The 115,343-nt window shown below is 52.9% G+C and carries 101 protein-coding genes, 4 tRNA genes and 1 other annotated feature (2 of these 106 cut by a window edge); of the genes, 66 read left to right on the forward strand and 39 right to left on the reverse strand.

What is annotated here, in order from left to right; translation table 11 throughout:
• The 5 genes from ACOQPM_RS16570 to ACOQPM_RS16590 all read right to left on the reverse strand — a co-directional run.
• A protein-coding gene (locus ACOQPM_RS16570; RefSeq protein WP_420630385.1) for a pilus assembly protein TadG-related protein crosses the window boundary here: on the reverse strand, positions 1-115 show its beginning. 1,835 nt of this gene lie to the left of the window's left edge; 115 of the gene's 1,950 nt are visible here — the first part of the coding sequence; the start codon lies at positions 113-115; the stop codon falls past the left edge of the window.
• Between the two features lie 123 nt (positions 116-238).
• The gene (locus ACOQPM_RS16575) at positions 239-1,528 is read right to left on the reverse strand and encodes a TadE/TadG family type IV pilus assembly protein (RefSeq protein ID WP_420630386.1); all 1,290 of its coding nucleotides are present in this window, start codon (positions 1,526-1,528) and stop codon (positions 239-241) included.
• A gap of 39 nt (positions 1,529-1,567) precedes the next feature.
• On the reverse strand, positions 1,568-2,245 hold the full coding sequence (locus ACOQPM_RS16580) for a hypothetical protein (protein ID WP_420630387.1): 678 nt from the start codon (positions 2,243-2,245) through the stop codon (positions 1,568-1,570).
• A gap of 4 nt (positions 2,246-2,249) precedes the next feature.
• Complete coding sequence (locus ACOQPM_RS16585) at positions 2,250-3,542, reverse strand: hypothetical protein (RefSeq protein WP_420630388.1); 1,293 nt, start codon at positions 3,540-3,542, stop codon at positions 2,250-2,252.
• A gap of 18 nt (positions 3,543-3,560) precedes the next feature.
• The gene (locus tag ACOQPM_RS16590; RefSeq protein ID WP_420630389.1) at positions 3,561-5,645 is read right to left on the reverse strand and encodes a TadE/TadG family type IV pilus assembly protein; all 2,085 of its coding nucleotides are present in this window, start codon (positions 5,643-5,645) and stop codon (positions 3,561-3,563) included.
• A gap of 279 nt (positions 5,646-5,924) precedes the next feature.
• Here ACOQPM_RS16590 and ACOQPM_RS16595 point away from each other — a divergent pair, with 279 nt between their 5' ends.
• Both ACOQPM_RS16595 and ACOQPM_RS16600 read left to right on the forward strand, forming a co-directional pair.
• Entirely contained in the window at positions 5,925-7,559 is a 1,635-nt protein-coding gene (locus ACOQPM_RS16595) for a BTAD domain-containing putative transcriptional regulator (protein WP_420630390.1), read from the forward strand.
• A 54-nt stretch (positions 7,560-7,613) separates the two neighbouring features.
• The gene (locus ACOQPM_RS16600; protein WP_420630391.1) at positions 7,614-10,403 is read left to right on the forward strand and encodes an AAA family ATPase; all 2,790 of its coding nucleotides are present in this window, start codon (positions 7,614-7,616) and stop codon (positions 10,401-10,403) included.
• Between the two features lie 95 nt (positions 10,404-10,498).
• Here the strand turns inward: ACOQPM_RS16600 and ACOQPM_RS16605 are convergent, their stop codons facing one another.
• The 12 genes from ACOQPM_RS16605 to ACOQPM_RS16660 form a co-directional block, all read right to left on the reverse strand.
• A complete protein-coding gene (locus tag ACOQPM_RS16605) occupies positions 10,499-11,173 on the reverse strand; it encodes a Maf family protein (protein ID WP_420630392.1) in 675 nt (224 codons plus the stop codon).
• A 66-nt stretch (positions 11,174-11,239) separates the two neighbouring features.
• Positions 11,240-11,620: a 50S ribosomal protein L7/L12 gene (rplL, locus tag ACOQPM_RS16610; protein WP_420630393.1), complete on the reverse strand. Its 381-nt coding sequence runs from the start codon at positions 11,618-11,620 to the stop codon at positions 11,240-11,242.
• Positions 11,621-11,685: 65 nt separating this feature from the next.
• Complete coding sequence (rplJ, locus tag ACOQPM_RS16615) at positions 11,686-12,225, reverse strand: 50S ribosomal protein L10 (protein ID WP_420630394.1); 540 nt, start codon at positions 12,223-12,225, stop codon at positions 11,686-11,688.
• 25 nt (positions 12,226-12,250) lie between these two features.
• Positions 12,251-12,438: a sequence feature (ribosomal protein L10 leader region), on the reverse strand.
• A gap of 21 nt (positions 12,439-12,459) precedes the next feature.
• Positions 12,460-13,161, reverse strand: coding sequence for a 50S ribosomal protein L1 (gene rplA, locus ACOQPM_RS16620; RefSeq protein ID WP_420630395.1), 702 nt, complete (start codon positions 13,159-13,161; stop codon positions 12,460-12,462).
• A 50-nt stretch (positions 13,162-13,211) separates the two neighbouring features.
• Positions 13,212-13,637, reverse strand: coding sequence for a 50S ribosomal protein L11 (rplK, locus tag ACOQPM_RS16625; RefSeq protein ID WP_420630396.1), 426 nt, complete (start codon positions 13,635-13,637; stop codon positions 13,212-13,214).
• Between the two features lie 110 nt (positions 13,638-13,747).
• Positions 13,748-14,356 (reverse strand): transcription termination/antitermination protein NusG, encoded by a 609-nt coding sequence (nusG, locus tag ACOQPM_RS16630; protein WP_420630397.1) that lies wholly within the window; start codon positions 14,354-14,356, stop codon positions 13,748-13,750.
• Between the two features lie 45 nt (positions 14,357-14,401).
• The gene (gene secE, locus ACOQPM_RS16635) at positions 14,402-14,623 is read right to left on the reverse strand and encodes a preprotein translocase subunit SecE (protein WP_420630398.1); all 222 of its coding nucleotides are present in this window, start codon (positions 14,621-14,623) and stop codon (positions 14,402-14,404) included.
• An 89-nt stretch (positions 14,624-14,712) separates the two neighbouring features.
• Positions 14,713-14,785: transfer RNA gene (locus ACOQPM_RS16640), tRNA-Trp, on the reverse strand.
• Positions 14,786-14,838: 53 nt separating this feature from the next.
• On the reverse strand, positions 14,839-16,041 hold the full coding sequence (tuf, locus tag ACOQPM_RS16645; protein ID WP_420627245.1) for an elongation factor Tu: 1,203 nt from the start codon (positions 16,039-16,041) through the stop codon (positions 14,839-14,841).
• A 148-nt stretch (positions 16,042-16,189) separates the two neighbouring features.
• Positions 16,190-16,261 (reverse strand) — tRNA-Thr (locus tag ACOQPM_RS16650).
• Between the two features lie 102 nt (positions 16,262-16,363).
• A tRNA-Tyr gene (locus ACOQPM_RS16655) sits at positions 16,364-16,446 on the reverse strand.
• Between the two features lie 131 nt (positions 16,447-16,577).
• Positions 16,578-16,650, reverse strand: a tRNA-Thr gene (locus ACOQPM_RS16660).
• A 260-nt stretch (positions 16,651-16,910) separates the two neighbouring features.
• On the opposite strand from ACOQPM_RS16660, the gene ACOQPM_RS16665 reads away from it, so the two are divergent.
• Together ACOQPM_RS16665 and ACOQPM_RS16670 are read left to right on the forward strand one after the other, a co-directional pair.
• Complete coding sequence (locus tag ACOQPM_RS16665; protein ID WP_420630399.1) at positions 16,911-17,684, forward strand: exodeoxyribonuclease VII large subunit; 774 nt, start codon at positions 16,911-16,913, stop codon at positions 17,682-17,684.
• Between the two features lie 11 nt (positions 17,685-17,695).
• Positions 17,696-18,913, forward strand: coding sequence for an ATP-grasp domain-containing protein (locus tag ACOQPM_RS16670; RefSeq protein ID WP_420630400.1), 1,218 nt, complete (start codon positions 17,696-17,698; stop codon positions 18,911-18,913).
• A gap of 487 nt (positions 18,914-19,400) precedes the next feature.
• Here the strand turns inward: ACOQPM_RS16670 and ACOQPM_RS16675 are convergent, their stop codons facing one another.
• The 4 genes from ACOQPM_RS16675 to ACOQPM_RS16690 form a co-directional block, all read right to left on the reverse strand.
• Positions 19,401-20,456: a hypothetical protein gene (locus tag ACOQPM_RS16675; RefSeq protein WP_420630401.1), complete on the reverse strand. Its 1,056-nt coding sequence runs from the start codon at positions 20,454-20,456 to the stop codon at positions 19,401-19,403.
• A gap of 321 nt (positions 20,457-20,777) precedes the next feature.
• On the reverse strand, positions 20,778-21,719 hold the full coding sequence (gene era / locus ACOQPM_RS16680) for a GTPase Era (protein ID WP_420630402.1): 942 nt from the start codon (positions 21,717-21,719) through the stop codon (positions 20,778-20,780).
• A gap of 86 nt (positions 21,720-21,805) precedes the next feature.
• The gene (locus ACOQPM_RS16685; protein ID WP_420630403.1) at positions 21,806-22,657 is read right to left on the reverse strand and encodes a nitrilase-related carbon-nitrogen hydrolase; all 852 of its coding nucleotides are present in this window, start codon (positions 22,655-22,657) and stop codon (positions 21,806-21,808) included.
• Positions 22,658-22,730: 73 nt separating this feature from the next.
• Positions 22,731-23,468, reverse strand: coding sequence for a prolipoprotein diacylglyceryl transferase family protein (locus ACOQPM_RS16690; RefSeq protein ID WP_420630404.1), 738 nt, complete (start codon positions 23,466-23,468; stop codon positions 22,731-22,733).
• A gap of 268 nt (positions 23,469-23,736) precedes the next feature.
• On the opposite strand from ACOQPM_RS16690, the gene ACOQPM_RS16695 reads away from it, so the two are divergent.
• The 32 genes from ACOQPM_RS16695 to ACOQPM_RS16850 all read left to right on the forward strand — a co-directional run bounded on the left by ACOQPM_RS16695 (position 23,737) and on the right by ACOQPM_RS16850 (position 59,391).
• A complete protein-coding gene (locus ACOQPM_RS16695) occupies positions 23,737-27,168 on the forward strand; it encodes a GAF domain-containing protein (protein ID WP_420630405.1) in 3,432 nt (1,143 codons plus the stop codon).
• Positions 27,165-27,887, forward strand: coding sequence for a YqjF family protein (locus ACOQPM_RS16700; protein ID WP_420630406.1), 723 nt, complete (start codon positions 27,165-27,167; stop codon positions 27,885-27,887). The genes ACOQPM_RS16695 and ACOQPM_RS16700 overlap by 4 nt, the downstream gene beginning before the upstream one ends.
• Positions 27,888-28,153: 266 nt before the next feature.
• Positions 28,154-29,230: a branched-chain amino acid aminotransferase gene (locus ACOQPM_RS16705; RefSeq protein WP_420630407.1), complete on the forward strand. Its 1,077-nt coding sequence runs from the start codon at positions 28,154-28,156 to the stop codon at positions 29,228-29,230.
• 278 nt (positions 29,231-29,508) lie between these two features.
• On the forward strand, positions 29,509-30,651 hold the full coding sequence (locus ACOQPM_RS16710; protein WP_420630408.1) for a thiolase domain-containing protein: 1,143 nt from the start codon (positions 29,509-29,511) through the stop codon (positions 30,649-30,651).
• A 247-nt stretch (positions 30,652-30,898) separates the two neighbouring features.
• A complete protein-coding gene (locus tag ACOQPM_RS16715) occupies positions 30,899-32,806 on the forward strand; it encodes a GAF domain-containing protein (protein ID WP_420630409.1) in 1,908 nt (635 codons plus the stop codon).
• A gap of 175 nt (positions 32,807-32,981) precedes the next feature.
• Positions 32,982-33,764 (forward strand): glucose 1-dehydrogenase, encoded by a 783-nt coding sequence (locus tag ACOQPM_RS16720; RefSeq protein ID WP_420630410.1) that lies wholly within the window; start codon positions 32,982-32,984, stop codon positions 33,762-33,764.
• Between the two features lie 64 nt (positions 33,765-33,828).
• Positions 33,829-35,016 carry an acyl-CoA dehydrogenase family protein gene (locus ACOQPM_RS16725; RefSeq protein ID WP_420630411.1) on the forward strand — a complete coding sequence of 396 codons (1,188 nt, stop codon included), beginning with the start codon at positions 33,829-33,831 and terminating at the stop codon, positions 35,014-35,016.
• Between the two features lie 31 nt (positions 35,017-35,047).
• The gene (locus ACOQPM_RS16730; RefSeq protein WP_420630412.1) at positions 35,048-35,698 is read left to right on the forward strand and encodes a YdcF family protein; all 651 of its coding nucleotides are present in this window, start codon (positions 35,048-35,050) and stop codon (positions 35,696-35,698) included.
• Entirely contained in the window at positions 35,695-36,741 is a 1,047-nt protein-coding gene (locus tag ACOQPM_RS16735; protein WP_420630413.1) for a phosphotransferase family protein, read from the forward strand. Before ACOQPM_RS16730 ends, ACOQPM_RS16735 begins: the two co-directional genes overlap by 4 nt.
• A gap of 77 nt (positions 36,742-36,818) precedes the next feature.
• Complete coding sequence (locus ACOQPM_RS16740) at positions 36,819-37,223, forward strand: potassium channel family protein (protein ID WP_420630414.1); 405 nt, start codon at positions 36,819-36,821, stop codon at positions 37,221-37,223.
• Positions 37,224-37,255: 32 nt separating this feature from the next.
• Positions 37,256-38,098, forward strand: a complete 843-nt coding sequence (locus ACOQPM_RS16745; protein ID WP_420630415.1) for an SDR family oxidoreductase — start codon at positions 37,256-37,258, stop codon at positions 38,096-38,098.
• A gap of 61 nt (positions 38,099-38,159) precedes the next feature.
• Positions 38,160-38,666 (forward strand): GrpB family protein, encoded by a 507-nt coding sequence (locus ACOQPM_RS16750; protein WP_420630416.1) that lies wholly within the window; start codon positions 38,160-38,162, stop codon positions 38,664-38,666.
• A 22-nt stretch (positions 38,667-38,688) separates the two neighbouring features.
• Positions 38,689-39,939 (forward strand): ATP-binding protein, encoded by a 1,251-nt coding sequence (locus tag ACOQPM_RS16755; protein ID WP_420630417.1) that lies wholly within the window; start codon positions 38,689-38,691, stop codon positions 39,937-39,939.
• Between the two features lie 51 nt (positions 39,940-39,990).
• Complete coding sequence (locus tag ACOQPM_RS16760) at positions 39,991-40,938, forward strand: MBL fold metallo-hydrolase (RefSeq protein ID WP_420630418.1); 948 nt, start codon at positions 39,991-39,993, stop codon at positions 40,936-40,938.
• Positions 40,939-40,998: 60 nt separating this feature from the next.
• Positions 40,999-41,532: an NUDIX hydrolase gene (locus tag ACOQPM_RS16765; protein WP_420630419.1), complete on the forward strand. Its 534-nt coding sequence runs from the start codon at positions 40,999-41,001 to the stop codon at positions 41,530-41,532.
• A gap of 147 nt (positions 41,533-41,679) precedes the next feature.
• Positions 41,680-42,645 carry an MBL fold metallo-hydrolase gene (locus ACOQPM_RS16770; RefSeq protein ID WP_420630420.1) on the forward strand — a complete coding sequence of 322 codons (966 nt, stop codon included), beginning with the start codon at positions 41,680-41,682 and terminating at the stop codon, positions 42,643-42,645.
• Positions 42,646-42,695: 50 nt separating this feature from the next.
• Positions 42,696-43,187, forward strand: coding sequence for an acyl-CoA thioesterase (locus ACOQPM_RS16775; protein ID WP_420630421.1), 492 nt, complete (start codon positions 42,696-42,698; stop codon positions 43,185-43,187).
• A gap of 76 nt (positions 43,188-43,263) precedes the next feature.
• Positions 43,264-44,949 carry an acyl-CoA dehydrogenase family protein gene (locus tag ACOQPM_RS16780; protein WP_420630422.1) on the forward strand — a complete coding sequence of 562 codons (1,686 nt, stop codon included), beginning with the start codon at positions 43,264-43,266 and terminating at the stop codon, positions 44,947-44,949.
• Positions 44,950-45,134: 185 nt separating this feature from the next.
• Positions 45,135-45,644: a hypothetical protein gene (locus ACOQPM_RS16785; protein WP_420630423.1), complete on the forward strand. Its 510-nt coding sequence runs from the start codon at positions 45,135-45,137 to the stop codon at positions 45,642-45,644.
• A 187-nt stretch (positions 45,645-45,831) separates the two neighbouring features.
• Positions 45,832-47,220 carry an amidase gene (locus ACOQPM_RS16790; RefSeq protein WP_420630424.1) on the forward strand — a complete coding sequence of 463 codons (1,389 nt, stop codon included), beginning with the start codon at positions 45,832-45,834 and terminating at the stop codon, positions 47,218-47,220.
• A 68-nt stretch (positions 47,221-47,288) separates the two neighbouring features.
• Positions 47,289-48,113, forward strand: coding sequence for a methyltransferase domain-containing protein (locus tag ACOQPM_RS16795; RefSeq protein WP_420630425.1), 825 nt, complete (start codon positions 47,289-47,291; stop codon positions 48,111-48,113).
• Between the two features lie 24 nt (positions 48,114-48,137).
• Complete coding sequence (locus ACOQPM_RS16800) at positions 48,138-49,280, forward strand: acyl-CoA dehydrogenase family protein (protein ID WP_420630426.1); 1,143 nt, start codon at positions 48,138-48,140, stop codon at positions 49,278-49,280.
• 6 nt (positions 49,281-49,286) lie between these two features.
• Positions 49,287-50,207, forward strand: coding sequence for a GNAT family N-acetyltransferase (locus ACOQPM_RS16805; protein WP_420630427.1), 921 nt, complete (start codon positions 49,287-49,289; stop codon positions 50,205-50,207).
• Between the two features lie 4 nt (positions 50,208-50,211).
• Entirely contained in the window at positions 50,212-51,408 is a 1,197-nt protein-coding gene (locus ACOQPM_RS16810) for a glycoside hydrolase family 53 protein (RefSeq protein ID WP_420630428.1), read from the forward strand.
• Between the two features lie 103 nt (positions 51,409-51,511).
• Complete coding sequence (gene rfbA, locus ACOQPM_RS16815; RefSeq protein WP_420630429.1) at positions 51,512-52,399, forward strand: glucose-1-phosphate thymidylyltransferase RfbA; 888 nt, start codon at positions 51,512-51,514, stop codon at positions 52,397-52,399.
• Positions 52,396-52,734, forward strand: coding sequence for a nucleotide pyrophosphohydrolase (locus ACOQPM_RS16820; protein WP_420630430.1), 339 nt, complete (start codon positions 52,396-52,398; stop codon positions 52,732-52,734). The genes rfbA and ACOQPM_RS16820 overlap by 4 nt, the downstream gene beginning before the upstream one ends.
• A gap of 19 nt (positions 52,735-52,753) precedes the next feature.
• Positions 52,754-53,197 (forward strand): hypothetical protein, encoded by a 444-nt coding sequence (locus ACOQPM_RS16825; protein WP_420630431.1) that lies wholly within the window; start codon positions 52,754-52,756, stop codon positions 53,195-53,197.
• A gap of 9 nt (positions 53,198-53,206) precedes the next feature.
• On the forward strand, positions 53,207-54,079 hold the full coding sequence (locus tag ACOQPM_RS16830) for a MaoC/PaaZ C-terminal domain-containing protein (protein ID WP_420630432.1): 873 nt from the start codon (positions 53,207-53,209) through the stop codon (positions 54,077-54,079).
• 79 nt (positions 54,080-54,158) lie between these two features.
• Complete coding sequence (locus tag ACOQPM_RS16835) at positions 54,159-55,112, forward strand: pentapeptide repeat-containing protein (protein ID WP_420630433.1); 954 nt, start codon at positions 54,159-54,161, stop codon at positions 55,110-55,112.
• 221 nt (positions 55,113-55,333) lie between these two features.
• Positions 55,334-56,590 (forward strand): aminotransferase class I/II-fold pyridoxal phosphate-dependent enzyme, encoded by a 1,257-nt coding sequence (locus ACOQPM_RS16840; RefSeq protein ID WP_420630434.1) that lies wholly within the window; start codon positions 55,334-55,336, stop codon positions 56,588-56,590.
• Positions 56,591-56,738: 148 nt separating this feature from the next.
• The gene (locus ACOQPM_RS16845) at positions 56,739-57,995 is read left to right on the forward strand and encodes a hypothetical protein (protein WP_420630435.1); all 1,257 of its coding nucleotides are present in this window, start codon (positions 56,739-56,741) and stop codon (positions 57,993-57,995) included.
• A 13-nt stretch (positions 57,996-58,008) separates the two neighbouring features.
• Positions 58,009-59,391, forward strand: coding sequence for a tetratricopeptide repeat protein (locus ACOQPM_RS16850; RefSeq protein WP_420630436.1), 1,383 nt, complete (start codon positions 58,009-58,011; stop codon positions 59,389-59,391).
• Positions 59,392-59,400: 9 nt separating this feature from the next.
• On the opposite strand, the gene ACOQPM_RS16855 is transcribed toward ACOQPM_RS16850, so the two are convergent.
• The 3 genes from ACOQPM_RS16855 to ACOQPM_RS16865 all read right to left on the reverse strand — a co-directional run bounded on the left by ACOQPM_RS16855 (position 59,401) and on the right by ACOQPM_RS16865 (position 62,582).
• Positions 59,401-60,000, reverse strand: a complete 600-nt coding sequence (locus ACOQPM_RS16855) for an HD domain-containing protein (protein ID WP_420630437.1) — start codon at positions 59,998-60,000, stop codon at positions 59,401-59,403.
• A 78-nt stretch (positions 60,001-60,078) separates the two neighbouring features.
• Complete coding sequence (locus ACOQPM_RS16860) at positions 60,079-61,932, reverse strand: ATP-binding protein (RefSeq protein WP_420630438.1); 1,854 nt, start codon at positions 61,930-61,932, stop codon at positions 60,079-60,081.
• Between the two features lie 23 nt (positions 61,933-61,955).
• Positions 61,956-62,582 carry a TetR/AcrR family transcriptional regulator gene (locus ACOQPM_RS16865; RefSeq protein ID WP_420630439.1) on the reverse strand — a complete coding sequence of 209 codons (627 nt, stop codon included), beginning with the start codon at positions 62,580-62,582 and terminating at the stop codon, positions 61,956-61,958.
• Positions 62,583-62,683: 101 nt separating this feature from the next.
• On the opposite strand from ACOQPM_RS16865, the gene ACOQPM_RS16870 reads away from it, so the two are divergent.
• Positions 62,684-64,126: a PLP-dependent aminotransferase family protein gene (locus ACOQPM_RS16870; protein ID WP_420630440.1), complete on the forward strand. Its 1,443-nt coding sequence runs from the start codon at positions 62,684-62,686 to the stop codon at positions 64,124-64,126.
• Between the two features lie 40 nt (positions 64,127-64,166).
• On the opposite strand, the gene ACOQPM_RS16875 is transcribed toward ACOQPM_RS16870, so the two are convergent.
• A complete protein-coding gene (locus ACOQPM_RS16875; RefSeq protein ID WP_420630441.1) occupies positions 64,167-64,958 on the reverse strand; it encodes a TrmH family RNA methyltransferase in 792 nt (263 codons plus the stop codon).
• Between the two features lie 55 nt (positions 64,959-65,013).
• Entirely contained in the window at positions 65,014-65,568 is a 555-nt protein-coding gene (locus ACOQPM_RS16880) for a hypothetical protein (protein WP_420630442.1), read from the reverse strand.
• Positions 65,569-65,684: 116 nt separating this feature from the next.
• Between ACOQPM_RS16880 and ACOQPM_RS16885 the strand changes: the two genes are divergently transcribed.
• The 4 genes from ACOQPM_RS16885 (at position 65,685) to ACOQPM_RS16900 (ending at position 71,013) form a co-directional block, all read left to right on the forward strand.
• Positions 65,685-67,739, forward strand: a complete 2,055-nt coding sequence (locus tag ACOQPM_RS16885) for an ArnT family glycosyltransferase (protein WP_420630443.1) — start codon at positions 65,685-65,687, stop codon at positions 67,737-67,739.
• A gap of 108 nt (positions 67,740-67,847) precedes the next feature.
• On the forward strand, positions 67,848-69,401 hold the full coding sequence (locus ACOQPM_RS16890; RefSeq protein WP_420630444.1) for a spermidine synthase: 1,554 nt from the start codon (positions 67,848-67,850) through the stop codon (positions 69,399-69,401).
• Positions 69,402-69,443: 42 nt separating this feature from the next.
• Positions 69,444-70,127, forward strand: a complete 684-nt coding sequence (locus ACOQPM_RS16895) for a TIGR01906 family membrane protein (RefSeq protein ID WP_420630445.1) — start codon at positions 69,444-69,446, stop codon at positions 70,125-70,127.
• A gap of 37 nt (positions 70,128-70,164) precedes the next feature.
• Positions 70,165-71,013, forward strand: coding sequence for an SDR family oxidoreductase (locus ACOQPM_RS16900; protein WP_420630446.1), 849 nt, complete (start codon positions 70,165-70,167; stop codon positions 71,011-71,013).
• Positions 71,014-71,098: 85 nt separating this feature from the next.
• Here the strand turns inward: ACOQPM_RS16900 and ACOQPM_RS16905 are convergent, their stop codons facing one another.
• A complete protein-coding gene (locus ACOQPM_RS16905) occupies positions 71,099-72,241 on the reverse strand; it encodes a M23 family metallopeptidase (RefSeq protein ID WP_420630447.1) in 1,143 nt (380 codons plus the stop codon).
• Positions 72,238-73,758, reverse strand: a complete 1,521-nt coding sequence (gene ftcD / locus ACOQPM_RS16910; RefSeq protein WP_420630448.1) for a glutamate formimidoyltransferase — start codon at positions 73,756-73,758, stop codon at positions 72,238-72,240. The genes ACOQPM_RS16905 and ftcD overlap by 4 nt, the downstream gene beginning before the upstream one ends.
• 179 nt (positions 73,759-73,937) lie before the next feature.
• Between ftcD and ACOQPM_RS16915 the strand changes: the two genes are divergently transcribed.
• The 4 genes from ACOQPM_RS16915 to ACOQPM_RS16930 all read left to right on the forward strand — a co-directional run bounded on the left by ACOQPM_RS16915 (position 73,938) and on the right by ACOQPM_RS16930 (position 76,581).
• Positions 73,938-74,804, forward strand: a complete 867-nt coding sequence (locus ACOQPM_RS16915) for a phosphotransferase family protein (RefSeq protein WP_420630449.1) — start codon at positions 73,938-73,940, stop codon at positions 74,802-74,804.
• Complete coding sequence (locus ACOQPM_RS16920) at positions 74,797-75,003, forward strand: hypothetical protein (protein WP_420630450.1); 207 nt, start codon at positions 74,797-74,799, stop codon at positions 75,001-75,003. Before ACOQPM_RS16915 ends, ACOQPM_RS16920 begins: the two co-directional genes overlap by 8 nt.
• Entirely contained in the window at positions 74,942-75,307 is a 366-nt protein-coding gene (locus tag ACOQPM_RS16925; protein ID WP_420630451.1) for a GNAT family N-acetyltransferase, read from the forward strand. The genes ACOQPM_RS16920 and ACOQPM_RS16925 overlap by 62 nt, the downstream gene beginning before the upstream one ends.
• 86 nt (positions 75,308-75,393) lie before the next feature.
• Positions 75,394-76,581, forward strand: a complete 1,188-nt coding sequence (locus tag ACOQPM_RS16930; RefSeq protein WP_420630452.1) for an iron-containing alcohol dehydrogenase family protein — start codon at positions 75,394-75,396, stop codon at positions 76,579-76,581.
• Positions 76,582-76,629: 48 nt separating this feature from the next.
• Here ACOQPM_RS16930 and ACOQPM_RS16935 read toward each other — a convergent pair whose 3' ends face one another.
• Positions 76,630-77,520: an LLM class F420-dependent oxidoreductase gene (locus ACOQPM_RS16935; protein ID WP_420630453.1), complete on the reverse strand. Its 891-nt coding sequence runs from the start codon at positions 77,518-77,520 to the stop codon at positions 76,630-76,632.
• A gap of 138 nt (positions 77,521-77,658) precedes the next feature.
• On the opposite strand from ACOQPM_RS16935, the gene ACOQPM_RS16940 reads away from it, so the two are divergent.
• Positions 77,659-78,291, forward strand: a complete 633-nt coding sequence (locus tag ACOQPM_RS16940; RefSeq protein ID WP_420630454.1) for a TetR/AcrR family transcriptional regulator — start codon at positions 77,659-77,661, stop codon at positions 78,289-78,291.
• Here ACOQPM_RS16940 and ACOQPM_RS16945 read toward each other — a convergent pair.
• Complete coding sequence (locus ACOQPM_RS16945) at positions 78,283-79,449, reverse strand: pyridoxal phosphate-dependent aminotransferase (protein ID WP_420630455.1); 1,167 nt, start codon at positions 79,447-79,449, stop codon at positions 78,283-78,285. The genes ACOQPM_RS16940 and ACOQPM_RS16945 overlap by 9 nt on opposite strands.
• A 108-nt stretch (positions 79,450-79,557) precedes the next feature.
• Here ACOQPM_RS16945 and ACOQPM_RS16950 point away from each other — a divergent pair, with 108 nt between their 5' ends.
• A complete protein-coding gene (locus tag ACOQPM_RS16950; RefSeq protein ID WP_420630456.1) occupies positions 79,558-79,899 on the forward strand; it encodes an HIT family protein in 342 nt (113 codons plus the stop codon).
• 71 nt (positions 79,900-79,970) lie between these two features.
• Positions 79,971-80,756: a bestrophin family ion channel gene (locus ACOQPM_RS16955; RefSeq protein ID WP_420630457.1), complete on the forward strand. Its 786-nt coding sequence runs from the start codon at positions 79,971-79,973 to the stop codon at positions 80,754-80,756.
• Positions 80,757-80,844: 88 nt separating this feature from the next.
• Here the strand turns inward: ACOQPM_RS16955 and ACOQPM_RS16960 are convergent, their stop codons facing one another.
• Both ACOQPM_RS16960 and ACOQPM_RS16965 read right to left on the reverse strand, forming a co-directional pair.
• On the reverse strand, positions 80,845-82,968 hold the full coding sequence (locus ACOQPM_RS16960; protein WP_420630458.1) for a choice-of-anchor Q domain-containing protein: 2,124 nt from the start codon (positions 82,966-82,968) through the stop codon (positions 80,845-80,847).
• 147 nt (positions 82,969-83,115) lie between these two features.
• Positions 83,116-86,310 (reverse strand): Calx-beta domain-containing protein, encoded by a 3,195-nt coding sequence (locus tag ACOQPM_RS16965; protein ID WP_420630459.1) that lies wholly within the window; start codon positions 86,308-86,310, stop codon positions 83,116-83,118.
• 277 nt (positions 86,311-86,587) lie between these two features.
• Between ACOQPM_RS16965 and ACOQPM_RS16970 the strand changes: the two genes are divergently transcribed.
• Positions 86,588-87,844: an ATP-grasp domain-containing protein gene (locus tag ACOQPM_RS16970; protein ID WP_420630460.1), complete on the forward strand. Its 1,257-nt coding sequence runs from the start codon at positions 86,588-86,590 to the stop codon at positions 87,842-87,844.
• 47 nt (positions 87,845-87,891) lie between these two features.
• Here the strand turns inward: ACOQPM_RS16970 and ACOQPM_RS16975 are convergent, their stop codons facing one another.
• Positions 87,892-88,197, reverse strand: a complete 306-nt coding sequence (locus tag ACOQPM_RS16975) for an oxidative damage protection protein (RefSeq protein ID WP_420630461.1) — start codon at positions 88,195-88,197, stop codon at positions 87,892-87,894.
• Between the two features lie 88 nt (positions 88,198-88,285).
• Between ACOQPM_RS16975 and ACOQPM_RS16980 the strand changes: the two genes are divergently transcribed.
• From ACOQPM_RS16980 to ACOQPM_RS17060, 17 genes are all read left to right on the forward strand, one after another.
• Positions 88,286-89,227, forward strand: a complete 942-nt coding sequence (locus ACOQPM_RS16980) for a methionyl-tRNA formyltransferase (protein ID WP_420630462.1) — start codon at positions 88,286-88,288, stop codon at positions 89,225-89,227.
• Between the two features lie 111 nt (positions 89,228-89,338).
• Positions 89,339-91,075, forward strand: a complete 1,737-nt coding sequence (locus ACOQPM_RS16985) for an NAD(P)H-dependent oxidoreductase subunit E (RefSeq protein ID WP_420630463.1) — start codon at positions 89,339-89,341, stop codon at positions 91,073-91,075.
• Between the two features lie 147 nt (positions 91,076-91,222).
• Positions 91,223-92,041 carry a formate dehydrogenase accessory sulfurtransferase FdhD gene (fdhD, locus tag ACOQPM_RS16990; protein WP_420630464.1) on the forward strand — a complete coding sequence of 273 codons (819 nt, stop codon included), beginning with the start codon at positions 91,223-91,225 and terminating at the stop codon, positions 92,039-92,041.
• 5 nt (positions 92,042-92,046) lie between these two features.
• On the forward strand, positions 92,047-92,565 hold the full coding sequence (gene hoxE / locus ACOQPM_RS16995; RefSeq protein WP_420630465.1) for a bidirectional hydrogenase complex protein HoxE: 519 nt from the start codon (positions 92,047-92,049) through the stop codon (positions 92,563-92,565).
• Positions 92,562-94,259 carry an NADH-ubiquinone oxidoreductase-F iron-sulfur binding region domain-containing protein gene (locus ACOQPM_RS17000; RefSeq protein WP_420630466.1) on the forward strand — a complete coding sequence of 566 codons (1,698 nt, stop codon included), beginning with the start codon at positions 92,562-92,564 and terminating at the stop codon, positions 94,257-94,259. Before hoxE ends, ACOQPM_RS17000 begins: the two co-directional genes overlap by 4 nt.
• A gap of 88 nt (positions 94,260-94,347) precedes the next feature.
• Complete coding sequence (gene fdhF / locus ACOQPM_RS17005; protein ID WP_420630467.1) at positions 94,348-97,230, forward strand: formate dehydrogenase subunit alpha; 2,883 nt, start codon at positions 94,348-94,350, stop codon at positions 97,228-97,230.
• A gap of 173 nt (positions 97,231-97,403) precedes the next feature.
• A complete protein-coding gene (locus ACOQPM_RS17010) occupies positions 97,404-97,751 on the forward strand; it encodes a hypothetical protein (RefSeq protein WP_420630468.1) in 348 nt (115 codons plus the stop codon).
• Between the two features lie 29 nt (positions 97,752-97,780).
• On the forward strand, positions 97,781-98,482 hold the full coding sequence (locus ACOQPM_RS17015; RefSeq protein ID WP_420630469.1) for a 2Fe-2S iron-sulfur cluster-binding protein: 702 nt from the start codon (positions 97,781-97,783) through the stop codon (positions 98,480-98,482).
• Between the two features lie 2 nt (positions 98,483-98,484).
• Positions 98,485-99,390, forward strand: coding sequence for a helix-turn-helix domain-containing protein (locus tag ACOQPM_RS17020; RefSeq protein ID WP_420630542.1), 906 nt, complete (start codon positions 98,485-98,487; stop codon positions 99,388-99,390).
• Between the two features lie 23 nt (positions 99,391-99,413).
• Positions 99,414-99,890, forward strand: a complete 477-nt coding sequence (locus ACOQPM_RS17025; protein WP_420630470.1) for a nuclear transport factor 2 family protein — start codon at positions 99,414-99,416, stop codon at positions 99,888-99,890.
• Positions 99,891-99,936: 46 nt separating this feature from the next.
• Complete coding sequence (fdhF, locus tag ACOQPM_RS17030; RefSeq protein ID WP_420630471.1) at positions 99,937-102,108, forward strand: formate dehydrogenase subunit alpha; 2,172 nt, start codon at positions 99,937-99,939, stop codon at positions 102,106-102,108.
• Positions 102,109-102,192: 84 nt separating this feature from the next.
• Positions 102,193-102,984 carry an SDR family oxidoreductase gene (locus tag ACOQPM_RS17035; RefSeq protein WP_420630472.1) on the forward strand — a complete coding sequence of 264 codons (792 nt, stop codon included), beginning with the start codon at positions 102,193-102,195 and terminating at the stop codon, positions 102,982-102,984.
• 21 nt (positions 102,985-103,005) lie between these two features.
• Complete coding sequence (locus ACOQPM_RS17040) at positions 103,006-103,788, forward strand: enoyl-CoA hydratase-related protein (protein ID WP_420630473.1); 783 nt, start codon at positions 103,006-103,008, stop codon at positions 103,786-103,788.
• A gap of 74 nt (positions 103,789-103,862) precedes the next feature.
• Positions 103,863-104,669, forward strand: coding sequence for an aminoglycoside N(3)-acetyltransferase (locus tag ACOQPM_RS17045; RefSeq protein ID WP_420630474.1), 807 nt, complete (start codon positions 103,863-103,865; stop codon positions 104,667-104,669).
• A gap of 96 nt (positions 104,670-104,765) precedes the next feature.
• Entirely contained in the window at positions 104,766-106,271 is a 1,506-nt protein-coding gene (locus ACOQPM_RS17050) for an acetyl-CoA carboxylase biotin carboxylase subunit (RefSeq protein ID WP_420630475.1), read from the forward strand.
• A gap of 117 nt (positions 106,272-106,388) precedes the next feature.
• Positions 106,389-108,812: a hypothetical protein gene (locus ACOQPM_RS17055; protein ID WP_420630476.1), complete on the forward strand. Its 2,424-nt coding sequence runs from the start codon at positions 106,389-106,391 to the stop codon at positions 108,810-108,812.
• 84 nt (positions 108,813-108,896) lie between these two features.
• Positions 108,897-111,089 carry a protein kinase domain-containing protein gene (locus ACOQPM_RS17060; RefSeq protein ID WP_420630477.1) on the forward strand — a complete coding sequence of 731 codons (2,193 nt, stop codon included), beginning with the start codon at positions 108,897-108,899 and terminating at the stop codon, positions 111,087-111,089.
• A gap of 179 nt (positions 111,090-111,268) precedes the next feature.
• On the opposite strand, the gene ACOQPM_RS17065 is transcribed toward ACOQPM_RS17060, so the two are convergent.
• The 6 genes from ACOQPM_RS17065 to ACOQPM_RS17090 all read right to left on the reverse strand — a co-directional run.
• Positions 111,269-112,195: a phosphotransferase family protein gene (locus ACOQPM_RS17065; protein ID WP_420630478.1), complete on the reverse strand. Its 927-nt coding sequence runs from the start codon at positions 112,193-112,195 to the stop codon at positions 111,269-111,271.
• Positions 112,196-112,207: 12 nt separating this feature from the next.
• Positions 112,208-112,846, reverse strand: a complete 639-nt coding sequence (locus tag ACOQPM_RS17070) for a TrmH family RNA methyltransferase (RefSeq protein ID WP_420630479.1) — start codon at positions 112,844-112,846, stop codon at positions 112,208-112,210.
• Between the two features lie 36 nt (positions 112,847-112,882).
• Positions 112,883-113,386: a GNAT family N-acetyltransferase gene (locus ACOQPM_RS17075; RefSeq protein ID WP_420630480.1), complete on the reverse strand. Its 504-nt coding sequence runs from the start codon at positions 113,384-113,386 to the stop codon at positions 112,883-112,885.
• 83 nt (positions 113,387-113,469) lie between these two features.
• On the reverse strand, positions 113,470-114,021 hold the full coding sequence (locus ACOQPM_RS17080) for a pyridoxamine 5'-phosphate oxidase family protein (RefSeq protein WP_420630481.1): 552 nt from the start codon (positions 114,019-114,021) through the stop codon (positions 113,470-113,472).
• Between the two features lie 63 nt (positions 114,022-114,084).
• Positions 114,085-114,969: a PhzF family phenazine biosynthesis protein gene (locus tag ACOQPM_RS17085; RefSeq protein ID WP_420630482.1), complete on the reverse strand. Its 885-nt coding sequence runs from the start codon at positions 114,967-114,969 to the stop codon at positions 114,085-114,087.
• An 80-nt stretch (positions 114,970-115,049) separates the two neighbouring features.
• A protein-coding gene (locus ACOQPM_RS17090) for a cupin domain-containing protein (protein WP_420630483.1) crosses the window boundary here: on the reverse strand, positions 115,050-115,343 show its 3' portion. It continues 36 nt past the right edge of the window; only the last 294 of its 330 coding nucleotides appear in the window; the start codon falls outside the window, past its right edge; the stop codon is at positions 115,050-115,052.

Raw genomic sequence — 115,343 nt, forward strand, 5'->3', positions numbered from 1 at the left:
TCCCCACAAAAGCGATGATGGCGACCATCATCAGGGCAATAAGAACGATGCTTTGCCCTTTTTCACGAGGGGGGGCTGCTTGTTTTTGGTGGATAAACTGTTTGATACGGTTCATAGGTTTTTATTCCTGCTTTACCTAGCTAAATTAGGCAAGACTTCAAAAGTCTCGACAACCTTTGATATTAGCGAAGTTGCTTATAAGACTTTTGAAGTCTACGTCTATATTGGGTCACATGAGTTAGTTAATTTGGCCGCAAGATTCATCCCATCGTATAAACTCTGCTAATATCCAGGAGCCTCCACCGCTTTGATCCAAGCTATAACCGAGGAGGCGGAAAATAGCAAAACCAGAGATGTGATAACGACCGTTTGCCCCTGTACCATCAGAATCGTCCCATACAAGAAGTCGTAACGTACGGTCTAATGTCACATGCTCTTCAACAGCATCTTGTACAAAACTGGAATTAATAGACCCTGTGCTGGCTGCGACCCAATCGTCTATGTGGAGTGATTGATCTGTTGGATCACCTGGTTCAATATATCCAGGGACGTTAGAATCAAAGCCTGAGCCTGGTATCCCTGCCCCGCCAGGGCAGCCTGGCCCACTGCATGGATTGTAATTTGTACTATCGCCTGGCCATGCCAAACTATTTTCGAGTGTATTTGCGTTTGCAGAAACGCCAGTGTTCCAAACAAGCCAGCCAAAATTACCCTGGCCAAACCCATTTTGTACACGGAACACATCGCCTTCCTGGGCGCTTAACAAGGGAACGTCGTCGTCATGGCTGGTAAACGTTTCATAGGCAGGCGGATTGTTGGGATAGGTAAAATCGCCAGCGTTGGGATATGGATTGGAGCCTGTGCCAGGAGCTGAAACCGAACGAGACCCTTCATGGACGGCAATGGGGAAAGCTGCACAGCCGTTGGTAACGTTCTGGCTATTGGCGGTAATACGCATAATGTTGAGGGCTTCCAGTGAGGAAAATCCTGCCAATTGCGACATGGCATCCAGCCCCAAAATGGAATCCACATCATGAATGGCGTAGGTACCGACAATTTGCAGCCCAGCGGCTATGCTGTTGGATGGACTATCAAATTCATCCCGCTGAAGTTCATCTATAACGCGGTTCCGAATGGCTATTTCATTGACCTCTGGTGCCCGCACAGTGTCTGAAATACCGTAAATGTGGGTAAATGTCCATTCACCGCCAGCGCCTACAAAATCATCTCCCGCATCGTTTACCGTGGCGCGGATGACCCAAACGTCCCAAACGGTGTCGTCTGTTTCTAGCGTTTGAGTCACGTTGTTCATAAGGACGGTGATCATCCCTTCATCTTGGCCGCCGTTGGAGGCAAAGCGGGTGCTGGCGCGGGCAGCACTGCTGACCCTGTTTTGGGTAACAAGCAGTTGGGAAACTTCCACCAACCCAGCCAGCAGGATGATGAAGATGGGGAAGAAAAGGGCGACTTCGACCAAACTTTGGCCACGCTGTGAATGAGATTTGTTTTGTTGTATGATGCGTTTCATGGTTGCCTCTACTTTACAGTAAAAATTATGATTACGTCGTTACGTCTCTGGGTTTGTAGACAAGATTTCACCGGAGGTGGCATCAAGCCGCATGGTGAAGGCTTGCCCGGTTTGGAGTGAAAAGAGGGAGATTTGCCATTCGAGACGGCCGTTTTCCTCTATATCACTCGCCATTAAAGCCATTGTCAAGGTAGCCACCCCGCCTTCATTTAGGAATCGGTTACCGCCACCTGCTAAAAATGCTTTGATCGCTTCGTCACTGTCCAGGTTCCAGCCGCTGGCAGAAAGCAGCGGCTCCGTTTGCTGGTGATCGCCTTCTGAGACCAGAGCCACGTTGTCTTCCACCACCGAAAAGACGGCAATTTTTTGTGCCGACGGTGAGTAGAAGGTGAAGCCCCAACTGGTTTCGCCTTCGCGCAACTGTTGAGCGGTTGCGCCTTGAGGCCAGGTGGCCTGGGCGGTAAGAATTTGGGCATCTGGCTGCCACGCCAAAGCAGTTTCCTGGGCAGCGGCATAGGCAATGATAGCGGAACGGCCGTCATACTCTGGCGTGGGAGCAATATCATCGGCGCGTTGCGCGATGGTGGTGGCAGAGTTGAAAGATGGTGCGGGAACGGCCGTGCGGTCATTACGGAACCAAAACGTTAACGACAGCACCGCCACCACGACCAGCAAAACTACCAAAATAATGCCCAAAATCCACTCTAAACGATTCATCTTCTTAATCTTTTATCACCACTGGTAAATAGACACCCGGTTGATTTTTTACATAAAATATATCGCTTCTATCTGAACTTTTGAGCTCATAACCAACATAAACAGTCCAATTATTTGCCACAGCAATAGATGGTTTAATTGCGCGATCTGTGTCGCCCAGGCTATCCTCAATCGCCTCAATTACTGGATTTGATGAAAAGCCAGTACATGAATTAGCAACCCTTACTTTTTCATTATTTGTCGTAGTATTCCCTGTAATACCACTAAAAACAATGACTCTGCATCGCCCGACAGATGATATTTTAGGCCCTAAAAAGGTTGGATCAGAATCTTTTGCCCCAAAAGCTTGAACGGTCGCTGTACGGTAATGCCACTTGCCACTTGTCAGAGGATTTGCTGTACATGGCATATTGCATTCTAGAGAATAAAGAAATTGTTGACCTAGCGATACCCGATCCTCAAAAACAACTAAAACACGGCTGCCTCTAATTGCAATGTCAGGTTCTCTGGCACTAGTAATCCCAGGCACAATTTTCGAAATACCTCGTGGTGTCGACCAACTGCCTCCGGATCGCAAGGAGTAACTGATTCTATATTCAGACCCCACTACTTGTTCTTCCCACACAACATGAGCACGATTATTTGAATCTATTGCCAACGATGGAGATTCCGAAGACGCATCGCTGTTGCTTACGTTTTCAGGCGTTGACCAACTATCACCACCAGTTGTAGATCTGGAATAGTAAAGATCCTGTCCAGTGAAATCAACCTGAGACCAAACGATATGAATCACCCCATTTGCATCAACGGCTATTTTGGGTGATTCAATTAGAATATCTGCTGTAGAAAAAAGCTGAGCGGATCCGTTGCTCGGCCAGTCATCTTCATTTCCGTACCATAATTGATTATCATCTTCTGTCCATACGGCATGGGCATCATTATTGTTGTCAAATGCAACATGGACCTGCCTGGAAAAATCCGCGCTAGTATGAATGCTAGCAGGGGCCGTCCACGTGTCTCCCCCATCAGGGGATTTTCGATAATATGGATCAGCATCTAGTTCATTATCTGAGCGTTGCAGCATGTAAGCGACAATAATTGTGTTGTTGGGCGCCACAGCAAAGATTGGGCGCTGAGCACCATTTGGGGCATTTGTTGAATTTGTCAACCTTTTTGCATTATCCCAGTTTGACAAAGAATCCACTGCTTCAGGTTCATTGGTTTCGGCAACGGCCGTACCGATAATGGCAGTCAGTATAATCAGTAGAACAAAGGGTATGTAACGGAAGCGTTTCATAATTCTCCTTACTGAAAATTAAGAGCATGGCCCAGGAATCATAAAAACATTAGCAAGATTATTTGGCGGATTGATGCCAGTGCGTAAGCCGAAAAACGGTGCATTGTCTATGACAACACAAGCCGTAACCGTATAACCCGAAGGACTTATCGCTGGTGGAATATTCGAGAAGATATAGAAACCTTCCGAGTCGCTTTGAGTGGTTGCAACAATGCCATTACCTGCGGCGCCTGGATCAATCAAGATCACAAAGGCCCTGAACTGGGTCAATAATTCAGTCGTCAACACCTGGACAACGCCACTGATCTCATTATCACCAGAAAGCTCGGGTGTCGGTGTTGGTGTGGCTGCGGGTGTTACATTATTAACCGTTAGCGGGTTTGTGACATTGTTTGTCTCACTTAATTCATCTGTTTGTAGAACAGAATCCACCATGCCATAAACTTGATGATTGGTTGGATCATTAGTGAATCCCGATTGCGAAAGAATATTGATTGTTTGGCTAGCACCACCCGCCAACCCACTAACGGCCGCATACCCATCACTCTCCGCAATCGGAATCCTGTCGGTTAAAATCGTTGTGGGATCCAAATAAATATCCACAAAAAACTGATTCTCTACATCCAGATCACCCGTGTTGGTAATAACAACCGAAAACTCCACGGGCTGGTAAGCCACAATGGGAGGGGTGCTGATAAGTGTTGGTGGGCTAATTGCCACCAAATCCGCTGGTGATAGAGTGGCTGTTGGGGCCGGTGTGGAGGTGGGTTGCCCCGCACAAGGAATAGAAAATGTGGCAGATGAGGTGGCTCCACTGCCAGATTCGGCATCTACTGTGTAGGTGCCGTCCGTTAAGCCATCAAATGTCCAGGTGTACGTAAAGTTGCCGGTGTGAGTATTTGCTTGGAGCACAATTTGGGGAGTACCTTCCCACGACAAGGTAACGGACTCGTTTGTGGGCCAATTGAAGCCTTGCACATTGAATAAAATATCTGGGCCAGGGCCGCAATCGGGCGAAATAAAAATGTAGGCACCGCTAGGGGTATTGGTTGCTGTAGGCAGCGGCGTGTTGGTGGGCGTGCTCGTGGGAATTGGTGTTAGGGTGGGAGATGGGGTTGCCGTTGGCGGTACGCCCACAACAATCGTAGTGTCGTTGTTGTCAGCTACCGTTTGCTCTACAGCTAGCAATATGTCGCCAATGTTGGCAGCAGCCAAAGCTGGGCTGAGTGTCACCGTGCCAAATCCATCGCAGGCGTGGCCGTCAAAGGGGCCACCCAAGACGACGCTGCCCAAAAATTCTGAATTATTTGAGAGGTTGTAAATTTCTACCGTAATGCCAACATCACCTGTAACAAAGACAAAATCATTGCCAGCAACGGCCGAACCCTCAAACTCCAAATCGCAGCGCGGTGGGGTAGGCGTGTAGGTCGGCGTCTCGGTGGGGCCTGGCGTGGGCGTGTCTGACGGTGTGGGGGAGGGGGTAGGAGAGGGTGTGACGCCGGGCGTGGGCACGGGCGGCAAGTCTGGAGGCAGAGCAGCGCCTTCGTTACCGCTGCCGCCAAGCTGCCCAAACGTTTCGTTATTCAGCGTTTCTTGCCCCACCACGGGGATGGATGGCAGGATTGGCGTGAAAAATGGCGTGATGATGGGGACTCGGTAAGTGACACGTACCACCACCGGGCTGTTTGGCTGCCCCGCATTGTCATATTGTAGCTGGCCGTTTTGATCAACCCCCCAGACCTCAATGTTGTAATATTCGTTGTCCTCAAACACGGTGGACTCTTCATTTAAGGGAAGGCCAGCCAGATGGGCATGTGTTTTGGCGATAACTGAGGCCAGGCGTAGGTCGGTACACACATCACGGTCGCCAGAAACAAATTTTGGTAAGCCAAAATCAACAGCACAGGTAGGGGCTTCTTCTTGCCCGGTTATGGCGTAACGTACGCCTTCACGGGCGGCGTTTTGTACAGTGTTCCAGGCCCACAAAATTCTGGCACTTTCAATAATCAAGAAGATCATCATGAGCAGGACCGAAATGATGAGGGCGAATTCAACCAGGGCTTGCCCGGGCGAGTCGTTGAACCGTTGTTTGAAGTTGGTCATGGGAATACTCTTTAGGTATATGCCGGACAGATTTCATCTATATCCTGTTTCCGGTATACTGGTTTCGTGCAAACCACAGAAACTATTTTAAACAGTGGATTTCTCTGTGGTTTGCTCAAGTAAAAGCCACATGTGAAGTCTTTTTAAGACAAAGTTATTTTGGCTTTTACAAAAATAGATTAATTGCAATTTATGAATATCCTCATGTTAGATTATCAGAGACCTGTCGTTCAAGCGTTGATCGAGCGTTGATCTTTGCTGGTACAGATAACCAATCTCATGACAAAGGTACTAAAGTTGGCTCTGTTGGGGCCGCTGCAAATCTCAATCGCCGATGAACCGTTGATCGGGCTAGATTCTGGCAAGGCGCGGGCGTTGCTTTGTTACCTGGTGGTGAACGGCCGCACGCATTCCCGCCACGCCCTAGCCAACCTGTTGTGGGGGGAATTACCGGAATCTGACGCACGGCGCAACCTGCGGGGGGTGCTGCTGAAGCTGCGTAAATTTGTGGAACCCTACCTGCAAATCAGCCATCAAACGGTGGGGCTGCATCCTGAGGCGGCCGTTTGGGTGGACACGGCCGTTTTCCAGCAGCATCTAGGCATGGGGGAGCGGAAAGCGCATGATTGGCAAACGGCCGTTCAGCTTTACCGAGGCGAGTTTTTGCAGGAGTTTTACATTCGCCAGGCACCCGATTTTGACAACTGGCTGCAGGAACAGCGGAGCTTCTTCCACAACCAGGCCATTGTGGCGCACCATGCCTGGGCTAGCCAACTGCTAGCAGACGCTGCTTACAGTCAGGGCATCGCCGTTGCCCGACGGTTGCTTACGTTAGAGCCTACGCGTGAAGCCAGCCACCGCTTGTTGATGGTGCTGTTAGCCAGCGACGGCCAGCGCACGGCCGCCTTGCAGCAGTTTGAGCAGTGTCAACAAGTTTTGCAGGCAGAGTTGCGGGTGGCGGTTTCAGAGGAAACGGCCGTTCTCCACGAGCAAATTCGATCAGGAAATTATGACCAAGTGACTGCGATCACAGGTCGCTTTGGGCAAGATGACAAGGTGACACGCCCGGATAATGTCACCTTGTCACCTGGTCACCAGCGTTTGCAGAACGCCGTCACCCAGTCGCCCTTCATCGCTGGCCCGCCCATCACCAAACCTAACCAGTTCTTTGGCCGAGAGCGTGAACTGAAGCGGCTGGGGATGCTGCTGCGGCAACGGCCGTTGCAAAACGCTGCCATCATCGGGCCACGACGCAGCGGTAAAACTTCGCTGCTGCACTATTTGCGGCAGGCAAACTGGCTGCCGCAGGCGCAAAATTACCGCTGGATTTTTATTGATTTTCAGGATGCGCGGCTGGGCAAGCAGGAGGCATTGCTGCGAACCTTGCTGGCAAAAATGGCGCTGGACGTGCCAGAGCCATGCCATCTGGAAACATTTTTAGATGTGGTAAGCGAACACCTAAACCAGCCAACCGTTATTTTGTTCGATGAGATTGGCGTAGCCTTAACCCGCTACCCAGAGCTGGACGATGCGTTTTGGGAGAGTTTGCGTTCGCTGGCGACCAATCAGGTAGATGGCAACCTCGGTTTTGTGCTATCCAGCGCCCAGCCGCCGGACGTGTTGGCCCAGCACCAGGGCATGGGCTCGCCCTTTTTCAACATTTTTGGCTATACGGCCGTCCTCGGCCCACTTTCAGAAGAAGGTGCAAGAAACCTCATTGCCACGTCACCCATCAAATTTGCGGCGCGGGATGTGGATTGGATTTTGGCAGAAAGCGGCCGTTGGCCCATGCCGCTACAAATTTTGTGCCGTGAGCGGCTCTTGAGCTTGAGCGAAGGCGAAAAAGGCGACGACTGGCGTGAAGAAGCCCTGCGCCAGCTTGAGCCGCTGCGCCGCATGACCAAGAACCAGTGATCAGTATTCGGTGAGCCGTAAACGGTAAACCGATAACTGATAACCGATTACCGAATGAGTGACACTCTACGCGAACGCTACACAGACGCCCCCACGCTGACCGGCAACTTGCTCATTGGCAGCGTGCGGCTGCTGTTTTGGCTCTTTTTCCACCCCTCGGCCTGGCGCAACCACCTCAAGCGCATGGACAGCACGCTCTCCCCTTACTTTAGTTTGGCCGATTTACAGCAACGGCAGTGGACTAATACGGCCGTTCTCCGCTTCCTCCTCATGACCTTTTTTGCCTGGCCGCTGCTGGTGGGTTTACTGCTGGGGTTGGTTCTTTGGCTGCTCAACTTGCCCACAACGGCGTTGCTGCTGGGCGTGATGTTGGGCATCGCCGTAGGGCTCATTGTGGGATTGGCCGCCAGCATTGCTGGCAGTGTCGCCATCGGCGTGACGGTGGGCATGGCCACTGGCTTTGCTTTGGGATTGGGAGGCGCACTGCTGCTGCGCTCTGCCGGGGATTTAATCCTGAATGGCGCACCTATCTCCCTGGAAATTGCCGTTAGCAGCCTGATTGGGGCGACGAGTGGCCTGGCTGGCGGACTAGCCTATGGTGTAGGCGTCGGTGTGACGCGGGATGAGATGACACAAGATACCCCTACACTGAGCGGTGCCGAAGCGGCCGTTCCCTCCGTCTCTATTTTGCGGCAGGTGAGCGGCATGATGGTGGGCATTCTCATCGGCTTGGCGGCCGGTTTTTTGGCGCGATTGCTTGAGGGCAACTGGGCCACGGCCTTGCTAACTGCGTTGCCGTTTGGCCTGGCGGTAGGCTGGCGTAGCCAAAGCTGGCGGCGGGGGGCAGTGGCTGGGATTTTGGTGGGTACGGCCGTCTGGCTGGCAGGTGGCGTCCCAACTGCATCGGCGGTGGGAGGGTTGGTACAGGCACTGGCGTTTATTGCTTTTGTGGCGGCTTTGTTTGCCTTGCCCTACGTGCTGGCGGAGAAGAGCGCCGGAACCTGGGCAGGGGGCTTGGCTGGTGCGCTGGGTAGCGGCGCAGGCTTGTTTCTGTTTGCCACCGACGGGGCGGCTTACGGCCCATTTTTGTCCTTTGGTCTGGCCGGGATATTGTTGGGGCTGACTTTGGCCTGGTGGCGTCCCGTGCTGCTCTACCCCTTTTTGCTCATCTGGAACCGGATTTTGTACCAGCTAGATTTACGCCGCGCCGACCAACCAGAGAAACGGCCGTTGCTGCGTTGGCACTCCGCCTTTTGGGATGAATTCCAGCGACTGCCGCTCATAAATTTAGATGCCCACCTGCTGCTGACCATCCAAACAAGCCTGGCCGAGGGGCGCACTGCCATGGCTTATCTCAGCAACACCCGGCAGCGCTGGGCAGCCCAGTCGGCCCAAATTGAGCTGGATGCCCAGCAGTTGGAACGGTGTGAAACGGCCGCGCAAATCGCCGAGGTGCATCCTGGGTTGGCTGCAGGGGATCTGGTCGGCCCCGCCAGTGCATTGCTGCGTAGCTTCAGCCGCATCAGTACCGATGTGGCCGCCGCCCTGCAGCAAGAGAGTGCTTATAATCAGCGGCTAGCCCTGCACGCCGTCGAGGATCGGCTGGATGGCCTCCTGCGCGAGTTAACGCGCAGCAATGAGCCCTACGCGGCTCGCTTTCGCCCCATTGCGGCCAAGTGGCGGCAAATTGTAGGCGAAAAAGGGGCGCTTTTAGCCGAAGAAGCAGAACTGCGCCAGGAGATTGACAGCCCGTACATCATCGGCGTGCCGCTAACGGAGAAGCAAGCCATCTTTATCGGGCGGCAGGACGTGAGCAGCCGGATTGAGCAGCTTTTGCTAGATCGCCGTCAGCCGCCGCTGCTGCTTTACGGCCAGCGGCGCGTGGGCAAAACATCGCTGCTAAATAATTTGGGGCGGCTGTTGCCCAGCACCATCGTTCCGCTTTTTGTAGATTTGCAAGGCCCGGCCTCGCGGGCGCAGGACGAAGCAGGCTTTTTGTACAACGTGGCGCGGAGCATGGTGAGGTCAGCCAAGCGGCAGCGGGGCATCGTATTGCCGCCGCTCAGCCGCGAGCAGCTTTACGACGATCCGTTCACTCGCTTTGATGAATGGTTGGATGCGGTTGAACTGGCGTTGGCAGGCAATCTGGCTCTGCTGATGCTGGACGAGTTTGAGGCGCTGGAGCGGGTGCTGGCCTTGAATCGGTTTGATGAAGAGATTGTGCTGGGGATGCTGCGCCATCTCATTCAGCATCGCCCTAAATTCAAGGTGCTGCTCTCCGGCTCACACACGCTGTCGGAATTTTCTCGCTGGTCTAGCTACTTGATCAATGTGCAGGTGATTCACATCGGTTTTTTGCACCCCGATGAGGCGCGGCAGTTGGTGGAAGTGCCTGTCCAGGGCTTTGCGCTGCGCTATGAACCTGCTGCCAGCCAGCGGGTGCTGGACTTAACGGAGGGACATCCGTTTTTGGTGCAGCTTTTGTGTGCCGAGATTGTCGCCCTCAAAAATGAGCAGCCTCCGGCACAGCGTCGCTTGGCGACGGTGAATGATGTGGAAACGGCCGTGCCCGAAGCGCTCATCCACGGCAGCTTTTTCTTCGCCGACATGCGAAACCAGACGGATGAAGTGGGGGGGCAGGTGCTGAATCTGCTAGCCAAAGCGGGGGACAGCGAAGTGGTTTCGCGTAGTGAGCTAAAGAGGATCATGGGGGTGGAAACGGCCGTTCTCAGCCAAACCCTCACCCAACTCCAACAGCGCGAACTCATCGAGCCACACGGCAACGGCCTGCGCTTCCAAATTGAGCTGGTTCGTCGCTGGTTTCAGGGAGCAGTAGGTGAGTAACTGAGGACGAAGTGTATAAGTTTCCTTAGGTCAGCGGAGCATAGCGCAGGGACCGGCCGTCATCCCGCAAGCCATCCCTAAGCGTAGAGAGTTCATCAAGACAACAAGGTTTGCAAAATAGGGCAGGGATAATGGTGATGTGCTTGAGAAACGGCCGTTAAATCCAACTGATCGAACTGTGCTAGGTCAATATCCAGGAATTGCTGTAAAGCAACGATGAGTTCGCAAATTGGTAGCCCCATGACGTTGCAGTAGCAGCCATCAAGCCGAGCCACTGGCTGAAACTCTGGATGCTGAATGGCATATCCCCCTGCTTTATCAAATGGATCCCCTGTAGCGATATACGCCTGAATTTCTTCGTCAGTGTACGGCCGCATGGTTACAACGGCCGTACTCACCCCCTGCCATTCTCGCCCTGTGTTGGGTTCCAGCAAAACAAAGCCTGTGTGTACCTCATGTTGGGTGTTTCTGAGGTGGGTGAGCATTCGGTAAGCGGCCGTTTCATCTGCAGGTTTGTTTAACATTTCGCCCTGATACGCCACTGTTGTATCTGCTGCCAAGATGAGCGTATCTGCTGGAAATGAGTTGTGCTGTTTGGCAATGGTGCTGGATTTTAATCGAGCCGTTTGTATCACATTTGTTGCTGGATCAGGATGCGTGATGCTGTCTTCATCTGCATTTGCTACCATAATGCCAAACGGCAAGCCCAGTAGTTGCAAAAGTTCTCTTCTGCGGGGAGATTGAGAAGCAAGTATAAATTGAATAGACATGGCGGAAAATAAAAAAGGCTAGACCCACATTGGCTCTAGCCTTTTTTTATGCGTGAAAAAAGATTGTTACTTTAATTCGACAACTGCGCCAGCTTCTTCCAATTTGGCTTTGGCTTCTTCAGCCGCTTCTTTGCCAACGCCTTCCATAACGGTGCCCAAGTTGTCTACAACTTCTTTGGCTTCCTTCAAACCGAGAGCTGTCAAAGCACGAACTTCTTTAATAACGTTGATCTTCTTCGGCCCAATTTCCTTCAAAACAACGTCAAATTCGGTCTTTTCTTCAGCAGCTTCAGCTTCGCCGCCCATCATCATGCCAGGCATGGCAGCCATAGCCATGGGTGCAGCAGCGCTAACGCCCCACTTATCTTCCAGCATTTTTGTCAGTTCAGCAGCTTCCAACAGGGTCAGGCTGCTCAGTTCATCTACAATTTTTTCTAAATCGGCCACGTTTAATTTCCTCCGAAAATAATTTTATTTGTTGTGGTTAATTGTTTAGGCAACAAACCAATCTTTTAGGCTGGTTCTGCTGCACCTTCTTCACTTTTTGCGTAAGCATCAACAACATTAACGACTTGGCGCACGCCGCTAGCCAAAATTGAGGCCACATTCCGGGCAGGCCCGTCAATAAGCCCAATAATTTGAGCACGCAGTTCGTCCATGCTGGGTAATTTTGCCAGAGCTTCAATTTGCTCTACAGACATAAATTCGTCACCCAAAAAACCGCCGCGCAGCGTTATTTTCTCATCCTCTTTAGCGAAATCAACCAATGCTTTGGCCAAAGATGGGGCTTCTGAAAGAGCAAAGCCTGTTGCTAATTGTCCTTGCAAGAAGTCATCAGGTAGTTCTTTGTCTGCTTTTTCCAGCGAAAGCTTGAGCAGGGTGTTTTTAGTTACATGCAATGCACCCTCTGCTTCATACACTTTGTCGCGTAGCGCACTCATCTGCTTAACGGACATTCCAGTATATTCAGCCAGGAAGATGGCTCGGCTATTCTGGATAAGCTCGTCGTATTGAGCGATTAGCTCTACTTTTCGTGCTTTTGTAATTGCCAAATTGATTCACCTCCTTATCAGTGAATTGTGAAACAAAAAATCCTCATGCCAGTGAGCATGAGGATTTTGCAGTCAATATCAGAACAATTCTGCAAGGCAACCAAATTTGCAATGCAATATTGTTAGAAAATGTTTGCTTGTCCCCACCTCGGCTGGCGATTTTAATACGATTGAATCGTAACCAACTGTCTTTGGTAGAACAGTGCGGATTAAATTTTTAAGCAGCCGCCATTTTTACGACAAAGCTTCGCTTGTGTCAAGGCGAATCCCAGGGCCCATTGTATTTGCCATCACAATGCGATGAACATAGGTACCTTTTACGGCCGCAGGGCGGGCGCGTTTAATCGTTTCCAATAGATGGTTCAAGTTATCCATCAACTGATCTTCGGTGAAGCTGGCTTTGCCGATTGGGGCGTGAATGTTGGCCGTGCGGTCAACCCGAAATTCAACACGGCCTGCTTTCGATTCTTTAATGAGGCGGGGGAGGTCTGCCCCAGGGGCAACGGTGCCTGCACGTGGATTAGGCATCAGACCACGGGGTCCTAACACACGGCCCAAACGGCCGACTTTGCCCATCATGCTGGGTACGGCAATGGCAACATCAAAATCTGTCCAGCCGCCTTGAATCTGTTTGATCAGTTCATCATCAGCAATGTAATCTGCACCGGCTTCTTCAGCAAGTCGTGCATCTTCACCTTCGGCAAAGACCAATACCCGCACCGTTTTACCCAGGCCATGCGGCAGGTTCAACACCTCTCGAACCTGTTGGTCGGCGTGACGCGGGTCCACACCCAAGCGCATATGTACTTCCACGGTGGGGTCAAATTTGGTAACGGCCGTTTCCTTGATCAATTTCACAGCCTCGGCCCGGGAATACAGCTTTTCTCGGTCAACTTTAGCTGCTGCTTCTAAATATTTACGTCCTCGTTTTGGCATAATAACTCCTTGTGGTCTTAACGAACCCGAGTAGGTTCTCCCACTAATTCTTAGTCAGAAACTGTAATACCCATGCTGCGTGCCGTGCCAGCAATAATTTTGATGGCAGCATCCATGTCACGGGCATTTAAATCTTTCATTTTGATTTCTGCAATTTCGCGTAGCTGTGCTGTGGTCACGGAACCAACTTTGTCACGATTTGGCACAGAAGAACCACTGCGAATGCTAGCGGCTTTCTTTAACAAATCCGTAGCTGGGGGCGTCTTTGTAATAAAGCTAAAGCTACCATCCTGAAAAACGGTAACCTCAACTGGAATAACCTGCCCAACCTGCCCAGAGGTTTTGGCATTGTACTCTTTACAAAACTGCATCAAGTTAATGCCATGAGGGCCAAGCGCTGTACCAACTGGCGGCGCAGGGTTGGCTTTACCACCCTGAATTTGAATCTTAACAACTGCTTTTACTTTCTTAGCCATATTACCTCCATGGAGTCCAAACGCCTTTGATGAGGCTCCTCCAAAACAATAAAACACGAAGGCAGCAAGCACCTGTACAGGAAATTAAACCGCCTTCGCTAGATAAAATTTTAAACTTTTTCTACGTGCAGAAAATCGAGCTCAACGGGTGTTTCACGCCCGAAGAATGAAACCATCACGCGGACCTTTGCACGATCCGCATCAATTTCTGAGACAGAACCAATAAAGTCAGCAAACGGGCCTGTGCCAATCCGAACTTTTTCACCAATTTGGAAGTCGAACTTAACCTTGGGTGCTTCCGCTTCCATGCGGTTCATAATTTTGGCAACTTCTTCGGGGCGAAGTGGGGTTGGTTCATTGCCCATGCCCACAAACCCCGTTACGCCAGGTGTATTACGCACTACGTACCAAGAATCCTCGTCTAAAAGCATTTGCACCAAGATGTAGCCAGGGAAGACGCGGCGTTCAACTGTACGACGCTTGCCGTCCTTAATCTCAATCTCTTCTTCAGTAGGAATGACAACATCAAAGATTTTGGCCTGCATGCCCATGGTTTCAATACGTTGCTCAATGCTGTGGCGTACCTTGTTTTCGTAGCCAGAATAGCAGTGAACAACATACCAGGAACGGCCGTCATCTGGTATGAGGCTGCTTTCACCACCTGTGGTGGACAAAGAAGATTCTTCAGCTATTTCTTTGTCTTCAATCTCATTACTCATTTAAAAATCTCGCTCGCTACTTTTAGCAAAATGACTTAGCTACTCTTACAATCCGATGAGTTGTTCGATAAGTAGCTGAATAACATTTGAGAAAAGTAGATCAAATACCCAAAGAAACAAGGCAAAGGCAATGGTCACGCCGATCACAATAATGGTTAGACGCCGTGATTCATCACGGGTTGGCCAGGTAACCTTACGCAGTTCACCGCGCGTTTCTTTCCAGTACCGAGAGACTGGGTTAGGCTGATTGGCTGTTTTTTCTGTCACTGTTAATCCTTCTAAAAATCAACTTTACTAGCTGCTTTTTACAAAATTACCTCCAGAGACCAGCGAGGGCCTCTGGAGGTCGTTAAGAGCAGGGGGTGCAGGAATCGAACCCGCAGCCTACGGTTTTGGAGACCGTCGCTCTGCCAATTGAGCTAACCCCCTAAAGGTTAAGTGGGGCATATATGTTGCCACATGCCCCATTATACACGAAATTGTTAACTCAGGATTTTGGTAATGACACCAGAACCAACGGTCAAGCCACCTTCACGAATGGCAAACCGACCACCTTCTTCCAACGCCACCGGCTTGCTCAACTTCACATGCAGGTTCACATTGTCCCCCGGCATTACCATCTCCACACCATCCGGCAACGCTATCTCGCCCGTCACGTCCAGCGTGTGGATGTAAAACTGTGGCCGATAGCCTGGGAAGAATGCCTTGTGACGCCCACCTTCATCCTTGCGGAGTACGTACACCTCGCTCATGAACTCAGTGTGGGGGGTGATGCTGCCCGGCTTGGCCAATACCTGACCCCGCTCTATCTCGTCGCGAGCAATACCGCGCAGCAACAGGCCAGCGTTATCACCTGCTTCTACCTTGTCCAGAATCTTGTGGAACATCTCCATGGAGGTGACGGTAACCTTGCGGGTCTTTTCTTGCAGCCCCACAATCTCAACTTCGGTGTTGGCTGTTAGGGTGCCACGGTCTACACGACCGGTGACGACAGTACCGCGTCCCTTGATGGAGAAGACGTCTTCGACAGACATCATGAATGGCTTGTCGGTCTGCCGTTCGGGCGTGGGGATGTACTCGTCCACCACGCGCATTAGTTCCAGGATGGGGGCGTACAGCGGGTCGTTGACGTCTTGGCTGCTGCATTCCAGGGCTTGCAGGGCGCTGCCGCGCACGATGGGGGTTTCATCCCCTGGAAATTCGTAGGTGTCTAGCAGCTCACGCAGCTCTAGCTCGACCAGCTCCAGCAGCTCTTCGTCGTCCATCATGTCTACCTTGTTGAGGAAGATGACGATGGCTGGCACTTCTACCTGTCGTGCCAGCAGGACGTGTTCGCGGGTCTGGGGCATGGGGCCATCGGGGGCGGAGACGACGAGGATAGCACCGTCCATCTGGGCAGCACCGGTGATCATGTTTTTGATGTAGTCGCGGTGGCCGGGGCAGTCTACGTGGGCGTAGTGCCGGTTTTCGGTTTCGTATTCAACATGGGAGATGGCGATCGTGATCCCGCGTGCTTTTTCTTCGGGCGCGTTGTCGATCTGGTCGAAGGCTGAGAAGTCGGCGAACCCTTTGAGGGACAGCGTTTTGGTGATTGCTGCCGTCAGGGTCGTTTTGCCGTGATCTACGTGACCAATTGTCCCTATGTTCACATGTGGTTTTTCCCGCACAAATTTTTCTTTTGCCATCGTTAATAAACCCTTGTTCCTTGTATCTAATTTTTTGTTTTAGATTCTTAGTGGCAAGCTGCTTCGCAAGGAAGTTGTTGTGATGCCTGCCTTTTTCACAACAATACCCCGCCATCCTGCCTTTTTGCACAGAATTGACGGGGTGGAGAGCCCACGATGGGATTTGAACCCATGACCTCATTCTTACCAAGAATGTGCTCTACCCCTGAGCTACGTGGGCAACTCGGTCATCAGTATTCAGTAGACGGTATTCAGTAATCAGTGTGATGGTGCCTTTGATGACTTTTTAATTACTGTTAACTGGATACTGAAAACTGGAAGGTGGGCCAGGTAGGACTCGAACCTACGAAGGCTATCGCCAGCGGATTTACAGTCCGCCCCCTTTGCCGCTCGGGACACTGACCCATGAGTTTGTTTTGTGTTAATAGCTGATGATGAAATAGAAATCGGAATTGCATCATCAGCTTGAAGAAGCGGTATGGTAACGACTTTGTTGTCTTATTTGATTTCCGCTTCTACGCTGGAGTTTTAGCTCAAGCCGACGATGGGACTTGAACCCATAACCTATGCTTTACAAGAGCATTGCTCTGCCAATTGAGCTACGTCGGCACGTATCTCTTGTATTAAGTTTTTAAGTGTTACAGGCAAGACACCAGGGTTGCTAGCATAGCAACCTCAGGCGAGTAAGTATAGCATTTGTGTTTTTTTCGTCAAATAGTTTTTGCATCAATTTGCGGTTAATTTTGTGTTGCTTTTGGGAACGGCCGTTTCTTTAATTTACCCTCCCCTGAAAAAATACCCTGTTTTTGGTACTGTTCGTTTATAATAGTGTCTAGAATAAGTAAGTTGGCGTGGTTTTGGAGTTGGTTATGGATATTTCGGTAAGTCAGTTGAACGGCCGTTTAGCTGCCAAGCTCCCCCCGGAGTTACCTTTGGGCCTGGTTTTTGTGACGGGGCAGGTAAAGGAAGTAATGGGGGATAGTTTTGTACTGAAAGAAGGCACCCATGAGCTACCTTGTCGAGCAAATGGGGACACAATGCCCAGTGCAGGCGATGAAGTGCGCGCCAGTGGCCATTTGATGTTTGATGCGGAGCAGTTGCGATACTTCTTGTTGGCACGAGATATTGAAATTATAACATCTGAACCGCTGGATGATTTGGCTGTTAATTCGCGTGAATTGCTGGCAGAAGGTGAGGATTTGCTGGCAGCGTTGGCGGTGGTGAAAGCGAGAGCGGCCGTTGCGCCCGACGATACTGCTGAGATGCCACCTTGGGTTAAAAAGCTGGCACCGAAGGAAGTGCAGGCCGAGACACCGGATGATGTCGCCCAGCCGACCTCTGAGAATGTTGCTCTGGATGATGGTTTGGTTACGATGTTGTCGGCGGCGATGGATAGTGAGGAAGAGCTAGAGTTGACGCCGGAGCTTCTGGCTCCATACCAGGTGACTGTGCCGGAAACGGCCGTTCAACCCGACCAAAGTAGCAGAGAAGATAGGCTAATGGATACGGCCGTTCCTACAAACCCCACCAGCTACCAACCGGCCAACCGGGAAGATACGGATTGGCTGGTGATATTGCTCATCATTAGCTTTTTTGTGCTGACGATTGCCGTCATCGTGACGATTGTTTTATTGATTTTGTAATTGAGGGATAGATGTCTGAGTTGAATTCTGGAACAAAGCCAGTGACGATTATGTGCCTGGCTAGTTATTTTAAGGGAACCACTTTTCTTACTGCTGCCAAGCAGGCGGGTTGCCGGGTGGTGCTAGTAACGCGGGAGAAGCTGCACAATGAGCCCTGGCCGTGGGACAGTATTGATGACGTGTTTTATATGCCGCAGCTTGCAACGCAGCCAGACATTATTTATGCAATTGCTTACTTCATGCGGGGCAAGCCCGTAGACCAGATTGTCCCGCTGGATGATTATGATGTGCTGACAGTGGCGGCGTTGCGTGAGCATTTCCGGCTGCCAAACATGGGCGAGACGGTGAGCCGCCACTTCCGTGACAAGCTGGCGATGCGGATGAAGGCGCAGCAGGAAGGATTTAGGGTGCCGGAATTTACGGCCGTTTTCAACTACGACCAGTTGCGCGATTTTATGGGACGGGTGCCGTCGCCCTGGCTGCTCAAGCCGCGTGCCGAAGCAGGGGCAATGGGCATAAAACGGATGGATCATTCAGAGATGCTGTGGCGCAAGCTGGATGAGTTGGGGGATTTGCAATCTTACTTTTTGCTGGAGCAGTTTGTGGCTGGCCCGGTTTACCATGTGGATGCGATTGTTTGCCAGGGCAAGGTAATTTTTGCTGCGGCGCACCAATATTTGCAGCCACCGATTGACGTAGCGCATGACGGCGGCGTTTTTGTGACGCGGACAATGCCCCGAAAAGCGAAAGAGACAAAGGTGCTGATTAAGCTGCACAATAAATTGCTTTTGGCGTTGGGCATGGAGCGCGGCGTGGCGCATACGGAGTTCATCAAGGGGGAGGATGGTGAATTTTACTTTTTGGAAACGGCCGCTCGTGTCGGCGGAGCCAATATTGAACAGTTAGTTGAGGCATCCAGCGGCATTAATTTGTGGGCGGAGTGGGCACGGTTGGAAACGGCCGCTTTGCAAAACGAAGCATATCAGATTCCAGAAGATAAAGGTGGATACGCCGGGGTGATGATTTGCCTGGCGCGGCAGGAGTGGCCCGATTTATCTGGTTACCAGGAACCGGAAATTGTTTACTATGTCAATAAAAAGCAGCACGCTGGCCTCATTGTCGCTTCCCCAAATCACAAGCGCATTGAGCAGCTTATCAACGACTACAGCCAGCGGTTTGCCCACGATTTCCTAGCCGTAGCGCCACCTTTGGACACGGCGCCGACTTAATCATGGAATTGCTATTTACGATTGACGAAGATGCTTACGATCAATTACTTGAAATTAATGGCGACCTTTTTTTATGGGAAATACCATCAAAAGTTAATGTTGATAATATTAGGAGTTGCAAAGCCCAATTGCAAAGGCCGGATGGTCGTACTCATGAAGTTGAGATAGTTTTTTACTCTAAGTTACCATCCTCGCCTCCTGATTTTAGACACTGATGTCTTTTTAAAGAGGTTTCCAAATCTGATATCGAAATTGGCACAACCGTTTGGATATTGGATTGAACCAAAAAATAGAACGCAGATTTTCTTGTACGCATGGTGAAATTAGTGAACAGTATAGATATAGTTTCATTTTAAAGAGTGTTGCTGAATCCGATATCGAAATTGGTACAACCGTTTGGTTAATAGATTGAGCATAAAAATAGAACGCAGATTTTTCTGATTGCTGACCCACTGATCACCGTACGCGAAGCGGTCGTGAAGCGACATTACTGAATACCGTGCCTTTCCCGGTAGGCGTTGATCAACCCTCGAATGGCGCGTTGGCTGGAAACGGCCGTTTCCACCGGTTCCTTTAGCGCAGTTTTGTAAGTTGCATCCATTTGCTGCACTTTGCTCACGGCGTTGTCTGCTTTGGGCATCAAATCGTCGCGCAGGGGGTTGATGAGCGTTTGGTGCAGGGCCGTTTCGTTGTTTTGGTTCCGGTTGAGCCAGACGCCGAGCGGTTGGATGACATTGGTGTCTAATCCACTCAGCGTGTTGGGCGTTTCCATAATGAGGTCGGTAATGGATTGCATGATGGCAGCCGCCGTCTGACCAATGCCAAAGGGGAGCCACTTTTTCACGCCATCGAACCAGTCAGTGAGCATTTGCAGGAAAGAGCCAACGTGATCCACTGCTTCAGCCAGGAGCCGCTCGACTGTCGCAAAATAGCCCTCAATTTTTGCTAGATGATCAATGAGCCAGAGACGGCCGTTATCCAAAATGGGCACCTGCGATTCAAAATTCTGTAACGCCTGGCGCCCCATTTGGATGCTTTCAGAGAGGGTGGGCAGGTCAGCCAGGAAAGATTCGATATCGTTGGTGAAGTTGGTGAAGCCGTTTTCAACGGCCGTTTCCACATCCACCGCGGCAAACTGTTCATACAGCGCGATGAGCCCCGCCAGGACGCCAATCTGCTCGTTAGCCTCGCCAAGCTGCACGGTAAGTGCTTCGCTGTCGCTAACGGCCGTTTGGTTATTGGCCTGTAGATTGGTTAACTGACGCTGTGCCGCATCCAGGGCGGCCTGCAGGCGTACGTTTTCTGCTTGGGAGGCTGCCAGTTGGGTAAACAGGTCGCTATTTGGAGAGGTGAGGGAAGGAACGGCCGTACGCACAACAGGTGCAGTGTTGTTGGGAACTGAGGTAATGACGGTGGCGGCATTCTGGTTTTGGTTGTAGATGGCGGCTCCCGCGCCGGTGGCTGAGGCAGCAATGGCCGTTAGTGCAGCGGCCTTGATAAATTTGCGACGGCTGACGACCTGCTCATCGTGGTTTGTTGTCATATCCATTCTCCTGTACTCAGGTGACAGTCACTTTGGAAAAAGGTGTTCTATTTGAGAACTAGACTGTAAAAGTGACTGTCACCTTTATTCACTACGTTTATCCGTGCGCCCAGAAAATTGGCTCAACAACAAATACGCCCAACTTCAGCCAACGTTGCAGTATTAGCACGAATGTTCTGGTTTGATCAACCTGGTTTTTCACAAATATAGAACCCGTGTGACACAATTAGTCACACGTAGATGGATTACCAGATGTGACAGTCACTTCAAAAGTGACTGTCACATGATGAACAAGATTTTTATATTTTTGCAGGATGGGATTTACTCAGGTTTGCTGTAGCCGAGGCGTTTGAGGGCTTTTTCGTTGTGCCGCCACTTGGGTTCGACTTTGACCCACAATTCCAGAAAAACCTTGCTTTCAACGAGCGTTTCCAGCTCCTTGCGGGCGGCGGCTCCAATGCGACGCAGTTGGCTCCCTTTGCTGCCAATCACAATTCGTTTGTGGTTGTCGCGCTCCACAAAAATGTTGGCGCCAATATAGGTGACGCCGTTTTCGCGTTCCTTGAACTGCTCTACCTGCACGGCGACGCCGTAGGGAATTTCGTCGCGTAGTTGCAGCATGATCTGCTCGCGGATGAATTCGGCGGCCATGTCGCGCAGGTAAACGTCTGTGAGCTGGTCAGCAGGGTAGTAGCGGGGGCCCAGGGGCAGGGCTTGCACAATGAGGTCTAGGAGTTCGGAACGGCCGTTCCCCTCCCGCGCCGAAAAGAAAATCCAGGTCGCTTCCGGTGCTAAGGCACGGTATGCTTCAGTGTGAGGCATTACGTTTTCTGGCGCGGTGATGTCGCTTTTATTGATGGCTAAAATCACGGCTACGCTGTCATCCACCTGCTGCACCATGTCGGCGATGGCGCGGTCGCCGGAGCCAACGGGTTCGCTGCCGTCCACCAGCCACAGCACCACATCGGCGTCGTTGAGGCTTTCAACGGCCGTTTCCACCATAAATTCATCCAGCTTGTGGCGCGGCTGCATCAGCCCCGGCGTGTCCATAAAGATGATTTGGAATTCGTTGGTGGTGAGGATGCCCAACTGGCGGCTGCGCGTGGTTTGCGGCTTGGGGGAGACGATGTTGATCTTCTCTTGCAGCAGGCCGTTGATGAGTGTGCTTTTGCCCACGTTGGGGCGACCAATCACCGCTACAAAGCCAGAGCGGTGGTTTTCTGATGTTTCAAAATTTGCGGAAGGGGCGTTTTCTTCGTTCATAAGCAGGCACAATTGTACCTGATCTGGTGATTCCACAAAGCGGCAAGTGCCGCAAAGACCTCAGAGGTTTGCCAAATCTCTGAGGTCTACTGATTATCCAAAATGCGGCTCAGTTCGCGGCGGGTAAGTGCCACGCGCTCGTCACGGAGGAGGGGGAGGCGAATGCGGGCGCGGCGCAGATCGTTCAGGTCTAGCTTGGCGGTGACCAACGCTTCTTCATAATAGGGACCCTGGTTGAGTAGATTGCCTTCCGGATCATAAATAGTGGAGCCACCATAAAAAGTGACGCCATCCTCAAAGCCGGTGCGGTTACTGTGCAGGATGAAGTTGGTAAACATGCTGGCGTAGGCTTGGTTGATATGCTCAACCCAGCGGGCACTGCCAATTTTTTGCTCGGTAGCCAAGCCACGACCCGGTGAGGACGAAGTGAGAATGAGCATATCGGCACCGTCCAGCCAGAGGGTGTAGGCCGCACTAACATGCCAAAAATCTTCGCAGATGAGCAGGCCCACCCGACCAAAGCGGGTGTCGAAGGCGCGAATGTGATCGCCCCAGGCAAAGTAGCGTCCTTCATCGAACATACCGTAGGTAGGCAAATACACTTTGCGGTGCAAATGCACGACCTCGCCACCAGACAGATAGGCGGCAGAGATGAAAAATTTCTGGCGTATGTCTGCTTCAACAAAGCCAACCACCAGATCCATGTCGCGGCTAGCGTCCAGCAGTCGGGCGAAGATGGGGTTTTTGTAGGTGGGCTGGCTGGCCACGCTGAAGGCCAGGTCACGCAGGCGGTAGCCCGTAAGCGAAAGTTCGGGGAAGACGAGCAGCTCCACACCACTTTCGGCCGCTTCGTCAATAGCTTGCAGGTGGCGTTCCAAATTGGCTTCCAGGTCACCAAGTTTGGGTGTTATTTGGGCAAGACCGACTTTGAGTTTCATAGAGTTTGTTTGCAAGTCTGCATGTTTGCGAGTATGCAAGTGTTGTTGGCGTCCTTTTCACTTGCATACCTGCTTACTTGTACACTTTTTTCCAACGACCGTATTGTAACAGCATCGCACCCACAATGGCGAAAAGCAGCGCCAGCCAGCTATCCAGCCGCCAGCCCAGCAGCATCAGGGTGGTATCGCCTCGTAGGAAGGTAAGGCCAAAGTGGATCAGGTTGGTGAAGATGAGGGTGAGGGGAAAGAGCTGCAGCTTTGCAAGTTTGCGAGTTTGCAAGTAGGCAAGTGCTGCTGCCAAGAGCAGGTTGAGGCCGATGCCTAGGAGCTGAGTTTGATAGCGCACCGTGAACACGCCATAGCTGTCTGGCAGGTTGGCAGAAAGTGGCCCCAATGTGGTTTCTGCACCGTAAGCGCACCCTTCTAGCCAGCAGGCAGCCCAGCCAGTAGCAACGAGCAGCACCAGAGCGGGGGAAAAGAGGGTGGCGTAGGATAGAAACGGCCGTTTGCCCCACCAACACCACAAGCCAAGCCCCAGCAAGCCGCCCACCAGCCCGCCGTAAGCCGTGAGCCCGCCTTGCCAAAGTTGCATGAGTTCAGACGGCCGTTCTGCAAAGTAGTGCCAGTTTAGGAGCGCAAACCCTAGACGCGCCCCTAGCCAACCAACCATAAGGGTGGTGAGGGCAGCATCGCGCCAGCGAGAGGCTGTTTGTTGGCGGGCTTGCCGGTGAGTGATTGCCCAACTTAGCAGCAGCCCGATGGCAAAAGCGGCCGTGAAGCTGTACACAAAAAATGGGCCGAGTCGTGTCAAAATTGGATACATAAAAAGTAACAACAAATAGGCTATTGCTTAGGAAAAAATTTACCAGGAATGAACAGAAATTGAAAGGTTCCGGTGTTATAATGCACAAAATCTAGTAACAACCACCTTTACTCACTCTGTTTTTGTAATAGTGGGAAAGTGATTTGAAACAAAGGGAGCCATTTTCCCCGCTTTTACATGGGCAAACCACAGAGAAATCACCCCTCGGTTTACATATTACTTTCTGTGGTTTGTTGTATTGGTAACGATTAGCTTTATGACCTCTTTAACGCAGCTATATTTCTCAGCCTTCATCATCATAAGCCTAGAGCTGATATTAATGATGTACATTTTCATGCAGCGGCCAAAGCTGTTCAGCAATCGGCTGTTTGCACTTTATATGTTCATTTTGGCCTCTGGCAGCTTTGGCATTTTGGTGGCGAGTATTGCGTCTGATCCGGCAATTGTGTATGAAGCGTCATTGGTACATGCGTTGGCTACAATGAGTGCCACGCCATTGCTCTGGCTGCTTGTTTTGCATGTTTTTATTCCTCAGCATTGGCTTGTGCGGTTGGCAAAGTGGCCTTTGTATGTTCTGGCGATGCTGCCTTTAACCGTCTATTTTTGGGGTGTATTTACTGCAGTTCCCCTCTTAGTTGATTATGAGACACAGACGATTACCCAAGGTTACATTTCGACGAGTGTGCTTTTAAACGGCCGTTTCGGGTCACTGTTTTACTTTACGTACATTTCGGTTCTCAATAGCCTGTTGGTTGTGCCCATTGGCATTTTTGCATTTAGCCGATTGTTACCAGACCGATTGCAACGGGCTGCACGGGTTTTGTTTGTTTTTGCCCTTTCAGTTGCTGTTCTTTACCTTCCTGGCGTAGATTTGCCAATTGCCTTACGCAACATGCTCACACCGCTGTTTGCCGCTTGTGGTGCCGCCTGGGTTATGCGAAGGTATCGTTTCTTTTCCCCAATTGAACTGGCCATGAAGCAAGTTATAGATACAGTGACGATTGGTTTGCTGGTTTTTGATGAGCGGCTTAATTTATTAGATGCCAATTCATTTGCCGCATCCCTCCTCTCGCTGAACATGGTCAAGGATGCACAAACACTCTCTCTGCCTCAACTTTTAGAGCGGTTACAGTCGCGCGTGGTAAACAAGCAGGAGCTACTAACATTGCAAACGGCCGTGCGCCAAACTCCAACCAAGCTCTACCAGCAAGAAATTATGTGCCGAAACAACGCCGTCCCCAAAGATGAGGCCCTGACCTGGCTGTCGTTTACCATTGGCCCGGTGTATGACGAAAACCAGCATTTTATTGGCTGTGCCTGTACGGTTGAAGACCTAACTGTGGAGCGCCGTACGCAAGCTTACATTACCGACGCACATAAGGCGATAGAGCAATATGCACATAACCAGGCATTGCTCAATGAAATTACGCAGGCAGCCATCAGCGCCTCTAATTTTGACGAACATTTAACGGTTTTGGCTCGCCGCTTGGTTGATTTGCTAGATGCTGAACAATGTTACATTTCCTTGTGGGACAAAGTAAATGAACGGCCGATTGCTGCTGTTGCTTATGGTGTAGGAACCGAGGCTTACCTGACGATGCAGCGGCAACCGTCAGATTTTTCCTTATCCAGAGCAGTGTATGGTTCAAAAAGCGCGTTGCCCATCGAAGATATTCGTAAATCACCGTACGTTAGCCAGCATGTAGCCAGTTATTTGCCCACGCGGGGCATGTTGGCCTTGCCAATGAGAGTCAACGATGAAGCTGTAGGTGCGCTGCTGTTGGGATACAGTGAGCCTCGCCACTTTTCTGTTGAAGAAACGCGGTGGGGAGAGCAAATTGCCCAGCAGTTAGCGTTGGCCATCTCAAAGAACCAACTACTGGCTACCGAACAAGAACAACGTCTCTTGCTAGAAGCATTGCAAAAAGCAGGACAGGCCTTAATTGGCACCCTGGATTTTGAGCAAGTGTTGGATCGCCTCCTTGATGAAATTGCGCGGGTTGTACCATTCGATACGGTGAATTTTGCACTTATTCAGGGCGAAAACGCACACATTGTGCGAAGGCGAGATAATAGCAGTTTTGATGCCACGGTAACGAAATCTGCACTGTCTGCAAAAAGGGTATTGTCAATCTCTGAACTGCCCACATTGCGAACGATGTATGAAACGAAACGGCCGTTAAGCATCCCAAATACAAGGCAATCTTCCCTGTGGTCTTATGAAGATCACATTGAATCATGGATGGGAGTGCCTATCGTTATTAACGATGAGCCAGTTGCTTTTTTGATGGTAGACAAAATTGAGCCAAATTTTTACCAGGCTCAGCACGAGCATGGCCTGGTTGCCTTCACCAATCAGGCAACCCTGGCCTTAAAACACGCCCAACTTTTTACCGAAATTCAGCGGCGGGTAACTGAATTAGAGGCTTTGAGCATTGTCTCAGCCGCCATGCGCTCTTCAGAGAGCATACCCACCATTTTGCAATCTGCCATAAAGGCGATGGTGGATATTTTATCAGCCAGGGTAGGAACCGTATTTCTGCTAAACGAGGAAGAAACGGCCGTTGTTTCCCAAGCAAGCTACCCGCCCAACTTTTACCCGACAGGCATCGCCTATGCGTTAGGCGAAGGCATAACCGGGTATGTGGCACAGACGGGTGAGCTATACGCCACGCCCGTTATTAACAATGATTCAAACTACGTTCTAAAGGCGGAAGAACCAGAAGATATTCGCCAGCTAAAATCCACTATTGCGCTACCACTTGCTAGCGAAGATGGCATTCTTGGCGTTATACATTTGGGGTTGACACATCAATATGATTTTGCAGATGATGAAATGCACACCTTAAAAGCCATGAGCGATATTGTGGCCAACGGCTTACAGCGCATTCAGCTTATGCAAACATTAGAAGCACGGGTTGCCAGCCGCACGATGGATTTGGAAATGGCTAATGAACGGCTTCAGGAATTGGATAAACTCAAAACCAAATTCATTGCCGATGTTTCACATGAGCTGCGGACCCCGGTAGCGAATTTGAGCATTTACATCAATCTGCTTGAAAACGGGAATCCCAAAAAACAAGCTCGTTACATCGGAATATTGCAGCAGCAGGCAAACCGATTAACCAATTTGGTTGAAGCTACTTTAGGATTATCCAAGTTGCAAATTGGTCAACAGTATCAGGTTTATGGCCCTATTGACCTGAACCCAATCGTTAAAGAGGTTATGTTGGGGCATCAGGCGCGAGCCGAAGACCTTGGCATAACGCTTACTTGCTCTTTGGAACCAACGTTGCCGCCTTTGCAGGGGAACAAAACCCAACTGATGCAGCTAATTACTAACCTGCTCGCCAATGGCATCAATTACAATGAAAAGCAAGGTGAAATCGTTGTTAAAACATACTTGGCTAATGATCAATATGCTGGATTAAGTTTTGCTGATGATGGTGCCGGCATTGCAGAAAATGAACTGCCTCTTATTTTTGATCGTTTTTATCGCGGACAGCGAACAGGACAATCCAATATTCCAGGTACTGGCCTCGGGTTATCTATTGTAAAGGAGATTGTGGATTTGCATCAGGGACAAATTTCGGTTCAGAGTAAAGTCAATGAAGGGACTAAATTTACAATTTATTTGCCGCTTAGCAGGCAAAACGGCGCGGAAAATGGGGTAGGTGAAGCTGTATGAAACGGCCGTCTCCATTTTTAACGGCCGAATGGCGCTACCTGGTGATGCTCAATTACCACATCGAGCCGGAACTGCTACGGCCGTTCGTCCCCCAGGGCACTGAGCTAGACAGTTGGCAAGAGCAGACGTTTATTAGCATTGTGGGCTTCATGTTTTTGAACACCCGCGTGCTAGGCGTGCCCATCCCCGGTCATATCAACTTTGAAGAGCTAAACCTGCGCTTCTATGTGCGCCGCAAAGGGCCAGAAGGCTGGCGGCGTGGCGTGGTGTTCATCAAGGAGCTGGTGCCGCGCTGGGCCATTGCCACCACTGCCCGGCTGGTTTACAACGAGAATTACCTTTCGTTGCCAATGCAGCATGAGATTAACCATGATGAAAGGGAAACGGCCGTTTCCTACAAGTGGCGTTGGCAAAAAGCGTGGCATTCAGTACAAATACAAGCCGTTGGTCAGCCCCAGCCCTTGCAATCAGGTTCTCAAGAAGAATTCATCACCGAGCATTATTGGGGCTATGCCAAACAACGAGACGGTGGCATCATAGAATATCAGGTAGAGCATCCTCCCTGGAACGTTTGGCAAGCCCAAAGTTACCAATTCAATTGCGATGTTGCCTCGCTGTATGGCCCCACATTTGCCCCAGCCCTGCAAGCTACACCGGCTTCCGCTTTTCTGGCCGATGGTTCGGCTGTAACCGTGCGGCGTGGCGTGAGAATAAGCTAGTGTTCCGACCAACAAATATTGATGGGTAGTACATCGGGCGGAACACTTAAACTGAAACCATTTGCAAAGAATCTATCCGTCAAAAGATGTTGGTTTCAGTACTAGTGGCGGGTGGCTCATCTGCTAAATCCAAGTAAAATCCCGGAGTTGCACCGGTCACCACGAATAAAAATCAACAGATTTCGCAGATGGCGCAGTTTGCGTTTACAGATTTCTCTCTTTTCTCTGTGATCTCTGTGGCAAATTTATTTACGAAGGAGATTACGATGGAGCTTGAAGTTGTTGAACTAGACCCGACGACCCTGAAAACACCCCCTACTGAAGACTTTGGCTTTGGCAACAAATTTGCCAACCGCATGTTTAGCCAAAAATATAGCCCGGAAAAGGGCTGGCACGGTGCCAAAATTGGCCGGTACGAAAATTTTAGCTTGCCGCCGTCTACGGCCGTATTCCATTACGCCCAAGAAATTTTTGAAGGCACCAAAGCGTACCGCCGTGCCGATGGTAATATCAACTTATTTCGGCCATGGGAAAATATGAAGCGGTTCAACAACTCCGCTCACCGCATGTCTATGGCGATGGTAGATGCAGAAGAGCATCTCAGCGCCATCATTAAGCTCATTGAGCTAGAGCATGAATGGGTGCCGAGTGTTCCTGGCGCCAGCCTCTACATTCGCCCCACCATGATCGCCACCGAGCCAGCTTTGGGCGTACACGCCAGCAGTGATTACCTGCATTTTGTTATTGTGGGACCCGTCGGCGCGTACTTCAAAGAAGGATTCAACCCCGTCCCCGTTTACATTTCTGACCAATACCGCCGGGCCGTGCGCGGTGGCGTGGGGGATGCTAAAACGGGCGGCAACTACGCCGCCAGCCTGTTCGTGGGCGAGCAAGCCAAGCAAAAAGGGTACTCTCAGGTGCTTTGGCTGGATGCCCTAGAGGGACGGTATGTAGAAGAAGTGGGTGCGATGAACATCTGCTTTGTGTACGAAGGCAAGAAAATTGTAACGCCGCCGCTGACTGGCTCTATTTTGCCCGGCATCACCCGCATGTCGGTTTTAGAGCTAGGGCGCGATTTGGGGTATGACGTTGCCGAGGAGCCAGTGGAAGTGAACGAAATGTTGGCTGACCTGAAGAGCGGCAAAATCACCGAGGTGTTTGGCTGCGGTACGGCCGCAGTCATTGCCCCGGTTGGTAAGTTTGGCTACCAGGATGAAGAATACATCATCAACAATTACGAGCCAGGGCCGGTTGCCAATAAATTGTATGACGAACTAACTGGGATTCAATACGGCCGTATCCCTGACCGCTTCAACTGGACCTTAACCATTGATGTGAATTAGCTGCTTAGGTGACAGTCACTTTCCCTGGAGGCAAGGCCACAATGAAAATTGTTTTAAGTGACTGTCACCTTCAGGGTTTAACCATTGATGTGAATTGAGACCATTTGAGAGCTATTTTGCCCGATTGATAGTTTCTGACGGCAAAATGGGTTGATACTCGAAGCTGGATTCATTTGTGAGTCCAGCTTTTTTATTTTAGTGGCTGGCGGTTAGTGGCTAGTTGCGTGCGAAAGCAACCAGCCACTAACCACTAGCCACTCGCAACTACGGAGACTTTTATGCGTGAAGTAGCAATTTTAGGCGTGGGGCAAACGGCCGTTCGTGAACAGTGGGATCGCTCCATCCGGCAGTTGGCAGTCACCGCAGGCCGTGCCGCCATGCAGGATGCGGGTGTCGAGAAGGTAGACGCCATCTACGTGGGCAACATGACCAGCGGCGTCCTCAATCAGCAAATGCAGCTAGGCGCCCTCATTGCCGATCATCTAAACCAGCACGGCGCGGAAGCGGTAAAAATGGAAGCCGCTTGCGGTTCTGCTGGCTCCGCCATGCGCCAGGGTTTGCTGGCCGTCGCCAGCGGTGAGCTGGATGCCGTGCTGGTCATCGGCGTGGAGAAGATGACCGAAACCCCATTCAAAGAGACCACCGCCGCCCTTACCACCGCTGCCGACGCCGATTATGAAATTGTTCACGGCGTCACCTTTGTGGGGCTAAACGCTCTGATTATGCGGCGGTACATGCACGAATACGGCTACCAGCGGAACGATTTTGCCCCGTTCGCGCTGAATGCTCACAGCAACGGTGCCAACAACCCCAACGCCATGTTCCAAAAAGCGATTAGCCAACGCACGTATGAAAAAGGGCGCATTGTGGCTGACCCCATCAGCCTGTTCGATGCCTCGCCCATTGGGGATGGCGCGGCTGCGCTACTGCTGGTTCCTGCCGCAAAAGCACCAAATGCCGTGCGCGTAGCTGGCTCTGCGTCAGCTACTGACACGCTGGCAGTCCACGACCGGCACGATATGCTTTGGCTAAAAGCGGCAGAGCAGTCAGCAAAGCGGGCTTATGCCGAGGCGGGCGTGGTGCCAGAAGCCATAGATCTGTTTGAGCTGCACGATGCCTTCAGCGTGATGGCTGCCCTCTCGTTGGAGGCGACGGGCTTTGCTGAACGGGGGCAGGGGGTACGTTTTGCACAAGAGGGCGAGATTTTCCCAGACGGCCGTATCCCCATTTGCACAATGGGCGGGTTGAAGGCACGCGGCCATCCAGTGGGGGCGACGGGCTTGTACCAACTGGCCGAGGCCACGCTGCAGCTACGCGGGCAGGCAGGCGCGGCCCAAATCCCCGACGCCAAAATCGCCATGACGCAAAACATTGGCGGCAGCGGTGCCACCATTGTGACCCATATTTTAGAACGGCCGTAGTTCCCGTAATCGGTATTCAGTAAACGGTAATCGGTAGTGGTCACGGATTACGAATCACCGTTTATCGATAACCGGCACTTCTCTCACAAAACTTCTAACAATTCCGGCGGAGGGTTAGGAAATCAGTCCTAATTGCTCACTTTTTGCTTCTTTTTTACAGCGAGTTTCGCGGGAGTCGCTACAATATATTTATTGGCAATGATCTCTCGCTTTTTGTTGTGTGGCCTGCGAGAAGAGAAGGAACTTTGTGATACATCTTAACCGCAAGCATCATGCCCGCGTCTCGCCGAGGCTTCAATCCGTTTTGCAGCAGATTGTGGATGATGTCGTCAATCGCCTAGGCTGTTTGGGCGCATTGGCCACCACGCTGGAAAATGATATGGGGCTTTACGTGCGGGCGTCTGCTTTTACGGTGCCAAACGGCCGTTTGCAGCAGGTATTTGCCCAAAGCCACGTCAATCTGGAGCCAGGGCAAGCGATGATGTATCTCAACAATGCCCGCCACCGGTACAATTTGGGCGTCAGCGCAGTGAATGGCGTGACTGCCCGCGTGGTTAACGAACCCGGCCACCAACATTTACTCTCTGAACGACTGTATGATTTGTTACGGCCGTTAACAGACCGTGCCACTGCCGACGAAATCCAGCGTGAACTCAACATTAGCCAAGTGATTGCTGTACCCTTAGTGGTGCAAAAAGAAGTTGTTGGCGCCATCATGGCACTGACGCAAGACAGCTTCACCAAGCGAGATTCCGACTTTTTAGAAGCGTTTGGCAATTTAGCCGCTGCCGCTATTCAAAACAATTACCGGCTCACGGCGATGGAGTCGCTGGAGCGCGTTATTTTTGGCCTGCAAGCCCGCATGACAGACGAAACCCGCGTGCTGCAAACGGTGGTGGATGCCGTGGTGAAAGAGCTAGGCTACGAAGGCGCGATGGTGGCCACGTTGGAAAATGGCAATGCGCTGCCGGTTCGTGCCTACGCCCTAGACGACACCCCCCAAATTCTTAGCCATCTGGAAAAGAAAGCGGGCATGTCGCTGCTTAGCCCCAAATCAGTTGTTTATCTGGACGAACCACGTTACCAAAACAATCTCAGCGTGCGGGCTGTGAAGGGCATAGATGGCCGTCCCCAGAAGTTTCTTGCTTCAGCCCATTTGCATGATTTGTTACGGCCGTTCATCAACAAATCCCTTGCCGATTTTGCCCAGCGCATGTTGGGCATCCGTCAAGTTATCGCTGTGCCCTTCTTTGTTGAAGATGAGGTGGTAGGGAACCTATTTGTTGCCTCCCGCCGCGACCATTTCACCGATTGGGAAACAACGCTACTCACCACCTTTGGTCAGCAGGCGGCAGCGGGCATCCGCAACGCCCGCCTTTACCGTGAAGCTGAGGAGCAGCGACGCATTGCCGCCTTGTTTGGTCGGATGGCCTTTAGCGGCACCGCCGCCGTGCACGGGCTCGGGAACGATCTCAGCATCATCAGCACCTACCTACAAATGCTGCAAAGTATTGATGATTTTTCGGATAGCCAAAAGGCGGAAATGGCAGAAACGAACGCCCGGATGATTGAGCGAATCGAAAAATCGTTGCGCCTGCTTGATAATTTACATGAACCGTGGCGGCTCACCCCCGACAAGGCAGTGCAGGTCAATGATTGCCTGATTCGGGCCGTGCGAGAACAGTTTCCTGAATGGCGGCGGGGGGATACGGCCGTTGCCAACGCCGAGTACAGCCTCAATTTACCCAACGATCACACCCTCACTCTCACGCTCAGCCTGGCCGATGATTTGCCCACCATCCACACCGCGCCAGACATGCTCGCCGAAGCGTTGCGTGTCATCATCAAAAATGGATACGAAGCCATTGTTGCTCAGAACAAATCTGGCTCCATGCACGTAGCCAGCCGCCTGCAGGCCCCCAACCGCTTGCAAATCCTCATCCGCGACAGCGGGGTGGGCATCCGCCCCGAAGATTTGCCCCACATTTTTGAGATGGGCTGGAGCACCAAAGAAGGCAAAGGGATGGGCTTTGGCCTCTTCTGGACCCGCGACTTCATTCACGGTTTAGGTGGTTCCATTTTTATTGATAGCAAACCGAATGAAGGCGCAACCTTCGATATCATGCTAGTGGCTGACGGCCAAGCTAACTCATAAATTCCCCGTAATTACGAAACCTGCGTGATTTTTCATACCCGTGAAGGCGGGTATCCACTACCTTGCCAGTAAACCTGTTTCTTTTGTCAAAACGGCCGCTTTGCACAAATACCTCCTGCCGTTTATAGTTTGGCAGATTCCACATTCAGTAATTCCAATCCACACGAGGGAGAAGATGAGCAAGCAGCCAGATTTTGATCTAACCGGGAAAGTTGCTTTGGTCACGGGCGCATCGCGCGGCATTGGGCAAGCCATTGCCGAAGCATATGCCGCTGCCGGGGCCAAAGTTGTATTGGCCAGCCGCAAGCAGGCTGCGCTGGATGAGGTGGCCGAACTCATTAGCAGCAAGGGTGGCGAGGCGTTGCCGATTGCTGCCCACACGGGGGACGATGCAGCCATCAATGAATTGGTGGCTAAAGCCACCGAAGCATTTGGTGGTATTGACATTGTTGTGAACAACGCCGCCACCAACCCCCACTTTGGCCCCATGCTGACCGCTGAAGAGAGTCATTGGGACAAAATTCTAGACGTAAACGTGAAGGGATATTTTCGCGTTGCCAAAGGGTGTGTGCCCAGCATGAGGGCACGGGGCGGTGGCAAAATCATCAACATTGCCTCCATTGCGGGCTTGGCTCCACAACCGGGTATGGGAGTTTATTGCGTGAGCAAAGTGGCCGTTCTTATGATGACAGAAGTATTAGCAGCAGAACTAGCGGCTGACAACATTCAGGTCAATGCTATCGCTCCTGGCTTCATCAAAACCAAATTTAGTGCCGCCATTTGGAGTAACCCCCAGCTTAACGAGATGGTGATGAAGCAAATTCCCCAGGGCCGCATGGCCGCACCGGAAGAGCTAACCGGCATGGCACTCTACCTGGCCTCAGATGCCTCCAGCTTTACCACCGGCGCGACGATGTTGATTGATGGTGGGCAATTTATTGGTAATAGTATTCAGTAATCCGTAATCGGTTATCCGTTTACCGGTAACCGTTCACCCATTGCCGCTCAACAGGAGCAACAAAGTGTTCAACATTTCCCCTGAACTAAAAAAAATCTTGGCCACTGCCCGCGAATTTGTGCATGAGGAGTTGATTCCGCTGGAGCCAGCTTATCTGGCGGATGGGTTTAACGCGCTGGAGCCAGTTTTGCAGCAGAAGCGACAAATGGTGAAAGAGCTGGGTCTTTGGCTGCCGCAGGTGCCGCTGGATTATGGCGGACTGGGGCTGACGCTGTTTGAACACGGCCTGATGAGCCAGGAGTTGGGTCAGACGCCCATCGGACATTATGTATTTAACTGCCAGGCGCCAGACGCTGGCAATATGGAAATCCTGATTGACCATGGCACGCCGGAGCAAAAAGAGCAGTTCCTGATACCGTTGCTGCGGGGTGAGATTCGTAGCTGCTTTTCAATGACGGAACCGGAACATGCTGGCTCAAATCCGACGATAATGAGTACAACGGCCGTCCGCGAAGGCGATAGCTACATCATTGACGGCCATAAATGGTTTACCAGCTCGGCAGATGGGGCGGCGTTTGCCGTGGTGATGGCCATTACCAACCCAGAAGCCAGCCGCCACGCCCGCGCCAGCCAAATCATCGTGCCGCTGGACACCCCAGGCTATTCGCTGGTTCGCAACATCTCTGTGATGGGTGAACCGGGTGACGGCTGGGCCAGCCACGCCGAAGTGCGCTACGATGGTGTACGTGTACCGCTCACCAATTTGCTTGGTAAAGAGGGAGAGGGCTTTGCCATCGCCCAGGAGCGACTGGGGCCGGGACGCATTCATCACTGTATGCGCTGGCTGGGCATTTGCGAACGGGCGTTTGAAATGATGTGTACGTATGCTCTGCAGCGAGAGGTGGCTCCAGGACGGCCGTTAGCAGGCCAACAAACCATCCAAAATTGGGTAGCGGAAAGCCGCGCCGAGATTAATGCGGCTCGGCTCATGGTGCTGGCCACTGCCAAGCGCATTGACGAAGCGGGGCAATATGCCGCTCGTGACGACATCTCGCTGATTAAGTTTCACGTAGCTGGCTTGTTACAAACGGTGCTGGATCGCGCCATTCAGGTGCATGGCGGCCTGGGCATGACGGATGATACGCCGCTGGCCTACTGGTTCCGCCATGAGCGCGCCGCCCGCATTTATGACGGCCCGGATGAAGTGCATAAATGGTCGGTGGCGCGGCGTATTTTTGCAAAATACCAGTAAGCAGAGAACGGTAAGCAGTGATCAGTATTCAGTGAAAATTGTTGAAAATGTGCGGGGTTTTAGAGCCAGGAAATTTGTTTTTGCATTTTTTGCTGGCTCATTCGCGCTGTTTTTTGCTTTAGCAATTGAGATAGTTCTTTTTTCAACACAAACAGAGAGGCGTGAATCTGATATAGCAATCGTTTTGGGTGCTGCTGTGTGGGGCGATGAACCCTCATCTGTTTTCCTAGAGCGAATCAATCATGCAGTTGAATTGAGAAAATCAGATGTTGTTGATTATATCATTTTTACGGGCGGAGTTGGCGATGGTGATAATGTTTCTGAGGCTGAAGTGGGAAAGGCAACGGCCGTTTCTCAAGGAATTCATGAAGAAGATATTTTTGTAGAAATGACTTCCACGATTACGTATGAAAACCTGACTGGAGCCTGTATGATAATGGAAGAGCAAGGCTGGGATACGGCCGTTTTAGTCAGTGATCCATTGCACATGAAACGAGCAATAACAATGGCAAGCGATTTGGGCTTGAATATTACACCTTCGCCAACGCTGACGACACGATACCAAACCTGGCGGTCAAAATTGCCTTCCTTGCTTTATGAAACATGGTTTTATGCGCTGTATTTGGGACAACGGCCGTTTCTGGACCAGTCAAATTGCGGTGTGGGAAATAGTGAACGATGAAGGATACGATTAAAGTAAGGCCAGATGAGCAATTTGATGAGGCGCGATTGGTTGATTACTTACGAGGCAAACTGCCTGGCAGCGATAATGAATTGACTGTGCGGCAGTTTGGCGGTGGGGCGGCTAATCTGACTTATCTGCTGGATTACGGTAGCCACGAGTACGTTTTGCGCCGCCCACCGCTGGGGCCAGTGGCCAAATCGGCGCACGACATGGCGCGGGAGTACAAGGTGCTTTCTGTGTTGCATCAGGTACTGTCCTATGCGCCGCGTGCCTTTCTATACTGCGACGATCCCGCGCACATCGGGGCAGACTTTTTTGTAATGGAGCGGCGCAAGGGCGTCGTGGTGCGCCGCCAGATGCCGCCCCAATTTGCCAATTTGCCAGATGCCGCTCGCCGTATGAGCGAGGCGATGGTGGGCGCGCTGGCTGAGTTCCATGCGGTGGATTACGCTGCGTTGGGCTTAGGCAACTTGGGCAAGCCGGAAGGGTTTATTGAGCGGCAGGTGGCAGGCTGGTACAAGCGGTGGCAAGCAGCCAAAGAAGCCGACTTGCCAGAAATGGAGGCGATTTACCAATGGCTAACAGTCAATTTGCCTAATTCGACCGATTTTTCGCTGGTACACAACGATTATAAGCTGGACAACGTGATGCTGGCCGAAAATGATCCCGGGCAAATGGTGGCTATTTTTGATTGGGATATGTGTACGCTAGGCGATCCGATGTCTGATTTGGGGGCATTGCTCTGTTACTGGACGGAGCCTTCGGACGCGCCTTATTTTCAGCAGATGGCAATGATGCCCACTGGGGATTTGGGCTTTTTGACCCGACAGGAATTGGTGGAACAGTATGCAATGAAAAGCGGCCGTTCCGTCCACAACATCAATTTTTACCATACGCTGGGGCTATTTCGGCTGGTGGTGATCATTGCCCAAATTTACATAAGATTTGCACGAGGGCAGACGCAGGACAAACGCTTTGCTGCCTTTGGCCCCATGATTCCGCTCATGGCAAAAGCGGCCGTTGAAGTGATGAAGGGCTAATTTGCCACAGAGGACACAGAGAAATAAGAGAAAAACCTCTAAAATCTCTGTGCTCCCTGTGGCCAAAATTCTAATTTATGCCAGCATTATTTATTTTTCTGTTGCGGCTTATTCGCGGCATTCGGGATGGCTTGAAAGAGCCAGAGTTTCGCGGACTGTTTTGGTCGGTGGTACTCATTTTGCTGGGCGGCACCTGGTTTTATCATCGGGTAGAAGGGTGGAGCTGGCTCGATTCGTTTTACTTTAGCGTTATCACGCTGACGACGGTGGGGTATGGGGATTTTTCGCCGCAAACGGCCGTTGGTAAAATCTTCACGATTGTCTACATCATCCTGGGCTTGGGCGTACTCTCCAGTTTCCTTTTGCTACTGGCTAACTATCAACCCACGAACTCCTCCTCGCTGTTTTCACGGCTCAAAAATCGGAGGAAACGGCCGTTGCCAGACAGTGACCTAATCGAAAAAGAGCCAGACACAGATTAACGCATTTGTGATTTGCATAAACAGGAAAATGTATGAACTATCGGTCTGTTTTTAGAGATGATCTTTTTGCTGGACAAACCATCATTGTAACCGGGGGCGGCAGTGGCATTGGGCGGGCGACGGCAATTGAGTTGGCCAGCCTGGGGGCGCATGTAGTGTTGGTGGGACGGACGTTGGAAAAGTTAACGGCCGTTTCCCAAGAAATTGCCCAACTTGGCGGCGAATCTAGCAACTTCACCTGTAACATTCGTGAAGAGGCGCAGGTACAAGCGTTGTTCGCCGACGTGTTGGCGGCGCGGGAGCGCATTCATGGATTGGTAAACAATGCAGGCGGCCAATTTTTGAGCCCGGCCGAATTTATCAGTAAAAAAGGGTTTCATGCGGTGGTAGAAACCAATCTTACCGGCACTTTTTTGATGTGCCGCGAGGCATTCACCCAAACGATGCGCGACAATGGGGGCGTGATTGTGAATATGCTGATGGAAAATTGGCGCGGCTTCCCCGGCATGGCCCACTCGGCGGCGGCGCGAGCAGGCATTGAGAATCTCACCAAAACGCTGGCGGTGGAGTGGGCGCGTTCTGGCGTTCGTATCAACGCAGTGGCACCTGGCCTCATCGAATCCAGCGGACTGGATAACTACCCAGATGTGGCCAAGCAATTTATCCAAAATGTGGTGCAAGATATTCCGTTTAAGCGGATGGGAACGGAGAGCGAAACGGCCGCTGTCATTGTTTTTTTGCTTTCACCAGGAGCCAACTACATCAGCGGCGAATCGGTTCGCATTGACGGTGCCAGCTCCTTGTGGCGCAAAACCTGGGAAATTGAGGAACACGCCAATGCGCCCGAACCATACAACGGGTTTGATCTGGATTGAGCTTATTTTTGCCCGGTAGGGTGCGTCTTTGCGGGGAATGCGGCATAATTGTGGCCGTAAAATGGGCAGAAAAGTTATTGTCATCCCACATGATCCATCTTGGATTGAGCAGTATGAAACGGAGGCGGCACGCTTAACGGCCGTTTTTCAACCCATCCTTGTCTCCATACACCATATTGGCAGCACAGCTATTCCCAGCATAAAGGCCAAACCAATTATAGATATTTTGATTGTGGTGGAGGATGTAACGGCCGTCAACAACCTTATCGAACCAATGGCGCAGTTGGGTTACCTGAGCAAAGGCGAAAATGGCATACTTGGCCGACATTACTTCCGCAAAGGGAGTGATGAACACCATACTCATCATATCCACGTTTACGCAGAAGGCCATTCAGAGATAGCCCGTCATCTCAACTTTCGTGATTATTTGCGGCAGCATCCCGAAGATGCTGCTGCCTATAGCCAGCTCAAAGAGCGTTTGGCGCAAACACATTATTCTGATCCCCCGATGTACAGTAGTTGTAAATCAACATTCATTCAAAGAATTGATCTCAAGGCGCGTCAATAGCGTCAATACAGGCAGAACCGTCATGAAAACGGGAAAATTATCGGAAGCACAATTTGAAATTATTCAGGCTGCCCAGCCTACCCCCATTGACCCAACGGAAACGGCCGCTGGCTCCACAGTCGTTGGTTTGCTCTCTTCGCTAGACCGTAAAGTGCTAGACGAAGTGATGATCGAACATCGCTTTGGCCCTGGCGAAATTGTGGTGCATGAGGGGCATTATGGCGACATTGCCTACCTCATTTGGTCTGGGCGAGTGGCGGTGGTGCAGGGAGATTTCTCTCGCCCAGCCAGCGTCAATTATCGTGGGCCGGGTGAAGTGGTGGGGGAGATGTCCATCATTGATAACAAACCTCGCTCTGCCTCCATTGTGGCGCTGGACGACGTGCGTTTGCTGGGCATTCATCGGCACGATTTTTTTGAGCTGCTGCAAATTGATCCCAACTTTGGCACCAATATGATGGAAATTTTAAGCCGTCGCTTGCGGGCAGCCGAAGAGATGTCGCGGGTAAACACAGCCATCGGGCGGGAACTGAGTGCTGAGGTGGAGGAACTGCAGTCGGAAAATGAGGCGTTACGCCAGATGGAACAGCGTCGCCAGGAACTAAGCGAGCTGGTAGTACATGATTTACGCAACCCGCTGGGCAATTTATTTAGCGCGCTCAACATGCTAGAGCTGGTGCTGCCAGAGGACGTGCTGGAAGAAAATCGGGAACTGTTAGAGATTGCCCGTCTGTCTCATTTGAGGATGCAGGATTTGGTAGATTCGCTGCTGGATATTGCCCAATTTGAGGCGGGACGGCCGCTAGGCGAACGGAAACCAACAAATATTGCAACCCTAATGACTGAAGTGATGCAGCTTAACGCTTTTGCGCTGGCCAAGCGCGAGATGACTCTGACGGAACAGTTCCCGGAAGATTTGCCGACCGTTTTGGCTGATCCTAATCAGATTCGGCGGGTGATTACCAATTTGGTAGATAATGCCATCAAATATTCGCCCAAGCGCGGGCCACTAACGGTAACGGCCGTTCGCCAGAACAATATGGTAGAAGTTAGCGTAATTGATGAAGGCCCCGGTGTGGCTCCCGAAGAGCGGGAACGCATTTTTGATCGCTTTGCCCAGGTGGAAACGGGCGGCATACGGCCGCGTGGCTTTGGTTTGGGCTTGTCTTATTGTAAATTGGCGGTGGAGGCTCACAACGGCCGTATTTGGGTAGAAACCGGGCCAAATGATGTAGGCAGCCGGTTTGTCTTCACATTGCCAGTTGTTGTCTGAATTGGTGTTTAGGTGATTAAGCTATTGCCGCACCTGAAAACTTGAAAACATATGGCTCACACAAATGAACTTCAACTTATAGAAAATCAAGGCTGGGATGAACGAATCCTCGTTTGCCGCAATGGCAAGCTGGTGGATACGTTCATCGTTGTGACTGACCGCTTTGTGGTGTTGGTAGACACGGTGATTAACCCCCAAACGGCCGCACAAATGCTGGAATATGCCCAGCCACACTTAGTAAACGGCTGTCAACTCCTCGTCATCAATACCCACGCCGACTATGATCATTCTTGGGGAAATCAACTGTTTGTGGGGGAAAAGCCTGTACCGGACGGAGCCGAAGTAGCCCTGCACCCTGCACCGATCATTGGCAGCCACCTCAGCCCCGCCAAATTCCAGAAGCCAGAAGCAGCGACGTACCTGGCGAAGATGAAAGAGCTGGAACCAGAGGTTTTTAGCGAAGTGGTTTTTACCCCGCCAAACATGCTGATCCAAGACAAATTTGTGATTGATGGCGGCGATCTCACGCTGGAACTGTTGCCCACACCTGGCCATACCGACGATCATTATTCGCTGTTTTTGCCTGAAATTGAAACGGTGCTGGCGGCCGATGCGGCCGAACTGCCGTACCCGATGGCGCGTACGCCGGATGGTTTGCCCCAAATGCGCGAATCGCTGGCGAAGCTGGCGGCGTTGCCTGCTGAGACGGTACTTTATTGCCACGCGCCTGTCACGGCTGGGCGGCAACTGCTGCTAGACAACATTGCCTACTTCAACACTATTGAGGCACAATGCCGAGCGGCCGTGGCGCAGGGTATCTCACTGGAACTGGATGAAGAGACGGATGTGCTGGAATTGGTGGATTGCCCATATGAAACGGCCGTTCCCGACGCAGAAGCGTGGCAAAACGTGCATGATTATTACAAAACGGCGGGTCATGCTACACAAGTTCGCGCCATGTTGCAATGGCTGGCTCAAGAAAATAAAACAGAACGCTGATTATCATGATTTGACTGATCAAAAAGATAAAAATCAGCGTTCTATTCAGGGGAAGATGTTTTGAAGAATCAGCCAGTTGTTGTGAGCCAGCGCGGACGGCCGTTTGCCACTTCAGCCATTGCCCTCCAAGCCATCATTATTAACCAAAATGAGCAACTGTTGCTACTTTCATCGCCGCGGCGCAACGGCCGTAATGAGTGGCAAACGGTTAGCGGCGGGCTAGAAGCAGGCGAAACGATTTTGGATGGGATGCTCCGTGAAGTGCGTGAAGAGGTAGGGGAGATTCAGGTACGGCCGTTAACCGTTCTGCACAGTCACACCTTCCACTACGACGAAAATGTGCCGTTCATGGTGGGTATCTACTATTTGTTCCAGTATGAAGGGGGCGAAGTGATTCCCGGCGATGATATGGCGGGGAGTGCCTTTAAATGGTGGGGGCTGGCTGAATTGGAAACGGCCGTTGCCCAACAAACAACCACACTCCATCTCTCTACCCACCTGTGGATGCTGCGCCGTGCCGTTCAGCTACACCGTTTTTGGGCCGATGATTGGGTGGAAACGGCCGTGTTGCAACCACACCTTCACCAGAGTTAGCTAAATTTGAGCATCACGAATAGCACGAATTGACAAATTGAACGAATAGATATTCGCGTAATTCGTTCATTTGTAAAATTCGTGATTGATTTTGTAAACGCCAGGGTTGGTTGCAGCCTGGGAACGAATTTCAAGTACAATTCCAGCATGAAACCCATTCGCATTGAGCTACCGACTGAATTTAACGTTGGGCCGGTCAATAGCTACCTTTTTACCGACCCTGAGCCGATTTTGGTAGATTGTGGCGTGGATACCGAGGCTTGTTGGGCTACATTGCAGGCTGGTTTATCGCAACATAGCCTCACGCCTGCCGACATTCGCCGCATCATCATCACCCATCCCCACGTAGACCATTTTGGGCTGGCCACGCGCATTCTGGCTCTGAGCGATTGCCAGGTTTGGGTTTCAGATTTAGCTCCTGAATGGCTTACCAACCCCAAAAAGATGTTCGGGCTGCGGCTGGCCTATTATCGTAACCATTTTTTGCGGCAGGCTGGCTTGCCAGAAGAGGCATCCCAACTGGTGCAGGCCTATTTTGCTAAAGTGGGTGAAGAAACGACGCCAATTCCCTCTGAGCGCATTCAAACCTTCAGGGTAGGGGATGAATTGGCAATAGGTGGGACAAATTGGCAAGTGTTGCACATGCCGGGTCACGCTAGCCACCAGACCTGCTTTTACCAGCCAGAGAGCCTCCAATTCCTCTCGGCCGATATGCTGCTGCCCAAAACGCCAACGCCGATTGTGGAACGGCCGTTACCCAACCAACCCCGCCAGCCCAGCCTACCCATTTTCATGGAATCACTAGCGCGATGCGAAGCACTAGACATTGACACGGTTTACCCAGGACATGGCGACCCATTCCAAAACCATCGTCAACTCATCCAAAAGCAGCGCAGCCGCATTCATAAACGCAAAGAGGAGGCGTTGACACTCATTCAGCAGGGCACTTGCACAGCCAACGACCTCGTGAACGAAATGTACGCTCATTATCCACCTGCCATGCGCTTTGCCGGGCTATGGATGCTCATCGGCTATGCTGATTTGCTCCAGGCGGAGGGGAAGGTTGGTGTGGAGACGATAGCTGGCGTATGGAGATATTATGTAAACGAGTAATTGGTAATTAGCAATTGTTCAATTACCAATTACTCGTTACCAATTCCAAAATGAAAGAACTCACGCTCAACCGAATTCAACAGCTTCCCTGCTTTCACCGCGCCACTATTCCAGAAGCGTATCTGGACGTGATGGGGCATATGAACATTCGGCATTACATGGGGTTATTTGATGATGCCGCCTGGGGCTTTTTTGCCTCATTTGGCATGGATGAGGCGTATTATCACAGCGCCAACGGTGGGGCGTTTGCCTTGGAGCAACATATTCGCTACCTAGCGGAAGTGCATGTGGGGGAGACGGTGGCGATTCATACGCGGGTAAACGGCCGTACCGCCAAACGCATCCACTTCATCCACTTTATGCTTAATGAAACCACAAGCAAGCTAGCCGCCACGCTGGAGGTGATTGGCTCCCACGCCAACCTGGCCACCCGCCGCACCTCCCCCTTCCCAGACCACATCGCCGCCCAGCTAGACCAACTCGTTGCTGAACACAGCCAGCTTGTGTGGCAGGCTCCGCTTTGTGGCGTGATGCGGCCGTAATCGGTGAACGGTTATCGGTAATCGGAAAAACACCGATTACTGTTTACTGATAACCGATTACCTGACAAGGTGAAATATGCAAATCCAGCCATTCAACCAACCCCCGCCAACGCTGGGCAACCAGTTTGAGGATGATCGCGTTTTGCGGAGCTATTTGCGGCGCGTGTTACCGCCAGAGGTATTGGCTGAAGTGGCACGGCCGCTCCGCGAAATGGGTGCATTGGCAGGGGGCGAACTGTACCAAATGCAGCTTGCTGACCGACTCAATGAGCCTGTGCTAACCCAGTGGGACCCGTGGGGCAACCGCATTGACCAAATTGAGGTTTCCCCGCTGTGGCAAAAGGCGGAAAAGCTGGCGGCTGAGTTTGGGGTGGTCGCTGCGGCTTACGAGGGCAAATACGGCCGTTTCGACCGCATCTACCAATTTGCCCTGGCTTACCTCTTCCATCCATCCACCGACGTGTACACTTGCCCCCTGGCCATGACCGACGGTGCCGCCCGCACGCTGGTTGTGTCTGGCAACCAGGAACTGATTGATCGCGCCGTGCTGCACCTCACCAGCCGCGATCCGGTCCAATTCTGGACCAGCGGCCAATGGATGACGGAATCAACAGGCGGCTCTGACGTGGGCCTGTCTGAAACAATCGCTAAATTGAATGAGCAGGAGGAATGGTTGCTGTACGGCCGTAAATGGTTTACCTCTGCCGCCACTTCCCAAATGACGCTCACGCTGGCTCGCCCAGAAGGCAACCCACCTGGCGGCAAGGGACTGGCGCTGTTTTACCTGGAAACGCACAACGAGGATGGCTCGCTGCGAAACATTGAGGTGCTGCGGCTGAAGGACAAACTCGGCACGCGCAAAGTGCCTACGGCCGAATTGATGCTGCGCGGCACAACGGCCGTTCCCGTCATGGGTCTGAGCAACGGCGTGCGTAACATTGTGCCGATGCTGCATCTGACGCGTACCTGGAACAGCATCTCGGCGGCAGCGTTTATGCGGCGCGGGATGGCGCTAGCCCGCAGCTACGCCCAAAAGCGCATCGCCTTTGGCGCACCCCTGGCTGAAAAGCCGCTGCATCTGGACACGCTGGCCGAAATGCAGGCAGAAACGGAAGCTGCCTTTCACCTCACCTTTTTCCTGGTGGAGCTGATTGGTAAGGATGAGGCGGGCGAAATTAGTGAAGAAGAGGCGCATTTGCTGCGACTGCTGACCTCGCTGGTCAAGCTAACTACGGGCAAGCAGGCGGTGGCCGTTGCCAGCGAAGTGCTGGAATCGTTTGGCGGCGCAGGCTACGTGGAGGACACGGGTCTGCCGCTGCTGCTGCGGGACAGCCAGGTGCTACCCATCTGGGAAGGCACCACCAACGTACTCTCGCTGGATGCGCTGCGAGCGTTGGGGAAATCTGGTGAGCCACTGCTGGCTTTGTCCGGCGAAATAGATCGCTGCATGAATTCGGTGACAGACGGCCGTCTCAAAGCAGCAGGTGAGGTGGCCCAAACGGCCGTGGCTCAGGCAATGAAGTGGCTGCAAGGTAAGCTGGCCGACGATCGGAACGCTTTGGAAGCTGGTGCGCGCCGCTTTGCCCTGACGCTGGGCCGATCTTTGGCGCTAGCCAAGCTGATTGAACAGGCGCAATGGTCGCTGGTGGTGGAGGGAGACGGCCGTCCCCGCGCCGCTGCTTGCCGCTTTGCGAAAACACAAATAAACCAGATTGTGGTTGTCGAACCTGCCGATGCGGTTGCTTTGGCCGATGATTTGTAAATGGAATCACGAATTTCGCGAATAAACGAATAGAACGAATTTTTATTCGCGCCATTCGTGATTCAGTAAAAGTAAGGTATTATTCTGGCAATGGGGCAAATCACAATAGATTTGAGACAAATTCAGCTAGTTATATGATTTGCCTTTTACACTACCCCAACACACCAATGAAGGAGGAGACAACGGTGAAATTAAGAAGTGTGCTATTTTTGGCGATAATGCTCCTGACAGTAGCGGCCTGCGGTGAAGCCCAACCAGCACCAGAGGCGCTGCCCACCGATTACAATTACGCCGCTGGTGAACTCAACTTTTCTGTAGCTCTCAGCGGCGTGGTAGTTCAGGTAACCGATGTGGAGGTTTATGCCAGCGACGGCAACATTGCCACGGGTTATGTTTACGTGGTGCCAACGGTGAGCGTGACCAACCAGAATGAAACGGCCGTTTCCAGCCGCGACTTTTCCCTGGTAGACGAATATCTGAACGAATTTGAGTCTTGGCAAACCAATGTGGCCTTTGGAGCCGCCTTGCAAACCATGCCAGAGATTGTCGAAACGGGAGAGACCGTCTCTGCCAACCACGTTTTTATTGTGCCAGCCGCCTCGTTGCAGGCAAACCTGAAGCTGCGCTGGGACTCCCCCGTCACGCTCTCGCGGATTGATGTGGCGCTGGGCGATTTGGGCACTGCTGGACAATAAGGATAACGAAATGAATAAGGTACGTAATCGCAGAAATTGGCTTGTTTTGGTATTGATGTTTGCGGTTTTCCTGGTTTTGAACAGCATTGTATTATGGCAGGGAATAGTTGGTTCTTTGCTGGTGGGTCTTATTTCGTATGCTGCTCTGGCTAGATTGGGCGTATTGTAAGCAAACGAGGGGGAACTTTTGAAGAAACCAATTCGACCTGATGCCACTGAACTGCTGCGGCAAATGGAAAGTGGGGAGCGCACGGCCGTTTCCATTGTCACCGAACATCTTGAAAGATTAGAGGCAAATCAGGCGCGTTTGAATGCGGCAACGCACGTTTTTAAGGATGAAGCCCTGGCCGAAGCTAAAAATCCCCGCTCTGGGCTACTCTCTGGCTTACCCATTAGCATCAAAGAGACGATTGGCATGGCTGGACAAACAGTCACGGCTGGTTCCAGGCGTATGCCTCCGATTGCCCACACGGAAGATGCGCCTGTCGTGCAAAAGCTGCGGGATGCCGGGGCCATTATTCTGGCGCGGAGCAACGTGCCGGAGTTTGCTATGGCGGGCGAGACGGATAATTTGATTTACGGCCGTACCAACAACCCTCTCGACGAATCCCGCGTGCCAGGTGGCTCGTCCGGCGGTGAGGGAGCACTAGTTGGGTCTGGCTCCACCGCTTTGGGCATTGGCACCGACATTTTGGGCAGCATTCGTATCCCGGCAGCCTTTTGTGGCGTGGTTGGCTTCAAACCCACTTCTAGCGCGGTGAGTAAGCAGGGCATCTGGCCCGATTTGCAAGGGCTGTTTTTGGATTCCTGGCTAGGTGTCGGGCCACTGACGCGTTCTGTGCGGGATGCCCGATTGGTGTACGGCGTCATTGCCAACGCGCCGCTGCCAGAGGCAAAATCGCCGAGTGGCCTGCGCCTCATCATCCCCCGGCAATTTGAGCTGGAAGCCCAAGCTGATTGTATCAACGCAGCTTACACCATGGCCCAAACAGTGTTGGAAATGGCGGGGCTGGTGACTGAGGAACGGCCGTTCCCCGATGTAAAAACCCACTTCCTCAACCTGCAACAAATCTTAGCCGCTGAGCTAGAAAAACCATTTTACGAGATGCTCGTCACGGCTGATGGGCAGAAATTTAGCCTGGCCACGGAAACATTGAAGCAGGCAGTGCGACGCGGCACAATTTACAGTGGCCTTTTCCAACTTATCGCCATCGTGCCTATCATTAAACCGCGCAAGGCTGGGCGCGTGGCCGAAATTATTCGCACTTATGAGCAGGCGCGGGCTGATTTGTATCAGCTTTTGGGCGAGGATGGCGTGCTGCTGCTGCCCACCATTGGCGTCCTCGCACCCAAGCATGGCCAGATGAATCGCGCTTCGCTACGGCCTGGCGTAAATGGCACCGTCACGGCGATGACCTTCTGCAACTACATGAATTTGTCAGCCATCACCGTACCTGCCTGGAAAGACCCAGACCCGGAAACCGGCTTGGTGCCTGGCGTCATGCTGGCTTGCGCCCCCGGTGCCGAGGCTGCTTTACTAGATGCTGCTGCGGTGCTAGAAGCAGGTATCTCATAAATTATTGTTTGTTGAAGGGCAAATTCTGGGATTGGTGTAGCAACGGCCGTTAACAAGGATGTGCGATCATGGTTAAAAAGACAAAAACGAACAGCTTTGCTGATGTTGACCGCGCAGAAGATCCAGACTATTTTGTCAACTGCCTTCATGAACAGTACACCAAAAATAGTACGCTCCTTAGGAATAAACAGCTCACCTTAGCGTTAGCTGATGTACAGACTAGACATTTTGTACTTGATGTTGGCTGTGGTACAGGGGTAGATGCCATACAAATGGCAGTACAGGTTGGCCAGTCCGGGCATGTGTATGGCATTGATTTTAGTCATGCCATGGTTACCACCGCGAATAAGAACGCCAGAGTGCTAAATTTGCCAGTTACGTTTCAACAAAATGATATTTATGCGCTTGATTTTGCAGATAACTTCTTTGATCGTTGTCGCGCCGACAAGACATTTCAACATTTATCTGATCCCGATGCGGCTCTAAAAGAACTGATACGAGTCACAAAGCCAGGCGGAAAAATTATTATCGCGGATCCAGATCATGACTCCCTAATAATTGATACACCATTTGAAGATGTGAATCATCGCTTTGTGCGATTTCGTAGCGACCAAATGCCACAAGGGGGGATTGCTCATCAACTTTACGGTAAATTTAAAGAATTTGGATTGGTGGATGTGCACGTGGAACCTATCATGCAGGTTTTTACAAATTATGAGGAAAAGAAAGTTAGTTCACCGTACTTAGAAGAAATATATTTTGCCCAAAAGGCAGGTGTGGTAAGTGAAACAGAAGCTGACCAATGGGCTAATTACCTACAAAATGCCATTGCAAATGATCGATTTTTGTGTCTGCAAACTTACATCATTACCGTTGGGTGTAAACCGGCATAATGCCATTTTGAGGAGATATGTAGAATGAAACGCACCATTTTTGACGACGAACACAACATGTTCCGCGATGCTGTGCGTCGTTTTGTAGAGAACGAAATTGTGCCCTACCACGAGCAGTGGGAGCATGACGGCATTGTATCGCGCGAGGTGTGGCTAAAGGCTGGTGAATTGGGCTTTTTGTGCATGGATGCCCCCGAAGCGTATGGTGGCTTGGAGATTGATGATTATCGCTACAATGCCGTTGTGGTGGAGGAGTTGACGCGTGCTGGGGCGTCTGGGGTGGGTTTTGGTTTGCACAATGATGTGAACATGCCGTACTTCCTTAAATACACCACCGACGCGCAAAAGCAACGCTGGCTGCCCAAGATGATCTCTGGCGAGATGATTACGGCCATAGCGATGACCGAGCCGGGGGCTGGCAGTGATTTGCAGGGTGTGCGGACAACGGCCGTTCGCCAGGGCGACCATTACATCGTCAATGGTCAAAAAACATTCATTACCAACGGCATTCACAGCGATGCTGTTATCACCGTGGTGAAAACTGACCCGGACAAGGGACATGCGGGCATTAGCCTGCTGGTGATCGAGGAAGGGATGGATGGGTTCGAGCGAGGTCGCAATTTGGAAAAAATTGGCCTGAAGGCACAAGATACGGCCGAACTTTACTTCGACAACGTAAAAGTACCCGCCGAGAACTTGATGGGCGAAGAGGGCAAAGGCTTTTATTATCTGATGAGTTCGTTGCCGCAGGAGCGGCTCTCCGTGGCCGTGATTGCCGTTGCCGCCTGCGAAGCAGCGTTGGAGATGACGATCCGCTACTGCCAGGAGCGTACTGCTTTTGGCCAACCCATCGGCAAATTCCAAAACAGCCGCTTCAAGCTGGCCGAAATGACGACCGAAACCCAAATTGCCCGCGTTTTTGTAGACCGCTGCATTATGGAGTTGAATGCGGGTAACCTAACGGCCGAAGAAGCCGCCATGGCCAAATGGTGGACAACTGATCTGCAAGTTCGGGTGATGGATCAATGTTTGCAGCTACACGGCGGCTACGGCTACATGCTAGAGTATCCCATCGCCAAGTTTTACCTGGATGCCCGCGTGCAGCCGATTTACGCGGGAACCAACGAAGTGATGAAGGAGATAATCGGCCGTTCATTAGGATTGTAATGGCACATGAATGATCCCAAAACGTTAGAAACGGAGCGGCTGATTTTACGGCCATTCCACCCCCGACACCTCCCCGATTTGAACAAAATGTACGGCGATCCGCAGACGATGCGCTTTATGCCTTCACCCCCGCATGCGGCTGCCAGCGTTACCGAAGCGCAGCTAAAAAATGATACGCGCCATCCTGAAGCGTACTATTGGGTCATCTCTTTCAAGGGAAGTGATGAGGTGATTGGCCTGGTGAATTACCTGGGCGGCACGCGGGTGCCAGGGATGGGCTATATCATTCGGCGAGAGTTTTGGGGGCAGGGCATTGCCGCCGAGGCGTGTCGGGTGGCGTTGGGCTTTGGCTTTGACGAACAGGGGTATGACCGCGTAGAGTTGTGGATTGATCAGACCAACTTAGCCTCGCAGCGAGTGGCGCAAAAGCTGAACTTTCGCCTGAAGGGGCGTTTACCGCTGAAGTATGGCCATAGAGAACAAGAGCACATCATGCTGGTATTTGGGCTGTGGGCACATGAGTGGCGCAGGGAATCAGTTCCGAAGCAGGCGACCAAATTTTATCGGACGGAGCCCGTTTTGTTTGTGGATGATGTGGAGGAAACGGCCGTCTACTACCGTGACAAATTAGGCTTCCACATTGACTTTCTGTTTGGCGACCCGCCACAGCACGGCGGTGTTTCTCGCACAGATTGGTCTGGCAGTGGTGCCGTGCTGCAACTGGCGCAGATGGCACCAGAGCGAGAAATTGCGCCTTCTGGCTACCTTTACATTTTTGTGAGCCACGACATTGACGAACTGTTTGCCGCCTACAAGGCACAGGGTGTTACCATTCGCAGTGAGCCGGAGAGCTACCCGTGGGGCTTGCGCGAATTCACGATTGAGGACAACAACGGTCATCTGCTGCGCTTTGGCACGCATGTTTAGGGTTTTGCCACAGAGAACACAGACGAAGAAGGGGATATTTCTGGCTTGGTGGCTCATTTTGGTGCTGGTGGGATGTCAGACTGAAACGACCGTTCCTACTTTTACATCACTCTCAACTGAAAGCATACCAACTGCCACACCCCAACCACCAGCTACTAACCACCAACCACTAGCTACCAGCCCCCTCTTCATGCGCGGTGTGGACGTTTCCATTTTGCCGATGATGGAGCAGTGTAACGGCCGTTTCACACAAAATGGAAGCGAGGTTGAATCGTTGGCCTTCATGACTGCCCAAGGCGTCAACTTTGTGCGGCTGCGCGTGTGGGTAAACCCTGCCGATGGCGCAAGTGGACTGGATGAAGTGCTAGGTGTGGCTCAACGTGCCAAGGCGCACGATCTTGGGTTGATGATCGATTTTCATTACTCCGATACGTGGGCAGACCCTGGGAACCAAACCAAACCGGCTGCCTGGGCTGATTTAACTTTTGCAGAATTGCAAACGGCCGTTACTAACCACACTCGCACCGTCATCTCAGCTTTGCACGCCCAGGGCACCCCACCAGACGTGATCCAGTTAGGGAATGAAATTACGAACGGGTTTTTGTGGCCAGATGGCCGTCTTGGTGCAGGCTACGAAGACAATTGGCCCCAATTTGCGGCACTGCTTAATGTTGCACAAGCTGGCGTCGCCCAAAGCTTCCCCGGCGCAGACCAGATTCCCATCATGATCCACATTGATTCAGGCGGGGATTTAGGCCGCAGCCGCTGGTTTTTTGATAACCTCACCGCCCAAAGCGTGCCGTTCGACCAAATTGGCCTCTCGTTTTACTCGTGGTGGCACGGAAATTTTCTTGATTTGCAGCAAAATATGGCAGGGCTGGCTTCACGCTACGGCAAACCGATTGTGGTGGTAGAAACAGCCTATCCGTGGACACTGGCCTGGGCTGATGATGTGCACAACCCCGTTGGCGAGGAGGGGCAGTTGTTAACTGGCTACCCAGCAACTAAACGTGGTCAGGCAGCGTTTGTGGCGGATGTGAGAACGGCCGTTACCCAAGTTCCCCAGAACCTCGGCGCAGGCTTCTTCTACTGGGCACCCGACTACATCACCACGCCCGATTGTGGCTCGCTTTGGGAAAATCTGGCACTGTTCGATTTTGCAGGGGAAGCCCTCCCCGCTTGGCAAGCATTTGCCCCTTAAGATTGATCTGCAAAATAAACTCTAACTTTGATACAATCTTGGGTAGGGGCGACCCGCCGGGTCGCCCCTACAAAACAACCAAATTAAAGGACAAAAGATATTTATGAAAGGCATCATTCTCTCTGGTGGCAGCGGCACGCGCCTTTATCCACTCACCCGCTCCCTCTCCAAGCAAATTCTTCCCCTCTTCAACAAACCAATGATTTACTATCCGCTTTCAGTTTTCATGCTGGCCGACATTCGGGAAATTCTTATTATTTCCACGCCACATCACATCGAGCTGTATGAAGAGCTGTTTGGCGACGGCTCACGGCTGGGTTTGAAGATCGAGTACGCCGTACAGCCAGAGCCACGCGGCATTGCCCAGGCATTTGTCATTGGCGAAGAGTTTATCAATGGCGAACCATGCGCTCTCATTTTGGGTGATAATTTCCTTTACGGCCCTGGCTTGTCCGGCATTTTGCAAAAAGCAGGTCAGCTAACCGACGGTGGTTTGGTATTTGCCTACTACGTCCGCGACCCTGAACGGTACGGCGTGGTCGAGTTCGACAAAGATTACAAAGCAATCACCATCGAGGAAAAGCCAGCCGAGCCAAAATCTAACTATGCAGTTACCGGGCTTTATTTTTACGACAAAGACGTGGTGGAGATTGCCAAAAATCTCAAACCATCGGCTCGGCATGAGTATGAAATTACGGACGTGAACAACGAATATTTGCGGCGGGGCAAGCTAAATGTGCAGCTTTTGGGGCGCGGCTACGCCTGGATGGACACGGGCACGCACGACAGCTTGCTGGAAGCGGGCAACTACGTGCAAACGATCGAGCATAGGCAGGGGCTGAAGGTGGGCTGCGTGGAAGAAATTGCCTACCGCAAGGGGTACATCGGCGCGGCAGAACTGCTGGAAATTGCCTCGGTGTCGCAGAAGAATGAGTATTGCAACTACCTGCGCTGGTTGGCAGAACGGCCGCGTGAGGCAACCAATCTATGAGCGAGATCACCATTCGGCAAATGCAAAAAACGGTGGACGAGTGGGTGCGGACGATTGGCGTTCGCTATTACTCGGAGTTGACGAATACGGCCGTTCTTATGGAAGAAGTCGGCGAAGTAGCCCGCATCATGGCACGACAGTACGGCGACCAAAGCTTCAAAACGAGCGACGAAACGGTGAATCTGGCCGACGAAATCGCGGACGTGCTCTTTGTGCTGACCTGCATTGCGAACCAAACCGGCATTGATCTAACGGCCGCTTTTCACAAAAACATGGCCAAAAAAACCACCCGCGACAAGGATCGCCACGCCAACAATCCCAAGCTACAATCTTGAACCATTTTGCGAGGTTTTGATGATTTCTGAGCAGCAGAAGCAAGCTTTGTTTGTAGAAATTCATAAAGCTATTGAAGAAGCAACAGTTCTTGCGATTGAGAGGTTTTCTCTAGGACAAGAGGCCGATTTAGCTTACCCACCAAATGGTGGGCTTACTGAAAAAGAAAAGTCTGAGCTGACTAAATTGTCAATTAACTCAAATCAAAAAAGTGCCTTGAGAAAAATTATTGCTGATGCAGCTTCTTATCCAATTTTTCGTTTTCTGACTTTGCTAGATGGCGTATCTGATCCTGAAGGTTATGAAGGCGACTGGCCTGGATTTACGCTTCAGTCTAAGGATGATAATTTCGAGGATTCTGATACGTTTCTACATGATGATATGGATAGTGCTTATTGGGAATGGAGAAAAATAAGGCCATCTTCTGATTGGAAATTAGACAATCTGGATGATGAACGAGCTTAGGAGAGTTGGATGTCAATTGATTTGAAAAAAGTATTGGGACATGAATACAAACCCGCCGAATTTGTTTACACGGAGCGGGACGTGAGCCTATATGCCCTGTCAGTGGGGGCGGCGGCCGATCCGGTGGATGCGGAGGAGCTGAAGTTTGTCTATGAGTTGAACAGCGATTTTACGCCACTGCCGACGATGGCGGTGGTGTTTCCTTTTGTGCTGTTCTGGCAAATTACGCAGGTGCCGGGGCTGGAATTTAACCCAATGATGCTGCTGCACGGTGAGCAATATTTGGAACTGAAACGGCCGTTACCCAACTCGGCCACTATTCATAATACCGCGAAGATAACGGCCGTTTACGACAAAGGCAAAGGCGCAGTCCTCCTCACGGACGTGGTTAGCAAAGATGGGCAAGGCAACGAAGTTGCCTTCAATCAATCTTCTGTGTACATTCGCGGGATTGGTGGCTTTGGGGGCGAGCGTGGCCCCTCCACCAGCCAGCAAAACCTACCGCCCAACCGTCCGCCAGACGCCATCCACAGCCAGCAAACCCGCCCCGACCAGGCGTTGCTCTACCGCCTTAGCTCTGGCGACGGCAACCCGCTGCACGCCGATCCGCAAATGGCCGCGCTTGGCGGCTTCCGTCAGCCCATTTTGCACGGGCTTTGCACCTTCGGTTTTGCCGGGCGCGCGGTGCTAAAACAGTTTGCCAATAACAACCCGGCTCGCTTCAAAAGCATCAAGGTGCGCTTTAGCAAGCACGTTTTCCCCGGCGAAACCATCGTCACCGAAATGTGGCGCGAATCGGACAGCCGCATTATCTTCCAAAGCAAAGTGGCTGAGCGGGATGAAGTGGTGTTGTCCAATTCGGCCGTAGAGCTGCACCTATAACAAACCAACCTCCCGCAAGTTTGGACTCAGATGCAACTCGCAGGCAAAACCTGCGGGAGGTTTTTATGAAGGAAGTACCATGCCCAAGAAGAAGCAAATAAATTTAGTCCGCGCCGTCGGCGTTGCTCTGCTGCTGATAGCCCTGATTGTGGGTGCCAGCGGCTTTTTTAGCCAATACCCCAACGCTGACTTCTCTGACTTTGTAGGTGACTTTTACGCCAACATTGCCGCTGAGTTTGCCAGCATTGCCCTGACGGTACTCATCATTGACTACCTCAATGAACGACGTGAGGATCAACGCCGCCGCGAGCTTCTCATCCGGGAGCTGGGGAGCACCAGCAACGCCATTGCCCTTCGCGCCGTCGCCGAACTGCGTTCAGAAGGCTGGTTGTCAGACGGCTCGCTCCATGCAGCCAGCCTTGTAGAAGCGAACCTGAACAATGCGATGTTGCCACGCACTTCGCTGGTAGGGGTAGATTTTCAGCGGGCGCAGCTAAATAAGGTGGACTTAAGCGGCGCAGACCTCACAGGCGTTAATTTTGAGGGGGCGAAAATGGAGGAAACCGATTTGCGTGAAGCAAATTTGGCCGATGCCCAATTTGCCCGAGCCGATTTAACAGGGGTTAAACTGACTAATCAAGATTTACGCAATGTCAATTTGTTTGGCGCTGAAATCAATCAAGCAAATTTGGATGGCATTAACTTAAGCGAAGCCAAAGTGAACGGACTAGACATGCGTGGTTCCAGTTTACGCAAGGCGCAGCTACGCAAGGCAAAGCTCCATTTTGTCAATTTGAGAGGGGGAACTCTTAGCGAAGCCAATTTGGAAAAAGCGAACCTGAACGGGGCTAACTTGTCGGGGGCGTATTTGAACTGGACTAATTTACGCGGGGCGTATCTGTTTAATGCTGACCTCACAGGCGCGGATTTGAGTGGTGCGGATTTAACCGGGGCACGGGTCACGCCAGAGCAGCTTGCTTCGGCCAAATCGCTAAAAAATGCTACGCTGCCGGATGGTAATAAAGCGACCTAGAATCTTTGCCACAGGCTTGTGCTGAGCGTAGCCGAAGTAGAACACAGAGGGTTTTGAGACGATAGTTCATTTTTCAGATTCCTCTTTTTCTACTTTGTCCGTGGAGATTCTGAATTTGAATACCGAATTGTTGCACAGACGGCCGTTTATGTTACAAAAGATCATTACCCACACCTGCTGCACTCCCCTATTGGCACGAAACCTAAAATGGAGCAAGAATAATGGACTCTCTACAAGCTTTACGCGAAAAATACCAGGCCGTTCAGGCAATGGGTCTCAACCTAAATATGCAGCGCGGTCAGCCGTCAGATGCTGATTTCGATTTATCGAACGGGATGCTCAATATTTTGAGCGAGGCGGATTTAGTTACCCCCAGCGGCATTGCCCTCCGCAACTATCCTGGTGGGCAAACGGGCCTGCCCGAAGCGCGAGAACTGTTTGCCACCGTGCTGGGCGTGCGCCCTGAAGAGGTCATTGCAGGCAATAATGCCAGCCTCAAGCTGATGAGCAATACGTTCATGTGGGCCTTGCTGCGCGGCTTGCAGCACAGTCAGGCTCCCTGGGTTGGCCAATCCCCTAAAATGATTGTCACCGTGCCGGGATATGACCGCCACTTTTCGCTGCTAGATGCGCTTGGTTTTGAATTGCTCACTGTGCCGATGACTCCTGATGGCCCGGACATGGATGCTGTTGAGGAACTGGCTGCCAGCGATCCGGCTATCAAGGGCATCACCTTTGTGCCAACCTACAGCAATCCCACTGGCGACACCGTTTCTGAGGAGACAGTAAACCGATTGGCTAGCATGAAAACGGCCGCTCCCGATTTCACTATCTTTGCCGACGATGCCTACCGGGTGCACCACTTGGGCGAAGACCGTCACGATCCGCCCAATTTGCTGCGCGCCTGCGAAGCGGCAGGCAATCCTGACCGCGTGTATCTGTTCGGCTCCACTTCCAAAATTACGTTTGCCGGGGCGGGCATTGGCTACATGGCGACCAGTGAGGCGAATGTAGCTTACCTCACCAAACTGACTGGCTTCCAATCCATCGGCCCCAACAAAATTGAGCAGTATCGGCATGTCAAGTTCATCCGCAGCTACCCTGGCGAGCTGGAAGGTTTGATGCGTGACCATGCCGCTAACTTGCGACCCAAGTTTGAGGCAGTGCAGGCGGTTTTGGCGCGAGAGTTGGGTGAGGACGGCCGTTTTGCCACCTGGTCGAAACCGAAGGGAGGGTACTTTGTGAGTCTGGACACTGCCTGCCCGGTTGCGGATCGCGTGGTCGGTTTGGCAAAAGATGCGGGGGTGGCGCTTACTCCCGCCGGAGCCACCTATCCCCACAAAAAAGACCCCAACAACAGCAATATTCGCCTCTCGCCCAGCCGCCCCCCGGTTGGAGAGGTGGCGCAAGCAATGGAAGTGGTGGCGCTATGTGTCAAGATCGCCACGCTGGAATACGATGCTCCATCAGCTAAATAAAAAGCCGGACACTGGTAAACACTGATTTTCACTGATTTGTTGTTTTTATCTGTGTCAATCCGTGTTAATCAGTGTCCCATTTCTGTTTTCTTAAAATTCCCCGAAAAAGACTAGACATAAAACTAGAATCCTTTACAATGGGGCGCAGATGAGACGATCTCGCGTAGTTTTTGGCTTGAGTTTGCTTCTGTGGAGTTTGTTGATGGGATGCCAGCTTCAGTTTATGGAGCTGGAGCCGCTGCCTACCAGAGCAGAGGCATTGGTTCTGCCGATTGTTCCCACAACGGGTTCGCCGATTCCGGTGACGTTTACGCCAATGCCAGAAACGGCCGTTGCTCACATACCAAGCAACCAATCTGGCCTGCTAGACAGCCTGCCGCCCACCAACACGCCGCTGCCCATACCCACCAACACTCCAGTCACGCCCACCTCAACGCCCACCAACACGCCCACCGTGACCCCATTTGGCACGCCCACGCCCGTCATCAAGCCCATCAACCAATATAGCCTGAGCGAAGTGATTCCCTTCCAGGCGTTCCCCGTGCCTCCGGGCAACAACGGCTGGGGCATGCACTGGATTCCCACGGTTAGCCAAGACCCTGGCGTGGTAGATCACTTTGTGAATGAACTGGTGCGAATGCACATTAAGTGGGTGGTATTTTTGAACGAAGGCACCCAAATTGGGGATAACGATTATTTGGTGGAACGGCTGGTTGCTAACGGCATCATGCCCGTCATGCGGCTCTACCGCTCTGGCGTGCTGCCCTACGACGGCAACATCGGCCCGATGGTGGCGCATTATCGCGCCAAAGGTGTCTATTATTACCAACTGTACAACGAGCCAAATATCAACGTGGAAAATCACCAAGGATTTGCCAATCCCAATCAGTATGCTCGCGCTTGGGCAACGGCCGCACGCGAGGTCATTGCCAATGGCGGTTTTCCCGGCATTGGTGCACTCAGCCCGGGTGGAGAGTACAACCATTATGACTTTTTGGCGCGAACGCTACAGGCGATCAAGTTCAACGGGGATGAGGCGTTACTAAATCGCGCCTGGCTGTCGGTGCATAATTATCATGGGGTACGGCCGTACGACGACCCCGACGGCTTTTTACTCTTCCGCAAATATGATGAAATTGTGCAAAGTCATCTGGGGCGTTCCCTCCCGATGATTGGCACGGAGGGCGGCTCCTACAGCACCGATCGCAATGTGGAAGTGGAGCTAATCCGCTACCAATACACCTACATGCGAGACGCAGAGCCATACTTTTTAGCATTTAGTTACTGGCTGCTGGCCAATAGCGCCGGTGGCGCACACGACGGTACTTGGGAGTGGCAAGCCCTCTTCAAACCGGGGTTCGTTCACCCGGCCGTAACGGAGTTCTTTTACAAAAATTCTAGATAAGGGAGTGCTAGTTTTGGGGAAACAAACTTTATATTTTCTGACGGCAATGGCAATTTTGCTCTTGTTGGTCTGCTCATGTAATCGAGTCAATGAATCAGAAACGGCCGTACCGGAAACGGCCGTTGTTGAAGAACCATCCTCCACGCCAGAACCCACAATTTCGCCTACGACTGATCCAACGTCAACACCAGAACCGAGCCCAACGACGATGCCTACGGCCACGGTAACGGTAATTCAGTTGGCAACATCAACTCCAGAATCAGAAACGCAAGCTGATCCTGAACAATCTGCGGAATTGGTTGAGCAAGGTGATAAATTCTTAGCTCAACAAGATTATGAATCTGCCCTAGAAGCTTATAATTTAGCCATCGAACTCGATCCAGAAAATGCAATCGCTTACAACCAACGAGGGCAGATACACTTTGGGGGTTCTCCAGTTTCACTTGGGTCTGGGCCTACATTAGCTGACTTTAATAAAGCAATAGAACTTGATCCAGAATATGTGGAAGCACGAATAAATCGAGGTCGTGTATTAATCAGCATTGGGCGAGCAGAGGATGCAGTTGAAGAATTGTCACTTGCCCTAACATTGGATAGCGGAAATGCTGAAATATTTTATTATCGAGCGCTTGCCTACGAATCGTTGGATGATTTTGAAAATGCTATCAACGATTTGGATCAGGCAATTTCATTGGAGAATAGTTTTTTTGCGGCCTATAACGAACGAGCAGATATTCACTTTGTGCTAGGGAACTATGAAGAAGCCGTATTAGATTACTCCAGATTACTTTCATTGCTCCCCAATTTCACCGATGGATATATTAGCCGGGGTGTTGCTAGCTTTCAGTTGGGCAATATAGATGATGCCTTGCGCGATTTTGATACAGCAATTCAGCTTGATCCGCTTAACAGCAGAATCTACTTTGAGCGAGGTCAGATGTATTATGCTCTTGGCAATTACCATCAAGCGATAGATGACTTTAATTTCATTGAAAGCATTGGCTTTAACAGTACCAGCCACTATATCATTTGGGGCTGGGGCTACAGTGAGCTTTTCCGGGGCCTTGCATACCTTGAACTAGAAGAATACCACCTTGCTCTTGTGGATTTTGATCGAGCTGTTGAGTCAGGAATCAACGATAGTGAAGCGTATTGGGGGCGTGGTGATGCTTACTTCAACTTGGGGGATTTTGAAGCTGCGCTAGAAGATTTCAATGTTGCCCTACAATTAGATGGAAATTATGAAATTGTTTATTTCAGCCGTGGTCTTACCCATGAACAGTTGGAGCAGTTTGCGGAGGCCATTGCCGATTATGAACATTATCTTGAGATTGGGACGGATGCGGATTTGCGGAATGAGGCGGAGAGACGCTTACAAGAGTTGAGAGATTCGTAAACCCTCTTTCTATAGCTCCAAATCATCCCCAGCTAGCTCGGCTTCCAGCCGCTCTAGCAGCTTGTTGAATCGTTTTAATCGCTTCTTGGCCGCTTGTTGCGCTGGTTTGGTGTGCATACTAGCCACTGTTTTTGGCAACCATGCTTTATTGGCGCGGGCAGTTTCGATGAGTTGCTGGGTGGAACGGCCGTTTCCCTTCATCACCAGCAGTGGGACAAAATGAAACAGCGACGTCAGCCCAATTTTGGCTAATTTGTCAGCATCCCACAGCACTTGCGCCTCCAGATTTTTGAGCGGCTTGCGCCGCCACAGCCCCATGTGTGAGCGAATACAGCGCGCCACATGCCCAATTTTCTTTTTGGGAAAATCAGTCGTGGGCAAGATTTCGTGAGCAAATTTAGCACCTTCTTGTGGGTGCTTTGCCCCTGCGTCTTTGCGAATGTCGTGCAGCCAGGCAGCTGCTTCCACTACCTCTACATCAGCCCCAGTTAATTCTGCTAATTTGAGGCCTATAGTGACAACGGCCGTAACATGCTCCCAGCGATAGTTAAACAACGGATCATCTGTACCGAAGCGATGGATTGCCTCTTGTTCAGTTGCCTTCTTCATTGCTTTTTGAACTGTTTTACGCCAGGGTTTCAATTTTGGGGAAGATTTTTTCTTCGATTTAGGCATGGCGGAATTTTATCAAGAAGCCTGCGTTTGGACGAAGCCGGGAATGACAATGGTAAACGTTGTGCCTTCACCAAACTGGCTCTGCACACGTACTGTGCCGCGATGCGCTTCCACAATCTCTTTCACTAGAGTCAAACCCAGCCCAGTGCCTTTATGTCGCCGGTTAGCCCCACCTTCAACTTGATAAAAACGCTCAAAAATGCGCTCTAGCCTGTCTTCTGGAATGCCTTCACCGCTATCTTCAACTTCAATTTGCACATTTTGCCTATTTGCTTTGAGCCGCAAAATGATGTACCCGCCTGCTGGCGTAAACTTGAACGCATTGGAGACTAGATTATCGAAAACGCGGCGGAGGTGCGTGCTGTCTCCTCGAATCCAGGGAATATCTTCCGCAATGTCAGATTCAAGGGTGATGCCCAGTGCTTCGGCCCGCATCCGGTAATCTGCTAGCAGCGAATACACTAGCATAACGGTGTCAATCTCTTCGCGGCGCAACTCCTGGGTTTCGGCTGCTAGCAGGGCAGTTAAATCATTTACCAGATTGGTAAGCATCATCACCCGTCGCATTATGATTTTTGCCGATTGCTTTTGGTCGTCATTTAGGCTGCCTAAACCTTCACTCTCTAGCAGTTCTGCATGACCATAAATGATTCCCAATGGCGAACGCAGCTCATGTGACACGCTTTGGGTGAAGGTGTTTTTCATCATGTCTAGCTCGGCTTGCCGATTGAGAGCGGCAGCCATGGCGGCAGCCCGCTGCTCCGTCTCCGCTAGTTGGCGCAAATTTTGGATGGCAATTCCTGCTTGTTGACCAATGGAGGCCACCAATTCCAAGTCGCGTTCATGGAAGGTGTGGGGTGATTTGTTTAAATTAAACAAAGCCAACATGCCCAGGCAATTATCTCCTGCTTGTAAAGGCGCGCCTAAAAAGGTAACGAGGCCAGCTTCAATCCATTTTTCCATTGCTTCAGGATGCGCGGGGTAATCTGTAATAAGGATAGATTCACGGTTGTTGACGATTTGCCAGGCAAGGCCGCGTGGACGTGGCGCGGGGCGCAAGCTCATCCAGTTGGGTACGTTGTACGGGTAAAAAGTCATGATTTCCCGATCGATGATGAGGCCAAGCAGTCCCGCCTCTGCCTGAATGAGTTCGGCTACCATTTGCACCAGCTTGCCAAGCAGGGTGGGTAGATCGTTTGTAATGTTTAGAATGCGGCTAATTTCGTTCAGTTTTTGTTCGCGGTTGAGGCTTTGCCGCGTTTGGCTAAACAGGGTGATGGTGTTAATGCTGAGGGCAACCATGTGGGCCAGGGTGTGCCCGGCGCTGATGATAGTGTTGTCTAACGGCCGTTTCTCATTCCAATACACTGCAATGCCCCCACCTGAACTCCCTTCCTTATCAATGAGGGGGAATATGGCTAAGGTTTGTACCCCTTCCTCCTTGAAAAGTAGCTGCATTTCACGGAAAGCGGGGTCATTTTGCACGTCTTCTGCCCAGACAGGCGCAAGTAGGTGCAGTTGCGTATTGCCCGGCGATTTGCCAAAAGTCTGGTTCATGTTGTCAATGTACGATTGGGAGAGGCCAAATGCGTAGGGGCAACTGAGTGCATCTGATTCCTTGTTGTACAAGTAAATGGCCAGGCGGTCAGCCTGTAGACTGTTTTGTACGGCCGTTTTCACACGCGGCCATAGCGACTCTAAATCATATACTGCCAACAGAGACTCTGCTCCTCGTGTGAGCGATTGCAATTGAGCAATGTTCGTGGTGCGAGCAGCATGATCCAGTTGGTCAGTGCGTGCGGCTGTTGCTCTCAACTGTTCTAATTCGCGGATTAGCTCCTCTTTGGATTTGTTGTAGTCGTCCATTGAGCGATGTATTTGAATGAAAATTACCTGGATTGAGCGCTTTTAAAAGCAATGGCGCGCAGGCTGAACAATGTTAAATCCTGAACAACATCAGCCACGGCCTGGTCTGGCTCCGGTAAGGTTAGAAGCTGTAAAACAACTTCATCAAAGGCACCGGCAAACGCTTCGGCAACGCGGCGGCTATTTTGGTTGGGAATCCCCCCATCGTCAATGGCCTGGTCTAACGGCCGTTGCCACAGCCGAATCATTCGCTCCCGGAAAGCGGTGCGCTTAACTTCTAAAGACGGAATGGCGCCCACGCCCCCCACTAGCAGCAGTTGCACCACTGCTGGCTCATAAATGGCAATGTTTACATATGCCTGAATCCCCCGCGATAGTTGCTGGGCCAGATCGCTACGGCTTCTGACAGCCTGATCAATGGTTTGAAGTAGGAAATCGGCTGTTTCTTCGTAAAGATGTACAAAAAGCGTTTCTTTATCGGGAAAGTAGAAGTAGAAGGTGCCAATAGCCACATCGGCGGCTTTGACAATATCGCGCACGGTGGCGGCGTGGTAGCCATTTTCGGCAAAAACCTGAACGGCCGCTTGCATCATAGCTGTCCGTTTGGCGTCTTTCTTCTGGCGTGTTTTTTCACTGCTACGATAAGCCATAACCCGTCATCATTCCTTTACTGTACAATTGCACGATACTGCCCATTTGGCCGTGAGTCAATAAGTTTGACTCACACATTTGTACTCGCGAGCGATATGTTATGATTGATCAACATTGGACCTTTGATCGACAGAGCCAAACACCATTATACCTGCAATTGTACCAGCAGCTACGTAAGGCTATTTTGCAAGGTGCCTTTGCGGATCAACGTCGCCTACCACCGGGGCGGGCAATGGCAAAACGGCTTGGATTAGCCTTAATTACCGTGTCGCAAGCGTATGATCAGTTGGCGGCGGAGGGGTTTGTGGTGCGACGCCCTGGTGCGGGGACGTTCATCGCTCACCATGTGCCTTTGGCATCAGATGAGATAGCCACACGGCCGTTTCAGCCAACCTTGTCATCCTGGGGGCAGCGTGTGGCGGGGACGGCCGTTCCCACCACATCTAAGCAGACCAAACCGGAGATTGATTTTGGTTTTGGCCGTGCCTTCCCCCACATCTTCCCCTACGACATCTGGCGCAAGCTGCTGGCGCGCTACCTCAGCACCGACGACGCCATGCTTTCCCGCTATGGCTCGGTGGCGGGCTTTTTGCCGCTGCGCCAGGCACTGGCCGATTACCTTACGCGCTGGCGAGGCGTAGTTTGCACTGCCGAGCGGGTGGTTATTGTTAACGGGGCGCAGCAAGCGGTGGATATTTTGGCGCGGCTGCTGCTGGAGCCGCGCGATGAGGTGCTGGTGGAAACACCGGGGTACGCAGATGCGGCAGCGTTGTTTACGCTGAATGGGGCTCAGTTAACGGCCGTTCCCGTAGACGACGACGGTTTTCGCGTGGACAAGATTCCGGCTCACAGTCGGGCGCGTTTGGCTTTTGTTACGCCATCCAACCAGTTTCCGCACGGGGGTACGCTGCCGCTGGCACGCCGCTTGGCGCTGCTGCACTGGGCACAGCGGCAAGACGCGCTTATCATCGAAGATGATTATGACGGGGAACTGCGCTACGATGGTCGTCCGCTGGCAGCCTTGCAAGGACTGTCGGCGGATGAACGGGTGATTTACTTAGGCACATTTTCAAAGGTACTGTTTCCGGCCTTGCGGCTTTCTTATGTGGTGCTGCCGACGGCGTTGGTACGGCCGTTTGTACAGGCCAAGCAGCTCATAGACCGGGGCGCACCCACGCTGACCCAGGCAGCGGTGGCTGACTTCATGGTGGAAGGACATTTTGAGCGGCATTTGCGCCATTTGCGTCAGGCCTATGGCCAGCGGCGGCAAACGCTAGTAGCTGCGCTGCAAAATCATCTGGCTGGGGCGGTGCAGTATGCAGATGAACCGGCTGGGCTGCACGTGATGCTTTATTTGCCAGAGGGCGTGACGGAAACGGCCGTTGTGCAAGCTGCGGCAGAAGTTGGCGTGGGGGTGTACCCTGCCGCGCCTTACTTCATGGCCCACCCTTCGCCACCGGCTATTTTGCTGGGATTCAGTGGTCTTAGCGAACCAGAAATCGCCGAGGGCGTGGCGCGTTTGGGTAGAGCGATAAAAATCTAGGGCGTATTTCGTCACCAGCTACGCAATACGCAGCTAAAAATCATTTACGCCGCAATTCGTACAGCACAATGGCAGCCGCCGCATTTACTGAGAATGAATCTATGCTGGGCGACATGGGAATCGTGACCACGGTGTCTAGCTGGGTAGCCACCTCATCCGGCAAGCCAAAATATTCACTGCCCATGAAAACGGCCGTTCCCTCCAAACCTTGCTCAAAATCTGGCAAAGCAATCCCGCCTACTGCCACCGTGCCGATGGTTTGAACCTTGGTCGTCCGCAGTGCCGCAAACAAATCTGGTAGGGTGGTGCTAATCAGCGGCAGCTTGAAGATGCTGCCCATCGAGGTGCGGACGGCACGCGGATGGTACGGATCGCCACTGCCCACCGTTACGAACAAATCGGCATCCAGCGCGTGCGCCGTGCGAACCATCCCGCCGACGTTGCCGGGGTCTACCACGTTCACGGCTACCAGCAGGGTGGGCGCGGGATGGCTTGCTAGCCAATTCGCCAAATCGAGCGGGGCAGGCAGCGGCATCAGGCTCAGCAGCCCCCCTAGCTTGCGCCCTTGTGTAAGGCGAGCCATTTCCGCGTTGGGGACTGGGTGGATGGGGATGTTTTGCTGGGTAAGCTGGTGGAGTACGGCCGTTTCTCGTTCCCCCGCTTCCTGCCAAACAGCCTCAGCCACCAGCGTCGCCTGTGGCCATACCCCAGCGCGAATGGCGCGTTCATGCAGCCGCGTCCCCTCAATGGAAAAGCAGTCAGACGCCGCCCGCCCTTTGGCGGTGGCAGTGCGTTCAATCATCGTGTAAATAGATTGCCACGGCTTACTCATGCCGCACTTTTAACACAGGCTAGGGCTTTTGTAAACGGTTTGGGGAACTCAAGAGTTATCTGCGCCTTTCTTCATCAATATCCTCTATGGAATTCACAATTAGCTTTCCATCCGTTTCAACAAAGTGAAGTGTAAGGCTAAGATAGTATTTTTCTGCGGGACATTCGTAGTTAAAAGCTTGAGAAACTGTGTAAGAGCCTCCTACCCCATAATGTCGGATATCTGGATCCCATGGGAACGTGCATTCTTCTGAAACTGCCTTATGCGTAACCATCCACTCATCAGCGAATGCCCATAGGCTTTCATCAAGATACTGTTTTTGTTCATTGATTCGATTATGTGCCAGAGAAAACATAATGGCATCTGCAATGTCCCACATAATTGCAGATCGTTGTCGTCTTAGCTCTCTACAACGTTCATCTTCTTCAGGACCAGGGATACAATCATCTGGTATAGGTTCTGTCCTGTTGCTTGTAACCGAAAACAAGTGTTCTCCTGGACGAATACTGTCTTGAAAATCTACCCATTGCCAGATTCCAAAGCAAACAAATGCTAAAACGGAAACTAGACATCCAAATGTTTTTGGTTGTTCTTTTATTTTCTTAAGCATTAGTCGAAATAAGAATTTAATACCTTTGCAGTATAAGTTACCACGGCTTACTCATGCCGCAGTCTTAACACAGGGTGGGCATTTTGTAAATGGTTGGGAGTTGATACAATTTGCCCATGAAGAAGTGGCAGGAGCGTTTTTGCTTGGGTTTTATTTTGCTGGTTGCGGCCGTTTTCCGCTTCACGGGCATAGATTGGGACGATTACCACCATTACCATCCCGACGAACGGTACGTCACCTGGGTAGCCACCACCATCGAATGGCCTGCCGATTGGCAAACGGCATTCTCGCCCAACGAATCCAGCCTCAATCCATTTTACTGGCCGCCTGAAGCGAAAAGTGTCGGCATTGAAGTGCCGCAAGACGAGCCGCGTGATTTTGCCTATGGCCATGTGCCGCTCTACCTGGGCGTTTTAACAACGCGCTATGTTGAGTGGATTGGCCCTAGTTTGCAATCGCTGTTCCCGGAAGATTGGCTGCTGACGAGGGACATTTTGAACCAGGTCGAGTTAATTGAGTTTCGGCATTTAACGGCCGTTTCCCGCGCGCTCACCGCCTTGTTTGATTTAGGGACAGTTTGGCTGGTTTTCTTGCTGGGGCGACGCCTCTTTTCGCCGCAGGTGGGACTGCTGGCCGCCACGTTTCTAGCCGTCAACGTCATGCACATCCAGCTCGCTCACTTCTTCATCTCCGATCCCTACCAAACCTTCTTCACCGTCGCTGCCCTCCTTTTGTTAATAAAAGCCATTAACCACAGAGAACACGGAGAGGAAAGAGATAAAACTGTACGCGAAGCGGTCGCGCAGCGACATTACCGATCACTGAATACTGTTTACTGGGCACTGGCCTCCGTCTGCATTGGCCTGGCCGTTGGCTCCAAATTTTCGGCAATTTTGCTGGTTTTTCCGCTGATGTTGGCGGCACGGTGGATGGGGTCACGCTGGGATTTTTGGTTGGGTACGGCCGTCTTCACTGCCGCGCTCACCTTTTTCCTCACCAATCCCTTTGCCGTTCTCGATTTTAGCTGTGAGGTGATCACCCCCGCTACACAATTTGGCCCCGTCACCGTGCCGGCCCTGGATTGGGGCTCGTGTTACGTGGAAAATATTGTCACCCAGAACAGCATGGTGCGCGGCGAGGGGAACATTCCCTTTACGCGACAGTACAGCGGCACGCTGCCCTACTTGTACTTCATCGAGATGCAGCTGCGTTGGGGCATGGGCTGGCCGCTGGGGCTGCTGGCGTTTGGGGCGTTTGGCTGGGCAATTTGGCGGGGAATAAAGAGACTGGAGATTGGCAGCCTGCGGCTGCGAGACTGGAGACTAAAAGTTCCAAATTTCCAATCTCCAGTCCCCAGTCTGATTTTGTTGGCTTGGGCAGTGCCGCTTTTCATCACCACGGGTGGCTTCTTTGTGAAGTTTATGCGCTATTTGCAACCGCTGACGCCATTTTTGATGCTGTGGGCGGCGGCGTGGCTGTTTAGCTGGCGGCAGAAATGGTTGAAGTGGGGGGTGGGAACGGCCGTACTCATCACCGCCACCCTCTACGCTATCAGCTTTATCACTATCTACCAGCAGCCGCACCCGTGGGTCGCTGCCTCTGAGTGGATTTTCCGGCAGGCAGAGCCGGGGTCGCTGATTCTTAGTGAACAGTGGGACGACTCTTTGCCCAGCTCAATGATGGTGGATGGCGAGGTGCGCCGCCGTTCAGAGTATCCCAATGCGGAACTTACCTGGCTCTCGCGCGCCGACGACCGAGACAACGCCGAAAAGTTAGCGGAAAACGTAGCGCTGCTGGCCGAGGCTGAGTACGTAACGATCTTGTCGAATCGCGTTTATGGTACCGTGCCGCGCCTGCCAGAAAATTATCCAATTTCCAGCCAATATCATGCGCTGCTCTTTTCTGGCGAGTTGGGGTATGAGCCGGTTTACGTGGTGGGGCGGTATCCCGCGCTGTTTGGCTGGCAGCTACGTGCAGACACGTTCGGCTGGCCCAATTTGCCGCCGCCGCCCCTGGTGCAAACTTACCTGGAAAATCAGCCGGGCATCAATCTTGGCCGAACGGACGAAAGTTTTATTGTGTACGACCAGCCGCTGACGATTATTTTTGAGAACGTGGAGCAGAAAACGGCCGTAGAAATCCAATCCCTCTTTGAAATCCCCTCGGATTAAACCACCTGCACCAATCGCGCCGCCCAGCTATAATCCACACAATTCTGGAAAGGGAAAAAGGTGCAGTAAGGGCAACTCGTCGGGTCGCCCTTACCCCGCAATAATTTTGTGACGAATCGAAAATATCTGTTTTTTACGGTTTTTATGGCTGGCATGTGTACGCTGGCGATTGAGTTTACCACCAGCCGGATGCTGCAAACCGTTTACGGCACGTCCAATATCGTCTGGGCCAACGTGATTGGCTTGGTGCTGCTCTTTTTGACGGTGGGGTACTTTTGGGGGGGGCGTTTGGCCGATAAACGGCCGTTTCCCCAAACCTTCTACGCCCTCGTTGCCTGGGCCGGGTTCAGCGGGGTTTTCTTTTTGCTGTTGACCAGCGTGCTGCTGAAAACGGCCGCTTCTGCCCTGGCAGCGGTCAATGTGGGGGCGATTGCCAGCTCGCTGGTAGGGGTCATTTTTGCCCTGGCCGTGCCGATCACCTTGCTGGGCTGCATCTCCCCGTTTGCCATCCGACTGGCGGTGCAGGATGTAAGTGAGGCGGGGCGGATAAGCGGCCGTATTTACGCCATCTCCACCTGGGGCAGCCTGCTGGGAACATACCTGCCCGTGCTGTTGGTGATTCCGCTGGCCGGGTCGCGGCTGACGGCACTTATTTTTGGCGGGATTTTGCTTTTGGTGGGATTGGGCGGCTTATGGCAAACGCAGGCTCGCAGCCGCATTGCTGCCCTGCTGCTGCCCATCATTTTGCTGCCCGTGGCCCTTGCCTGGACTTCCGGCGGCATCAAGGCATATGACGGGCAAATTTTTGAGGCCGAATCGGCGTATAATTACATTCAGGTGGTGCGGCAAGGAGAGTGCAACTACCTGCTGCTGAACGAAGGCCAAGCCTACCACTCATTCTATTGCGATGGCGGTGCCGTGCCGCGCGTCTCGGTTTGGAGCATCATGCTGGCTGCGCCATACTTCAACGCCGCGCCAGTTGACATTGAGCGCGTAGCGGTGATTGGACTGGCGGCTGGCACCATTCCCAAGCAGTATACGCGCGTTTTTGGTGCGATTCCCATTGATGGCATTGAGCTGGACGGCGAAATTGTGCAGGCTGGCGTGGATTATTTTGCGCTCACAGACCCGAATATTAACTTGATTGTGGGAGACGGCCGTTACCAACTCAATCAGCTCGATCACCAGTACGATGTGCTCACCATTGATGCCTACAAAGTGCCATACATCCCCTGGCACCTCACCACGCAGGAATTTTTTCAGGAAGTGCGCGCTCATCTAACTGAAACCGGGGTGGTGGCGATGAATGTGGGCCGCGCCCCGCAGGATCGCAGCCTGATTGATGCGATGACCGCCACTCTGCAAACGGTGTACCCAACTGTCCACGCCATTGACGTGCCCGGTTCGCTGAATACCATCTTGGTGGCAACAGTGCAGCCAACCACGCCTGAAAACGTGCAGCAAAATTTGGCCCAGTTGGATGAGTCAGTAGACCCGTTGCTGCGAGTGGCTTTGGAAACGGCCGTTGCCAACCAAGTTCCCATCAACCCCAGCGACGTCATCTTCACCGACGAACGCGCCCCCGTGGAAACGATCATTGACAGCTTGGTGCTGCGTTATTTGCTGCAAGAGGGCGTCGGGGGATTGCCCGATTTGGAATAATTTAGCCGAGGGTTTCAGCCTTCAGTGTAAGGGAGAAGAGAGTTGGAAAACAAGACTTTGCTTAACATAATCAAGTGGGTCATCATTATTGCCATGCCTTTTTTTCTGGGACTTGGCATGATTCTGGCGGTGATTGCTTGGGATTATCCTAGCTTTGAATACCAGCGAATTCCGCCGGATCAATTTGGTTTTTCGCCAGAGGAGCGGCTGTTTTACGCGCACGCCACGCTAGACTATTTGCAGCGTTCGGAGCCATCGGAAGAGGCGATATTTCTGCTAGAAGAGCTGCGCCTGCCCAATTCTGACGAACCGCTCTACAACGAGCGGGAAATCGGCCACATGATTGACGTTAAGGATTTGACGGATGCGATTCGGACGATTTGGTGGATTACGGCCGTTCTCATCGTCGTTGGTCTGGGATTTCTACTTAGTCAACCCGCACTACGGGCAGTAGGGTATCGCGCCATTTACCAAGGTGGCTGGGCAACGGTCATCATTTTGGCTGGAATTGCCATCTTTATTGGCGTGGGCTGGAGCATCTTCTTTGTGCAGTTCCATGAGCTGCTCTTCCCACCCGGTAGCTGGACGTTTGCGTATAGCGACTCGCTCATCCGCCTCTTCCCAGAGCAGTTCTGGTTTGATATCGGCGTCATCATGAGCGGTGGGGCGCTGCTGCTGGGCATTGTAGTCACGGTGCTGGGGTATTGGTTAACCAAAAAAATGTAGAGACGTTGCATCGCAACGTCTCTACGGAGGCGAAATTATGAAATACGTCGTTATTACAGGCGCATCAACCGGGATTGGCTACGATGCGGCACGTTACTTGATTGAGCGCGGTTACCATGTGTTTGGCAGCGTGCGGAAGCAGGCAGATGCAGATCGGGTGCAAAATGAGTTGGGTGAGCAGTTCACACCCTTGCTGTTTGATGTGACGGATGGGACGGCGGTGGAGACGGCCGTTTCCCAAGTCTCCGCAAAAATAGGCAACAACGGCCTGGCCGGGCTAATTAACAACGCGGGCATCGCCGTCGCTGGGCCACTCATGCACTTGCCGCTGGAAGAGTTTCGCTGGCAGATGGAAGTGAATTTGTATGGCCAGTTGGACGTAACCCAGAAGTTTTTGCCGCTGCTGGGGGCTGTGCCCAACGCGCCACACCCGCCAGGACGCATCGTCAACATTAGCTCTGTGAGTGGCAAGGTAGTGTATCCATTTATGGGGCCATATGCTGCTTCCAAACACGCCTTGGAAGCCATTTCTGATGCCTTGCGGCGCGAACTGCTCATCTTCGGCATTGACGTGATTGTCATTGGCCCTGGCTCAGTGCAAACGCCCATCTGGGACAAGGCGCAAGATTTGGACACCGAGCCCTACAAACAGACACCTTACCGGGATATGATTGAAGGGATGAAGAAGGTGTTCATCAGCCAGGGGAAATCTGGGATTGCGGTAGAAAAGGTGAGCGAGGTGATTTACAAAGCGCTGACCAAAGAGAACCCGAAGGCACGCTACTCTATTGCCCGCGATCTGCTCTCTGGCTGGCTGCTGCCGCGCTACCTGCCGTCCCGCATGTTCGATAACATCATCGCCAAGCGGCTGGGTATCACTAAGTAGCCGCATTTGCCCTCCCCTTAATCCCCTCCCATTGGGAGGGGAGACCAGTTCCCTTTCCCTATGGGGGAGGGTTAGGGAGGGGGTTTTACGGTTCTGGGGTGGGAGTCGGTGTGGGGGGTGGCGGATCAATGACGATTTCTACAAAAGTGGTTCGGTAGGGTTGCACCACAATTTCCTCGGTCACGCGCACATCCCCAATCTGCACTACCGCTTTGTAGCCCCCGCCGCCCACGTCATCAATGGCAAAATTTTCATTCCACAGCGGGTCGCTGTTGATGTCGCCGACGGCGTAGGTGGTGGTGGTGTGGGCACGGTTGCTGCCATCTACCGAAGAGAGTGTCACGGTCACTTCATTTAGCAGTTCCCCTGCCGGATTGACGACGCGACCAACAACCGTGCCTCGATCCGGGAAGGGATAGAGCCAGAGCAATGGGTTACGCGTGTTGCTGTAGCTGTTTGATCCCACGCGAACTTCAAAATGGAGATGGGAGCCATCTGCTACACCTGTTGCCCCAGAGAGGCCAATGACTTGTTGCATGAAAACGTGCTGCCCTTCCTCCACCAGCGGCTCAGACAGATGGCCGTACAGAGTGTAAACAGGCTGGCTATCCAGCCGGGCGTCATGCTCAATGACGATCACATTGCCGTAGAAATTGGGTTCTGGGCCAATAAGTTGCCCATCGTCTGGTCCTGCGTAGATCACGGTGCCGTCGGCGACAGCAATGACCTCTGTGCCTGTCGGCACATAAAATTCGACGCCGTGGTGGGGGCGCAGCGTGCCGCCGCGCGTGCTGCCATAGGGGTACACTTTGTCTGTCCAGTTGGTTTCGCCTTCGCGGATGGGCCGCCAGAACCAGTAATGCTCGTCTGGGGAGGTGTGGCGCAGGTGGGGTGGTGTGGGTGACGGGATGGGGGTTGCCGTAGAGGGGATTGCTGTGGCAGTTGGCACGACCACATTCTCTACCACCGCTTCATCCTCTGGTTTGCTCAAAGAAAAGGAGGGCATTTCGGCCGCAGGGGGCGGTTCGCTATACTCAATGACGGGCTGCGCCAGGGCGGATTGCAGGGTGGGCGTGGGGGCTTCAGCCACAGCCGCTGCTGGTACAGGTGCTTCTCCCGCCGCTGGTTGGCAAGCGGTGAGTAATAGGAGGATGATTGTTCCTATCAGGATACTGGAGACTGATAAATCTCTAATCTCCAATCCCCCAATTTCCCTGAACAATTTCACGCAAAGCCTCCGCGTTCCGCTGCTACGGCTTTGGTTTCCTGTACCAGCACGGCCGTTTCTTGCGTGAGAGTTGTCATTTCTTGCTGCCAGTTGGCAACTAATGCCTTATTCTTCACAGAGGTGGCGTTGATTTTTACGTTGAGAACGGCCGTTTCCACTGCAGCCTGTGCCAACAAAACCCCCGCCGTTGCGTCCGTCACGGCGTTGATGTTGCCAATTTTGGCAACTTTGGCAGCGAGTTGGGCGGCGCGGTGGCTAAGCTGGGCCACGCGCAAGGGTACTTCGGCCGCGCCAATGGTGGCTTTTTGCACCTGCGCTTCCTTTTCTGAGGCAGAAAGCTCCTTGTTGCGAAAGGCCGCCATCACCGCGTCGAAGGCAGCGGCATCTTCAGCAATGGCCAGCGTGAGTTTCTCGCGCAGGGTAGTAGCTTCGTTAAGAACTTCTGTTACATCTTCCTGCACATCGGCATACTTTTTGCGGTTGGCGGTAAGCCCTGCCACCATTTGCGCTAGGCTGGCCGCCAATGCCCCGGCCAACGCCGCCACAGAGCCGCCGCCAGGCGTGGGCTGCTTGGAGGCAACGGCCTCCAAAAAGGCGTAGGGCGTGCTGTCGGCCTCATCTTCTGCTTCTTGCAGGCGATATTCCAGCACCTGTTCTTCCATCACCAACCCGTCTAGCTGCAAATAATATTTGGCACTTTCCATCAACGCTTTTTGCGGAATCATACCCACGAGTTCTGCTTTGGTAATCATAAGGCCATATTGAGCAGCTTCGCGCCGCACCATCTCTTGCACCTGAGGAATGGCGGTTTTCTCAAAATTGGTGAGATTCATGCTGACCTGCGCTTGCCCATCTACCAAAAAGCCTTTGGCCTGTACAAAGCGCAGCCCGCCGCTGCTAAACCGAATGGCACGCGAGATTTTGTCGGCGAACTCAACATTGTGGCTGTTGAGGTACAGGTTGTAGGCGATGAGAAACGGCCGTACCCCAATAACCGTTGGGCCACAGGATTTTGCTTTGGCTGGGCCATAATCTGGCTTGCGTGCTGGATTTGTCTCCACCTCGCTTTTCCAGAGTTCGTATTCACCCTTGCGAATGGCCGACAGCTTTTTGCGTTCTGGGCTTTTGGCAGCGTCGCCGTACAGGTAAACGGCCACGCCAAGCTCTTGGCCTACACGCTCTCCCAGCCGATTGGCCATCTCTACGCAGTCGGTGATGGTGACACCCTGAATAGGAATAAATGGGCAGACGTCTGTTGCACCAATGCGGGGGTGTTCACCCTCATGGTGGTCCAAATCTATGAGCTCGGCTGCTTTGGCAATGCCGCGAAAGGCGGCTTCTTCCACATCGGCGGGCGTGCCGACAAAGGTGACAACGGTGCGATTGTGATCGGGGTCGGCGCTGATGTCTAGCACGTTGACCTTAGGCACAGAGCGGATGGCATTGGCAATGGCGGTGTAGACGGCCGTATTGCGACCTTCGCTAAAATTTGGGACACATTCAACAAGCTGCTGCATGGTCGGGAATCTCCTCTGAAAATTATGAATCATGAAGGATGGATTATGAAAAATCTGCAAGCGCAAATTGCGCCATCTGCGAATTTTCAGTACATTATCATGTTTGGAGCAGCGAGGCCAATGAGCCTGTCGTCAATTTACGTTGCATATTTGGGAAGTCGTGGCAAACTTGCGTCCTCATGGACAATCCACAACCCTTTGTTGAAGCGATTCAAACTGTATACCCAGAACTGGCGGTGGAAACGGCCGTTTTCAACCAACAAGGCCAGTACAACATCGTGCTTGTTGTCAATGACGGGCTCATTTTTCGCTTCCCGCGCTACGCGGGTGGGCTGGAGCAGTTGGCATTAGAAACGAAGATTTTAACGGCCGTTCAGTCATACCTTCCGCTTCCCGTTCCCAACCCCATCTACACAAATTTTGCTGATGCACCGGTTGGTGAAGCGTTTATGGGCTACCAGTATATCCCTGGCGAGCCGCTGTACCCGCCTGCCTTTGCCAAAATTGCAGACAAGGCTGCTCTGGCGGCGCAAATTGCCCACTTTTTGCAAGCACTCCACGCTGTGCCTATCCGCGATCTTATTGATGAGCCATTACCTGTGAGTGATACGGAGGAGGAGTGGTGGGATGTATACGGCCGTATCCAAACCAAGCTGTTCCCCTACATGCGCCTCGATGCCTGTAAAGAAGTGGCTCACCATTTTGAAAGCGCCTTGGATGATCCCGCACAGGTTAATTTTGAACCGACGCTGCGCCACGGCGATTTTGGCACGGGCAATCTGCTTCATAACCCTCGCACCGGGCAGATGAGCGGCATTATTGACTTTGGCTTTACCGTTTTGGGCGATCCGGCCTTCGATTTGGCAGGCTTGCTAAATTACGGAGAGTCATTTGTGCAGGAAATCGCTCTCCATTACCCTGCTGTTGAGCAATATTGGCCACGAATTCGGTTTTACAACGGCACGTTTGCACTGTACGAGGCTCTGTTTGGCATTGAGAACGGGGATGAGCAAGCCTTTCAGCAGGGAATCGCCCAATATGTCTGATAAAGCGTGGCAGCTAAACTTTCAGCCGTTGATGGCCAGCCACGTTGCCGAAATTTTAACCTGGCGTTACGAGCCACCCTACGACATTTACAACATGGGTGCCGACACAGACGACCCAGTTGGCTTGGCTGAAGCGATTGATTACTTTACCCCAGCCGGAATACCATTTTCAGGCGATGCTGCGCCAGCCGGAGGGTGATCTGGCGGCGTTTTGCAGCTTTGGCACGGATGGCCAAGTGGGCGGCGGCGACTACAGCCTGCCTGCGCTAGACATTGGCATGGGGGTGCATCCGGCCAATACCGGGCGTGGCTTGGGCTGCATGTTTGCCGGGGCTGCAGTTGAATATGCCACTCAAAACTTCAGCGAACCGCGCCTGCGCGTGACCATTGCCGAGTTCAACCTGCGGGCGCAGAAGGTGTGGCAGCGGCACGGCTTTGTGCCTGTGCTGCGATTTATCTCAAATTTTGGGAAACGGCCGTTCATCATTTTTGTTAGGGGCTAGACATAGTAGCTAGTAAATTGTTCTACAACGAGCCACTAGCGACTAGCCACCAGACATTAGCTTCCAAACTCAGTTAAGGAGTAACTATGTCACCAATTGCCACTTATTACTGGCCCGGACAAACTCACTTTGGCTTTGGCGCGGCGCAGCGCGTAGGGGATGAAGCCAAAGCGCTGGGCGTACAGCAAAGAGTTTTTCTTGTGACTGACAGCGGGATTGTGGCTGCTGGCTTGCTGCAAACGGTGCTGGATGCTTTGGATATGGCTGGTTTGGAAACGGCCGTTTTCGACCAAACGCCGCCAAATCCAAACACAACGGCCGTAGACGCTGCCGCTGCCCAATTCCGTGACAGCGGGGCTGAATTGGTGATTGGCCTCGGTGGTGGTAGCCCGATTGACGCCGCCAAAGCGGTGCGTATTCTGGCTGGTGGCCCACCGGATGCCAAAATTGCAGAATATGCGCTGATGCTGGGGGACAAGGTACGGCCGTTGCCCACCGTCACCCAAATGCCGCCTATGATTGCCATTCCCACAACGGCTGGTACCGGGGCAGAAGTGACCCCATGGGGACTTATTACCGACCCAGCCCGTAAGTTGAAGATGGGTGTGGGTGGCCCGGCAACGATTCCAACTGTGGCCCTCATAGATCCCGCCATGACGCTGCCGCTGCCGCCACATCTAACGGCCGCCACCGGTATGGACGCGCTGACGCATCTTATCGAGGCGTATGTGTCTACCAATACGGCACCTATCGCGCTGGATGCGTTGATTGTGGACGGGCTTGGGCGGATCGGCCGTTTTTTGCGGCTGGCGGTGGCACAGCCAGCGCATCAACAGGCGCGAGAAGAGGTGATGTTGGCCTCGATGTTGGGGGGCATTGCTATTAGCTCCCGCTGGCTAGGGGCGGCTCATTCGCTGGCGCACCAGCTTTCTGGCATTGCCGACGTGCATCACGGGCTGGCCTGTGCGCTGATGCTGCCTGCTCAAATGCAGTTTAGTTTGCCCGGTGCGCTAGAGCGGTATGCAAACGTGGCACAGGCGTTGGAACCATGCCCTGTGGTTGGGTCTGTGCGGGAGGAGGCGGAACGGGGGATAACGGCCGTTCGCCAACTGATGCGCGACACCAACTTGCCCCTGCGCTTACGCGATGTTGGCGTGACGGAAGAGATGATTCCAATATTGGCGGATAACGCTGTCATTGATCTGAACTGGACGACCAACCCCCGCGCAATCACCCGCGACCAGATGGAAACGCTATACCGGGAAACGTTTTAATTGTGAACGGTGAACAAAAGTTGCCACCGTTCACAATTCATAATGCGTCTAGAATTCTGCTACGGCAGGGATGACTTCACGGCCAATTGTTTCAATAGGGGTGATGTCATGCACGTTTCCCATGCTAAAAATGAATGTCTCAATGCCAGCATTGGCCAGGCCGCGACACGTTTCAATGAGTTCGGCCGGAGAGCTGCCGCCTTCGCCCAACATGACAAAACCAAGCGCTGTCTTTTCAATCTCAGCGTAATCCCGACCGACGTCGTCACAATGACGCTTTAGCACATCCAGCTTGCGCGCTAGCTCATCATTGCCCATGAAGGCAAATAAATTACAGGCGTCGGCGTACTGGGCCACCAAGCGCAACGTTTTCTTTTCACCCGCACCACCAATGAGAATAGGCGGGTGGGGCTTGGAAAACGGTTGTGGGTTATTCATTGGTTCTGCCAACTGATAATGTTTGCCCTGGTAGGCAGAAAAATCACCTGACCACACCTGCTTCATGATGTGCAAGGTTTCTTCTAGACGTTCAAAGCGCTCTTTGAGTGGCGGGAAGGGAAAGCCTAAGCCTTTGGCTTCTCGTTCATACCAGCCCGCGCCGATGCCCAGGTTGGCTCGACCGCCCGAAAGCACGTCCAAATTGGAAACGATTTTTAGTAGATGACCAGGATGACGATAATTGACGCCCGTCACCATTGTGCCCAATCGAGCGCGTTCTGTTACCGCCGCCAGGTAGCTTAAGGCCGTGTAGCCATCTAGCATCGGTTCTTCTGGTTTTAGCCCCATATCTGGCATATCCATCTGGAAAAAGTGATCCATGACCCAAATAGAATCAAACCCGGCGGATTCAGCCGTTTTGCCAATTTCCGCTAATTTGGACCCAATATTTGCCGGACTTCCTGGCCAGTTAAACTGAACAATTTGTAAACCGAATTTCATTTTGCCTCCATTTGCGATATCTTGTTCTCTACTTTACACTGTGAAAACAGCAAATGGACAACTGTCCGCTTGCCGGCGAGATGTTAGCGGACAGTTGTCCGTTTGTCAACTGGATGAGCAATTACTAAACCAGCGATCATGAAAAAATCTATCCCAATCCACATTGCTGATGAGAGTACACGAGTTGAACGTAGCGATGCTGTTGCCAATCGCCAGCGCATTTTGGCAGTTGCCAAAGAACTGTTTGCTGCTCAAGGGCCAACGGCCGTAAATATGAGCGATATTGTACAGGCAGCTAACATCGGGCGCGGCACACTGTATCGTCATTTCCCCAACAAGGGGGAGCTGTGTTTGGCGTTAATAGATGAGCAAATTGCCGATTTTCAGAATGAGGCGCTGGGCCTGCTACGACAAATGACGGCTGATGAGCAAACGGCCGTTGCTAAACTTATCGCTTTCCTTGATGCCTTGGTCACATTTACCGAAGCCCATACGCCGCTGCTGCGCGAGGCACAGCGACAGGGCGTTCACTATTTTGATAACAAGGTGACACCCCAATATTGGCAGCACGCGACGGTTACTGGTTTATTGCAAACGGCCGTTGCACAAGGTGAGCTTTCTCCCAATATCAATACAATCTATCTGGCTGACCTGCTATTGGCGGCACTCAATGCTCAGTTATTTCACTTCCAGCGTGAAGAACGCGGCCTGACGCCAGAAGAAATTAGTGCCAATATCCGCCAGCTTGTCTTACAGTTACGGCTAGGTTAAGTGATTGATGAGGCGTTCGCCAGCTTGCTCTAGGGTGGTGAGCTTTTTGGGGAAGGCAAAGCGGATGGTGGAACGGCCGTATCCTGCCAGCGAGTAAAAACTATCCCCCGGCACCACCGCCACACCCACGCCTGAGGCCATGAAGGTAGCAAACTCGGTTGGCGGCAGGCTGGCCTGGGGGATGGGGAGCTGGCTGTAATCTGCCATAATGTAGTACGCTCCCTGTGGCGTGCTGGCTTGGAAGCCCGCCTGCGCCAGAATCTCCATCATCAGGGCGCGGCGTTGGTGGTAGTCGCGGGTCATTTGCTCGAAGAAGCTATCTGGCATGGAGAGCGCGCCGACAGCTGCGGCTTGCAGTGGCGTGGCGGCGCAAATGGTGGTGAAGTCGTGCAGGGTGCGGATGCCTTGGGCAAACTGCTCTGGGGCGATGACGTAGCCTAGCCGCCAACCAGTCATGGCAAATGTTTTGCCCAGCCCACCAATGGTGATGGTGCGATCTTTGAGGGGGGCTAAACTGCCGGGGGATTGGTGAATACGGCCGTCGTACAAAATCCGGTCGTAAATCTCATCTGTAATCAAAACCAGTTCATTTTCCAGAACCACCTCAATTACCCCCGCGATTTCTTCATTGTCGAAGACGCGGCCAGTAGGATTGTGCGGCGTGTTCAGCAGCATCGCCTTTGTTTTGGGCGTGATGGCTGCGCGTAATTTGGTCGCGTCCAAACGGTAGTCTGGCGCTTCCAGCGCCACGGGAACGGGTATTGCGTTAGCAATGTAGGCCGACGGCCGAAAATTGTCGTGGGCGGGTTCCAAAATGAGTAGCTCGTCGCCAGGGTTGAGGATGGATTGTACGGCCGTAATAATTCCCTCGCTCACCCCACAGGTGACGGTGACGTGCTTGTCGGGATGCACGTCCCAGCCGAGGCGTTGGCTGTATAGTTCTGCCAATTTTTCGCGCAGCGGCGGGTAGCCCCAGGTGATGGCGTACTGGTTGAGCCCGTTTTGGATGGCCTGAACGGCCACTTCCTTCACAGGTTCAGGGGTATCAAAATCGGGAAAGCCCTGGCTGAGGTTGATAGCGTTGTGCTGAAGTGCCAGCCGGGTCATGTCGCGGATGACGGATTCTTGAAATAGCTGAAGGCGTTGGGAAGTTTGCATAGGGCGAGTATACTTTTGGGCGAAACGGCCGTCAACGGAATGAGATTGAAGGCTTCAACAGATTTTCTCTGTGTTCTCTGTAGTGAAACTATTTTCGAAGGAGTAAAAATGTCTGATAATGATTGTTTGTTTTGTGCTATTGTGAATGGTGAAGAACCTGCCAAGCTAATTGCCAAAGATGGTGAGGCAAAGATGGCGCTGATTGAGAGTTTGCATCCGGAAGGTGCCATTCATTGGCTAGCCATCCCTTTTGAGCATGTAGACCGGATCGAAACGCTGGCGCGGGAGAATGTTGAGCGGTTTCAGGCGTTGTTAACGTTTGCGCTGGATGCTACCAAGCAACAAGCGGCTGAAAATCCCGAATTGAACAAAGGTTTCACCGTGAAAATGCACGTTGGTCCGTTCGAGACAGTGCATCATGCCAAGCTGCATATTTTATCTGTTGAATAAACAGCGGTTGCCAAATGGGACCAAACTTACTACCCTAGAGAATAATTCTGAAAAGGAACATTCTCCTCATCATGCAAACCATCATACAATTTAGCAAAATCATTGATTACCAAACTTGGCTGGTGACGGGGCTGGCAATGGCGGTGGTTTTTGTGTGCCGCCAAATTGATTTTTTGGTTGATTTGCCCACTACCCTCATCGGTATTGCGGTCGTGTTTCCGCTGGTGTTTTCTATTAACAGTGCCTATAGGCGGCGGGAGGATGCGTTGCAGGCGTTTGCCAGCCTAAAGGCACACGGCGTGGCGCTGCTGTTTGCTCATCGGGAATGGCCTACTGAGGCGGATGGGCACGGTGAGCGGGCGTCTGATTTGCTGCATCGGTTGTTAACAGCCGTTTCCCACCACTTCGCCCGCAACGGCCAGGAACATCGCCATACCAAGCAGCAAATCTACGCCATTTTTTCTGACTATTCCCGCTCGCATGAAGCGTTGCGCGACGTGGGTGTCCCTGCCAACGAGGTTTCCCGCGCCAACCAATATTTACGGCAGCTCATCATTGATTTTGAGAAGATGAACAACATTGCCCGCTACCGTACGCCGTTGGCGCTGCGAGCGTACAGTCGCCTCTTTTTGAATCTGTTTCCGCTGCTGTTTGGACCCTACTTTGCCCAAATTGCTTACCCGGATCATCCATTGGCTGGGTACGTGGTGGCGGTGCTGTACAGCTTAGTGCTAGTGAGCCTGGACAACATTCAGGATGGTTTGGAAAATCCATTTGATGGCATGGGTGCAGATGATTTGCGCTTGGATGTAGCGGATGAATATCGCAAATTAGCTTTTTCAGAGGGCGATGGGTAGCTGCATCGAATAATCTACTGGATACATGCCGCTGAGAAGGCACAAGTGTGAATTTGCCCCCAACCTTTTTCGGGTTTGGGGCTTTTTGTTATGGCTTGATGATAAATGGCAGGTAGATAAACACCTCGTCGTTATTGGTGTTGGTGGGTGTTGCCGTGGGCGTATTGGTTGGTGTGGCTGTAGGCGTACTAGACGGTGTGGATGTGTTGGTAGGTGTTGCGGTGGGCGTGTTGGTTGGGGTATCTGTGTTGGTTGGCGCGGGCGTATTTGTCGGTGTTGATGTGTTAGTGGGTGTCGCTGTGGGCGTGGGCGTATTTGTGGCGGTAGCTGTGTTGGTGGGCGTGGGGGTTGGTGTGGCCGGTGCCATCGCCCCAAATTCAAATGCGCCCATGTCGCAAATGGCAAATGTGTCGCTGTTGCCGTCAACGGGGCGGGGAAAGCCGCGCTGGTCGGTGCTGGCACAGGTGGCGTCATCACCAGCATCTATCGCTGGGCTGCCGCTGCCGAGGGCGTGGTTGAGCGTACTGCCGTCGTTGAGCGCCAATGCCGCTAACAGCGGATCGCCGCTTACGTTGCCTGTGATGCTGCCGCTGACCGTGCAGCCTGTACCGTCCTGGATGAGATTGTAGCCGCTGAAAACGATGGTTCCGGCACAATCTGGCCCAGTGGGGGCGTTGTTGCCCGCCACAATGCTGTTGCCGATGTTGAGCGTGCCGCCATTTTCATTGAGACCGCCGCCGCCGGTTACGGCCGTATTCCCAAAAACAGTCACATTATTTAGCGTGGCTGTTCCCTGATTTTGCAAACCACCCCCTTCGTCGGCAAAGTTGTCGCTGAGGGTGACGTTGGTGAGCGCAAGCGTGCCGGTGTTCAGAATGGCACCGCCCGTCTGGGTAATGCTCGTGCTGTTAGTGTAGAGGACGCTGCTGCTGATGCTGTTTTGGCTGGTTGCGCCAGTGGCAATCGCGCCACCGCCCAGCAGGCTGTAATTGCCAGTGAGAGTGCCGTTGGTGACGGTGATAAAGCCCTGATCGTTGTAAATGGCACCGCCCCAGTTGCCTGCGTTGTTGCCACTGATGGTGCCGCCGTTCATAGTAAAGCTGCCCTGTCGTACCTCCATTGCGCCGCCGAAGTTGACGGCCGTATTGTCACGAATCTCTCCGCCATTTTGCACAACCTGCCCCTGAAAAATGTACATCGCCCCGCCGCCAAAGATGCTAGCTACAGAGCGATTGGCCGTAATGCTGCCGTCATTGATGGTAAGCAACGCCCCTGAATTCGCAACGTAAAAGCCACCGCCATAACTGGCTTCGTTGTCGGTGACAGTGCCGCCTGTCATGGTAAACGTGCCTGCGCTAATCAATGCGCCCGCGCCGCGAAAGGCGGTATTGCCGCTGATAAGGCCGCTGTTCATGATGACAGACCCACTACTGTTCCAGATGCCGCCGCCGGGGAAGCTGTTGGGGCCAGGAGCTTGCCCTTCGTTGCTCAAAATTTGACCATTGTTAATGTTTAGGCTGGCGGTTGTCTGGTTCAAAGCGATGCCGCCACCGCGCATGGCCATGTTGTAAGCTACCGTGCTGTCTGTAAGGTTGACCGTGCCTTGATTGGCGTAAATACCCCCACCAGAGGAGTTGGTGTTGATGTTGGCCGTATTGCTCAACACCTGGCTGCCGTTCAAAATGTTCAGCGTGCCGCCAGACAAAAAGATGCCGCCGCCGTTGCCCACTGTCACGTTGTCGCGCAGAATTGCGTCGTCTAGCGTGACGCTGCTGAACCCATTGGCCAAAATGCCGCCGCCGTTGCCGCTAGCAGGTGCGCCATTTTGCAACGTTAAGTTGCTAAAGGTCACGATGCCAGAGCTGATGTTGAAGAGACGAATTGCGCTGTTGCCGTCAATAATGGTGCTAGTTGCGTCAGCCCCTTGCCCGGTGATAGTGATTGTTTTGGCCACGCTGATCTCACCAAGAGACAGGACATAATTGCCTGCTGGTAAGAAAATAGTATCGAAGGGTGCTGAGAGTTGCACAGCATCGCGCAGTGAGCAGGTGCCATCTTCACAGTCACCGTCGGTGGCATCGGTGAAGGTGTTAACATTCCAATCGGCAGCGTGAACAACGGCCGTGCGGCGCAGCAACCCAAACAGCAAGGGCAAGATGATGAGCGTTTGGCACACAGCAAAAAGGATGGCGAACTTTTTTCGTCTAATCATGTAGTGTGTTCCTGAAAAGGTGAAGTGTTGCAGCCTGGGCAGATGTGCCAAAGTTAGCAGGTTCAGGTTACAAGATTTGTTACGGGTTCGGGCGGGGAGGAAAAACGCCCGCAGGCTTGAATCTGCCTGCGGGCATTACGATTTGTTTTATGGTTTTACAACAATAGGCAGGTACAAAAGGTAGCCATCGTCGTTGCTGATGGTGCCTGTGGCCTGGCTGTTGCCCAGGCTCGCGTTGCTGCTGCCGGTCAGGTTGATGTAGAAGATTTCGGAGGCTTCTGAATCCTCGTCCCCATTGACAATGACGCTGATGGTTTGGCTAAGAGAGCCGCCAGGGCTGAAGGTGAGCGTATCGGCAACGGCCGTATAATCTTCACCCGCCGTCGCAGAGCCATCGCTGCTGCTGTAATCAATGGTAATCACTTTCTCGCTAGCACCAGAGAGCGTCACGGTAAACTCCGCCACGACTGTGCCGCTGTCCCCTTCGGTGACGGTAGCGTTGCCGATGGTAGCAGTGGGCAGTGGGTCGTCGTCGGTGATGGTGCCAACGGCCGTACCGTCATCAATAGTTGCTTCACTGGGCATACTTAGCGTGACGTTGAACGTTTCATTGATCTCATCCACAGTATCGCCATTGACGGTGATGCTGATTGTGTCGCTGGCCAAACCGGGGGTGATGGTGAGCGTGTCGGTTGCCGAGATGAAGTCTGAGCCAGCAGTGGCGCTGTCTGCAGCCGTTTGGTAATCCACGGTGATGGTTTTGCCGCTGGCGGCAGTGAGGTTGACCACAAAGTTAGCGATAGTGGTACCGCTATCACCTTCAGTGACGCTCACATCTTGGATAGAAAGTTCAGGCGGCAGATCGTCATCGGTGATGGTGGCTTCGGCACTGGTATCCGTCAGGGTGACGTTGCTTTCGTTGCTTAATTCTACGGTGAACGTTTCATCAAATTCGTCGGTAGTGTCACCGTTGACCGTGATAGAGACGGTTTCTTCATCGTCGCCGGGAGTGAAGGTGAGCGTGCCGCTATCTGCCACGTAATCTGCGCCAGCAACGGCCGTTCCGTCCATCGTGGCCCAATCTACCATAATGGTTTTGGCACTGATGGCGGAGAGCGTGGCGGTGAAAACGGCCGTCACTGTGCCACTATCCCCTTCTGTAACCGTAACGTCGTCCATCGTCAGCGTTGGCGGGTCGTCATTATCCAGGATGGTGCCGGTCGCCGTATCATCCCCCAACTGGCTCGCGCCAGAAGGATTGCTCAAGGTGACGGTCAACGTTTCGTCAAACTCGTCTATGGTGTCCCCCAGAATGGCGACATTGACGGTTTGGGTCATCGCGCTAGCGGCAAACGTTAGGGTATCGGAGATTGCGGTGTAGTCTGACCCTGCCAGAGCCGTGCCGTCGGCCGTTTCATAATCTACCGTGTAGGTAGTGCTAGTCATAAACGAGCGGCTGACGATGAAGCTCATCTGGCTGCTGCCCGCATCGCCTTCCGTGAGGCTGGCGTCGCTGATGAAGAAGCCAATGCCATCTTCGTAAGCACCACTGTCGCACACGCCGCCCACTGGCCGCAGGTTGCCGCGCTGATCGGTAGCGGGGCAAGTGACGTCGTTGCCGCCGTCAATGGCGGGGCTGCCAACGCTTAGCCCGTAGTTGAACGTTTCGCCGCCGTTGAGCGCTAGCGGCTGCAGCAGCGGATTGCTGGTGCTGTCGTTGCCGCCGCTTAGACCGCAACTAGCGGTGGCAAAATTGTAGTCGGCGGAGGTAATGGTGCCGCTGCAATCGGCTCCAGACGGGGCAGCGTTGCCAAAGATGATGCTGCTGCCCACGGTGAGCGTGCCGCCACTGTTGCTCAAACCGCCACCATTGTTAGTGGCTGTGTTTTCAGAGAGGGTAACGTTGGTGAGGACGGCCGTACCAGCGTTGCTAATGCCAGCACCACTACCAGCCCCGTTGCCGCTCATGGTAACGTTGGTCATGGTGAGTGTGCCTGCATTGCTGATGCCGCCACCCAACGTTGCGCCAACGGTGGTGTTGGTAAGAATGGCACTGTTGGAAATGGTGGCATGGCCGTTCATGTCGAGTGCGATGCCGCCGCCGCCAGTGGTGCTGTCGTTTGTATGAATAGTGCCGCCGCTGATGGTTACAGTTCCTTCGCCAGCGTAGATGCCGCCGCCCATATTGCCTGCACTATTGCTGAAGATGGCTCCACCGTTTTGAACGAAACGGCCTGCTGCATCCCCAATTTCCATACCGCCGCCGTCGTTTACGGCCGTGTTGAGCGAGATGTTACCGTCATTCAGGGTAGTTAATCCCTGGAAAATGTAGAGACCGCCGCCACCAAAAATATTGGCGATAGAGCGGTTTTCGGTGATGTCGCCGCCGTTGATGGTGAGCGTGCCTTGTGTATTGAAGACGTAAACACCACCGCCGTAATTGGCTTCGTTATCAATAATTTGGCCACCATTTAACACAGCAGAGCCACCTGCCACACCGCCGGAGACAAGAATACCGCCACCTCGGAAGGCCTGGTTGTTGCGAATTTCGCCGCCGTCTATGGTGGCAGATCCCTGAGCTACATGAATGCCCCCACCGGGGAATCCGCTGGTTGTATTGGCGGTGTTATCGTTAATTTGGCCGCTGTTCATTTGCAGGGTGGCGTTGGCCAGGTTGAGAGAGATACCGCCACCGCTGGCAACGGCCGTATTCGTAAGCACCTGCGAATTATCAAAGGTAATGCTGCCGTTGTTTGAATAAATACCCCCGCCGCTATTGCCCGCCGTGTTGCTTAAAATTTGGGTGCCGGTCAGCGTGAGCGAACCGCTGGCGATGGCGATACCGCCACCGTTGGTGCTGGCCATGTTGCCCGTAATGACAACGCTGTCGAAGGCAAGGCTGGCCGCGCCTGTCGCGTTAACGCCGCCGCCACTGCTGGCAGAATTACCACCCTGAATGGTTAAATCATTGAAGCTGACGGTTCCAGCGGTGACGTTGAAAACGCGGCTGTTGCCTTGCGCGTCTATGAAGGTGTCGGTGGCACTGTTGCCGTTGAAGGTTATGTTTTCAGAAACTGTTAGCGTGCCATTTGTATCCGAGAGGGTGTAGGTGCCAGCCGGAATGTTGATCACGTCGTCTTCGCTGTTGCTGCTAGCCACGGCAATTGCATCTCGTAGTGAACAAGTTCCTACGCAGCTACCATCATTTTCATCGTGAAAAATGTTGACATTGAAGACGGCCGCATGAGCAACATCAGTTTGTTGGAACGTTGAGAGCAATACAGGGACAAGAAAAAGCGCCAGCAAAAAGGCTGGGAGGATAGAAAGGATTCGTTTGTTCATTTAATCTCCAATACAGCTACAGTTTTTTTACAGATACTGGCAAAAATATAAGCGTTCAGGTGACAGTCACTTTCTTCCAGAGGTGATGGCAAAATCCAAACTGTGTTTAAGTAACTGTCACCTCTGGGACTGAACAGTTACAAAATATTTATGATTTCATTATGTGCTGTTTGAGAAGGTTAGCAAAATTGCATTACAAAAATGGTTAAGAAAGGCTGCCAATTCAGTTTCTTTTTCTGCGGATAGCCTGGGACGGTTTTTTGGCTACAATGGCGTCATGTCTGCAAATGAAAAAACGGTGCTGCTTCTAACCACCCCCCAAAGTTACCGGGCTGACGCTTTTGTGTCTGCGGCGCGTCAATTGGGTATTGCATTGGTCGTAGGAGTAGATTTGCCGGAATCACTAGCCGCTCAATGGGGTGTCCAGCTTCATTTGGACTTTAGCCAGCCAGAAACGGCCGTTACCCACATCATTGAGTTTGCCAAGAAACGGCCGTTAGCCGCCATCATTCCCGTAGACGATGCCGGAGCAGTGCTGGCAGCCCGTGCCAGCCGGGAACTGGGCTTGCCGCACAACAACGTGGCGGCAGCCGAGGCGGCACGGGACAAACACCAAATGCGGCAGATGCTGGCGGCGGCTGGTGTGAACTCCCCAAAATTCAAACGATTTTCTCTTGATGATCCACTATCTGAGATGAACGCGCAGGTTTTGGCCGAGATTGGTTTTCCTTGCGTGGTGAAGCCGCTATACCTGAACGGCAGCCGTGGCGTGATGCGAGCCAACGATGCCACAGAGCTGGCAGCGGTTGTATCTCGGCTGCGAGGAATGTTGCCGAGCGGTGCCGACTTTTTAGTGGAAAGCTATTTGCCTGGGGTGGAGGTGGCGTTGGAGGGAGTGTTGGAAAACGGCCGTCTCCATCCCCTCGCCATTTTTGACAAGCCAGACCCGCTGGAAGGCCCCTTTTTTGAAGAGACAATCTACATGACGCCCTCCTGCCTGCCAGATGAAGTACAGCAGCAAATTGTGGAAACGGCCGCTGCCGGGGCGGCGGCGTTGGGCTTGCAGCTAGGTTCGGTTCATGCAGAACTGCGGGTAAATGAGGCTGGTGCGTGGATTGTGGAGGTGAACGGCCGTTCCATCGGCGGCCTCTGCTCCCAAACGCTCCGGTTTGACATGGGTCTTTCTTTAGAAGAGCTGATTTTGCGGCAAGCGACGGGCTTGCCCGTAAGCCATTTGCAGCGGGAGCAGCAGGCCAGCGGCGTGATGATGATTCCCATTCCCCACGGCGGCATTTTGCGCGGCGTTCGCGGCGTCGCTGCGGCGCAAGCCATCCCCGGCGTGGATGAAGTGACGATTACCGCACCGCTCAACAATCGTCTCGTCCCCTTGCCAGAAGGCGAAAGCTACCTCGGCTTTATCTTCGCCACGGGCAACGCTCCTGCCGAGGTGGAAAACGCACTGCGCCAGGCGCACGCGCAGCTAAATTTTCAAATTGATGAGGAGATTCGGTTGGCGGTAATCGGTAATCAGTGAACGGTAAACGGTAATCGGTTTAGGGATTACCGATAACGGATTACCAATTACTTTTTGCGTGGTGCGGCAGTAGGCGGCGTCCAATCTTCCGGCATTTGGGCACCTGCACCGAAGAAGAACTCATCCATTTGCTCAAACAGAAAGTCGTTAGACCGGGGATCGGCCAGGTTGAGGCCGTAATGGTTGATGAGGATGGTGGATTGCTGCTGCCACATATCCCATGCTTGCCCAGAGATTTCATTGTAGATGCGTTCGCCAAGTGGGCCGGGAAACGGCCGTCGCGGCAATGCCTCTAATTCACGATTCAGCTTGGCACAGTGAACGACAGTGATTGTTTTTTCGTAACGAGCCATAAGGCCCCCTTAATTTCATTTGCTGATTTCTAATGTATCTAATCGTAATTCGACAACCATAAATCGTCAATTTTTAGGTGAGTGAGCTTTGCGCGTTTTATTTTTTGGCATGTTAGGCTCGTTGACACGGCGGCCGCTGGCGGCTTTGTTGGCAACGGGCGTTGACCTTTGTGGCCTGGTGCTTCCTGCCGAAATGGTGCCACCGTTTGAGTTGGTGGATAACGGCCGTTCCCAAACCCCCATCACGCTAATCCACCCCCAGCCACACATCCAAAACCTGCTCCAGAGTAGCCAAACGGCCTCACCGCTGGCATTGGCTGCCAGTTTCAACGTGCCTGCTTTTGCCGTGCGCCAGTTAGCTGCGCCCGAGACGATTGCTACCTTACTTGCCTTGCAGCCCGACCTTATTTGCGTCTCCTGTTTTCCGCATTTGCTGCCGCCAGAAATTTTGCAACTGCCCCGCTTGGGCTGCCTGAATGTGCATCCCTCGCTGCTGCCCCGCTTTCGTGGGCCCGCACCACTCTTTTGGGCATTGCGGGCGGGCGTAGCGCAAACGGGCGTGACGATTCATTTTATGGATGAAAACTTTGATACGGGGGATGTGGTTTTGCAACAGCCGTTTCCCCTTCCAGACGGTATTACCCATGCAGAATTAGAAGCAAAGTTGGCTCAGATAGGTGCAGAGTTACTGGTAGAAGCCGTGCAAAAGTTGGCACTTGGCGAACTGTCACGCCAGCCCCAACCAGCCGGGTTCACCAGCGATCCTTGGCCCACCGATGCAGATTTTGTTCTGGATTTAAGCTGGTCTGCCCGACGTGCCTACAACTTTATGCGCGGCACGATGAATTGGGAACGGCCGTATTTCATTGAGATTACAGGCAGGCGGATTTGGTTAGAAACGGCCGTTGCTTACCAACCAAATGCTCAGCAAAACGAGATTGTTCTCCAGCAAGGCAAGACGCTATTTTCCCAATTTTCACCAGGGATATTACAGGTTGTCATTTTATCTGAGTCATCATTGGTAAACTAATATATCTCAGCTACAATTGTCACAAACCACCCAATCCTTTGTCGCAACCCCGTTTGGCTTACCCCACAATTTTTGAGCCAGATTAGGCGACGAACCGCTAAGGAGTGACCTGTGACCACTGCTGCGCCACCTGTTGATTTGACGTTGCTCACCCGGCTGTTGGAAAGATACAACGGCCGTTCCCGCGAAGCCCTTCTCCCATTTTTACACCAAGCTCAAGAAATTTATGGCTGGCTGCCGCCCGAAGTGCAGGAAGCCATCGGCAAAACGCTGCGCGTGCCCCTAGCCGACATACACGGCGTCATTGAGTTTTACACCATGCTGTACAACAAGCCGACAGCACGCCAGGTGATTCGCGTTTGTGAAGATTTGGCCTGCAGCCAGGAAGGGAGCCACGCCGTCATTCAGGCCATCAGCGAGGCAACCGGGTTGGAACCGGGTGAAACAGACGCCGATTGTAGCCTGACATTTGAAGCAGTGCCCTGCCTGGGCATGTGTGAACACGCCCCCTGCGCCCTAAACGGTGAACGCCCCGCAGGCAGCCTAACGGCCGAAAACGTGCCAGACTTTTTAGCCAATAACTTGCCAGAAGTAAGAGCGCGGCCACGGGGCGGCCCATTCATTAAGCTGGCACGTGTGGGCAAAATCAATCCCGCTAGTTTGGTAGATTATGAAGCCCATGCAGGCTACACCGGCTTGCGTAAAGCGGTGGATATGACCCCAGAACAGCTTATCGAAATGGTAGACAGCTTTGCCATTTTGGGGCGTGGTGGAGCCATGTTCCCCCTCGGCCGCAAATGGTTTTTTACCCGTGGGGCTTCCGACGATCCGCGTAAAAAGCATATCGTCGTCAACGCCGACGAAAGCGAACCTGGCACTTTCAAAGACCGCTGCCTAATGGAAGAAGACCCCTTTGCCGTAATTGAAGCGATGACGATTGCCGCTTACGCCGTCGGTGCCGAAAATGGCTGGATTTTTGTGCGAGGCGAATATCCTCGCGCCCATAACCGTCTGCACCACGCCGTGGATGAGGCGATGAAGGCGGGCTATCTGGGACAAAATATTCTGGGCAAAAAAGGGTTTAACTTTACGGTTCATGTCCGTCTGGGCGCGGGTGCTTACATTTGTGGTGAGGAGACGGCACTATTTGAGGCCATCGAGGGCAAACGGGGCTTTCCACGCATGAAACCGCCATATCCCACGACGCACGGGCTGTTTGGTCAGCCAACGGCCGTCAACAACGTAGAAACCCTCGTCGCCATGTTAGCCGCCCTCACCATCGGCGAAGCCTCTTGGAACATGATTGGCTCAAAGGAATCACCCGGCACCAAGCTGTTTTGCCTCAGTGGCGATGTAGCTGACCCTGGCATTTATGAAGTGCCATTTGGCCTCACCATCCGTAACCTGATTGGCATGGCAGGCGGTGTGCCCAACGGCAAAGCGGTGCAGGCCGTGCTGATGGGCGGAGCAGCCGGGGTCTTCATTGGGTCAGACAAGCTGGACACGCCGCTCACCTACGAAGATGCTCAGGCGGCAGGCATCCCCCTTGGCTCTGGCGTGATTATGGTTTTCGATGAAACGGCCGATCTCCGCCAACACCTATTAGAACTGGCCCACTTTTTTGCCCACGAAAGCTGCGGCAAATGCTTCCCCTGCCAAATCGGCACCCAACGGCAGCTAGAAATTTTAGACCGCATTGCCCACAACGGCGGCCCGCGCCCCAGCGACAAGCAAACCTTGCTCGATGTGGGTTTTACCATGACGGAAACTTCGCTGTGCGGTCTGGGGCAAACGGCCGCTTCCGCCATCGTTAGTGCCATTGAGCTGTGGCCGGAATTGGTTGAATAGCCTGAGGCTTATGCACTTTAGGAATTAAAGTCGGCAACAATTTGGGGTAGGGGCAGACCCCCGTGTCTGCCCGAATTGGGGCGCACACGGGGATGCGCCCCTACCAATACTCGATTTATTAAAAACTAACAGCCTCATGAATCAGGTGTGAACGTGACAAATAACGGCAGCCGCCCAACCATCATCGAAACAGCAGCAGGGGTTCAGCCCACGCAGTACATTTCTTTGGGTGCAGGCGACCCCAAAGATGTGGCTGGCTGGGTGGTGGAAGAAGCCCAAATTTGCATTTCGGTGAATGGTGATGAGCTGGCCACCTTCATGGCCTCGCCGCGTGATCTGGAAGCGATGGCCGTTGGTTTTCTAGCCAACGAAGGCATCATTCAGCATCCCGATGAGATTCGCCACCTGCATCTTTCAAAGAACAACTGTGTGGACGTATGGCTGCACGACACAAATTTTGAGAAACCACGCAAATTTATCATCACCGCTGGCTGCGGCGGTGGCGTGACCTTTGATGATTTATCCGGTGAGCATGAGCCGTTAACGGCAGACTTAGCGGCGACGACAGAGCAATTGGCAGAGTTGATGCGGCAGACCCATTTGGCGGCTGCGTTGTACCAACAGGCACGGGGAATTCATACGGCCGTTCTTGCCACCCCCTCCCAAATTTTGCTGCAAACGGAAGACATTGGCCGCCACAACTGCCTGGACAAGCTGTGCGGGGCAGCATTGTTGGCTGGATTGGACACTGAGGGGAAGATATTGTTGTCGAGCGGCCGTATTTCCAGCGAAATGATCAACAAGGCCCGGCGGCTGGGTACACCCATCGTCTGTTCCCGCACTTCACCAACCAGCCTGTCTGTAGCTTTGGCCAACGCTTGGAACATTACATTGGTCGCTTACCTGCGCCAAAATCGGATGCGAATTTACACCCACTCAAGTCGAATTCTGGATGAAAAGGATTAGTTTCCATGACCACACCACATCCCAGCGGCGACGAACGGTATGCCGCCATTGACCTCACCATGAAGCGGTTCAAGTATGAAAAAGATGCCTTGCTAGAAGTACTCAACGCTGCTCAAGAAACCTTTGGCTACCTCTCCGAAGACCTGCTCATCTACATTTCGCAGCAGCTACATCTGCCTCTCATTCGCGTTTACGGTGTAGCCACCTTTTACCATATGTTCACCTTTGAGCCGCTAGGGGAACACAACGCCATCGTCTGCACCGGCACCGTTTGCCACGTTAAAGGCTCCGACCAAATTGTTAAAACCATTGCCGAAGCGTTTAAGATTGAATCTGGCGAGACTACCCCAGATGGGTTCCTGAGTCTGACCGCTGCTCGCTGCATTGGCAGTTGCGGCTTGGCTCCCGTGGCCGTGCTGGATGGCAAAGTGATGGGCAAAGAAACGCCGCAGGGTATGTTGCGACGCATCGAGGAAATGGTTTCCATGTCCAGAAGAAAGCAACCTGTAGGGAGCCAATCATGAACAACAGCAAACTAGAAACACTGGCACAAAAAGAAAGAGAGCGGCAAGATGGTTTTGAAAAGCGAATTTTTTGCTGCCAAAGCACTGCCTGCCTCTCCGCCGGAGCCGATCTGCTTCAGATGACGCTGGAACAGGGCGTCAGTAAGCAAAACGGGGCTGGGGAAACGGCCGAAATTGTGCGTACCGGCTGTATGGGCTTGTGCAGCCGTGGGCCGCTGGTGCGCGTGGAGGCTAAAAATGAGCCTCCGATCCTTTATGAAGAAGTTACGGCTGATCTTGCCAAACAAATCGCCAGCCACCATCTGGCAACAGACAAAAAGGGGGCACCGGACGACGAAATCCGGCCGCATGACTTTCCCCATTTGCGCTCGCGTAAGCAGCAAGCCGCCACGCCAGAGCGGTTGGCACGTCACGTGCTGCCGCTCGATTCGCCATTTTTTACGAAGCAGGTGCGCGTGGTGTTGAGCGAAACCGGGCTGATCGACCCGGAAAGCCTGGACGATTATTTAGCCCACGGCGGCTACCAGGCGTTGGCGCAAATTTTGAGCAAAATGACCCCGGAGGAAGTATGCGATGAGATTGCTGAAAGTGGTTTGCGTGGGCGTGGTGGGGCGGGCTTCCCCACAGGCGTGAAGTGGAACCTGACCCGCGAAACCGAATCTGAGGAAAAATATGTCATCATCAACGGGGATGAAGGCGATCCGGGTGCCTACATGGATCGCACCATCATGGAGGCCGACCCGCATCGCGTGTTGGAAGGTATGATCATTTGTGCCTATGCGGTTGGCGCCAGCAAAGGGTATCTCTACATCCGGGGCGAGTACCCCGTTGCCATTCAGCGCATCAATAAAGCGATTCGCTCTGCCCGCCGCCGCAAAGTTGTGGGGCGCGGTATTCTCGGCACTGATTTTGACTTCTTCCCAGAGGTTCGCATTGGCGCAGGGGCGTTTGTGTGTGGTGAAGAGACGGCTCTAATTCACTCGATCGAAGGGCAGCGGGGCATTCCGCGCATTCGCCCGCCGTATCCCTCCCAATCCGGTTTGTGGAACGTGCCGACGGTTATTAACAATGTGGAAACGGCCGCAAACGTTCCCTCCATCATCAAAAAAGGGGCAGACTGGTATGCGTCCATCGGCACAGAAAAGAGCAAAGGCACCAAAGTGTTTGCCCTCACCGGGCAGCTACGCAACACGGGGTTGATTGAGGTGCCGATGGGCATCACCCTGCGCGAGATTGTGTATGAGATGGGGGAGGGGGTGCCGAACGGCCGTTCCTTCAAAGCCGCCCAAACGGGTGGCCCCAGCGGGGGCTGCATTCCGGCGGAGCATCTGGACAGCCCAGTGGATTATGAGAATTTGACCAAGCTGGGATCGATTATGGGTTCCGGCGGGCTGGTGATTATTGACGACAGCACCCAAATGCCCGACTTTGCCCGCTTCTTCATTGATTTTTGCGTGGACGAAAGCTGCGGCAAATGTTTGCCCTGCCGTGTGGGAACCGTGCAAATCCGCAACAAGCTAGACAAAATGATCGCGGGCAAAGGCTCTGCCGAAGATTTAGAGAGTCTGGAACGACTCTGCCGCACGGTGCAAACCGCTAGTTTATGCGGCTTGGGCAAATCAGCACCCAACCCGGTACTCAGCACCATGACCTATTTTCGGGATGAATACGAGTCGCTGCTGTCTGACGATTAAAGTATGTGACAGTCACTTCAAAAGTGACTGTCACATTGATGCAAAAAACTTTTGGTTCTGGCTTGTCCAGATTAGGAAGCAACATAAAATGATTACGCTAACGATTGACGGCAAGACGGTCTCTGTGCCATCTGGCACTACCGTCATCGAGGCCGCGCACGCCACCGGCATTGAGGTGCCGCATCTTTGTTACCATCCAGAGCTGTCGGTGTCTGGCGGCTGCCGCATGTGCATGGTGGAGGTGAACGATTGGCCCGCACCCGTGGCGAGCTGCGGCTTACAGTGTGAAGATGGGATGCAAATTCGCACCCAAAGCAGCCAGCTAACAGACCTGCGCCACGATGTGATCGATCTCTTTGTGGCCGAACATCCGCTGGATTGCGTCACCTGCGATAAGGCAGGCACCTGCTCGCTGCAAGATTATGCTTACCAGTACGGCGTCACCGAAACGAGCCACGACTTTGAAATCGGCCGGACTTTGTACCAGGACGACAATCCATTTTTTATACGTGACCATCAGTACTGTATTTTATGCGGCCGTTGCGAGCGCGTCTGTCGGGAAGTGATTGGCGTTAACGCCATCGAGGTGGTGGGGCGCGGCTTTACCAGCCATGTAGCCACCCCGTTTGATGGCCCCATGCTCGACTCCTCCTGCGTTTTTTGCGGCACTTGTGTGCAGATGTGTCCGACGGCCGCACTCATGCCCGTCTCCCGCCTGGGCAAGGGGCGCGAGTGGGAGCTGGATCATGCCAAAACCACCTGCGGTTACTGCGGTGTAGGCTGCCAAATCAGCTACGCCCGCAAAAATGGCGATATTTTGTACGCCGAAGGTGCTGCTGGCAACTCCGTAAATGGCGAAACGCTATGCACCAAAGGGCGGTACGGTTGGGACTTTGCTACCCACAAAGACCGCCTCACCAGCCCCATGCTGCGCCGCGATTTGGCTTATGAAATGGGTCTCACCGATGAGCCATGGGAACTGCCTACCAAATCACCGCTGGCCGTCCGCAAACCAAAGGTGGAAGATAGCTTTGTGCCGATTGGCTGGGACACTGCCTTGAAGCTGGTGGGTGAAAAGTTTGCCGAAACCGCCAAAACACACGGCCCGGATGCGTTCATGGGTTTGGCCTCAGCCCGCTGCACCAATGAAGACAATTACATCTTCCAAAAATTTATGCGGGCGGGCATTGGCACGAATAATCTGGATCATTGCGCCCGTCTCTGACACAGCTCAACCGTTGCAGGCCTCGTGAAGGCCTTCGGAAGTGGGGCAATGAGTAACTCAATCGCAGAAATTCGGGATGCGGACTGCATTTTTATTACTGGCTCAAATACGGCCGAATCCCATCCCGTCATCAGTTACGAAGTGGTGCGGGCGGTGCAGGGCGGCGCCAATCTCATCATCGTGGACCCGCGACGCATCCCGCTGGTGGATCACGCCACGCTGTTCTTGCAAATCAAGCCGGGTACAGACATTTACGTCTTTCTGGCGATTATGCACGTCATCATCCGGGATGGATTGGCAGATGAAGATTTCATTGCGGCGCGGACAGAAGGGTATGAAGCGTTCCGTGATGTGGTGAAAGCGTACACGCCGGAGATGGCTTCGTTGGAGTCGGGGGTTCCTGTGGAACTCATTGAGCAGGCGGCGCGGATTTATGCGACGGGTGAACGGGTAGACGGTCGTTCCAAACACAACTCTCCACGCGGCCACAGCGGTATTTTTTACGCCATGGGCATCACCCAGCGCAGCAACGGCACCGACATGGTGATGACACTGGCCAATCTAGCTATGCTGTGCGGGCAGGTGGGCAAGCCGTCCACCGGGGTGAATCCGCTGCGGGGCCAGGCCAACGTGCAGGGCGCGTGCGACCTGGGCTGTTTGGTCAACGTCTACCCTGGCTACCAGGCTGTCACCGATGATGCCAAGCGACAGGCCATTGCCAAATCGTGGCAGGTGGAGTCGCTGCCGGGTCAGATTGGGTTAACCATCGTGGAAGCGATGCACGCCGCGCATGAGGGCAAGGTGCGGGCCATGTACGTGATGGGCGAAAACCCGATGATGTCTGACCCCAACACCACCCATGTCGAGGCGGCCATTCGCAAACTGGACTTTTTGGTGGTGCAAGACATCTTCCTGAACGAAACGGGGCAGTTGGCCCATCTGCTGCTGCCTGCGGCCTCTTCGCTGGAGAAGCACGGCACTTTCACCAACACGGAGCGGCGCGTGCAGCGCATCCAGCCTATCTTGCCCTCGCCCGGTGAAGCGTGGCCGGACTGGAAAATTACGGCCGAAATTGCCGCCCACTTTGATGCGGCGATGGGCATTGACCGGGGCGACCCGAACTATTGGCGGTATGAGGATACGGCCGAAATCTTCGACGAACTAACAGAAGTCACACCGATTTATGCGGGGATGGGTTATGACAGATTGACTGATTTCGGTTTGCAATGGCCTTGCCCCACGCCAGATCATCCCGGTACGCCGATTTTGCACACCGAAGCGTTTGCGCGTGGCTTGGGCAAATTCCACGCCATTGAAGCCAAAGACCCGGCCGAGCAGACGGACGAGGAGTATCCGCTCATTTTGACAACGGGGCGGGTGCTGTATCATTACCACACCGGCACACAAACGCGGCGCAGTGGCCCACTGGATTGGCGCGAGCCGCGCGGCTACGTGGAAATCAACGCGGTGGATGCGGCAGCGATCCAGCTTGAGGATAATCAGGCGGTGGTCATCAAAAGTCGGCGGGGCGAGGTGCGTACCAAAGCGCAAATTAGCGCCGATGTACCGCCGGGGACGATTTTTCTGGCGTTCCACTGGCGTGAGGCTCCGGCCAACATGCTGACGCAAGATTTTGCGCTTGATCCGGTGGCTAAGATACCCGAATATAAGGTAACGGCCGTTCGCATCGAAAATCCGCGTGCTAAGCTGCTGAAAAAACGCGCGGCCAAAGAAAAAACACCATAAGTTGCTCTGGCTGTGGCCGGTGTCTTCACCGTGCCACTTGGCGGCACGGTCTGAAGACCCGGCCACAGCACCTTGATGGTTACAAAGAAAAAACACCATAGGTTTGTGTGTGAGTCAGATCCCTAACTGGCTCCCGCAAACGACAATACGATTCGACAGTGAGAAATAACGGTGTGAAAAAACGCTGGATAAATCGGCCGTTCGGTAAAGGCTTCCTGGGTGGTATTGTCACAATGGCAGCTTGTTCTCTGTCCATGCCTTTTTCTGATCGCTTTGAGCCGACTTTCGATTCCGATTCAGGGGGAATTGTTCTTACCATTATTGTTAATTTAGGAATGCCGTTGGCAATTTTGCTTTTGGTCGGCTGGCTTGCCAATAAGGCTTTAGGTAACTTTGGCTTTGAGGGATTTAAGATTAGCGAAGAATTTCAGGCGAAAGGCTGTTTAGGCTATGTAGCTGGGGGATTTGCTTATGTTATAGCTTCAATTGTGACTTTATCCTTGATCTTAATCCTAACGTGAGCATTATAAAAAGATTCACGGAGAAAAATATGAGTGACACCGTAACGCTGAAAATAGATGGTCAAGAAGTGACCGTTGCCAAAGGCACAACGATTTTGGATGCGGCCGCACAAATCGGCATTAAAATTCCAGTCATTTGTTACCATCCGCACCTGACGGCCAACGGGCTGTGCCGCATTTGCTCAGTGGATGCTGGGCATCGGGTGCAGTTGGCAGCTTGCGTCACTGAATGCAGCGACGGCATGGAAATTGTTACCAACTCAGAAGATGTGCAGCGCGGGCGGCGCACCCTTTTGGAAATGTTGGCTTCAACAGTTAACGTGGACGAATCTCCAGAAATCCTCGACTTGATGGACAGCTACGAAGCGGAACCGCTCCGTTTTGCCGATGCCCAGCCGCGCACGACCCCCATCTACGACGACAATCCATTTTATTTGCGCGATTACAACCAGTGCATCAACTGTTGGCGCTGCGTGCAGGTTTGTGCTGATGATGCTCAGTTTGCCTTTGCACTCAGTTTTGACGGCCGTGGCTATGAAACTCAAATTGGTACCTTCAATGGCAACGGCATGATGGACACGACTTGTGTGTTCTGTGGCCAATGTGTGGGCGTTTGCCCCACTGGGGCGTTGAAGCCGAAGCGGCAAGCCTTGTTGGAAGAGGGTGTTGATCCAGACTCCATTTTTGAGCAAACGCGACGCAAGCGAAAAGGCAAAAAGAAAAAATCGTGATAATGAATACGGCCGTTACCCTCAATCTTTGGCCTCAAATATTGACTGCACACGGTAAAATTGTGCAATCTTTGCCGTCAACTACCCGACAGGCAATGATGTCATTGGTTGAATCGCTTGGCGTTGAGCCGAGGCATCTTTTTCATTTGATTTACATTGTTGAAAATTTTGATCCGAAGATGCTCTCAACGGCCGTTTATCAACGACGCGATCCCTTTGATCATCGTGATGTTGTTGATTCGTTTTGGGCAGCTTGCTTGGAGACTGGTCTGCTACAAAATCATGATGAGCGAATGCAGATCACAGAAAAAGCAGCATCGGCTTGGCGGCAACGCTGGCACTTTTTGAACGAAGCGCTGGCTGATTTGGCATTACTGCCAGAGAGTAAACTGGTGAAGATAAATGAGCTATTGGCAAGCGTGGTAGCAGAAACGGCCATTTACGCCGAGACTTCTTCCGCATGGGCTTTCACCACACGCCGACAACTTGGGTTGAAGCCACCTGTGGATGCCCTAGCGCCGCTAGCCCAGTTTATCGAGTTGCGTATGGATTTAGGTGCTTTTCGAGACGACGCTCACTTGGCTGCCTGGCGTATTCAGCATGATGTTTCGCCTCACGCCTGGGAAATTTTGGGTATGATCTGGTCGCAGCAAGTCGCTACCGAAGACAGATTGGTAGAAGATTTGGCTCGTCGCGGCTTTTCACAACGAGAAACGGCCGTTGCCCTCAAGAATCTACAAAAATTGGGCTGGGTGGCTCAAAATGTCACAGAATATTCTTTGACTGAAGAAGGACAGACCATACGCGAAACGGCCGAACAGAAAACAAACGAAATCTTTTATCAACCCTGGTCAGTTTTATCAACCTCAGAGCTAGATGTTTTGCAGCGACACTTGTCTGAATTTTAAAACGCCTGAGAAAAGAGAGATCAATGCAAGAAAATCAGCAGCTCATTCGCAATTTTTACACGGCTTTTCAGAAGCGGGATTATGCAGGCATGAACGCTTGCTATCATCCAGAGGTTCACTTTTCTGACCCGGCATTTGGTGATTTGTATGGCAAGCAGGCGATGGCGATGTGGCATATGTTGTGTGAGCGTGGCAAGGATTTGCAGATTACATTCCGGGATGTGCTGGCGACGCAAAACAGCGGCCAGACACACTGGGAGGCAGTATACATATTCTCGACTGGGCGTAAGGTACACAACCGCATTGACGCTCATTTCAACTTCGCAGATGGCTTAATCATTCGTCACGCCGATGATTTTGACTTTTACCGCTGGATGCGGATGGCATTGGGTATTCCGGGGTTGTTGGCAGGCTGGACACCCATGATGCAGAAGAAGGTGAGGGAAATGGCCGTTTCTGGTCTGGAGAAATTCATCGCCAATCATCCCGAATATCAATAATAAAAAGAGGAAACCCTACAGAGAAACAATACTTGGAGGAACTCCGATGATTACACCGGATAAGACAGTAAGAACCACCTGCCCATACTGCGGTGTGGGTTGCCAAATGCAGTTGCAGGTGAAAGATGATTACATTTATGCAGTCGAAGCCCCGTTTGATGCCGCGCCCAACTACGGCATGTTGTGCGTCAAGGGACGATTTGGTACGGATTATGTCAAGCACCCCGGTCGCGTAAAAACGCCGCTCATCCGGGCAAATATGGAAGAGGGGCGCAGTGCCAAGCCCGTGTGGCGCGAAGCCACCTGGGACGAAGCCCTGGACTTCGTGGCAGACAATCTGGCTCGCATTGCCCAAGAAAGCGGCGGCGACGCCATTGCCAGTTACGCCAGCGCCAAAGCCACCAACGAAGACAACTACATCTTCCAAAAGGTGATGCGGGCTCTGATTCGCACCAACAATGTGGATCACTGTGCTCGACTGTGCCATGCGGGTTCCGTGACTGGTTTGCAGCTTTCAATCGGCTCCAGCGCCATGTCCAACTCCATTGCCGAAATGGAAAATTTGGAAGCATTTATTGTGACCGGTTCCAATACCACTGAAACCCATCCGGTGATTTCCAACTTCCTCAAGAAGGCAGTGCGTAAAAATGGGGCGAAGCTGATTGTAGTTGATCCACGCCGGATTGAGATGACCGACTTTTCTACCGTCTGGCTGCGCCAAAACCCTGGCACGGATGTAGCTGTTTTCCAGGCAATGGCGCACGTGGTCGTGAAAGAAAAGCTGTATGACGAAGAATTTATCGCCGAGCGGACGGAAGGCTTCAACGACTATTTAGAATCGCTGGAGGAGTTTACGCCAGAGTGGGCAGAGACGGTTAGCGGCGTACCTGCTGACGACATTCGGGCAGCGGCGCGGATTTATGCCAAAGCAGAACGCGCTTCTATTTATTGGGGCATGGGCATTAGCCAAAGTACGCACGGCACGGACAACACGCTCTCGCTGGTGAATTTGGCGATGATGTGCGGCCATGTGGGCAAAGCGGGAACGGGGGTGAATCCATTGCGCGGCCAAAACAACGTACAGGGCTGCTCAGATAGCGGTGGCTTGCCCAACGTGTTTACCGCTTACCAAAACGTGGCTGATCCGGCAACGAAGGCCAAATTTGAGGAATTTTGGGGGACTGAGTTGAATCCGCAGCCCGGTTTGACGGCGACGGAGATGGTGACTGGAGCGTTGCATGGCTCGGTGCGGGGCATGTTTGTCCTAGGTGAAAACCCCATGATGAGTGAGCCAAATCAGCACCACACGCGCCATTCGTTAGAGCAGCTAGATTTTATGGTGTGTCAAGACATCTTCATTAACGAGACGGGCGAAATGGCGGACGTTATTTTGCCCGCAACGAGCTTTGCGGAAAAAGACGGCACGTTTACGAACACAGACAGGCGGGTGCAGCGGTGCCGTACGGCCGTTCCCCCCGTAGGCAACTCCCGCGCAGATTGGGACATCTTGTGTGATCTCGGCCGTCGCATTGAGCAGCGGCTGGGGCTGGAACTGACCAATGGCTTCGATTTTTCTCATCCCAGCGAGATTTGGGAAGAGATGCGCCAGCTAACGCCAGATTTTTGGGGCATTGATTATGACCGGCTTGAGCGCGAGGGTGGCGTTCATTGGCCGTGTCCCAGCTTTGATCATCCCGGTACGCCCTTCCTCTTTGCTGATGGCTTCCCGCGAGGGCGGGGCAAGTTCTGGGAAGTTGAGTATGGCACAAAATCAGAGCAGCCAGATGCGGACTATCCGTTCAATCTCAGCACCGGGCGAGTGCTGTACCACTGGAGTGGCAGCACGATGACGGGGCGTTCTTCATTGGAAAATGTGTACCCCGAGGCGACGTGCGAGATGCACCCGGACGATGCTAGAGATTTAGGATTGGAGACTGGCGATTGGGTTACTGTTGCTTCTCGGCGTGGTGAAATTACGTTGCGACTGTTGGTGACAGAGCGCTCGTTGCCCAAAACCATCTTTGTACCGTTTCACTTTGCCGAGGCGGCGGCGAATTTGCTGACGCTGGATCGGGTGGATGATCGGGCGAAGATACCGGATTACAAGAATACGGCCGTTCGCATCCAAAAAAGTAGCCCACCCGAAGGTTGGGACGAAGGCTACGAAGAACCGCTGTTGGAGCGAGGTGCTATCAAAGACCCGGTGCAAATTCATTAAGAATTGGCCACAGCGAACATAGAGGAAAAGAGAAATTCTCTAAAAACTCTGTGTGCTCTGTGGCAAAAAAAGGGAATTTTTGGTATGGAGCTTGGCCTAAAAAACAAAGTGATTATGGTAGCGGCAGCCAGCAAAGGGCTTGGCTACGGCATTGCCCAAGCTGTGGCGCAAGAGGGTGCGCGTGTTTCCGTTGGTAGCCGCACCGAGGCCGATATTTTGGCTGCGGCAGATGCACTGCGCCGCGAAACTGGTGCGGAAACGCTGGGCAGCGTGCTAGATGCGCGGGATGCGGCTTCCATAAACAATTGGGTCGAGGCAACTGTGGCTAAATTTGGCGGCGTGGATGGCTTGGTTGTGAATGCCGGTGGCCCACCAGCCGGGGGCTTTGATGATTTTGACGATGCCGCCTGGCAAGCTGCGTTTGAACTGACCATGATGAGCAGCGTGCGGATGATTCGCGCTGCACTGCCGCACCTGCGGGTGCGCGGTGGCGGCTCGATATTGGCTGTGACCTCTTCGTCGGTGAAGGAGCCAATTGATATTTTGTTGCTGTCTAACGTGATGCGCTCTGGGGTGGTGAGCTTGCTCAAGAGCCTGTCGCGGGAGATGGCTCCAGAGAAGATTCGGGTAAACAATTTGGTGCCGGGGCGCATTTTAACAGACCGGGTGAAATCGCTGGATGCAATTGGTGCGAAAAGCAGTGGACGCAGCGTGGCGGAGCAGCAGGCAATGCAGGAAGCTCAAATTCCGTGGGGACGGTACGGCACGATTGAGGAATTTGGTCGGGCGGGGGCTTTTTTGCTGTCGGATGCGGCCAGCTACATTACGGGCGAAACGCTGATTGTAGATGGTGGGGCGATGAAGACTGTATGGTAATGGTTAATTTTGAGGGTTGTTGTGAGTGAGGTTGCGTTGCGGCAGGATGGGACGGTGTTGACGGTGGCATTGAATCGGCCAGAGGTGCATAATGCCATGACGCCGACGATGATTAAGGAATTAACGGCCGTTTTCCAATCAATCCCTGAAAAAGAAGATGTGCGGGTGGTGGTGCTGACGGGCAACGGCCGTTCCTTCTGTGCTGGAGCTGACTTGAGCTTCATGCGGGCGGCTGCCGATTATACTTTTGCCGAAAATGTGCAGGATGGCGAGGGTATTTTTGACCTGATGCTGATGATTGAGCAATGCCCACGTCCGGTTGTGGGTCGCATAAATGGGGCAGCGATTGGCGGCGGTGTGGGGCTGGTAAGCTGCTGCGACATTGTGGTGGCGGTAGATAGCGCCAAATTTGGCTTTAGCGAAGCACGGCTGGGCATTGTGCCTGCGGTTATCTCACCGTTTGTGGTGGGTAAAATTGGGGTGGGCAACGCCCGTGAACTGTTTTTGACCGGGGAGCGGTTTGATGCGGCAAAAGCGCAGCAGATAGGGCTGGTGAATCATGTGGTGGCAGAGGATGAGTTGGATACGGCCGTTTCCGAACGCATCCATCAACTCCTCCAGGCTGCCCCCGGTGCCCAAGCTGCCGCCAAAGCACTCATTCGCCAGGTGGCATACCAGCCCAAAGCGGCAATGCGCGGCACCACTTCGGAACTGATTGCCCGCCTGCGCGACAGCGACGAGGGGCGCGAAGGGATGAGTTCTTTCCTGGAAAAGCGTAAACCCTGGTGGCAAGAAAATAACTGAGATGAAAATTCACACTGATTTTTTTGTATTTGTGTAAATCATTGTGCGTCTGTGCCCTATTTGACGGATGAGCTATGACAGAAACGGCCGTTATTCAAAAATCCCCCCATCCCTTTACCAAAGCGATTCTCATTGAGCATTTGCAAGCATTGGGCGTGCAGCCTGGCATGGTTTTGCTGGTGCATTCCAGCTTAAGCAAAATAGGGTATGTGCCCTGTGGCGCGGTGACGGTGGTTCAGGCTTTGCAAGAAACCCTGACCGAGGCTGGTACGCTGGTGATGCCAACCCATACTAGCGATTACACTGATCCAGCCCTGTGGCAAAATCCGCCAGTGCCAGAAGCGTGGCAACAAACGATTCGGGAAGCGATGCCCGCGTTTGATCCGCAGCTAACACCAACGCGGAGTATGGGAGCAATTCCAGAGCTGTTTCGCACCTGGCCCGGTGTGTTTCGCAGCAATCATCCGCAGGTTTCGTTTGCGGCCTGGGGTCGTCATGCAGTGGCCATCACCGCAGACCATCAGCTAGAGTTGAGCATGGGCGAAGGCTCGCCGCTGGCGCGAGTTTATGATTTGGATGGGTTTGTGCTGCTGCTTGGCGTGGGGCACGGCAACAATACGTCGTTCCATCTGGCAGAAGGGCGGGCTGGTGTGCGAAAAATGATGCGGCAGGGAGCGCCTATTTGGGCAGACGGCCGTCGCCAATGGCAATGGTTCAATGATTTGGATTACGACGACGACTCCTTCCCCAAAATTGGGGCTGATTTTGAGCAAGCGCATTCAGTGCAAATTGGCAAGGTGGGGTTGGCAGAATGCAGGCTGTTTCATCAGAAAACGGCCGTTGACTTTGCCACCGATTGGCTCAAAAATCGCGCTGCTTGAGGTTCTAAACAGTTGCGTGGTGCAAAGAAGCCGCCGTAAACTTGAGCAATCTCTAAAATCTCTGTGAACTCTGTGACTTATGATTAAGGAAAATCTATGTTTCGGAAAGTGTTGATTGCGAACCGAGGTGAAATTGCGCGGCGGCTGGTTTTGGCCTGCCATGAACTGGGAATTACGGCCGTTGCCATCTACTCAGATGCCGATGCGGAGGCTCCCTGGGTGCGACTGGCCGACGAACGGTACAATCTGCCCGGCGTGAGTGCCACAGAGACCTACTTGAACCAAACGGCCGTTCTGGACATTGCTACGGCCTGCGGTGCAGAAGCTATTCATCCCGGCTACGGCTTTTTGAGTGAAAACGCCGCCTTTGCCGCAGCCTGCGCCGAACGCGGTATCGCTTTCATCGGTCCCGGTCCGGAAGCAATCGACTTGATGGGCAGCAAGGCCAAATCCCGTGAGATTGCAGAGCAGGCGGGTGTCCCCATCGTGCCGGGCGTGGACGGGGCAGGGATGAGTGCGGCAGCGTTGCAAACGGCCGTTTCCCACATCGAATACCCCATACTCATCAAAGCCAGTGCGGGCGGGGGTGGCAAAGGGATGCGCGTCGTCTGGTCTGCTGACGAATTTGCCGATGCCGTGCAGGCAGCACGGAGTGAAGCCCAAAACTCCTTTGGCGACGATCATGTGCTCGTCGAAAAATATTTCACGGAGATTCACCATGTTGAAATTCAGGTATTGGGCGACCAGCACGGCAATGTGCTGCACTTGTTTGAGCGTGAGTGCAGCATCCAGCGGCGGCACCAAAAAATCATTGAAGAGACACCTGCTCCGGTCATTCAGGATGATGATTTGCGGCAGCGCATGGCGGCAGCGGCCGTTTCCTTAGCCAAAGCGGTCAATTACAGCAGCGCAGGCACGGTGGAGTTCATTGTGGACGAAAAAGGCGGCTTCTACTTTTTAGAGATGAACACGCGGCTTCAGGTGGAGCATCCGGTCACGGAACTGGTTACGGGCGTTGATCTGGCCGTTTGGCAAATTCGCATAGCCAGTGGCGAACGACTGCCATTTGGCCAAGACGACATTCAGCAGCGTGGCCACGCCATTGAATGCCGCGTGTATGCAGAAGACCCGGCCAACAATTTTTTGCCTTCAATTGGGGAGATTACACGGTACGAACGGCCGTCTGGCCCTGGTATTCGCGTGGATGATGGGATTGAGTCAGGAACGGCCGTTTCGCCCTATTACGATCCCATGCTAGCCAAAGTGATCACCTGGGGGCACAGCCGCGAGGAAGCCATTGGCAAGATGGTTCGCGCTTTGCAGCAAACAGTTGTCTTGGGCGTGACTACCAACATTCCGTACCTGCTGGCCATCCTACAAGAGCCAACCTTTTGCAGCGGCCACACCAGCACCAGCTACCTGCAACAAATCTTCCCCAACTGGCAGCCAGAGGCGCTGGATGACGACGGCTGGCTGGGTGCGGCCGTTTTTGAGTTGCTGCAAGGTGGGGGCAAAAAAGTGGGAACGGCCGTTACCGCTACAGAATCCAACGCTTACGATCCTTGGGGGGAAACGGCCGTGTGGCGCAACGTCCGCCGCTAATTTATGCGATGTCTAAAAAAGACAAGAGGATAAGGTTTACAGGTTGCGCCAAATTCGGCATAATATCCCCGCACCAACCGAAGTTTTGAACCCAAGCATACGCAAAGGCAACGTCTTGTGGACGACCGTAAACGGGCCATTGACGCCACCCAAGCTACCCTTCATACTCTGCAAAAGATTGCCCACACACGGAAGGTACATGAATTGTCGTCTTTGTCTTTGCCTGAAATTGATAAGCTGGTTGCAGCTATTGCCAAATATGCGCCTGCTGGTAACGTCCCCGGCGTAATCCTCAACGGCTTGCTGCGGCTGCCCAACCGTAAGCCGCCAACATCCACCGTGCGGCGCGACATTCATCTGCTGTTCAAAGGAGTCGATCAAGCATTGTTAGATAAGGCAGTGTACGGTACGTTTTTCGCGGGACCTGCGGCCGTTTTGTGGGCGTACCAAAATTTGCTCAAGCTAGCGGGCAAAGAGGTGGATGCCTCATTCCCGGAGGGCATCTGGCAATTTTACGTAGATTATGCCCTGCGGGACGACACGGCCCGCCACGCTTGCGAGACGCACGGCTTTGACACGGCTCTGCGCCAGCACAATATTCAGCTTTCCCAGGCGAATCGCCTGACCGCCCTAGCAATGACGGCCGTTTATACCCTGCACCAATATTACGACCTGCTAGAAAATGAATGGCGCGAGCGCGTTTACACCAGTGTGTTGCAAGAAGTGACGGCGGATTCACCCAACCAGGCTCAATTTGCCAAACTGTACCGCCAATGGGAACACAAACGGCCGTACGGCCGTGCTGCCGACGTACAGCCCCAGGAAGATTATCCCGCCTACCGCCGCCGCAAATTTGATGCTTTCCTGGCTGATGCACTCAACAAATTGCCGTCCACAGCTAAAGAAGCCTGGCAGCAAAAAATCGCCATGGCCGAGGCCGAAGCGTTGCCTGCCTACCAGCGGCAAATGAGCATTCGCGCCTACCTCAAACCGTCGCTGTACGGTGAAGAGCGCAAAGCCATTCCGCTGGAGCAGGTGCAAATTGGCATCATCTACCAGGGCCGCTACTACTTGCTGCCTGCCTGTGCCGATAAAAACGGCCGTCCCCAAGACGCCGGCACCATGCACAGCCTGATCACCCAACTACTGGCTCATTCGCCAGAAAACCCACCCGCCCAGCTAAACCAACTGGCGCAACTAAAACGTTCCGCGCTTTCCAAATTTATGGGGCAGCTTGGCGAGGGGGCACGGCAAGAGTTTGCCAGCTTGCGGCTGGCACCCATCTGGATCAATGCAGATCAGCAGTCGCGTCACCAGCCGCTGGCTAGCCTGCGCCAGGCGGAGCGCGCCATCGGCGACCAGCCGCTAACCATTTTCGACACAGGCGAGACCTTTGTCTTCGATTTGTCACACATCTTTTTTGACGGCATTTGGGGGGCAGCCGTGGCCGAAATCATGACCAATGAGGCACTCTCTTGGGCAGTTTATTTGCACGGTTTGCCAGCGGTGGGGGGGAAGGGGAAACGGCCGTATTTCCTGCATCTTCCCCTGCGTGTCAGCGATCGCCAAAAAATGAGTCACGCTCCCCGCGTGGCGCAAGAAGTAAGCGCCGAAACGAACGCCGTTCATTTGGAAGCGATTTTAGAGCTGCGCGAGCTGTTCAAGCAGCGCAACGATTTGCTACGCATGACGGTCAACGATTTGCTCGTTCTGTACCGCACCATTCATGGCTTGGCGTATCGCCCTGCGCCAGAGTTGGTGGAGCAGTTGGAGATGTTGCTGGCAAACGGCCGTACCCAAACTGCTGCCAAAACTGCCCTCAACGCTATCCAAACCCAGGCGGCTAATCCCGCTACCCTCATTCCGGTGGATGCCAGCCGTCGTAGCCCGCGCGACCGCGTCTACCCTATGACCTTCGAAGTACCATTGGCCAATCTAGATTTGATTGGTGAGCATCAGCGCACCCTGGCCGCGCTGCGGAACTACGAGCGCGCCACCCGCAACCGCCAGCACATTTACAGCCAGTTCCAGAAGCGACAAAAAGCGTACCTAACCATGCTGGCAGGCTTTGGCGAGGTGTTAAACCAGGCCAAAATTCGTGCCAGCACGGGCGAAAGCATGAGCGTAGATACCATTCGGCTGCTGGCGCATTTGCCTGTGCCGATTCAGCGGCTGCTGGATAAAATCCCCGGCCAATTTGACGTGCTTAATGATTTGATCAAGGGGCGGGAAGTCTTTTCTAACGTGGGAGGGGTGGCTCCCGGCAGCAGCCTGACCCGCTTCATGACGGCCAAAGATGACAATGAAAAGAAGGAGCTGGCTTGGGGCGTACTCACCGATGCCGACGGCGTGATGACCGTGACGGTGCGCGATTTTCGGCCGCATGTGGCTCAGCTAACGGCCGTAAGCCGCCACGATCTCGCCATTCGTATTATTGCCGACCAGCTAGATTCTTTTGCTGCTGGGCTCAACCAATACGTGCGCGATCTGCATCGCATCGCCACCACATCCTACGAAAAGCGTGGCTTATTCAGCCGATAATTTTTTTGCCATGGATTGCGCGGATTTACACGGATTTTTATGTTTGAATCCCAAAAATCCGCGTAATCCGTGGCTAATTTTTCCATGACAGATTTCAACCAAGACCCGCTCATCGGGCAGCAGCTAGATGAATATGAACTGATTTCGCTCCTGGGGCGGGGTGGAATGGCCAGTGTTTATCGCGGGCGCGACGTGCGCCTGAAGCGGGACGTGGCTATTAAGGTGATTGATGCTGTCCACCGCGCCGATGAAGATTACCGGGCTCGCTTTGAGCGGGAGGCGCAGGCAATTGCCCAGCTAGAGCATCCCCACATTGTGCGGCTGTACCGCTACGGCGAGGTGTCAGGCCTTTTTTACATGGCGATGCAGTATATCCCCGGCCAGGATTTACGCAGTTATTTAGATGATTTGCGGGCGCGGGAGGCGTGGCTGCCGGCGCTGGAGGCGGCGCGGCTGGTGCGGGAGCTGTGCGGCGCGCTCGATTATGCCCACAGCAAGGGCATTATCCACCGAGACGTGAAGCCATCGAACATTATGCTGGACGAAGACGGCCGTTCCTACCTCACCGATTTTGGCTTGGCCTGGCTGGCTGGCAGCGACACCCAGGGCGAGATTTTTGGCTCGCCGCACTATTTAGCCCCGGAGCAGGCGATGAGTTCCGCCAGCGTGGTGCCACAAAGCGATTTGTACGCCGTTGGCGTGATTTTGTACCAGATGTTTACCGGGCAACGGCCGTTTGAAGGTGCTGAACCGCTCGAAATTGCCCTGAAGCAGATGAGCGACGCCCCGCCAGACCCACAGGAACTGCGCCCTGAACTAAGCCCAGCACTTTCCGCCGTTATCCTGAAAGCGCTGGCTAAAGAGCCGGAGAATCGCTTTGCCAACGGAAATTTGCTGGCAACGGCCGTTGAGCAAGCCATCCAGCAGCTAGACCAAACCGATTTCAAGCTGCCGCTTACCCAACTGGCCGCTGCCCCGCCTGTGCCAACCCCGGTTGCCCCACCCCCACCCACAGTGGCTGGGCCGCCGTTGTCCAGCGCGCCGCGCACTTTGCCACCGCCACCTGCGGCCGTAGCCATGGGGCAGGCGCAACATACCGTTACCCCCACGCCCAAGCCGGAAAAAGTGCAGACGAACAACGGCCGTTCTTGCCTCTTCGTATTGCTATTTTTCATCATTATTTTGGGGGTGGCTATCGGTGGAGGCTGGTTTTTCATCTGGGAAGGTCGCACGTTAGGGGATTTGACTTACCTGGCGCAAAACGGCCGCTTCCCACCGACGGCCACCGTCACAAACACGCCATCCCCCGCAGACACGCCAACTTTGGAGCCTATTGAGACGGAAACGGCCGTACCTATCGAACCAACCGCCACATTCTCAACCCGCACGCCACTGCCCAGCCCAACGCCAACCGGTACAGAGACGCCCACGCCGCAACCAACTGCCACCGCCACGCCCACTAGCTTGCCCACACCAACCCCGCTCGTTATTCTCACTCGCGAAGCGGACGGAATGCCGCAGGTGCTCATCCCCGCCACCACCTTCTTGATGGGGGCGCGAGGCGAGGACGAACTGGCGGAGGCTGACGAACGCTCCCGCCACGAGGTAACGCTCGATGCCTTTGCCATTGATTTGTATGAGGTGAGCGTGGCGCAATATGCCGCCTTCCTCAATACGCTGGGCGATTATGTGGCTGCCTGTAACAACTTCACCTGCCTCTCCACCCGCTTCGAGACGACGCGCAGCTACCTCACCGACAATGCCGTCGAGTATGTGTCGCTTGACGGCTTTGGCGACTACCCGATCAACAACGTGAGTTGGCACGGAGCCAATGCGTACTGCCAATGGGTGGGCGGGCGGCTACCTACCGAGGCTGAATGGGAGTTGGCGGCGACAGGGGGAGACGGCCGTATCTATCCCTGGGGTGACGATTTAGAAAATGATGATGGTGTGATTACGGCCGTTTTCGCTGGCACATTCAACAACTTGCAGCCTGTGAATAGCCTGCCTGAAGGGGTAAGCCCATATGGCTTGCACCACATGGCAGGCAACGTGTGGGAATGGGTGGCCGACGGCTACGACCCCATTTACTATGACCGCTCCCCTAGTGAAAATCCCACTGGCGCAGACGTGGGCATAACGGGCGAATATGTGCTGCGCGGTGGCGGCTACGACAGCTCCGCCGAAGAGATTCGCACCACTAACCGCGCCAGCGAACGCGCTCCCGAATTCCGCCAAATCCCCAGCGTCGGCTTCCGCTGTGTGACCACGCCTTAGTTTTGCCACGGATTTTCAGGATCAAAAGGATTCAGTAACGCAACTGTCAAAATATTGGCCGCAAATTTCACGAATTGACGCGAAGTTAGAGCAAAAATTTGTGGAAGTTTGCGTCATTCGCGGCAAAAAAGTATTTTCTGCATACGTCTTGAATCTGTCGAAATCCGTGCAATCCGTGGCTAAAAACCCAAATTCTTGGCGATATTTCCCTTGGTCCATTCATATCCATCTCGGCTGCCTGTTTGGGCGAAGAAGCGCAGGCCGTCTAAATTGATGAAGCATTGGTAGCAGCGAATCCGTTCAAAATAATGGGGGACATCGCGCTTTTGCGTGTGGTAGAATTGTTCAAATTCAGTGATGTAATTGGCTCTGTTGGAGTTGGTTAGGTAGGCAACATCGAAGAGAAAGTCACCAAATTTGGCGTTTGCCCAATCGAGAACGGCCGTTACCCTCCCCCTATCCGCCAACACATTATTAAACCCATAATCACCATGAATCAGATACCGTTCTGTAGGCAGGTAAGGGAACAGTCGCTGCATTTCTGTGTACAGTTGGTCGAATAATGGCCGTTCCAAAAACGAATCCTCAAACAGATGGTGCCACTGACCAAAAAACCCCTCATCTTCTTCTTTGCCCACAGTCAAAAGATAGTTTGGCCAACTGGGGAATGCGCCAACGGCCGTTTCCTCAAAAAAACCATATCCCCGCGTGCTACTGACATCAACTTGGTGAATCAAATCCAACATTTTGATTATTTCCGGCAACGTTTCAGCATATTGTTCTGGTGTTATCTCGTCGAGCGTTTGTCCAGGAGCTCGCGGGGCAATGGCAAAATAATAGTCTGCGTACTGCCCCTCGTGCAAGATTGGCGGTAGCGGAACGTCACTTCCCTGCAGCAAATTGGCAATCACTGCTTCCTTCTTTAGCGTATGCGCCATCGTGTTTTCCACCAGCCGCATGACTAATTCCTGGTTGCCCACGCGAAAAGAGTAAACCAGCGCGATATGCCCAGTTCCCAGCGGCGCAAGGTCTAAAATAGGCGAGTTGTAAAATTGGCCGATGAGGTCGCTGATTTCAGATTTTGGGATGTCTGGTTTGATTGTCATAGAAGAAAAGGCTTACTTGCTGCCAAACTGTATTTGGTAGATGGCAATGCCAAAGGCAACGGCAACGTTGAGGGAGTTTTTGATGCCGCTCATGGGCAGGGCAAAGATGCAGTCAGCCAGTTGCTGGATGGCGGGATCAACCCCCACTTTTTCATTGCCGATGAGGAGAAGGATGGGCTGGTTGGGTTGCTGTGGCAAGGGGGTGGTGAAGAGGTTAACGGCCGTTTCTCCTTCTTCCAGCACCCAAACAAAATATCCCTCCGATTTTAACTGAGTGATAGCGTGAACAGAATTGCGATGTTGTGTCCAGGGTAGGGCGGTTTCTGCGCCCAAAGCAGTTTTAGCCAACTTGGGATGGGTTGGCAGGGCGGTAATGCCACCCAGATGCAGATGCACAATCCCCGCACCATCGGCCGTGCGGATGATGGCACCAACATTGTACAAACTGCGAATATTGTCTAGCAAAAGTTCCAGCCGGGTAAAGCGAGGTGATGTTTGGATAGGTGGTGTGCCTCCAGCCTGCGGTGTGGCTGCCTGCTTGGTGGGTGCGCCGCAGTGAGGGCAGCTTGTGCCTGCCGTGTCACCAGCGGCGGCGGGGAAGCGAAAGTGACAATCCACCGCAACGCATTGCCGGATTTCATACGGCTGCATTGTTTTTACCACTGCCAGGTACACCCAAGGCGACGATCATCCAACCCCCACCTTTTGGCTGCGCCGTTCCAAAAAGAGGACATCTCGCCAACGGCCGTCCTGCTGCCCCAACTTTTCGCGTCGTCCAACCACCCGAAAGCCGCATTTTTCATGCAGCGTCACGCTGGCGATGTTCTCCGGGAAGATGCCGGCTTGCAGCGTCCAAATGCCATCCGCTTCAGCATCTTCAACCAGGGCTTGCAGCAGTCGCTTGCCCACGCCTTGCCCCCAGGCGGCAGGGGCAACGTAGACGCTTACCTCGGCCACCCCCGCATAAACGCAGCGGCTGGAAACCGGGCTGAGTGCCGCCCAGCCCACCACCTGGCCACCGTCAGATTGAACAACGAAACGGCCGTTTGGCAAATGGCCGCTATCCCACGCTTCCCAGGGTGGCACGTCGGTTTCAAAGGTCGCTTCACCAGTGGCGATGCCGTCTGCGTAAATTTGGGCAACGGCCGTCCAATCGTCGGCTTGCATGGGGCGTAGGGTGAATTTTGTCATAGGGTTTCGCTTTTGTTGGTAATCCGTAATCGGTGAACAGTAATCGGTAATCCGTTCAGAGATTACCGATAACCGTTTACTGATTATTGGTTGTAAAAAAACGCGCCGGGAAAATCCTCGGCCACTTCTTTCTTCTTGCCGCTCCACTCGTGGATGTTGATGCGGTAAACGGCCGTTCGCTTCAACTCTTCTGGCGTAATGCCCCGATAATGCTCGCCGGGGCGCAGGTGCGGGGCGTATTTGTCCAACAGCAGTTGCAGGCCATGTTCAGCTTCGGTGGGGTCGGTGATGGTAACGGCCGTACCAAACACCGTCACGCCACTGTACTCCACGCTAAACTCCAACGCCTCTTTGGCAGGGAGTAAACGACCCATCTCGAAAATAGTAAAGCAAATTTTGGTTTCTTGTGCCAGATTGGCCGGCGTGCGCCCTACTCGGGCGGTGTGCATGTAAATGGCGTGAGCGGCTTCATCGTACACATACAAATTGCTGTTTAAGAATGGCTGATCGCCCTGGTTAAAGGCCAAAACGCCGACGGGAGTGCGGTGTAGCAGGGCGCGAATCCAGCTTTCATCAGTCACGGCGCGGTCGCTGCGACGGATGTCGGTGTTGGCTAGTTGGGTGTACTCTTTCATGGTTGCTCCAGTTTTATTTTGCCACAGAGAACACAGAGATTTCTGAGGTTTGATGAATATTTTTTAGATTTTGAGCTGGCCGGTCATGACGGTTACGGCCGTACCACTCACCTTCACCATCTCAATATCTTCTGGCGGGCCAACCACTTCTACCTGCGCCTGGCCGGGTCGGTTCATCCAATGGCCCTGTTCAGCGACGAACGTGGGGCTGCTAATTAGCCCATGATGCCACAAATAAGCCGCCATGCCCCCAGTGGCCGAGCCAGTAAAAGGGTCTTCCGCCACGTCTGGCGCAAAGCCAAGGTGACGGGCAAACGTATCGCCCAGGTCAGTCACGCCCTGCAAACAAAACAGATGTGGTCCGAAGAAGCCCGCGTTTTGACGGAATGTTTGGTAACTGCTTTCTAGCCGGACGCGGCGCAGTGCTTCCAAATTGCGAACAGGAATCATCAACTGCGGTGTGCCGGTGCTGACGATTTGGGGCGATGCCCCCGGCAAGCAGTCTGTAGCTTCCAGGCCAAAGTGAGGCATGACCTCTGCTGGGGAGAGCGTGGCTAGAAATTGTGGCTTCTTTTGGTTCATCACCACGCGTACGCCCGTTTTGGCCGGGTACAGCTCAATGGGAATAGGCCCAACTTGCAGCTCTAGCGAAATTTTTGTGTAATCGCCTTGCAGCTTAATCTGGCCTGTTTCCACCAGCGCGTGCATCGTGGCGATGGTGGGATGGCCTGCCAAGGGGATTTCTTCGGCAGGGGTGAAATACCGCGCCCGCACATCGGCCACGGATGATTTGAGGACGAAGGCAGTTTCAGACAGGTTCATCTCTTTGGCAATGGCGAGCATCTGGTCGTCGGTCAGGCTGTCGGCTGCAAAAATGATGGCGCAGGGGTTCCCGGCTAACGGCCGTTCCGTAAACGCATCCACCTGCATAAAAGGGTAGGTACTCATTTTTCTCCTTTTAGCCACAGAGAACACAGAGGATTTTGAGAAATTGATTGCCTGCTCTGGGTTCTCTGCGGACTCCGTGGCTAATTCGTTGGCGTAGATTCAGGGGGCGCAAAAAAGACCAGGATTTTGAGTTCCTCAGTGATCGTGTGGAATTTGTGGGGTACGTGGGCGGCTACAAAAACAATGCTGCCCGGCTGCACAGGCTGAGTCTCATTCCCCACATCAATCTGCCCCTGACCGCTGATGATGTAATACACTTCATCCTCGTTGTGTGGCTGCTGCGGATCAACTCCCCCAACTGGGAGGATGTATAAACCCATGCTCATGCTTTCATGGCGCAAAAATTCGAGGTACAGTTTTTCGCCCTCTGCCTG

The sequence above is a fragment of the Candidatus Leptofilum sp. genome (assembly GCF_965223525.1).
In the GTDB taxonomy this organism is placed as follows: Bacteria; Chloroflexota; Anaerolineae; order Promineifilales; family Promineifilaceae; genus Leptofilum.

What these genes read in the sequence shown, in the direction of transcription:
- ACOQPM_RS16575 (WP_420630386.1), bottom strand. Translation starts at nt 1,528, where the DNA reads ATGAAACGCATCATACAACAAAACAAATCTCATTCACAGCGTGGCCAA.
- ACOQPM_RS16580 (WP_420630387.1), bottom strand. Translation starts at nt 2,245, where the DNA reads ATGAATCGTTTAGAGTGGATTTTGGGCATTATTTTGGTAGTTTTGCTG.
- ACOQPM_RS16585 (WP_420630388.1), bottom strand. Translation starts at nt 3,542, where the DNA reads ATGAAACGCTTCCGTTACATACCCTTTGTTCTACTGATTATACTGACT.
- ACOQPM_RS16590 (WP_420630389.1), bottom strand. Translation starts at nt 5,645, where the DNA reads ATGACCAACTTCAAACAACGGTTCAACGACTCGCCCGGGCAAGCCCTG.
- ACOQPM_RS16595 (WP_420630390.1), top strand. Translation starts at nt 5,925, where the DNA reads ATGACAAAGGTACTAAAGTTGGCTCTGTTGGGGCCGCTGCAAATCTCA.
- ACOQPM_RS16600 (WP_420630391.1), top strand. Translation starts at nt 7,614, where the DNA reads ATGAGTGACACTCTACGCGAACGCTACACAGACGCCCCCACGCTGACC.
- ACOQPM_RS16605 (WP_420630392.1), bottom strand. Translation starts at nt 11,173, where the DNA reads ATGTCTATTCAATTTATACTTGCTTCTCAATCTCCCCGCAGAAGAGAA.
- rplA (WP_420630395.1), bottom strand. Translation starts at nt 13,161, where the DNA reads ATGCCAAAACGAGGACGTAAATATTTAGAAGCAGCAGCTAAAGTTGAC.
- rplK (WP_420630396.1), bottom strand. Translation starts at nt 13,637, where the DNA reads ATGGCTAAGAAAGTAAAAGCAGTTGTTAAGATTCAAATTCAGGGTGGT.
- nusG (WP_420630397.1), bottom strand. Translation starts at nt 14,356, where the DNA reads ATGAGTAATGAGATTGAAGACAAAGAAATAGCTGAAGAATCTTCTTTG.
- tuf (WP_420627245.1), bottom strand. Translation starts at nt 16,041, where the DNA reads ATGGCAAAAGAAAAATTTGTGCGGGAAAAACCACATGTGAACATAGGG.
- ACOQPM_RS16665 (WP_420630399.1), top strand. Translation starts at nt 16,911, where the DNA reads ATGGATATTTCGGTAAGTCAGTTGAACGGCCGTTTAGCTGCCAAGCTC.
- ACOQPM_RS16670 (WP_420630400.1), top strand. Translation starts at nt 17,696, where the DNA reads ATGTCTGAGTTGAATTCTGGAACAAAGCCAGTGACGATTATGTGCCTG.
- ACOQPM_RS16675 (WP_420630401.1), bottom strand. Translation starts at nt 20,456, where the DNA reads ATGACAACAAACCACGATGAGCAGGTCGTCAGCCGTCGCAAATTTATC.
- era (WP_420630402.1), bottom strand. Translation starts at nt 21,719, where the DNA reads ATGAACGAAGAAAACGCCCCTTCCGCAAATTTTGAAACATCAGAAAAC.
- ACOQPM_RS16685 (WP_420630403.1), bottom strand. Translation starts at nt 22,657, where the DNA reads ATGAAACTCAAAGTCGGTCTTGCCCAAATAACACCCAAACTTGGTGAC.
- ACOQPM_RS16695 (WP_420630405.1), top strand. Translation starts at nt 23,737, where the DNA reads ATGACCTCTTTAACGCAGCTATATTTCTCAGCCTTCATCATCATAAGC.
- ACOQPM_RS16700 (WP_420630406.1), top strand. Translation starts at nt 27,165, where the DNA reads ATGAAACGGCCGTCTCCATTTTTAACGGCCGAATGGCGCTACCTGGTG.
- ACOQPM_RS16705 (WP_420630407.1), top strand. Translation starts at nt 28,154, where the DNA reads ATGGAGCTTGAAGTTGTTGAACTAGACCCGACGACCCTGAAAACACCC.
- ACOQPM_RS16710 (WP_420630408.1), top strand. Translation starts at nt 29,509, where the DNA reads ATGCGTGAAGTAGCAATTTTAGGCGTGGGGCAAACGGCCGTTCGTGAA.
- ACOQPM_RS16720 (WP_420630410.1), top strand. Translation starts at nt 32,982, where the DNA reads ATGAGCAAGCAGCCAGATTTTGATCTAACCGGGAAAGTTGCTTTGGTC.
- ACOQPM_RS16735 (WP_420630413.1), top strand. Translation starts at nt 35,695, where the DNA reads ATGAAGGATACGATTAAAGTAAGGCCAGATGAGCAATTTGATGAGGCG.
- ACOQPM_RS16740 (WP_420630414.1), top strand. Translation starts at nt 36,819, where the DNA reads ATGCCAGCATTATTTATTTTTCTGTTGCGGCTTATTCGCGGCATTCGG.
- ACOQPM_RS16745 (WP_420630415.1), top strand. Translation starts at nt 37,256, where the DNA reads ATGAACTATCGGTCTGTTTTTAGAGATGATCTTTTTGCTGGACAAACC.
- ACOQPM_RS16750 (WP_420630416.1), top strand. Translation starts at nt 38,160, where the DNA reads ATGGGCAGAAAAGTTATTGTCATCCCACATGATCCATCTTGGATTGAG.
- ACOQPM_RS16755 (WP_420630417.1), top strand. Translation starts at nt 38,689, where the DNA reads ATGAAAACGGGAAAATTATCGGAAGCACAATTTGAAATTATTCAGGCT.
- ACOQPM_RS16760 (WP_420630418.1), top strand. Translation starts at nt 39,991, where the DNA reads ATGGCTCACACAAATGAACTTCAACTTATAGAAAATCAAGGCTGGGAT.
- ACOQPM_RS16770 (WP_420630420.1), top strand. Translation starts at nt 41,680, where the DNA reads ATGAAACCCATTCGCATTGAGCTACCGACTGAATTTAACGTTGGGCCG.
- ACOQPM_RS16775 (WP_420630421.1), top strand. Translation starts at nt 42,696, where the DNA reads ATGAAAGAACTCACGCTCAACCGAATTCAACAGCTTCCCTGCTTTCAC.
- ACOQPM_RS16780 (WP_420630422.1), top strand. Translation starts at nt 43,264, where the DNA reads ATGCAAATCCAGCCATTCAACCAACCCCCGCCAACGCTGGGCAACCAG.
- ACOQPM_RS16795 (WP_420630425.1), top strand. Translation starts at nt 47,289, where the DNA reads ATGGTTAAAAAGACAAAAACGAACAGCTTTGCTGATGTTGACCGCGCA.
- ACOQPM_RS16800 (WP_420630426.1), top strand. Translation starts at nt 48,138, where the DNA reads ATGAAACGCACCATTTTTGACGACGAACACAACATGTTCCGCGATGCT.
- ACOQPM_RS16805 (WP_420630427.1), top strand. Translation starts at nt 49,287, where the DNA reads ATGAATGATCCCAAAACGTTAGAAACGGAGCGGCTGATTTTACGGCCA.
- rfbA (WP_420630429.1), top strand. Translation starts at nt 51,512, where the DNA reads ATGAAAGGCATCATTCTCTCTGGTGGCAGCGGCACGCGCCTTTATCCA.
- ACOQPM_RS16820 (WP_420630430.1), top strand. Translation starts at nt 52,396, where the DNA reads ATGAGCGAGATCACCATTCGGCAAATGCAAAAAACGGTGGACGAGTGG.
- ACOQPM_RS16825 (WP_420630431.1), top strand. Translation starts at nt 52,754, where the DNA reads ATGATTTCTGAGCAGCAGAAGCAAGCTTTGTTTGTAGAAATTCATAAA.
- ACOQPM_RS16830 (WP_420630432.1), top strand. Translation starts at nt 53,207, where the DNA reads ATGTCAATTGATTTGAAAAAAGTATTGGGACATGAATACAAACCCGCC.
- ACOQPM_RS16835 (WP_420630433.1), top strand. Translation starts at nt 54,159, where the DNA reads ATGCCCAAGAAGAAGCAAATAAATTTAGTCCGCGCCGTCGGCGTTGCT.
- ACOQPM_RS16840 (WP_420630434.1), top strand. Translation starts at nt 55,334, where the DNA reads ATGGACTCTCTACAAGCTTTACGCGAAAAATACCAGGCCGTTCAGGCA.
- ACOQPM_RS16845 (WP_420630435.1), top strand. Translation starts at nt 56,739, where the DNA reads ATGAGACGATCTCGCGTAGTTTTTGGCTTGAGTTTGCTTCTGTGGAGT.
- ACOQPM_RS16855 (WP_420630437.1), bottom strand. Translation starts at nt 60,000, where the DNA reads ATGAAGAAGGCAACTGAACAAGAGGCAATCCATCGCTTCGGTACAGAT.
- ACOQPM_RS16860 (WP_420630438.1), bottom strand. Translation starts at nt 61,932, where the DNA reads ATGGACGACTACAACAAATCCAAAGAGGAGCTAATCCGCGAATTAGAA.
- ACOQPM_RS16865 (WP_420630439.1), bottom strand. Translation starts at nt 62,582, where the DNA reads ATGGCTTATCGTAGCAGTGAAAAAACACGCCAGAAGAAAGACGCCAAA.
- ACOQPM_RS16870 (WP_420630440.1), top strand. Translation starts at nt 62,684, where the DNA reads ATGATTGATCAACATTGGACCTTTGATCGACAGAGCCAAACACCATTA.
- ACOQPM_RS16875 (WP_420630441.1), bottom strand. Translation starts at nt 64,958, where the DNA reads ATGAGTAAGCCGTGGCAATCTATTTACACGATGATTGAACGCACTGCC.
- ACOQPM_RS16880 (WP_420630442.1), bottom strand. Translation starts at nt 65,568, where the DNA reads ATGCTTAAGAAAATAAAAGAACAACCAAAAACATTTGGATGTCTAGTT.
- ACOQPM_RS16885 (WP_420630443.1), top strand. Translation starts at nt 65,685, where the DNA reads ATGAAGAAGTGGCAGGAGCGTTTTTGCTTGGGTTTTATTTTGCTGGTT.
- ACOQPM_RS16900 (WP_420630446.1), top strand. Translation starts at nt 70,165, where the DNA reads ATGAAATACGTCGTTATTACAGGCGCATCAACCGGGATTGGCTACGAT.
- ftcD (WP_420630448.1), bottom strand. Translation starts at nt 73,758, where the DNA reads ATGCAGCAGCTTGTTGAATGTGTCCCAAATTTTAGCGAAGGTCGCAAT.
- ACOQPM_RS16915 (WP_420630449.1), top strand. Translation starts at nt 73,938, where the DNA reads ATGGACAATCCACAACCCTTTGTTGAAGCGATTCAAACTGTATACCCA.
- ACOQPM_RS16920 (WP_420630450.1), top strand. Translation starts at nt 74,797, where the DNA reads ATGTCTGATAAAGCGTGGCAGCTAAACTTTCAGCCGTTGATGGCCAGC.
- ACOQPM_RS16930 (WP_420630452.1), top strand. Translation starts at nt 75,394, where the DNA reads ATGTCACCAATTGCCACTTATTACTGGCCCGGACAAACTCACTTTGGC.
- ACOQPM_RS16935 (WP_420630453.1), bottom strand. Translation starts at nt 77,520, where the DNA reads ATGAAATTCGGTTTACAAATTGTTCAGTTTAACTGGCCAGGAAGTCCG.
- ACOQPM_RS16940 (WP_420630454.1), top strand. Translation starts at nt 77,659, where the DNA reads ATGAAAAAATCTATCCCAATCCACATTGCTGATGAGAGTACACGAGTT.
- ACOQPM_RS16945 (WP_420630455.1), bottom strand. Translation starts at nt 79,449, where the DNA reads ATGCAAACTTCCCAACGCCTTCAGCTATTTCAAGAATCCGTCATCCGC.
- ACOQPM_RS16950 (WP_420630456.1), top strand. Translation starts at nt 79,558, where the DNA reads ATGTCTGATAATGATTGTTTGTTTTGTGCTATTGTGAATGGTGAAGAA.
- ACOQPM_RS16955 (WP_420630457.1), top strand. Translation starts at nt 79,971, where the DNA reads ATGCAAACCATCATACAATTTAGCAAAATCATTGATTACCAAACTTGG.
- ACOQPM_RS16960 (WP_420630458.1), bottom strand. Translation starts at nt 82,968, where the DNA reads ATGATTAGACGAAAAAAGTTCGCCATCCTTTTTGCTGTGTGCCAAACG.
- ACOQPM_RS16965 (WP_420630459.1), bottom strand. Translation starts at nt 86,310, where the DNA reads ATGAACAAACGAATCCTTTCTATCCTCCCAGCCTTTTTGCTGGCGCTT.
- ACOQPM_RS16970 (WP_420630460.1), top strand. Translation starts at nt 86,588, where the DNA reads ATGTCTGCAAATGAAAAAACGGTGCTGCTTCTAACCACCCCCCAAAGT.
- ACOQPM_RS16975 (WP_420630461.1), bottom strand. Translation starts at nt 88,197, where the DNA reads ATGGCTCGTTACGAAAAAACAATCACTGTCGTTCACTGTGCCAAGCTG.
- hoxE (WP_420630465.1), top strand. Translation starts at nt 92,047, where the DNA reads ATGACCACACCACATCCCAGCGGCGACGAACGGTATGCCGCCATTGAC.
- ACOQPM_RS17000 (WP_420630466.1), top strand. Translation starts at nt 92,562, where the DNA reads ATGAACAACAGCAAACTAGAAACACTGGCACAAAAAGAAAGAGAGCGG.
- ACOQPM_RS17015 (WP_420630469.1), top strand. Translation starts at nt 97,781, where the DNA reads ATGAGTGACACCGTAACGCTGAAAATAGATGGTCAAGAAGTGACCGTT.
- ACOQPM_RS17020 (WP_420630542.1), top strand. Translation starts at nt 98,485, where the DNA reads ATGAATACGGCCGTTACCCTCAATCTTTGGCCTCAAATATTGACTGCA.
- ACOQPM_RS17025 (WP_420630470.1), top strand. Translation starts at nt 99,414, where the DNA reads ATGCAAGAAAATCAGCAGCTCATTCGCAATTTTTACACGGCTTTTCAG.
- fdhF (WP_420630471.1), top strand. Translation starts at nt 99,937, where the DNA reads ATGATTACACCGGATAAGACAGTAAGAACCACCTGCCCATACTGCGGT.
- ACOQPM_RS17035 (WP_420630472.1), top strand. Translation starts at nt 102,193, where the DNA reads ATGGAGCTTGGCCTAAAAAACAAAGTGATTATGGTAGCGGCAGCCAGC.
- ACOQPM_RS17045 (WP_420630474.1), top strand. Translation starts at nt 103,863, where the DNA reads ATGACAGAAACGGCCGTTATTCAAAAATCCCCCCATCCCTTTACCAAA.
- ACOQPM_RS17050 (WP_420630475.1), top strand. Translation starts at nt 104,766, where the DNA reads ATGTTTCGGAAAGTGTTGATTGCGAACCGAGGTGAAATTGCGCGGCGG.
- ACOQPM_RS17060 (WP_420630477.1), top strand. Translation starts at nt 108,897, where the DNA reads ATGACAGATTTCAACCAAGACCCGCTCATCGGGCAGCAGCTAGATGAA.
- ACOQPM_RS17065 (WP_420630478.1), bottom strand. Translation starts at nt 112,195, where the DNA reads ATGACAATCAAACCAGACATCCCAAAATCTGAAATCAGCGACCTCATC.
- ACOQPM_RS17070 (WP_420630479.1), bottom strand. Translation starts at nt 112,846, where the DNA reads ATGCAGCCGTATGAAATCCGGCAATGCGTTGCGGTGGATTGTCACTTT.
- ACOQPM_RS17075 (WP_420630480.1), bottom strand. Translation starts at nt 113,386, where the DNA reads ATGACAAAATTCACCCTACGCCCCATGCAAGCCGACGATTGGACGGCC.
- ACOQPM_RS17080 (WP_420630481.1), bottom strand. Translation starts at nt 114,021, where the DNA reads ATGAAAGAGTACACCCAACTAGCCAACACCGACATCCGTCGCAGCGAC.
- ACOQPM_RS17085 (WP_420630482.1), bottom strand. Translation starts at nt 114,969, where the DNA reads ATGAGTACCTACCCTTTTATGCAGGTGGATGCGTTTACGGAACGGCCG.